We start from the raw sequence: 113196 nt of genomic DNA, 5'->3' as shown, positions 1-113196 counted from the left end.
AGTGCCGCGTCGAGCGCGTCGGCGCCCGCGACATCATGGGCCCGGTAGCGATCGTGCATCCCCGAACGCAGCGCCGGGTCATCGGTCTTGATATCGAAGGCCGCGACATGGGCCGGCCGGTCCTCGCCCCATCCGGCGAGAAAGGCGGAGGCCGCCTCGCCGAAACCGATGAAGGCGAGCCGGGCCGGCCTGTCGTTGATCTCCTGCGGCATGCGTCGTCTCCTCGTCCCTGCCGGCGCCGAAGCTGCCATGAAACCCTGCCTTTGCCCATTGCCAAAACGGCCGGGCATGCCGTGCCGGCGCGACGCCGCGAATGCCGGCCAGGCGGGCAGTTGGCAGTCGACTCCGCGGCCGCTTTCTGCTTCCATCGCGCAGCCAATGGAGGGATATGCAATGGGCATAGAAAGTCTCATCGTCTTCATCATCATCGGCGCGATCGCCGGCTGGCTTGCCGGCATGATCGTCAAGGGCTTCGGCTTCGGCCTGCTCGGAAACATCGTGGTCGGCATCGTCGGCGCGTTCATTGCCGGGTTCCTGTTCCCGGCGATCGGGATTTCGCTCGGCGGCGGCATCCTCGCCGCGATCATCCACGCCACGATCGGCGCGGTGATCCTGCTGTTCATCATCAAGCTGGTGAAATCGAGCTAGCCAAGCCTTCCCGCGCGACAAATTTCGGGGCCAGCCGTCCGCCGGGCGGCTGGCCCTTCTCGATTATCCGCGATCCGGAGCCGTTCGACGGTTCCGTGAAACGACAAACGGCTCTGGCGCTTGGCCGCCGCTGTTGGCACATTGCGCCGACAAGGAGATGCCCGACATGGCCAACAAGAACCCGCCAGCCAGCCGCAAGCCGCAAGCCTGGACCGAAGTAGCGCCGCTGCTCGTCGACGTTGCCACCGGGCGCCGGCAAGCCGACCTGGTGATTCGCAACGGGCGCTGGGTCAATGTGCATTCGGGCGAGGTCATTCCGGCAACGGACCTGGCGATCGCGGCCGGGCGCTTCGCCTATTGCGGGCCGGACGCCAGCCACGCCATCGGCGAGGGCACCAAGGTGGTCGACGCCGCCGGGCGCTATCTGGTGCCCGGACTGTGCGACGCGCACATGCATGTCGAAAGCGGCATGGTGACGGTGACCGAGTTCTGCCGCGCGGTCATTCCGCACGGCACCACCTCGATGTTCATCGACCCGCACGAGATCGCCAACGTGCTCGGCCTCGAAGGCGTCAGGCTGATGCATGACGAGGCCGCCGCGCAGGCCATCAACGTGTTCGTGCAGATGCCGTCCTGCGTGCCTTCCGCGCCGGGGCTGGAAAACGCCGGCGCGGCCCTCGGTCCCGGCGACGTCGCCGAGGCGATGGGCTGGGACAACATCATCGGGCTCGGCGAGGTCATGAATTTTCCGGGCGTCGCCGGCAACGACGCCACCATGACCGGCGAGATCGCGGCGACCGTCGCGGCCGGACGCACGGTCGGCGGCCACTATGCCTCGCGCGATCTCGGCCTCGCCTTCCACGGCTATGTCGCCGGCGGCCCCGAGGACGACCACGAGGGCACCCGCGCCGAGGACGCGATCGCCCGCGTGCGGCAGGGCATGAAGGCGATGCTGCGCCTCGGCTCGGCCTGGTACGACGTCGCCGAGCAGATCAAGGCGGTGACCGAAAAGGGCCTCGACCCGCGCAATTTCATCCTGTGCACCGACGACAGCCATTCCGGCACGCTGGTCAATGACGGCCACATGGACCGCGTCGTGCGCCACGCCATCGCGCAGGGCCTGAAGCCGGTGACCGCGATCCAGATGGCGACCATCAACACCGCCCAGCATTTCCGGCTCGAACGCGAACTGGGCTCGATCGCGCCCGGGCGGCTCGCCGACGTGCTGATCGTTTCCGACCTCGCCACGCTCGCCATCGACGAGGTGTTTGCGCGCGGAGTGCGGCTGGCCCGCAACGGCCGGCTGGAGATCGAGATCGCGCCCTACCCCTATCCGGCCAGCGCCCGCGACACGGTGCGGCTCGGCAAGAAGCTCAAGGCGACCGATTTCGACATCCCCGCCCCAAGCAACAGCGCCGAGGTGCGTGCCCGCGTCATCGGCGTCATCGAAAACCAAGCCCCGACCCGGGCGCTGGAGGCCGAATTGACGGTCAGGAAGGGCATCGTCGAGATGGACCGGCGCAATGACGTCTGCCAGATCGCGCTGGTCGAGCGCCACAAGGGCAGCGGGGCGGTCGTCAACGGCTTCGTCTCGGGTTTCGGCTATACCGAGGACTGCGCCATGGCCTCGACCGTGGCGCATGATTCGCATCACATGATCGTCGTCGGCACCAACAAGAACGACATGGCGCTCGCCGCCAACCGGCTCGGCCAGGTTGGCGGCGGCGTTGTGATGATCTCGAAGGGCAAGGAACTGGCGCTGGTGGAAATGCCGATCGCCGGGCTGATGTCGGACGAACGCGCCGAGATCGTGGCAGCCAAGGCGGACAGGCTTTCGGCCGCGATGCGCGACATGGGCTGCTCGCTCAACAACGCCTATATGCAGCATTCGCTGCTGGCGCTGGTGGTCATCCCCGAGCTCAGGATCTCCGATCTCGGCATCATCGACGTGACGAAGTTCGAGAAGGTGGATCTGTTCGTGTAGGCGGGTGCTCAGCCCGCCGCCAGCGCCGCTCCGACCATGAAGCGGTGGCCGTCAGGGGTCCGCACGCCGAATTCGCGCATGCCCCAGGGCCGGTCGGCCGGCGCAAACAGGATATCTGCGCCGCGCGCCGTGGCCCGCGCGTGACATTCATCGACGTCGGCGACCTCGAGATAGCCGAAATACTGGTGGTCGCCGAGGTCGCGAAGGTGGATGGCGTCGGGGCAGGAGCCGAGCATCAGCGTCACCTTGCCCGAGCGTGAGCCGAGCCTTCATGCCCTCGGTCATCACTCGACCCCGACCGTCGAAAGCACCCCGGCCGGCGTGGTGATGACGATGCTCGCCGCCGAAAGCGCGGTCTGGCCTAGACCCTGGGCGAGGTTCTCGACATGGCCGGCGAAATCGGTGTTGCGGCGCGCAAACGTGTCGCCGGCCTGCAGGCGCTCGCCGAGCAGCTTCACCAGCACCGGATTGTCGGCGAACTTGGTGTGGTTCAGGCGGTCATCGCCGGATTCGACGTCGGTCAGATTGACCACGATGACGCCGTAGCTGGCGATATCGTCGGCATCGGCATATTCGCCCAGCCGCGGCCGGTTGCCGGCGATCCAGCCGGAAAGGTTCAGGGCGCGGTCGTTGCGCGACAGCATGACGAAGAACGGCTTTTCCGGCTTGCCGTAGCGTTTCATCTGGCTCTTGAAGACGTCGACATCGACATCCGGCGAGGCCAGGATGACGTCGCCCAGCCTGCCGCCAATGTCACGGTCGCCGGAAATCGCGAGCTGGCGCAAGGCTTCGAGGGTGGCCCAGTTACCCATGGAATGGGCGATGATGTCGATGCGCGTGGCCCCTGCCCGGCGCACCGCGCGCAGCGTCTGCTCCAGCCCGTCGCGGGCCACGGTGGCTGAGTCGCGGTCGTAGATATAGTCGACCGTGCTGCCGCGGGACGCCCAGGAAAACAGGATCGGCGCGCCGGCATAACCGGCATCGTGGACGATCTGCGTCATGCGGTAGACAGCGTCGTCGAAGCGCGTGTTGTAGCCATGAACGAAAACCAGCGCGCGCCCGCCCCGCGCCGCGATCTCCCGGGACAGCGCATTCTCGAAACCCGCCGCCTCGTCATAGCCGGCGACACTCTCGGCGGTGAAATAGCGCGACGGGTCGCGCTTCCCGGTCTTCGGTCGCTCCAGTCGCCCCGGCTTGTGGACGGCCGGCACCGTGACGTCGGTGACGGCATAGGAAAGCGTCAGCGCCCGCTCGCCATCAAAGACCTCGCGTGCTTCTGACGAGCGCTGCCTGGTGGTTGCGACGAAGATGCGGTGTTCACCGGCAATGTCGGCGCTGGTCGAGGAAACCACCTCGGTGCCGATCAGCATTTGCGCGTTCGGATTGGCGCAGCCGGCTGCGGCAAGCACGAACAGCAGCACGGCCAACCGCAACCGTGCGCAAAACTCCGCGATCGCGTTCAAGTTTTTCCGCCCGCCTCTTTCATGCGCCCGGATAAGCCGAAACGCGTCTCTGCGTCTACCCGCGATGATGGCAACAAAACGACCGGTCCGGGCGCAAATTCTTGCGAACCGACACATTCGGTGAGTATTGACCGTAACGTTGCCCGCCTTGCGCAAAAGTTGCGTCGGTCTCGCCGGCGACGCGGCAGTGGAATTTGGCGGACGGTCGGGTCGCCCGCCAGGGCATCAGTCGGGAATCGAGGGGATCATGCTCAGGCAACTCAGGAACTTGCGCGATCTCGGTCGCATCCGCACGTCGCCCCGATCGTTCCGGCGCAACAAGCCCCAATTCCTTGTCGCGAACCCCGAACTGGAATTCGGTAACCTGCTCGAATTCTTCGCCCTTGGCTTCGGGAACCGGCATGAGGATTTCTACTTCGTCCAGATCGGTGCCTTCGACGGTGTCGACGGCGACCCGCTCAATGAGCTTGTCAGCAGGCACCAATGGGCCGGCGTTCTGGTCGAGCCGCAACGCGCGGCGTTCGAGAAGCTGCAACAGACCTATCACGGCTACGAAAGGCTCAGGCTCTTGAACGTCGCCATTGGTCCGGAGGACGGCGAAACCACCATCTACACGCGGAAGTCAGGTCCGATCTCGACGGCATCGATGCGCCAGGAGTTCCTGATCAAGCCTGGTCGCGGAAGCGGAAGAAGCGAGATTACAGCCGAACGCGTCACCTGCTTGACCCCGCGTACGCTGCTCAGGGAGGCCGGCGCGCCGGACAGGATCGATCTCGTCCAGATCGACGCCGAAGGGTTCGACTTCGAGATCATCAAGGCGTTCGATCTCGACGCGGTGCGCCCGCGAATCATCCGCTACGAGCACATCTTGCTGAGCGAGACCGACAAGAACCGCTGCCTGGCGCACCTCGCCGCGCATGGATACCGTTTCCTGCTGGAGGATTCCGACACCCTGGCGGTCCTAACGGACTAGCCGCAAACGCGTCACGAGAGCGGCGGACCGCTAGCGGCCCCAGAACACCGGCGTGAAGATGACCAGCACGGCGAGGATTTCCAGCCGGCCGAGCATCATGGCAAGCGACAGGATCCATTTCGCGATGTCGGGCAGCGGCGAGAAATTGCCGGCCGGTCCGATGAAGTCGCCAAGGCCGGGGCCGACATTGGTGAGCGCCGTCAGCGCGCCGGTCATGGCGGTGACGAGATCGAGCCCGGTCGCCGCCAGGAGCACCGTGGCGATCGCCCACAGCACGAAGAATGACGAGATGAACAGCACCACGGCGCGCTGCATGTCGTCGTCGACCGGCCGGTCGCCGTAACGCACGGTCTGGACCGAACTCGGATAGACGAAGCGCCTCAGGCCGTTGGCCATCAGTTCGAACAGGATGATGAAGCGGTAGGCCTTCATGCCGCCGCAGGTCGAGCCCGAGCAGCCGCCGAGGAAGGTGGCGACGAAGGCGCAGGCGATCACGAACGGTCCCCAGCTGGTGTAGTCGTGGGTCGAATAGCCGGTCGTGGTGATGATCGACATGAAGTTGAAGGTGGTGTGGGTCAGGGTCTCGAACAGCGGCGCATCGGTGGTGACCCGCACATAGATGGCGGTCGTCACAGCGAACAGCAGCACATAGCCGGAAAACACCCTTATCTGCGGGTCGCGCAAGGCGTCGAGCCGGCCGCGCACCATGAACAGGATCAGGATCGAGAACGGCAGCGCGCCGATGAACATGAAGAGGATCGCGATCCACAGGATGACCGGCTTGTCGACGAAATAGCCGAAGGAGGCGTCGTGGGTGGAAAAGCCGGCGGTGGAGATCGTCGTCAGCGCATGGTTGAGCGCGTCGAAGCCGCTCATGCCGGCGGCCGCATAGGCGATGCCGCACAAGAGCGTCAGTGCCGAATAGATGCTGATCAGGCTGATGGTGAAGGTCGACAGGCGCTCGAACGGCCGGTCCTCGATGTCGGTCGATTCGATCTTGAAATAGGAGATGCCGCCGATATTGAGGAAGGGCAGGATGAACAGGCCGAGCGCGATCACGCCGAGGCCGCCCATCCATTGCAGGATCGAGCGCCACAACAGCAGGCCCGGCGGCAGGCCGTCGAGGCCGGTGAGCACGGTGCTGCCGGTCGTGGTGACGGCCGACACCGACTCGAACACCGCGTCGGCCAGCGACATCTCGAGCGAAGAGGCCAGGAACGGCACCGTGCCGACCAGCGCCGTGGTCGCCCACAAGAGGTTGACCATCAGGAAGCCGAAGCGCGAGGAGACCGGCGGCGGCCGGCCCTGGGTGGCAAGCGCCACCGCCAGCGACAGCCCGCCGGTGAAGAAGGCGGAGAGCGCGAAGACGCGCCAGTCGGCATTGCCCTGGTAGAGGTCCACGAAGGCCGGGATCAGCATCGCCAGCGACAGATAGATGCCGAAGATCGCCGAGATGTGGATGGCGGCGCGGAAGGCGAAGCTCTGCACGAAGAAGCAAACCCCGGTCTGAGCGACGGCGCCTGTTGCCCGGCCGCCGTCCTGGCGCGCCGACAGTGGCGAGACGCGGCCTTTTATGCAATAGGGCCACGACACGCAAGCACAGGGAACCGCGCGCAGAGTGGCGGCACGAGCAGGCAAGGAGAGTTTCGTCGCCGCCGTCGATCGGGCGGCCGTTGCGCTGCGCGAGGTGTTCGAGGCGACGCCGCTGCAGGAGAATGCGCATCTGTCGCGCAAGACCGGCGCGCGCGTCTTCCTGAAGCGCGAGGACCTTTCGCCGGTTCGTTCCTACAAGATCCGCGGCGCCTACAATTTCTTCCGCAAGGCGGCGGCCGGCCATCAGGGCGGCGGTTTCGTCTGCGCCTCGGCCGGCAACCACGCGCAGGGCTTCGCCTGGGTCTGCCGCCAGATGAAGCTGAAGGGCGTCGTCTTCATGCCGGTGACGACGCCGCAGCAGAAAATCGCCAAGACCGCGACCTTCGGCGGCGACTATGTCGACATCCGGCTCACCGGCGACTTCTTCGACGACTGCCTCGCGGCCGCGCTCGCCTTCGCCGAACAGCAGGGCGCGCTGATGGTGCCGCCCTTCGACCATGCCGATATCATCGAGGGCCAGGCGACCGTGGCGGCCGAGATCGCGGCGCAGATGCCCGACGGGACGCGGCCCGACATCATGATCCTGCCGGTCGGCGGCGGCGGGCTCGCGGCCGGCGTCACGCGCTATCTCGGCGCCGCAGGCTGGACGCCGCGCTTCGTCTTTGCCGAGCCTGCCGGCGCGCCGAGCCTGAAGCGCAGCCTTGCCGCCGGGCGGCGTGTGAAACTGCCGGCGGTGGACAATTTCGTCGACGGCGCCGCGGTCGGCGAGATCGGGCGCGAGACCTTTCGCCAGCTGGCGGGCTTCGCCGAAAGCGACGTGCATCTGGTGCCGGAGGACCGGCTCTGCGCGACCATGATCGAGATGCTCAACATCGAGGGCGTGGTGCTGGAGCCGGCGGGCGCGCTCGCCATCGACACGCTGAAGGATTTTTCGCGCAAGGACCTCAAGGGCAAGACGGTGGTGACGATCGTCTCGGGCGGCAATTTCGACTTCGAGCGCCTGCCCGACGTCAAGGAGCGGGCGCTGCGCTTCGAGGGCCTGAAGAAATATTTCGTCTTCCGCTTCCCGCAGCGGCCCGGCGCATTGCGTGACTTCCTCGAACTGCTCGGGCCCGAGGACGACATCGTGCGCTTTGAATATCTGAAGAAGTCGGCACGCAATTTCGGCTCGGTGCTGATCGGCATCGAGACCCGCAACCGGAAAAACTTCGCCGTGCTCGAAAAGCGGTTCGAGGCCGCCGGCTGGTCCTATCAGGACATCACCGACAACGAGGTGCTGGCGGGCTTCATCGTATGAGCGCGACGGTCTGGATCGTGCTGTTCCGCGGCGTCGGCGGCAAGACCCAGTTGCCGGTCAAGCCCTTGCGCGAGAAGCTCGGGGCGGCAGGGTTCGACAACGTCGCCACCTACATCAACAGCGGCAACGCGGTCTTGTCGAGCGACCGGCCGCGCGAGGCAGTCCACGCCAGGATCGCCGAGATATGCTCGCAGGAATTCGGCTTCGAGAAGGACATTCATATCGTAGCACTCGCCGAGTGGGAGCAACTGATCGCAGAGAACCCCTTCCCCGATGCGGTCGAGACGCCGAAATTCCTGCATGCGGCGGTGCTCGCCGACAAGCCGGCGCCCGCAAGGCTCGCAGCCCTTGAAGAGGTCGCGCAGGGCGGCGACCGCATCGCCGTCGTCGGCAAGGTCGCCTACCTCCATACGCCGAATGGCTTCGGCACCTCCAAGCTTGCCGAAAAATTCGACAAGGGCATCGGCGTCGCCACCACCGCCCGCAACTGGAACACGGTGCTGAAGCTTGCCGAACTCGCCCGGGCTGCACGGGGCTGACCGGCCGACGCGAAGCGCCGTACCCCTCGATGCTGCGGCGCAACAAGAAATCATTTGCTTTCCGGCGCGAACTCACCCATATGGCGGGTTGAGGCGCATGGGCCGGTTCACCGGCTCGCCCGCAATGGGCCATCGCTGCGTCCGGTTCCCCTTCCCGAACGGTTCGGTTGGCGGTGAACAATCGCCGCGCCATGAAGCGCGCGGCAACGACAGCGCAGCCGCGCGGGCCTTAAGCCCGCCGCCTCGTCGTCCACGAAACAGTTTGCCCGGCGGGTTGCGCCCCGCTGCGGTTTGTTGCGGCATCTGCCGCCGAAAGAAGACAGATTTTGACCATTGATACATTCGCCACGACCGAGAACGGCTTTGCCCGGCTCGGCCTCTCCGGCGCCCTCCTGAAAGCTGCCGACAAGGCCGGTTTCGCTTCCCCCAAGCCGATCCAGGAACAGGCGATCCCGCCGCTCCTCGCCGGCAGCGACCTGATCGGCATTGCCCAGACGGGCTCCGGCAAGACCGCGGCCTTCGCGCTGCCGGTCCTGGCCCACATCGCCGCGCTCGGCGCGCGGCGCGTGCCGAAGGGCGCGCATGCGCTGGTGCTGGCGCCGACCCGTGAACTCGCGGTGCAGATCGAGGAGGCCTTCCGGCTCTTCTCGCGCGGCGCCCACATCTCCACCGCCCTCGTGCTCGGCGGCGTGTCGCGCAACAGCCAGGTGCGCCGTCTGCGCGACGGCGTCGACGTGCTGGTCGCCACGCCCGGACGGCTGACCGATCTGGTCCGCGCCGGAGACGTACGGCTTTCAGAGACACGCTGGCTGGTGCTCGACGAGGCCGACCGCATGCTCGACATGGGATTCATCAACGATGTCCGCCGCCTGGCGCGGGCAACGCATCCGAAACGTCAGGTGGCGCTGTTTTCCGCCACCATGCCGTCGGAGATCGAGAAGCTGTCGCTGGAACTCCTCAACGAGCCGGTGCGCGTTTCCGTAGCGCGGCAGGGCACGGCGGCGGCGGAAATCCGCCAGAGCCTGATCATGGCGCGCACGCGCCAGAAGCGCGGCGTGCTCGCCGGCCTGCTCGCCGATCCCGACATGGCTTCGGTGATCGTCTTCGCCCGCACCAAGCACGGCGCCGACAAGGTCACCCGCCAGCTCGACCAGGACGGCTTCACCGCCGCCGCGATCCACGGCAACAAGTCGCAGAACGCACGCCAGAAGGCGCTCGCCGGCTTCCGCGACGGCCAGGTGCGCATCCTCGTTGCAACCGACATCGCCGCGCGCGGCATCGACGTTCCCGGCATCTCGCATGTCGTCAATTACGACCTGCCCGACGAGGCCGAGACCTATGTGCACCGCATCGGCCGCACCGGGCGCAACGGCGCCTCGGGCGAGGCGATCACGCTTTGTGCCCCCGACGAAAGCGCCAAGCTGCGCGCGGTCGAACGCCTGCTGCGCGGCCGTATCGAGGTGACCGGCGACCATACCGGCGAGCCCGACCCGGCGCCTGCGCGCACCGAACGGCCGCGGCAACCGGCGGCAAACGACGCCATGCCGCAAAAGCCGAAGGCGAAGAAGCCGCATCGCGGCCGCAACAATGGCGCGCCGGCGCGCCCGGCAGGCGCCAAGGACGCGGCGGCGGAAACGCGCACGGCGCCGCGCCGGCGCCGGCGCCGCAACCAGCGGCCGCGTTTCGCCAAGGCCGCCTGATCCCGACTGGCCCACAACAGCCCGGCCGCGTGACGATTGCGCGGCCGGGCGCCCTCGCCTAGGGGATTTCCTACGGCAGCGGCGAACCAGCGGAGGAAGCGGATGGCCGGCATCGCGACATTCGCCCTCGCCTATGTGCTTTCGCAGTTCTACCGTTCCTTTCTCGCCGTCCTGACGCCGGCGCTGGCCGACGATCTCGGCGCGACCAAAGCCGAGCTTTCGCTTGCTTCGGGGGCCTGGTTCATCGCCTTCGCACTGATGCAGTTCGTGGTCGGTGTCTCCCTCGACCGCTTCGGGCCCCGAAGGACCGCCTCCCTGTTACTCGCCGCCGGCGGTGGCGGCGGAGCGCTGGTCTTCGCGCTCGCGGGCTCGCCATGGGCGATCGTGGTGGCGATGACCCTGATCGGCATCGGCTGTTCGCCCGTGTTGATGGCGCCGCTCTTCATCTTCGCAAAGACCTTCTCGCCGGCGCGCTTCGCCGTGCTGACGTCATGGTTCGTCGGCATCGGCACGCTCGGCAACGTGCTCGGCGCCACGCCGCTCGCCGCCTCGGCCGAAGCTTTCGGCTGGCGCCCCGTCATGGCGGCGCTCGGTCTGGTCACGCTGGGCGTCGCGGCAGCAGTCTACGTCATCGTGCGCGATCCGCCCGGGCATGAAGGCGACGTGACCGCACGCGCCGGCTTTTCGGGCTATCTCGATCTGCTGCGCCTCAAGGTCCTGTGGCCGATCATTCCGCTGACGGCACTCAACTACGCACCGGCGGCCGGCATACGCGGCCTGTGGGCTGGCCCCTACCTCGCCGACGTTCACGCCGCCGATACGCTGGCGATCGGCAACGTCACCCTGCTGATGGCGCTTGCCATGGTCGCCGGCAGCTTCATCTACGGGCCGCTCGATACGCTGTTCAGAACCCGCAAGTGGGTTGCTTTCGGCGGCAACGCGATCTGTGTCGCCGCGGTCGTCTATCTGGCGCTGCGCGCCACGGCGCCAGTACCGGCGGCGACGGCGGCGCTTGTCGTCATCGGCCTTTCGGGCATGAGCTACGGCATGCTGATGGCGCATGCGCGCGCCTTCGTTCCGGCCGACCTCACCGGACGCGGCGTGACGCTGATGAACTTCTTCGCGATCGGCGGCGTCGGGCTGATGCAGTTCGCCACCGGCGGCGTGGTGAGCCTGAGCGCCGATCCGGCCGAGCCTGCCGCAACCTACGTGGCACTGTTCTGGTTCTACGCGATCACGCTTGGCGCGGCACTTGCCATCTATTTGCTGGCGCGCGACTCGCGGCCGGACCGCTGAGCGCGGCAGCGGCGCCGCTTGCCTTTGCCTGGCGATTTTGCATAAAGCTCTGCGGCATCGAGACCTGACCTGGGTGATGCCGCAATGTCGCTTCCCGAAAAAGCTTTCCCCGTCTCCTGGGACCAGTTCCACCGCGACGCGCGTGCGCTCGCCTGGCGCCTGACCGGCAACAATGGCGGCTGGAAGGCGATCGTCTGCATTACGCGCGGCGGGTTGGTGCCGGCGGCGATCATCGCGCGCGAACTCGGCATCCGGGTGATCGAAACCGTCTGCGTGGCGTCCTATCACGAATACACCGAACAGGGTGAGTTGAGGGTGCTCAAGGAGGTGACACCCTCGCTGATGGAGAATGAGGGCGCCGACGTCCTCATCGTCGACGACCTGACCGATACCGGCAAGACGGCGGCGGTGGTGCGCGCGATGATGCCCAGGGCGCATTTCGCCACCGTTTATGCAAAGCCGAAGGGCCGCCCGCTTGTCGACACCTTCGTCACCGAAGTGTCACAGGATACCTGGATCTACTTCCCCTGGGACATGGGCTTCACCTACCAGAAGCCGATCTCGGAAGATCATCTCGGCTGAGGTTTCGCCTGCCATCCGGGCGAAACCTTGAAATTCCGCAGCCGGGATGTATGTGAACCAGCAGTGGCCGCCGCACGGCAGGGCCGCGCACGGCCGATTGTCGGGAGCGCTGTTTCGTTGAAACCGAACGAGTCGGTGTCTCTCTTTGGCCGCCAGTGAGGACGTCTGTTCACGACAGGCGGTGGCAAAAGAGAAAAAGCTCATCGTCCGCTGGCATGATTTTCGCCAACGACTAGACTTGGTGATCGAAGATTGGAGATTCGCAAGAACAAATGCTTCTAAGCCACCGCACATGGCAGCATTCGGTCGACCGCATCCGCCGCCTGCTCGGCGGGTTGCCGCCGCGCGTGCAGGTGGCCGCGCTTCCCTGGCGCCTGAGCGGGAGCAGGCTCGAGGTGATGCTGATCACCAGCCGAGACAGCGGACGCTGGGTGTTGCCGAAGGGCTGGCCGGAGAACGGCGAACTCCTTCATGAATCGGCCGCGCGCGAGGCCACCGAGGAAGCCGGCCTGCATGGTGCGATCGGCGCCGAGGAAATCGGCAGCTATTTCTACGGCAAGGGTCTCAAGACGGGTCTCGAAACCCGTTGCAGGGTGCTGGTTTTTCCGCTCCGGGTCGAGCAGGTCGACGAGACCTGGCCCGAACAGGGCGAACGCACCCGCAAGTGGTTTACTCCCGCCGAAGCCGCGACGAAGGTGCGCGAAAGCGACCTGGCGGAACTGGTCGAACTCTTCGCGCCGCGGGACTGATCGCCCTTAGCCGGCTCTCGATTCGCGTTTTCCACTACAAATCGGGGTGCTGCCCTCATCGGGTGGCGGCGTGAACTTGTGAAGCGCCCGGGCGTTGACTACGCGGGTTGTGGACAGGGGTATCAGGCAGCCGGATGAGCAATACAGGCGAAATCGCCCGCAAGACCACTCTCGACAAGGATCTGGCAAAGCTGTCCCAGATCGAGGAGGCAACGAGCTTCCTCGCGCGAGGGCTGGTCGCACCGGGTCTGGCACTGTTCTTCCTGGCGCTCGTTGCCGTTGCAGTCGCTGTCTTCACCGCCGGCGACCCCGGCGCCATTGCCATCGTGGCGGCTGCGGCGATCGGCGCATACATGGCCCTCAACATCGGCGCCAACGACGTCGCCAACAATGTCGCGCCGGCGGTCGGATCGCGCGCGCTGACCATGGGCGGCGCGCTGATCATGGCCGCGTTCTTCGAGACCGCGGGCGCGCTGATCGCCGGCGGAGACGTCGTCGACACCATCTCCAAGGGCATCATCGACCCAGATTCAGTCGCCGCGCCCGGTGTCTTCGTCAGCGCCATGATGGCCGCGCTGCTGGCATCGGCGGTGTGGGTGAACCTCGCCACGGCCATCGGAGCGCCGGTCTCGACCACCCACTCGGTCGTCGGCGGCGTCATGGGCGCCGGCATCGCTTCGGCCGGGTTCGCCGCGGTCAACTGGCCGGTGATGAGCGGGATCGCGGCCAGTTGGGTCATTTCCCCGTTTCTCGGCGGCATCATCGCGGCGCTGTTTCTGGCCTTCGTGAAATCGCGCATCATCTACCAGGACGACAAGATCGCAGCCGCCCGGCGCTGGGTGCCGCTGCTGATCGGCATCATGGCCGGCGCCTTCGCGGCCTACCTGGCGACGAAGGGGTTGAAGAAGATCGTCCATCTGCCGGGCATGCAGATTGCGGCGATCGGCGTCGGTGCCTTCCTGCTCGCCTGGGGGGTGTCGCATGTGCATGTGGCCCGCCAGTCCGCGAGCATGGAAAACCGCAACCAGTCGCTGCGCAAGCTGTTCGGCCTGCCGCTTGTCATCTCGGCGGCCCTGCTCTCCTTCGCCCACGGCGCCAACGACGTCGCCAATGCGGTCGGCCCTCTGGCCGCGATCGTTCAGACCGCCACCCACGGCGAACTCGCCGCCGTCGTCGCCATTCCCTTCTGGGTGATGCTGATCGGTGCGGTCGGCATCTCGCTCGGCCTGCTGCTGTTCGGCCCCAAGCTGGTGCGCATGGTCGGCGAGCAGATCACCAAGCTCAACCCGATGCGCGCCTTCTGCGTGGCTCTGTCGGCGGCGCTGACGGTGATCGTCGCCTCGTGGTTCGGCCTGCCGGTCAGTTCCACCCACATCGCGGTCGGGGCCGTGTTCGGCGTCGGCTTCTTCCGCGAATGGTACACGGCGAACTCGCCGCGGCGGCGCGCCTATCTGGAGCGCAAGGCCGTGCGGCTGCGCAACGAGCGCAAGCAGTCCAACGGCGAACCGGCCGGCACGACCGCCGACATGGACGACGACGAGGAAGAGGATGCCCTGCCCTCCGCGGCGCGCGAGGAGGCAAGGCGGCGCAAGCTGGTGCGGCGCGCGCATTTTTCGACCATCGTCGCCGCGTGGGTGGTAACGGTGCCGTCCACCGCATTGATCGCCGCGCTCATCTTCCACGCGCTGAACCTGCTTTCCTGATTCTCGCCCATCGCATCGGGCGCCCGGGCGACGCTCTCCGGCATCCACATGCGGGCGGTATGATCCCCGCTATCCACAAATCCGACCCACAACATATTGGGGTCATAAATCTTCCAAGAACGAGCCCTTGACGCGTTCGGTCGAGTCGCTTTTTATGGGTCATGCGCTCGCGTTCAGGGCGTGGCCGGAGAGTTCAGAGCCCGGTCTTTTTCCAGCTTTTCAAGCGTTTCTGCTGCATTCCGCCCGTTCACGAGGGCTGGCGGAGGCATGGGGGATTTTGGGTCGAACGGGACGGAAAAGTGATCATTGTGCGGGTGGTGGAAATCTTCTGTTAACACTATATTTAGTGTTTGCGCCCACACTCGACACTAGATACCGTGATTTTCCCTGACCAAGGGAATCGCGGAACAGCGTAGAGAGAGGAACCCGCGAGGGTGCCTCGGACAGCCGGAAAGGCCCGGTTTCAAGGGCTTGAGGCGGTACCGGAGCGAACTCGCGGCAGGAGAGCCGGGCGCAAGGACGGGCGCGCGGCAATGGCGGACCTGTGCCTTGCCAAATCGGCTCGTGAAGCCTGTGGACAAAGGCGCTATATATAGGGACTAGAGGGACCAAGATGCGCATCGAGCGTCGTTTCACGAAGGAAGGCCAGTCGGCTTACGCGGAGATCGAATTCCGCAAGGCGACAAGCGAGATCAAGAACCCGGACGGCTCGGTCGTCTTCCGGCTTGCCGACATCGACGTGCCGGCGCAGTTCAGCCAGGTCGCCGCCGACATCCTGGCCCAGAAATATTTCCGCAAGGCGGGCGTGCCGGCGCGGCTGAAGAAGGTCGAGGAAAACAGCGTCCCGTCCTTCCTGTGGCGCTCGGTCGCCGACGAGAAGGCGCTGGCCGACCTGCCCGAGGACGAGCGTTACGGCTCCGAGACCAGCGCCGCGCAGGTCTTCACCCGGCTCGCCGGCACCTGGACCTACTGGGGCTGGAAGGGCGGCTATTTCGACACCGAAGACGACGCCCGGGCCTTCATGGACGAGCTCAGCTACATGCTCGCCACCCAGCGCGTCGCGCCCAATTCGCCGCAATGGTTCAACACCGGGCTGCACTGGGCCTACGGCATCGACGGCCCCGGCCAGGGCCACTATTACGTTGATCCCTTCACCGGCAAGCTCGTGAAGTCGAAATCCGCCTACGAGCACCCGCAGCCGCATGCCTGCTTCATCCAGTCGGTCGGCGACGACCTCGTCAACGAGGGCGGCATCATGGACCTGTGGGTGCGCGAGGCGCGCCTGTTCAAATACGGCTCGGGCACCGGCTCCAACTTCTCCCACCTGCGCGGCGAGGGCGAGCGGCTTTCGGGCGGCGGCAAGTCGTCGGGCCTGATGAGCTTCCTCAAGATCGGCGACCGCGCCGCCGGCGCCATCAAGTCGGGCGGCACCACGCGCCGCGCCGCCAAGATGGTGGTGGTCGACGCCGACCATCCCGACATCGAGGCCTATATCGACTGGAAGGTGAAGGAGGAGCAGAAGGTCGCCTCGCTGGTCACCGGCTCCAAGATCGTGCGCAAGCATCTCGACGCCGTGATGCGCGCCTGCGTGGCCTGCGAGGGCGAAGGCGACGACTGCTTCGACCCGGCCAAGAACCCGGCGCTGAAGCGCGAGGTGCGCGCCGCCAAGAAGAACCTGGTGCCGGAGAACTACATCCGCCGCGTCATCCAGTTCGCGCGCCAGGGTTACACGAAGATCGAGTTCTCGACCTACGACACCGACTGGGATTCGGAGGCCTATCTCACCGTCTCGGGCCAGAACTCCAACAATTCGGTCTCGCTCAAGGACGACTTCCTGCGCGCCGTCGAGGCCGATGGCGACTGGCAGCTGATCAACCGCATCGACGGCAAGGTCGCCAGGACCGTCAAGGCGCGCGACCTGTGGGAAAAGATCGGCCACGCCGCCTGGGCTTCGGCCGATCCCGGCCTGCACTTCAACACCACCATGAACGACTGGCACACCTCGCCGGCGGCGGGCCCGATCCGCGCCTCGAACCCGTGCTCGGAGTACATGTTCCTCGACGACACCGCCTGCAACCTCGCCTCGCTCAACCTGCTGCAGTACCGCAACAAGGACGGCTCGATCGACATCGCCGCCTACGAGCATTCGGTCCGCCTGTGGACCATCGTGCTCGAGATCTCGGTGATGATGGCGCAGTTCCCGTCGAAGGAAATCGCGAAGCTCTCCTACGACTACCGCACGCTCGGTCTCGGCTACGCCAATATCGGCGGCTTGCTGATGACCTCCGGCATTCCCTACGATTCGCCCGAGGGCCGCGCCATCTGCGGCGCGCTGACGGCGATCATGACCGGTGTCGCCTACGCCACCTCGGCCGAGATGGCGGGCGAGCTCGGCACCTTCGCCGACTACGAGCGCAACGCCGAAAACATGCTGCGGGTGATGCGCAACCACCGCCGCGCCGCCCATGGCGAAAGCGATGGTTATGAGAAGCTGGCGGTCAACCCGGTGCCGCTCGATGCCGCCGACTGCCCCGATCCGCAGCTGATCGAGCATGCGCGCGCGGCCTGGGACCGGGCGCTGGAGCTCGGCGAGAAGCATGGCTACCGTAACGCCCAGGCCACCGTGATCGCGCCGACCGGCACGATCGGGCTGGTCATGGACTGCGACACCACCGGCATCGAGCCCGACTTCGCGCTGGTGAAGTTCAAGAAGCTCGCCGGCGGCGGCTATTTCAAGATCATCAACCGCGCCGTGCCCGAAGCCCTGCGCACGCTCGGCTATTCGGAAGCCCAGATCGCCGAGATCGAGGCCTATGCCGTCGGCCACGGCAACCTCGACCAGGCCCCGGCCATCAACCCGACCACGCTCAGGGCCAAGGGTTTCGGCGACGAGCAGATCACCGCGATCAACAGCGCGCTGAAATCGGCCTTCGACATCAAGTTCGTCTTCAACAAGTGGACGCTCGGCGAAGCCTTCTGCAAGGAAGGCCTCGGGCTCACGGACGAGCAACTCAACGACCTCTCCTTCGAGATGCTGCCCGCACTCGGCTTTTCCAGGAAGGACATCGAGGCCGCCAACATCCATGTCTGCGGGGCGATGACGCTGGAAGGCGCGCCGCACCTCAAGGAAGAGCACCTGCCCGTCTTCGACTGCGCCAATCCGTGCGGCAAGATCGGCAAGCGCTTCCTGTCGGTGGAAAGCCACATCCGCATGATGGCGGCGGCGCAGCCCTTCATCTCGGGCGCCATCTCCAAGACCATCAACATGCCCAACGAGGCGACCGTCGACGACTGCAAGTCGGCCTACATGCTGTCGTGGAAGCTGGCGCTCAAGGCCAACGCGCTCTACCGCGACGGCTCCAAGCTGTCGCAGCCGCTCAACGCCTCGCTGATCGCCGACGAGGAGGACGAGGACGAGGATGCCGTCGAGGCGCTGGTCGCCCACCCGGCCGCCGCGCGCACCGCCGCCGTCACCGAAAAGATCGTCGAGCGCATCATCGAGAAGGTGGTCCGCGACCGCGAGAAGCTGCCCAACCGCCGCAAGGGCTACACCCAGAAGGCGGTGGTCGGCGGCCACAAGGTCTATCTCAGGACCGGCGAGTTCGACGACGGCCGCATCGGCGAGATCTTCATCGACATGCACAAGGAGGGTGCTGCCTTCCGCGCGATGATGAACAATTTCGCCATCGCGATCTCGCTCGGCCTGCAATATGGCGTGCCGCTGGAGGAATATGTCGAGGCCTTCACCTTCACCAAGTTCGAGCCGGCCGGCATGGTCCAGGGCAACGACGCCATCAAGAACGCCACCTCGATCCTCGACTATGTCTTCCGCGAACTGGCGATCTCCTATCTCGGCCGCCACGACCTCGCCCATGTCGACACCTCCGACTTTTCCAACACCGCGCTCGGCAAGGGCATTTCGGAAGGAAAGTCGCTGCCGGTGTCGAAGGGGCTGACCCGCGGCGCCGCCTTCAAGGTGGTGTCGGGTTCGGGCGGCGGCGAGCCGAAGGGCCAGGCCGGCGCGACCGGCGGCGACCGGCCGGCGCGTTCCGCACCGACCGCGCATGGCGGCGGCAATGTCCGCGCCATCGCGGCCGGCGGCGCCTCGGCGGCGCTGAAGCCGGCGGTCTCCGACCTGCAGGAACAGGCGACCGCCTTCAAGCGCGACTACGAGGAGCGGGCCAAGGAGCTTGCCGAGGACATTGCGTTCGAGGAAAGCGCCAACGAGGCCTCCGACGCCGGCGGGCTCTTCACGGAGGCGGCGCAGAAGGAAGCGGCCGACGCTAAGGCGCTCGCCGCCGAACGGCGCCAGAAATCGCTGATGCAGGGCTATACCGGCAACATGTGCACGGAGTGCCAGAACTACACCATGGTCCGGAACGGCACCTGCGAGAAGTGCGACACCTGCGGGGCGACGTCAGGGTGTTCGTGATCCATCGCAACCGGCAACGGTGACACAGATCGGATCGGCCCGGTCGCGAGACCGGGCCGATCCGATTCTGGAGCCTGGAACTGTCAGGTCGCGCCCTTCCACCCTTCCATAGCAGGCGCCAGCGCGTGCAACGCCAGCGGCTAGCCGCCCCCCAAGCTTCGTCATCCCAGGGCGGAGCAGCCGCGAAGCGGCGTCGCGGAGACCCTGGAATCCATGCCTGAAAAGTGCGGCCGCGTGAGGCGGCTAAGGAAGGGCGGCTACTCACCACCGCCGGCCCCTTCATCAGCGTTCCGGCATGGATCCTCGGGTCAAGCCCGAGGATGACGAAACGGAGAGGGACCGTGCGCCATGCAGAACCGGAGCGCTACCACCCGGTGCCGCGGAAAAGCTCCTCCCAATCGGGATTCCTGCTCTCGATCAGATCAATCTTCTATTGCCGCGGCCAGCGCTTGAGCGGCTTATCGCGCTGGATGGCGTCGCACACCAGGAAGCGGAACAAACAAATTGAATGAACCGAATAATTCTTCGGCAACTCGAGAGTCCGAACATACTCAGTTCGATGCGGTGTGGAGTGAAGGAGAAAGACTGACAAGGAGGAGGAGATGGCAATTCCTCTACCAAGGCGGCAACCGGCCCCCGACGCCCTGCAGTCGGCGATCCTGTTTTCGCTGCGCCTGAACACCAGGGATGGCATCGTTGATGTCGACGCGGCGGCAAGCATGCTGCAGACGGCCTTTGACGTCGAGATCGACGAAGACAAGTGCATCCGGCTCATCACGGAGGCCGCTGCGCTGCTCGGGGTCAAAACACATGCTGATACCGGGACAGGCCGGTTTGCACGGCATGTTTAGGTTTCTCCCCAATCGCCGCGGTCCTCTGGCTCTCTTCGTGCTTCTTGTGGCTGCCGGAACGGTCGTGGTTTCTGTGCTCACCGCAGGATTTGTCTATTGGACGGTCGGTCCGGAGTCTTACACCTGGAAGCATCATCTGCTTATTGCGGCTGCCATTCCGAGCGTTGTGGCGCCTCTTGTCATCTTTCCACTTGTGTCGCTGGCGAGCAGACTCCACGCAACATCCGAACGCCTTCGAGCGTTTGCGTTCACGGACCAGCTGACCGGCCTGCCGAATGTCTATGCCCTGCACGGTCACCTCGAGCGTGAGACGAAGGCGGGCAAGGATTTTGCCCTGCACTATGTCGACATCGACAAGCTCAAGGAGGTCAACAACACCCTCGGTCACGACGCGGGAGACCACTTCATCCAGTCGACCGCGAAACGCTTGGAGGAGATCGCTGGCGAGAGTTGCTACCTGGCCCGCATGGGTGGAGACGAGTTTGCCGTCGTTCAAATGAACGTCAGTTCCGCAGACGAAGCGCAGATTTTCGCACGCCAGCTAGCAAGGGATCTGTCAGGTTCGATAGGTATTCGGGATACCACCGTCACCATTTCGGTTCATATCGGAATCGCGATGTGGCCGAAAAGTGCTGTCACTGCGCGCGAACTGTTGAAGGCTGCACATCTGGCGATGCACCGCGCGTGCGAAGCCGATGTCCAGTCGCAACTCTTTGACGACGACCTGCGCTATCGGGCAGAACACAATCGAAGGCTCGAACAACGCCTTGCGCTTGCAGTTCGCAATCGTGACTTCACCCTGGCGTTCCAGCCTATTTATGACAGTCGTGTTCCGGGTCGAATTGCTTCGGTCGAGGCATTGCTCCGATGGGAGGATGCCGATAGTTCCCCTGTTTCCCCGGGGGAGTTCATACCGATCGCAGAACGCACCGGGCAAATCCTGGAACTGGGAGAATGGGCGTTGCACGAAGCCTGCCGTCAGGCTCGACGATGGCCAAACCAGATATCTCTCGCAGTGAACATCTCCGCGGTCCAGTTCCTGAAGTCCGACATTCCGAAACTGGTTCGAAGTGCGCTGAAGGAAACAGGCCTGCCCGCGGACCGCCTTACGCTGGAAATAACGGAGTCGGTGTTGATTGGCGACGTGTCAGTGATCGGTCCGCAGCTGGACAAACTCCATGCGCTTGGCGTCAAGCTTGCCCTGGACGATTTTGGCTCGGGCTATTGTGGCATCAACTACATCCGGCAGTTCAATGTCGACAAGGTCAAGATCGACAAGACGCTCATCGATGAGGCGTTGAAAGGCCCGCGAGCTTTCAACATTCTGAGTGGAGTCTGCCGGATCGCGCACGATTGTGGCTTGGTCATCGTGGCTGAAGGGCTGGATTCCATCGAAAAGCTCAAGATGGTCAACGATCTCGGAGTAGACGAGGTGCAAGGTTACCTGCTTTCCAGGCCGGTCTCTGCATCAGAGATCACTACGTTGTCGCAGGCCATTCTCCCCCGACTATGGCCCTCTGGCGCTCCGCGCGACGCGATCTCAGACGCACCGTGGTTTTCATTGGCAGCAAGCGGGCGACGTTGATTGTGCACGCCGCCAGCAAGACGAGGCTCGGCCACCCATTCGCCACTATGGCTCCACGACGCTGTCGCGGCCGCCGGGACGAACGACGACGCCGGCACCAGGAGACTTCCGGAACCACCGGCGCGGCAAATGCTTCCGTCGGCTGCGCGTTCGAAGCAACGTGCAACCCTGCCGCTGCGGGACAAGCCGCGGCCGCTCACCAACGCAAGCTCCTGTTTCTCCTCACTATTCGCTGTTCACCAATCCCTTTCCATCCCCGCCCCCGCGGCTTCCGCTACCATCGTCCGTGCAAATGCCGCTTGCGCGGGAAACGGGTGTGCACACCGAGCATCCGGGCGAGCGGTCGGTGCCGGATCGGCGATGCCGCGGTGGCGTCGCTGGGCGATGAGCCCCCAGATCCGGGCCCAAGGGTGAGGTGCGGGGCCGACAGAGTTCCGGTCGCGAGGCCACCGGCTTTGCGAGTGCCGTCTCAAAAGGGCGGCAACGCGCACCTGCACATCCGGGCAAGCACGCCGGACGGGCGGCCGCGAGGTCGCACGTTACACTTAGATGAGCGTCCGGACGGCCGCCCGTCTTCCCACCCCCTGCTGTGCGGGACCGGTGGGCGTTCTTTGACAGAACCCGGCCTTTCGGGCGCGGGAACGATGAAACGCGCACGGTTGACCACCACGCGCCGCCTCTTTGTCCTATTCCCATCCAGGCAACCGCCCGCGTCCAGCCACGCGCCGGACCTCGTCGCGGCTTATGCCGAGATCGGCAAGCAACCGGTCGTCGAGCGACGACAGCCCCGCCACGCTTCGCCGAAACTGCCGGCGGCGGTCGAGCCATGCGCCGGCCGCGCGCCAGAATGAAGCCGCCCGCGCCGCCGGCTGGGGCGCCGTCGGGCGATAAGGAAATGGGCCGGTAAAGTGCAGGGTCATCGTCGGGTCTCCGTTCGCGCCGTTCCTTCCGGCAAGGCTCCGCCACTGGCGCCGACAAATCGTCGGGCGCCTCGGCCGAAAGGAATGACAAGGGTCGATCTCGGGTCGGAGACTACGCGGGGAACGGAATTCGTGTTATCGCTACTTCGTCAAATAATGTGCTTGAGCCGCCAGTGATCCACCCGGACAGCCGCATCCACCCCGACCTGTCGCTCGCCGAGGCCGACGACTACCCGGCGGCGATCCTCGCCTATGCGGGCACAGTGGCGAAGCACACGCATTACGGCAGGCACCGCCACCGCCGGGCGCAGCTTTTCCACATCGTTTCGGGCGCCGTAACGGTGGACACGGATCGCGGCAGCTTCATCGTGCCGCCGGAACGCGCGGTGTGGATTCCATCGGACGTCAGCCACGGGGTGACCTATCTGCAGGACTGCGCGCAGCGCTTCCTGTTTTTCCGGCCGGAGGCGGTCGCGCATCTTCCGCAGGTGCCGGCGGTGATCCGCCTGTCGCCGCTGTTGCGCGAGCTGATCCTCGCCTTCATGGCTCATGCCCGCGACGCGCCCGAAGACGGCCCGGCCGGACGGCTGGCAGCCGTCATCCTCGACCAGCTCGTCACCGAGGAAGTCGCGCCGCTGCATCTGCCGATGCCGCGCGAGGACCGAATTCGCAGTGCGGTCGACGGCCTGGTGGACGAGCCCGGACGGCGCGACGGGCTGGCCGCGGTCGCGGCGCGCGCGGCATTGTCGGCGCGTTCCTTCGAGCGGCACTTCCAGGCCGAGACCGGGATGAGCTTTCGCGCCTGGCGGCGGCAGGCGCGGCTGATGAAGGCCGTCGAACTGCTCTCGCTCGGCATCCCGGTCGGCGAGATCGCCGACCGGCTTGGCTATGAGGGCACAAGCGCCTTCATCGCCGGTTTCCGGCGCGCCTTCGGCGTCACGCCGGGGCGCTATTTCGCCCGCGACGAGTGAGGTACGCGGGTGTCACAGCCGACCCGCCGCGCACCGCGCGCGGCCCGTCTCCGGAACGCCGGCGGCGCGGCAGCGCCCTACTCCGCCGCCACCTTGTCCTGCGTCCTCGTCTCGAAATCGGAGGCGTCGTGGCGCTCGTGCAGCTGGTCGGCCGGATCGCCGGAAACGCGGTTGACCATGCGCCCGCGCTTGACGGCGGGGCGGGCATGGAGCTGGTCGGCCCAGCGGTTGACGTTCTTGTATTCATGCACCGAGAGGAACTCGCCGGCGCTGTAGGCCCAGCCCTTCACGAGGCCGCCATACCACGGCCAGACCGCCATGTCGGCGATCGTGTACTGGTCGCCGGCCAGATATTCGACCTCGCCCAGGCGGCGGTCGAGCACGTCGAGCTGGCGCTTGACCTCCATGGCGAAGCGGTTGATCGGGTATTCCCACTTCTCCGGCGCATAGGCGTAGAAATGGCCGAAGCCGCCGCCGAGATAGGGCGCGGAGCCCATCTGCCAGAACAGCCAGTTCATGGTCTCGGCGCGCGCCGGCTGCTCGCTCGGCAGGAAGACGCCGAACTTTTCGGCGAGATAGAACAGGATCGAGGCCGACTCGAACAGGCGCACCGGTTCGGACCCGCTGCGGTCCATCAGCGCCGGGATCTTGGAGTTCGGGTTGATGTCGACGAAGCCGGAACCGAACTGGTCGCCATCATTGATGCGGATCAGCCAGGCGTCGTATTCGGCGCCCTTGTGGCCGGCTTCCAGAAGCTCCTCCAGCATCACGGTCACCTTCACCCCGTTGGGCGTGGCGAGCGAATAGAGCTGCAGCGGGTGCTTGCCGACCGGCAGTTCCTTGTCATGCGTGGGGCCGGCGATCGGCCGGTTGATCGAGGCGAAGGCGCCGCCGCTTTCCTTGTCCCAGGTCCAGACCTTGGGCGGGGTGTAGGCGGTATCGGACATGCTGAGGCTCCTGACGTTCGAAAAGCGTTGCGCCCGTCAGATAGGTCAGCCATCCGCCGAACGCCAGCGACGGCTTCCGCGGCACACGAGAAGTTGTTCGCCCTTGCCGGCCGCGCGGCGGCGTTGCGCGGTCGGGGGCGGACTTTCCCGGCTGGCGTAGGTTCAGCCCGCCGTGCGCTCGAGCCAGCGCTGCCATTCGCCGGGATCGCCATGAAAGACGTTGAGGTCGATGCGTCCCGACACCCCATGCGAAAGGCCCGAGCCGGAATATTGCCAGAACACCCATTCGCGGCCCGGATAGACCTTCGAGGGATGTTCGGCCACGGCGCGCAGCCAGAACGGGTAGTCCTTGAAGTAGCCCTTCAGATTGCGCTCGTAGAAGTCCGGTGTCGCGTAAATGACCGGGCGCTGGCCATAGTGCTTTTCGAGCCGGTCGAGGAAGACCTGCATCTTCTCGCGCACGAAGGCCGGCGACGGGCGCTTGCGGCATTTAGAATGATGGTTCCATTCGACGTCGAGCACCGGCGGCAACGCACCCCTTTCCTTGGGCACGTTGCGAATGAACCAGTCGGCCTGGGCACTGGCAAAGGAACACCAGTAGAAGAAGTGGTAGGCGCCGCGCTTCAGCCCCGCCTTGGCTGCGGCGTTCCAGTTCTTGCGGAACTTTTCATCGAGGTGATCGGTGCCGTCGGTCGCCTTGATGTAGGCGAAGTTGGCGCCCTGGCTGCGCAGCTTTTCCCAGTCGATATTGCCCTGCCAGCGCGACACGTCGACACCGTGGACGGCATGATGCTGTGGCTTGCGAGGCCCGAAATTGATCGGGTGGGCGTCGCGGAACGCGGCCTTGACCACCTTGTGGCGGCCGGTCGCGCGCATCGGTCGCTCCGGCGTGACAAGGGCGACAGTGGCGGCCGCCTCCGCGGTCACCTGGTCCGGCTCGGCCAGCGCGGCAATGCCGGCACCATCGCCTTCGGCGACCTCGCTGCCATCGCCTTCCGGAATCGGCGCGGCCGGCCGTGCGACCGAACTCGTCGTCTCGGGAGAAATGTCGAGGGCATCGACAGTGGCGCTGGTCGAGCAGCCGGCAAGGCCGAACAGAACCACCAGGAGGGCGGGAGAAAGGGGAGAACGCATGACGACCTGTACGCGGTACCAAACAGTCCGGCGGCAAGACGCGCCGCCGGGTCACCAAAGGCCGATGCTGTCAGGATTCTCCCAATAAAGATTGAATCGAATTTTTACCTTGTTGCGCATCCCGCCGGACCGACAGCGAAATGGGCCCTCGCCTACCGGCGGCGCGACCTAGAGCCCGGCATGGAAAGGCTGGCTGCGCGCCGCGGCGGCAATACCGCGCAAGGGCGGCGCGTGGCGGCGGCTGCGGCGGCGCACCTGATCGGCAAGCCGCAGGATGTCGCCGTCCGAAACGCCGTCGCGCTGCATGAGCTTGCGGATGATCGGCTCGTTCAGAAGCTCTTCAAGGGTTATGTCGCCGTTCAGCATTGCGCCGTCTCCGAATCGTCTGTGCCATGGCCCGGACGTCTAGTCGGGCAACTTGACCGGGCAATGTCGGATTGATGACGAAGGCGTGGCCGCGTCGTCTTGTTGGCCGCAAGCGAAAGCGGCGCGGCGATCGTGTGCCGGCCGGCAGGTCGTCCCGGGAAATCCGTCAGTGCTTGCGGGCCTGGACGAGGTAGGCGTTGATCTCGCTCTCGCCCAGCCACTTGGCCGCCTCCAGCCGATGAAGGCCCTCGACGAGAACGTGGCGTTTGCCGTCGTGGCGGACCTGGATCGGCACCTTCATGCCGTTCTCGAGAATGTCCTCGGCCAGATGGCGGACAGTGTCGGGATGCAGCGTCTTGCGCCGGCCCACAGGCACGTAGATCGTGTCGATGGCGATCTTCTCGATCCTCAGCATGCGCGATCCTCGGCAGCGTTGCGATCGCGATCATGATCGGCCCTCGCGACGAAGTCCAGCCGCCAGCATATCCGGTCGAAGACGATCCCGTGGTTCGCGGATGCGCTCAATGGCCGATCGAGCCGTGCGAGCCGGCGGACCGCCGCCCCGCATCGGCGACGATCCGGTTGGGCTATTGCGCCTTCGTCAGTTGCTCCTCCCAGCTCTCAACCTCGGTCTCGCCATTCAGGAATGGCAGCACCGTTCGGACGAGTTCGGGCGCGAAGAAGATGTCGTAGTGCGTCCGGTTGGGGATGATGGCAAGCCGGTTCTGCGGCAGGTTCTCGCGCATCCAGCCTGCGTCGCGCAACCCGCCGCCAAGCAACTGGTAGAACTCGACGATATGCTCGGGTCGGTACATGTCGCTGTCGCCGAAGACCAGCATGACCGGCATTTCGAGGGCCTTGGCGTCGGCTGCATAGTTGTAGTCGCGGCGCATGAAGGCGCCCATCTGGTCGAGCAGCTTCGGGAAATCCTCGGGATGCGGCGCGACGGCGGCGTAAGACTGGTACATGGGGGTTTCGCGCATCATCGGCGCCATCGCGGCACTGACCTGAACCTGCTGTTCTCGCATCGCCGCATAAAACCCGTCGGAGGCAAAGCCCGCCGAAACCATGGCCAATCGGCGGACCATGTGAGGGTGTTGAACGGCGAGACGGAAACCGACACCGCCTCCAAACGAATAGCCCAGCACGTCGACGCTGTCGTGACCGAGCGCCTTGAGCAGAACGGCCATGTCGTCGCCCTGATCCTCCAGGTTGATGTCGCGATGGCCGAGCGCTGTCCGTCCATGGCCATGCAAATCCACCGCGATGACCTGGCGACCCTCGGCGAGCGCCGGCAGCACCGGTCCGAACATGCCGGTCGAACCGAGACCCCCGTGCAGAAGGAGCAGCGGCTCGCCTTCGCCGTGGATCTCGTAATAATAGTCGAGCCCATTGACGGCGACGTGGCCGCTCCGCGCCGGGCCGGCCTCCTGGGCCTTGGCCGGGCTGGACGCGATGGCCACCGCGAGGCCGGCAGCAAAGATGGTGGATGCGAAAAGGAACTTCAGCATTGTCGTCTCCCTCTGGGTAAGCGAAGGCGACGTTCGCCTTCCTGCCCTCACAACGAAGGAGGCGCACGCCTTTCGACATGCATCGTGAAAAAATGCCGCTAGGTGCCGACGAGTTGGCGCAAAGTCGTGGGTATCAGGCCGGGCAAGTCGTCGGCAGTCAGCCCCGGCCCGAACCGAAGGGAGCAATCGCCATGGATCCATACGGCCGCACAGGCAGCTTCGAAGGACGGCATCCCTTGTGCCAGGAAGCCGGCCACGAGCCCGGCCAGCACGTCACCGGAACCGGCGGTTGCAAGGTAGGGGCTCGCGTGCGCGTTGATCACGGCGCGGTCGTCGGGTGAGGCGACGACCGTGTCCGGACCCTTCAGGATCACCACGGAAGTGCAGCGCGATGCCGCTTCGCGCGCCCGCTCGACCTTGGAGCGCATAGCGCCGGCAAGGTCCGGGAACAGCCGGCCAAATTCGCCTTCATGTGGTGTGAGCACCGCCGGCTGGACCGAACTCGTCCCCTTGGCGAGCAGAGCAAAGAGCGCCTCGGGTTCTTCCTCGAAGGACGTCAACGCGTCGGCATCGAGCACAAGCCCCAGCACTTCCTCGCCTCGCAGGCGGTTGAGAGCGCTCACAAAGTTGCGGCAGTGTTCTCCGACGCCAAAACCCGGCCCGATCACGGCGCCGGCAACCTTGCGCGAGTTAACGAAATCGGCGAGTTCGTCGACTCTGTCGGCGCGGCGCAGCATGATCGCTGTCAGATGCGCGGCATTGACCGACATGGCGCTGCCGGGCGAAACCACGGTGACAGCCCCTGCCCCGGCGCGCGCAGCGGCCATGGCGGCAAGCCGCGCGGCACCGGTGGCCGACGGCCCACCGGAAAACGAAGCGACATGGCCGCGGCTGTATTTGTGACCGTTTTCCGTCGGCCTGGGCAGGTGCATCTGCCAGAGACGCGGATTGTTCTGCCAAAGCTTCGGGCCGATGGTGGTCAACGCCTCGTCCGCAATGCCAATGTCGGCGACCACGGTCTCGCCACACAGCGAACGACCCGGCAAGAGCAGATGACCGGGCTTGCGGCGGAAGAAGGTCACCGTCATGTCGGCGCGTATCGCGATCCCGCCAAGTACCTGTCCGCTGTCCCCGGAGAGCCCTGACGGCAGATCGACGGCAAGCACGGCCGCCCCAGAGGCGTTTGCGCGTTCGACCGCCCGAGCAAAATTGCCCTGCAGCGGGCGCGTCAGGCCTGCGCCGAACATGGCGTCAACGACGAGGTCATCGCCGCCGGCGTAGAAAACCTCAAGCGGGCGCGTCCTGAGTTCCAGCGCGGCAAGCGCCATCGCGGCATCCGTGCCGGGCCGTGGGCTGTCGTCCTGATAGGCCGTGACCGGGCAGCCGGCATCGGCCAGCAGCCGCGCCACGACCAACCCGTCGCCGCCATTGTTGCCGGGGCCGCAAAGGACGTGGAAATGCCTCGACGCCGGGTAACGCGCAAGGATGGCCGCGGCGATGGCCGCTCCGGCGCGGCACATGAGCCCGTACCCGTTGGATGGTCCGCCCGCTATCGCAAGACGGTCCGCCTCGCTCATCTCGGCAGGCGTGAGCAATTCATCCATCACGAGGGTAGCTCCCGGTGGTCTTGCACCGTCATATCGAGTAGCACCATCGACGCCAACCGCCGCGTCTGCCTCAGATTTGAGCCGGTTGCACAAAAAATCATCACAGCCCATGATGCCCGGCGTGACAGGGACCCGCCGGGGTGACGACTGGCGGTCGAAAACCCCCGGATTTCAAAGGCGACACGGAGCAACAGCCTGGAGCAGTTGCGCATGAGAGTGCAGGCAAATCTGGCACGGTTCGTGCTTTTCAGGTCGGCGAAACGGGAACCAAACCCGTTCCAAATGCCAGCGGAGGCCAAAACCTAGATGAAAAAGATCGAGGCGATCATCAAGCCCTTCAAGCTCGATGAAGTGAAGGAGGCCCTTCAGGACGTAGGCCTGCAGGGGATCACCGTCACCGAAGCGAAGGGGTTCGGCCGACAGAAAGGTCACACCGAGCTCTATCGCGGCGCCGAGTACGTGGTCGACTTTCTGCCCAAGGTGAAGGTCGAGATCGTGCTGGCCGACGATTCCGTCGAGGCAGCGATCGAGGCGATCCGCAAGGCGGCCCAGACCGGCCGCATCGGTGACGGGAAGATCTTCGTGTCAAGCGTCGAGGAAGTCGTCCGCATCCGCACCGGTGAAACCGGCGTCGACGCCATCTAGTACACACGACCGCAGGCAACCAATCGTCACACAGGGAAAGAGAATATGACGACAGCGAACGAAATTCTGAAGCAGATCAAGGACAACGACGTCAAATTCGTCGATCTGCGCTTTACCGACCCGAAGGGCAAGATGCAGCATGTGACGATGGACATCGCGGCCGTCGACGAAGACATGTTCGCTGACGGCGTCATGTTCGACGGGTCGTCGATCGCCGGCTGGAAGGCGATCAACGAGTCCGACATGGTCCTGATGCCCGACACAGAGACGGCGCATATGGACCCGTTCTTCGCCCAGTCGACGATGGTGCTGGTCTGCGACATTCTCGACCCGATCTCGGGCGAATCCTATAATCGCGACCCGCGCGGTACCGCCAAGAAGGCCGAAGCCTATGTGCGGTCCGAGGGTATTGGCGACACCGTCTATGTTGGCCCGGAAGCCGAGTTCTTCGTCTTCGACGACGTCAAGTACAAGGCCGATCCGTACAACACCGGCTTCAAGCTCGACTCGACCGAACTGCCGTCGAACGACGACGCCGAGTACGAAACCGGCAATCTCGGCCACCGCCCGCGCGTCAAGGGCGGCTACTTCCCGGTGCCGCCGGTCGATTCGGCCCAGGACATGCGCTCCGAGATGCTGACCGTGATGGCGGAAATGGGCGTCGTGGTCGAAAAGCATCACCACGAGGTGGGCGCGGCCCAGCACGAGCTCGGCATCAAGTTCGACACGCTGACCCGCAATGCCGACAAGCTGCAGATCTACAAGTACGTCATCCACCAGGTGGCAAACGCCTACGGCAAGACGGCGACCTTCATGCCGAAGCCGGTTTATGGCGACAACGGCTCCGGCATGCACGTGCACCAGTCGATCTGGAAGGACGGCAAGCCGACCTTCGCCGGCAACGAGTACGCCGGACTATCGGAGACCTGCCTGTTCTATATTGGCGGAATCATCAAGCACGCCAAGGCGATCAACGCCTTCACCAACCCGTCAACCAACTCCTACAAGAGGCTCGTTCCGGGCTTCGAAGCACCGGTCCTGCTCGCCTACTCGGCACGCAACCGTTCCGCATCCTGCCGCATCCCGTTCGGTTCCTCGCCGAAATCGAAGCGCGTCGAGGTGCGGTTCCCGGACCCGGCAGCCAACCCTTATCTTGGTTTCGCAGCCATGCTGATGGCCGGCCTCGACGGCATCAAGAACAAGATCCACCCGGGCCAGGCCATGGACAAGGATCTCTACGACCTGCCGGCAAAGGAACTGAAGAAGGTACCGACCGTGTGCGGCAATCTGCGCGAGGCGCTGACCAGCCTCGACAAGGACCGCGCCTTCCTCAAGGCCGGCGGTGTTTTCGACGACGACCAGATCGACGCCTATATCGAACTCAAGATGCACGAAGTGCTGCGTTACGAAATGACGCCGCATCCGGTCGAGTTCGACATGTACTACTCGGTCTGAGCGACCCTCACGAGAACGAAGGGCTCCGGATATCCGGAGCCCTTTTTCGTTGCGCCGACATCAGGCCGCCGAGGTGGCCTCGTAGTCGGCCCTCACGGCGGAGGCATCGCAGCGCCGGCGCAGGTCGCGAACAACCTCGATCCACGCAAAGCGGATCGAATTGGTCACGATCTCCGCATCAAGTCGCTTGAGATTGTCGGCAATCGGCGCCCACTCGTAGAGAGCTGCCGGACTTTCGGTGAACGCATCACCGCCCACCGACATATTTTCCCAATGCAGGTCGGCAAGGCGCTTCTCGAACGCGGTTTCCCATTCGCCGATGCTGCCGTCGTCGGGAGCCTGGGCGGCATGCTCGGCCACCCCGTGGCGAAAGCAGGCGCGCGCCATGCGGTTGCGTTCCGCAGCGCCCACCTGCGACCCTGCGGTCACCAGCGCAACGGCGTGCACCGTGAGATCGGACAAAGCGGCGGCGAAGACCTGCATCTTGGCGATGTTGACCGAGGCGACGAAGGCGTCGTCCTCGAACATCGACGGATAGCGAGTTCCCATGCGGGCTTTCAGGTAGCCGTAAAGCTTCTTCTGGGACACGAACGCAGCCCGCGCGCCCACGAAACGACAAAGCTCCTCAAAGGTGTTCACCGGCGATGTTTCGCGTCGGATACTAAGCCGGGAAGCGAATTCGCGCATGAACCCGCAGGCGCGCGCAAGGATGCCGTTCATGCCCGGGCTTCCGTGCAACCGCGGGATAAGACCAATGTCTTAGTTCCCATTGTCTGACAAATCATTGATCGTGAAATTCCATCGATGTGATTCCATAGGTGGAATCCGCGGTTGGTTCTGCCGGCAGCCGATGCTGCTAGCACATTGAAGGGAGGGAGGACATCATGTCCGGTGAACACGCTCAACTGAGCGAGGAAGCCCGGGATCGCTATTGGTCGAAGACCAGAAGCCTCACCATCTTGGTGCTGGCGTTATGGTTCTTCTTCGCATTCGTGATCCCGTGGTTCGTCGGCTCACTCAACAATGCTACTTTCCTCGGGTTCCCGCTAGGCTACTACATGATCGCCCAGGGTTCCCTGATCGCCTTCGTGGTCCTGATATTCTTCCAGAACTGGCGGCAAGACCAGATCGACGAAGAATTCGGCGTCAGCGATGAATAGGGGGCGCTCGAAATGGCACTGATCAAAGGGAATTTCATCGACAATATCGGCCGCGTCTACGGCATCTACACCGGCGGCTTCATCGCCTTCATCATCCTGATGGCGATCCTTGAGCAGATGGGCGTCGGAGCCGACACGATCGGCATCCTGTTCGTCGCCTTCACCATCGCGATCTACGCCCTGATCGGCTGGCTGTCGCGAACCATGGAGGTCGACGCCTATTATGTCGCTGGGCGCCAGGTTCCGGCGGTCTACAACGGCATGGCAACGGCGGCTGACTGGATGTCAGGCGCATCGTTCGTCGCGCTTGCGGGTGGCGTCTATTTCGGCGGCTACGGCTACATGGCCTTCATCATCGGCTGGACCGGCGGCTATGTGCTGGTCAACTCGCTGATGGCGCCGTACCTGCGCAAGTTCGGCTGCTACACAGTGCCGGACTTCATCGGAACGCGCTACGGCGGCAACCTGGCCCGACTTTGCGCGGTGATCGTGCTCGTCGTCGCATCGTTCACCTATGTGACGGCACAGATCAACGCGACCGGGACGATCGCGGCCCGCGCGCTCCATATCCCGTTCGAGGTCGGCGTCTGGTTCGGCCTGCTCGGCATCCTGCTGTGCTCGATGCTGGGCGGCATGCGGGCGGTGACCTGGACACAGGTGGCGCAATACATCGTGCTGATCATCGCCTATCTGGTTCCGGTGATCTGGATGTCGAACACGCAAGGCTTCGGCATCATTCCGCACTTCAGCTATGGCGGGGCAGCCTCGCGCATGGCCGAACTGGAAGCGCTCTACACGCTGAGCCCGCCCGCAGAAGCGGTGCCGGGTCTTTCCGTGCTGACGACCCCGCATACGGGGCCCGTCGGAGATCTCGCCGAGTGGAAATTCGTGACGCTGGCGCTTTGCATGATGGCCGGCACCGCATCGCTGCCGCACATCCTCATGCGCTACTTCACGACCCCGTCGGTGCGCTCTGCGCGCAAGTCGGTGGCCTGGTCGCTGCTCTTCATCTTCCTGCTCTACTTCACGGCGCCGGCCCTTGCCACGCTGACGAAGCTGCAGCTGCTCGATCCGAACCTGCCGACGGCCATCATCGGCAAGTCGATCGAGGAAGTGCAGAACCTGGCGTGGATCCAGAACTGGTCAAGCGTCGGCTTCCTGGCGGTGGTCGACCAGAACGGCGACGGCATCCTGCAATTGAACGAGTTCTTCATGCGGCCCGACATCGTCGTGCTGGCGACTCCGGAAATTGCCGGCCTGCCCTACGTGATCTCCGGCCTCGTCGCGGCTGGCGGTATGGCGGCTGCCATGTCGACCGCCGACGGCCTGTTGCTGGCGATCGCCAACGCGCTCAGCCACGATCTGTACTACAAGATCATCGACCCGAAGGCGGACACAGCCGTGCGGCTCGTCGTGGCCCGCGTGCTCCTGGTCATCATCGGTGCGGCGGCCGCGTTGATCGCGTCCCTGCAGCTTACCGGCATTCTGGGGGCCGTGGCCTGGGCGTTCTGCTTCGCCTGCTCCGGCCTGTTCTTCCCGCTGGTACTCGGAGTGTGGTGGAAACGTGCCAACATGCCCGGCGCTGTCGCCGGCATGATCTTCGGTTTCGTCGCCGGTTCGGCGTATCTCTACTACGTCTACACCGGTGGCACGCCGTGGATGGGCATCGACCACTTGCGCTTCGGCATCGTCGGCATGGCCGTGAGCCTGGTGGCGATGGTTGCCGTCACGCTGATGACGGCCGAGCCGGACGAGGAGACCAAGCGCATGGTCGACGAGACCCGGGTGCCGACCGGCCCGGCAATCCTGGCGGCCAAGCACTAGGCCATTGCAAAACGCTTTCAGGGGCGGGACATTGTCCCGCCCCTGATTTCTGCGCAGCGGACAGCCTTCGACATGGATCACACCTTCGCGGCCTTCCCCATCTGGGTGATCGCCATCGACTATCTGCTCGGGATCGTCATGTGGACGCTGATCGGCCGGGCGGCGATGAACATCTTCCTGCCCGAGGACTCAGACTTCTTCTTCATGAAGTTCTTCGTGCGCGCGACCAACCCGGTGATCCGCGTCTTTCGCCCGGTCACGCCCGGCTTCCTGCTCGATCCGCTGGTGCCGCTTTTCGTGGCGTGGTTCTTCTACATGGCGCGCTTTTACCTGATGCCCTGGCTGCTCGGCTATTCGGTCATGGGTATGCTGTCGTTCCCGCTCGAAAGCGAGATCGCCCAGGCCCTCTACAGGATGTTCGGCGGCGGGTAGCGGACAGGGCGGCGCGTCGTCGGTCAGCGCAATGTCTCGAGCAGCGCAAAGGCGCCCGCCATGTCGGCCTGCCGCGTAGCGCGTCGGCTTGCTGCTTCGGCATCTTCGCCCCACTGGGCAATATTCCAGTCTTCATCGACATGGGCGGCTGACCAAGCCGTATCGAACCCGATCGCCCCATCCTCGCATGCAAGCGCGATCAGGGCCGAGCCCGTCAATGTCGTCATCACATGCAGGCAAGCGAGGCGGAATGGGTCCGGCCGCGCGCGCAGATGGGTTCCCACCGCCGCAATGCTCTCGCGCGGCTGCTCGACATGCATGACGCCTTCGGCGAGGACAAAGCGTGCGCCAAGGCGGACCGTCGCCCAGTCGAGGACCGGGTCCCAGGCGGCCGCCTGCAATTCCACGAGGCGCTCCGGGCTTTCGGCGCGGTAACATACGAGGTCCGATGAGGCGAAACGAAGCAGGTCCTCCAGTACCGCCTGCGGATCCTGCATGACACCGTCTATGACCGTATTGGCAATGCGCAGGACCGGCATCGATGCCGGATCGATCAGTTCGCGCTGGGCAGCAAACTCGTCGGCGACCAGTCGCGCAGCGTCGGCGTTCGGCAAAAGCAGGCGCGAGCGACCCGGCGTGCGCACCGGCTTGCCGTCGAGTCTGATCTCGTACCCTTCGTCGTCCGCAACGTGCGTCGCCTCCTTATAGAAACGCTTCGGCAACGGCTGGCGCATCTGCTTTTGCGCCCGCTTCATCGGATTGATGTCCGAGAGGTTCGAGCCGTCTTCGAGGTCGCTCAGAATTTCGCGCATGATCCTGACCCGCGCCCAGCGCAGGCTCCTGTTCGTGTCGCTGCTCTATCAGGTCGCAGCTTCGCGGTCGACGGGAACGTCACGCGGGGGGTATGCGCCTGGCCGGACGGTTCACGATCACCAGACCAATGGCGATCAGGGCAAGTGCCACGAAAATGCGAAGCGACAGCGGCTCGTCGAGCAGCAGCCCGCCAAGAAGAACGCCGAATGCGGGCGTGAGAAAGGCGAAGCTGGTCAGGCCGGTCGCCGGATACCGGCGCACCAGCCAGAACCAGAGCAGATAGGTAAAGGCGACGACAAAGATGGCCTGGAACAGCAGGGCCGACGTTGCGAGCGCGGTCACTTCGCGAATGGCCGGCCCGGAAACCGCGAGCAGCGGCGCCGTCATCACGGCGGAGACGACCAGCTGATAGAGCAGAACCTTCTCCGCGCCAGCCGTCGCAAGCCGTGACCCCTTGATGACAATGGTCGTGGCCGCCCACAGCGCGCCGGCCACCAGGCACATGATATCGCCGCGGATCGCCGACGGATCGGGCAGGCTGAGATCATCGGAGAAGACGAGCACGACGCCGCAGAACGCAAGCGCCGTACCGCAAACCTTGAGCGCCGACATGCGCTCGCCGAGCATGAAGTGCGCGCCGATCAGTACCCAGAAGGGCATCGTGTTCACCATCAAGGCGCTGCGCGCGACCGTGGTGTAGTCCAGACCCCAGAAAATGAGCACGAACTCGGCGCCGAAAAGAAAACCCGCGGCCAGGCCTGGCCACAAGGTCCCATCACTCCCGAAGAGCCCTATGCCGCGCCAGCGACACCACAGGAATACGCACAGGGCGGCAACGGCGGAACGTGCGATGGTCATGAAGACCGGGCTGAAGCCCGTTCCTGCGATCTTTGCGGCTACGCCGTTCAGGCCCCACGAGAACGTCAGCCCGATCATCAAGAGGGCCGCGAACAGGTCGATCGCGTCGCGGCGATCCATGGTCTGCGAAATCGTCACGCGTGATGAGCTCCAGAAAAGGTCATCGGCACCGTCGCACTAATGCCCCTGCCCTCGCACACGGTACACGACGGCGCCAGATGACAATTCCACGAAGTCGCCGGTCCAGAGTTCGGAATTTGGTTTCATTCGCCGTCCGGCGTGTCGGCATCGAACCCAAGCAGATTGAAGCTCTGCACCATATGCGGCGGGAGCGGCGCGGTGACGTCGATGACGCCGCCGTCCGGATGCGGGATCACGATGCGACGTGCGTGCAGGTGCAGCCGCTTCTGGATACCGCCAGGCAACTCCCAGTTCTGATCGGCCTCGAAATATTTCGGGTCGCCGATGATCGGGCAGCCTATATGCGCCGCATGGACGCGGAGTTGATGCGTGCGCCCGGTGTATGGCTCCATCTCCAGCCACGAAAGCGCGGTGCCGGCCTGTTCGACGAGCCGAAACTGGGAGACAGCATGATCGGCGCCCGCTTCACCGTGGCGGGCAACCCGCACGCGGTCACCGTCGGGCGTTGCCTCCTTGACCAGCCAAGTCGAGATGCGATCCTCGCGCTTTCGTGGCACGCCCTTGACCAGCGCCCAGTAGGTCTTTTTCGCGTCCCGGCCGCGAAACGCCTCGGCAAGTTTCATTGCTGCCAGTCGCGTGCGGGCGATGACCAGGACGCCGGAGGTATCACGGTCGAGGCGATGTACCAGTCGCGGCTTCTCACCTTTCTTGTTTCGCCACGCTTCGAGCATGTTGTCGATGTGGCGCGAAACGCCCGACCCGCCCTGCACCGCCAGACCCGATGGCTTGTTGAGGACATAGACACGCTGGTCTTCATAAAGGAGCATCTGGGCGAGGAGTTCGGCATCGCCCTGACTGCGCATTGTGCGCGGCGTCAGTGGACCACCCCCCTTGCGGTCGACATCCAGCGGAGGCACGCGGATCACCTGCCCTGGCTCGACGCGGGTGTCCGACTTGGCCCGGCCGCCATCGACGCGGATCTGTCCCGAACGCAGGAGCTTCTGCAACTGGCCGAAGCCGAGACCGGGAAAATGCACCTTGAACCAGCGGTCAAGCCGCATGCCGGTTTCCCCGGATTCGACCTCTATCTGCTGGACACCCGCCATGATTTGTCGCTCGATCCTTTCGCGAGTGGCTGGCGCCTTAGCATCACGCGACGGTTCTCGCGAGCCACAATCCGCAAAACAGGGCCGCAATTGACCCGACCACACTGGCCGCTACATAGGCGACCGCGAGCCCGGTCGCGCCGCGCTCCCAAAGCAGCGCCACCTCCAGAGAGAAAGCCGAAAAGGTTGTGAAGCCGCCAAGCAGGCCGGTTGCAACGAAGAGCCTCAGTTCCGGGGGAACGCCCGCGCGTCGCGCCAGAAGTTCGACAAAGACGCCCATGGCGAGTGCGCCGACAACATTGACGGCAAGCGTGCCCCACGGAAACCCGGTTCCGAGCAGGCGCAATGCCGCCACGCCTGTCAGGTGCCGCAGCGACGCGCCGATGGCGCCGCCGAAGGCGACGAAAGCGAGTTCCTTCATGGAGCCACTCCTTCGCCATCCCGCGCGCCTTGTCAAATGGCGACGCGCGCCGGTTCCAGATCGACCCCTGAAGGCGCGTCGACTCCTAGGCCGGCATGGCCTGATTGGCCTTCTCGGGCGTTGCCCCGCATTCATCGACAAAGCTGGCGACGAATGCGGACAGCGCGTTCCAATTGGTGAACTCGTGGTCCTTGGTAACGTCGGTCGATCCGCCCTCGCGGTAGGCAATGTGCTTCATCAAGAGCCGCTTGAGGAAGTCGTACCGCGGATAGCGCAAGGCTCCGGCGGCCTGGTGAACCAGTCGCGGATGCCAACCGGTGCGGTCGAAGAAAGCTTCGGTAAGCTTCCGGATCTCCGCGTGCTCCTCGGGAAACGGCGACGCCGATGCCAGGGAGACCGACACGAACGCCCCCGGCAATTTTGCCAGATCGTCCGCGTGGGTGGAAAGCCAGTGTGCGATCGCACTTGGATACTGGCTCATATGGACAGGCGCGCAGACCATGACGGCGTCGGCGATGTCGAGATCGACGTCACCGAGGTCGCCGGCATCGAAGACGGTCGCCTGATGCCCCAGACTCTGGACCGTGGCCGAGATATTGCGCGCAATCTTGCGCGTATGACCCTCGACGGTTCCGAAGATGACGATCACATGCATGTTCCTGTCCTTTCCTCCTGGAAGGTTGGTCAGCAGACCCGGACCTCACAGGCCGCGAACGAAAATGTCGGATCGGGCTCGGCGCGGCTTGCATCGAACTGGCGACCGTCCACACACTGGACGCGAGCCTCGTAGACGCGCCGGCCACCGAGTTCGTATTCGCGGACCTTGATGAAGTAGCCGACCTCGCACTGCTCGGCGGCGGCGATTTCCTGCGCTACCTGATCCAGCCAGGCGGGATCGGTCGATTGCGCAATGGCCGGCAGGGCCATGGCCAGCAGCGCAAGGTGGCTTGTCGAAAAGGCCTTTCGAAGCATGCTGCACCTTCCCTTGATGAAAAGGCAGCATGCCAGTCGTCGACGCGCCGCGCCTTGATCGGGATCAATAAGCTCTTGAGCGATCCTCACCAGAGAGCGCCGCGAGCTGGCAAGCGATCGGCAGGCCGGGTTCTATGCCGATATTGAGAGCCCTTTCGTTTGCCGTGCTGACGACACCCGAATGCAACGTATCGGCTGCGTCACCTATGCGTGCGCTATCGTGCGAAACCACGCAGGCGGCAATGCCCGCGCGCTCGAGCACCTCCAGCCCGCGGATGCCGGCCCGATCCTTGCCGATGCCGGCATCGTTGAAAACATAAAGCCTTGCTGGAACCCGCACCGCAAAGAATGCCGCGCTTGTGCCGCCATGGGAACCCGATACCACGACGCGACCCGCATCCTCGGCCAAAATCTGCGTAATGGAATCGACGAGCACGACGCCGAGCCCACCAAAATCGACGACTCGTCGCTCCGAGACGCGCTGGCTAACGCCAGTCACGGCTCGCCGCCACGTTCGCGCCTAAGCTTTGCCCAGAACTCGAGCCGCTTGCGGATTTCGCGCTCGAAACCGCGCTCCGGTGGATCGTAGAAAGTGCGTCGTCCCATCTTTTCCGGAAAATAGTCCTGGCCGGAGAAGGCGTCTTCCTGATCGTGATCGTAGAGGTAACCGGCAGCATATTCCTCGGCTTTCATGAGTTTGGTCGGCGCGTTGAGGATGTGCTTCGGCGGCATCAGCGAACCATGTTCCTTCGCCGCTGCGGAAGCGGCCTTGAAGGCCGTATAGAGCGCGTTCGATTTCGGCGCCGTCGCCAGATAGACGCAGGCCTGCGCAAGCGCCAGTTCGCCTTCCGGCGAACCGAGATAGTCGTAGGCGTCCTTGGCGGCGTTGGCGATCAGAAGCGCCTGCGGATCGGCCATGCCGATATCCTCGCTCGCCATGCGCACCATACGACGGCCAAGGTAGAGCGGGTCCTCGCCGGCATCGAACATGCGGGCGAGGTAATAGAGTGCGGCATCGGGGTCGGACCCGCGTACTGACTTGTGCAACGCCGAGATCAGATTGTAATGACCGTCCTGGCTCTTGTCGTAGATCGGCGCACGACGCTGAACGATTTCCTGGAGAGCGCGGCCGTCGAAAACCTCGCCGCTGCCCGCGGCGCGCCAGATCTCTTCGGAAAGCGTCAGGACCGCGCGGCCGTCGCCGTCGGCCATGCGGATCAACACCCCCTTCGCCTCCTCGTCGAGCGGCAGTGGCCGACCCTCAGCTTCCTCCGCGCGCGCAAGCAGCAAGGCCAGCCCGTCAGCATCCAACGAGTGAAAGACCAGAACCCTGGCGCGCGAAAGCAACGCCGCATTCAACTCGAAGGAAGGGTTCTCCGTCGTGGCTCCGACAAGAACGATCGTGCCGTCTTCCATCACGGGGAGGAAACTGTCCTGCTGGGCGCGATTGAAGCGATGGATCTCGTCGACGAAGAGCAGCGTCTGGCGGCCGTTGGCGCGGCGCAGGCGGGCTGCCTCGAACACTTTCTTCAGGTCGGCGACGCCGGAAAAAATCGCCGATATCTGCTCGAAGACAAGATCGGTCTCGCCGGCAAGCAGACGCGCAACGGTGGTTTTGCCGGTGCCGGGCGGTCCCCAGAAGATCATCGAGCCCAGGGACCCGGAGCGGATCAGTCGGGTGAGCGCGCCCGCCTCACCCGTCAGATGCTCCTGGCCGACAACGTCTGCGAGCCGGGCCGGCCGCAGCCGGTCGGCCAGTGGCCGGCCCGGCTCCTGCCTTGGCGGCTGGTCAGCAGCAAAAAGATCGCCCATTCCGCCCTGCTTCAGTAACGCAGCATCTGGCGCAGAAGTTGGCCATTGCGTTCAACAGTGAAACGCCACCAGCGGGTATCCTGCGCGGCAGCCGCCTGCAGGCTGTCCACGCTTTCAATCGGCTCACCGTTCACCTCGCGCACGATGTCACGCGGCCGAAAGCCGAAGCCCGCCGCCGGTGACCCGCGCGGCACATCGACCAGGGCCACGCCCTTGGTGCCCGACGGCAGCCGCAGCCGGCGAACCAGGCGCGGCGACAATTCGGCAACGCGTGCGCCGGAGAACGGGCTGCGTCCGGCGATCTCGACCGGGGCGCCGCCCGAGCCCTCCGGCGCCCGCGCAAGAATCAGCGAAAGCTCGCGCTCCTCTCCCTGGCTCAGTATGCCCAACACCGCCTTGCTGCCCAGCGGCTGGGTGGCCAGGCGGTAGCCAAGCGCGTCGACATGCTCGATCACGGCGCCGTTGAGCGCAAGCACCACGTCGCCGGGCTTCAGGCCCGCATTCGCGGCCGGCCCCTCAGCGTCGACGGCGGTCACCAGCGCGCCGGCAGGCCGCGTCATGCCCAACGCCTCGGCGATCTGCGCCGTCACCGGCTCGAACTCTGCACCGATGAAGGGGCGCTCGAAATGGTCCTCGCCCTGCCTTGCCGCGGCAACCACGGCACGAACCATGTTGGACGGGATCGCAAAACCGATGCCGATCGAACCGCCCGTGCGGCTGTAGATCGCCGTGTTGATGCCGACCACGCGACCCGCCATGTCGATCAGGGCCCCGCCCGAATTGCCGGGATTGATGGCGGCATCGGTCTGGATGAAGAAACCGAAATCGACGATGCCAACATGGTTGCGCGCAAGCGCGGAGACGATGCCGCTGGTGGTGGTTTGCCCCACACCGAACGGGTTGCCGATCGCCAGCACCAGGTCACCGACCTGCAGGGCATCGGAGTCGCCGAGATCGATGGCCGGGAAATCATCGGCACCATCGATCTTCATGACGGCAAGATCGAGGGACTCGTCCTTGAGCAGGATGCGGCTTTCGAACTCGCGCCCGTCGGACATGGCGACGCGAACCTCGTCCGCATTGCGGATCACGTGGTGATTGGTGACCACGATCCCGGAAGGATCGACGATGACACCGGAGCCGAGCGAAGATTGGACGCGCGGCGGCATGCTGCGTCCGAAAAACTGCTCGAAAAACGGGTCGCCGGAAAATGGCGAACGCGCCGACACCATCTGCTTGGCGTAGACATTGACGACGGCGGGCGCGGTCTCGCGCACCAGCGGTGCGAACGACAACTGGATTTCCTCGCGCGCGAAAGGAACGCGGCGCTCCGGCCCGGCATCCACCGACATATCGTCGGCGGGTGCCGCCTTCGCCGGTTTCTCGGCACCCGGCAGCAGTTCGTTGAGCAGCCCGCGCAGACCTCCAGCGCCCTCCTCGGCCAGAAGCGGCCCGGCAGCGAAGATCAGCGCCGCCAGCATCACAAACAGCGGCGCGAACGCCAAGGTTTTGCGCATCACGAATCCTCCTTCGGCTGCACCGCGCAATTGTCACAAGGATTGTGCAAATTGGAAGGCGTTACCGACGTGGCGGCCGTTTGTCGGCGCACGGATGCCGTTGTGATAAAGAAAAGGGCCCTCCAGGGGCCCTTTTTGATGATACTCGAAACCGAGCGGCTTATGCCGCTTCGGTTTCCTCGGCGGGCGCTTCCGCTTCGGTGCGCGCACGGTCGGCGGCACCCTTGGCCTCGACATCGCGGTCAACGAACTCGATTACGGCCATCGGCGCGTTGTCGCCATGCCGGAAGCCCGCTTTCATGATGCGAATGTAGCCGCCGTTACGCTCCGCATAGCGCGGCGCGATCGTGTCGAACAGCCGCTGAACCAGCTTGTCGCTGCCGACCCGCGAGATCGCCTGGCGGCGGGCATGCAGGTCGCCGCGCTTGCCGAGCGTGACCAGCTTCTCCACGATCGGCCGCAGTTCCTTGGCCTTCGGCAGTGTCGTGGTGATCTGCTCATGCTCGATGAGCGAGGCGGCCATGTTGGTGAACAGGGCCTTGCGGTGGCTTGCGGTGCGGTTCAGCCGGCGGCCGGAACGTCCGTGGCGCATGAGCCTTCTCCTTCAAATCCTAACTGACCGGACCTGCCCGGCTGTCAATATTGGTCTTCGTAGCGCTTGGCGAGATCTTCGATGTTTTCCGGCGGCCAGTCCTGCACCTCCATACCGAGGTGAAGGCCCATGGCGGCGAGAACTTCCTTGATCTCGTTGAGCGACTTGCGGCCGAAATTCGGCGTCCTGAGCATCTCTGCTTCCGTCTTCTGGATAAGGTCGCCGATATAGACGATGTTGTCGTTCTTCAGGCAGTTGGCAGAACGGACGGAAAGCTCCAGCTCGTCGACCTTCTTCAGGAGCGCCGGGTTGAACGCAAGCTCGGTCACCTGTTCCTGGGCGACCTCCTTCTGCGGCTCCTCGAAATTGACGAACAGCGCCAACTGGTCCTGCAGGATGCGCGCGGCGAAGGCCACCGCGTCCTCGCCGGCGATCGAGCCATCGGTCTCGACCGTCATCGTCAGCTTGTCGTAGTCGAGAACCTGGCCTTCGCGGGTGTTTTCAACCTTGTAGGAGACCTTCTTGACTGGCGAGTAGAGGCTGTCGACCGGAATCAGGCCGATCGGCGCATCTTCAGCGCGGTTGCGCTCGGCAGGCACGTAGCCCTTGCCGGTGTCGACGGTGAACTCCATGCGGATCTCGGCGCCCTCGTCAAGCGTGCAGATCGCGTGATCTGGGTTCAGGATCTCGATATCCCCGACGGTCTGAATGTCACCGGCCACGACCACACCGGGGCCCTGCTTGCGCACGACCATGCGCTTCGGGCCATCGCTCTCCATGCGGATGGCGATTTCCTTGATGTTGAGGATGATGTCGGTCACGTCCTCGCGCACGCCGGCGATCGAGGAGAATTCGTGCAGCACGCCGTCGATCTGCACCGCAGTCACAGCGGCGCCGCGCAGCGAGGAAAGCAGAACGCGACGCAGCGCATTGCCGAGCGTCAGGCCGAAGCCCCGCTCAAGCGGTTCGGCGACGAGATTGGTGACGGTCTTGCCCTTGGACGAGAACTCGATCTTGTTGGGCTTGATCAGTTCCTGCCAGTTCTTCTGGATCATGTGTTCTTCCTTCCGGTACCCCGCCACCATCCAATCGTGGCGGGCGATCTGGAAACCGCAGAGGAGCGCAGCAATCCGCTCTTACGATGTGTGTCGAAACTCGTCAGACGCGCCGCTTCTTGCGCGGACGGCAGCCATTGTGCGGAATCGGCGTCACGTCGCGGATCGACGAGATCGTGAAGCCGGCCGCCTGCAGCGCGCGCAGGGCCGATTCACGGCCAGAACCCGGGCCGCTCACCTCGACCTCGAGCTGACGCATGCCATGCTCCTGCGCCTTCTTGGCGCAATCCTCGGCGGCGATCTGGGCGGCGAACGGCGTCGACTTGCGCGAGCCTTTGAAGCCCTGAGCGCCTGCCGACGACCAGGCAATCGTGTTGCCCTGCGCGTCGGTGATCGTGATCATGGTGTTGTTGAAGGTCGAGTTGACGTGAGCCACGCCCGACGAGATGTTCTTGCGTTCGCGACGGCGAACACGAGCGGCTTCCTTGGCCATCTTGGTCCTTTCGTTCGATATCGACGCCGCCGTAATGCCAGCGGCTACACCTCACGGCAGTCAGGATTGGGCAGGGGGCAGTCGGATTGCTTCGATTGCCTACTGCCGATTGCCGACTGCCTTACTTCTTCTTGCCGGCGATCGCCTTGGCCGGGCCCTTGCGGGTGCGCGCATTGGTGTGCGTACGCTGGCCACGGACCGGCAGGGAGCGACGATGGCGAAGACCGCGATAGCAGCCAAGATCCATCAGACGCTTGATGTTCATCGAGACTTCGCGGCGAAGATCGCCCTCGACCTGATATTCGCGGTCGATCGTCTCGCGGATATGCATGACTTCCGCGTCGGTCAATTCGTTGACGCGACGGTCGGTCGGAATGTTCGCCTTGGCGACAATGTCGGCGGCAAATTTGGGGCCGATGCCGTGGATGTACTGAAGCGCGACAACGACGCGCTTGTTGGTCGGAATATTAACGCCGGCTATGCGAGCCATCTCTTTCTCCATGTAGGCCGGCAGCGCCGGCGCTTGCGACTGACCCGCGTCCGGTGGAGGCCGGCCCTTGCGGGATGTTCCATCACGTAAAGCAACGGCCGAGCCTTGAAGGCCCAGCCGACCAAACGTCTGATGGGAGACGCGCCGCTATAGTCCAAGGCGCGCCTGCCGTCAACCGGGTCGGTTCAGTTTCCGCGCACGACCTCGGCAAGCAGGGCTTCGATCGCGTCCGTGACCTCATCGATGGAGGCCATGCCGTCGACGCCCTTGAGCATGCCCTTGGCATAATAGTAGCCGATCAGCGGCGCGGTCTTCTTGTAATATTCACGCAGGCGTTCGTCGAACACCTCGGGATTGTCGTCCTTGCGCGCCGGTTGCCCGGCGGCCTGTGCCTCTTCGGCCCGCTTGACAATTCGTCCCACCAGCGCCTTGTCGTCGACCACGAGTTCGATGACCGCGTCAAGCTTCAATCCGCGGTCGGCCAGCATGGCCTCGACTGAGTCGGCCTGCGCGAGCGTTCGCGGATAGCCGTCAAGGACGAAGCCCCCGGCGCAATCATCCTGATCGATGCGCTCGGCGACGATAGCGTTGACAATGGCGTCGGAGACGAGTTCGCCGGCTTCCATCACTGCCTTGGCGCGCAAGCCGACCTCGGTTTCGGCCTTGACCGCGGCCCGCAACATGTCGCCGGTCGACAATTGCGGAATGCCGTGCTTCTCGACCAACCGCTGTGCTTGCGTCCCCTTCCCCGCACCCGGCGGACCGAGCAATATCAGCCTCATCTCCCCCTCTTTCCTCCGCGCAGCTTCGATTTCTTGATCAGCCCCTCATATTGGTGCGCGATCAGGTGCCCCTGGACCTGTGATACCGTGTCGAGCGTCACGCTGACCACGATCAGCAGTGATGTGCCACCGAGGTAGAAAGGCACTCCGGTCGCCGAGATCAGGAACTCCGGCAGCAGGCAGACCAGCACGAGATAGATCGCGCCGACGACGGTGATACGGGTCAGGACATAATCGATGTACTCGGCCGTCCGTTCACCCGGACGATAGCCCGGAATGAAGCCGGAATGCTTCTTCAGTTGATCGGCGGTGTCCTTCGGATTGAACACGATCGCTGTATAGAAGAAGGCGAAGAAGGCGATCATGGCGGCATAAAGCACCATATAGAGCGGCTGCCCGTGCCCCAGCGTGGCGAGGATCGCGCCTGCCCAGCCAGGCAATGTCGAGGTATCCGAGAAACCAGCAAGCGTCGCCGGCAGGAGCAGCAGCGACGATGCGAAGATCGGCGGAATGACCCCGGCGGTGTTGAGCTTCAGTGGCAGGTGCGACGTGTCGCCCTGGAACATGCGGTTGCCGACCTGGCGCTTGGGATATTGGATCAGGAGCCGCCTCTGGGCACGCTCGAAAAACACGATGAGCGCAATCACCGCAATCGCCAGCACGATGATGGCCAGAATGATGCCGGTCGACAGCGCTCCGGTGCGGCCCAGTTCGAGGGTACCGCCCAGGGCGGAGGGAAGCCCTGCGACAATGCCGGAGAAGATGATCAGCGAGATGCCGTTGCCAATGCCGCGAGCGGTGATCTGCTCGCCGAGCCACATCAGGAACATGGTGCCGCCAACCAGGGTGATGACGGCGGAGATGCGGAAGAACCAGCCGGGATCGGTGACGATATCGGTACCACTCTCGAGTCCGACAGAAATACCGTAGGCCTGAACCGTCGCAAGCAGGACGGTACCGTAGCGGGTGTACTGGTTGATGACCTTGCGGCCCTGCTCGCCTTCCTTCTTCAACTGCTCGAGCGTCGGGATCACCGACGTCATCAGCTGCATGATGATGGAAGCGGAGATGTAGGGCATGATGCCGAGGGCGAAGATCGCCATGCGCTCGACGGCGCCGCCGGCAAACATGTTGAACATGCCGAGAACGCCGCCCGACTGCTGCTCGAACGCCTGCGCGAAGGCATCGGGATTGATCCCCGGGATCGGGATATAGGTGCCGAGGCGGTAGACGAGCAATGCGCCAAGGGTAAACCAGATCCGCTTCTTCAGATCCTCGGCCTTGGCGAAGGCAGCGAAGTTCAGATTGGAGGCAAGTTGCTCAGCAGCAGACGCCATGAAAAGTTCTCCGCTTCGTCACGCTTCCTGACCCGTCCGTCGCGGACGACGCGTGCGCCGAAGCCCCGAGATAGGCCCCAGCCGCCCAGGATGCAAGCGGCGGCCAGGGGCCGCCGCTATTGGTCGCACCGGAAACCGGTTACTCGGCGGCAGGCTTTTCCGGCAGCTTCACCGAACCGCCGGCCTTTTCGACCTTCTCGATGGCGGCCTTGGAGGCGCCGGCGATTTCGAAGGTCACCTTGGCCTTGAGTTCGCCATCGGCGAGCAGACGCACGCCATCGCGAACACGGCGGATAACGCCAGCCTCGACGAGCGCCTCGGCCGTCACCGGCTTCTTGGCATCAAGCTTCTTGGCGTCGACCGCCTGCTGGATGCGGGCCAGCGAAACGATGTTGAAGTCCTTCGGGAACGGGACCTTGAAGCCACGCTTGGGCAGACGGCGGTAAAGCGGCATCTGGCCGCCCTCGAACCCGTTGATCGAGACGCCGGAACGGGACTTCTGGCCCTTCACACCGCGCCCACCGGTCTTGCCGAGGCCCGAACCAATGCCGCGCCCGACGCGCTTGCGCGACTGGGTCGCGCCTTCCTTGTCGCGCAGTTCGTTGAGTTTCATGTCGATGCTCCAGCGTCGCTTACGCCTCGTCCACGACGCGGACGAGATGTTGCACTTTCGCGATCATGCCGCGCACGGAGGGCGTGTCCTCCAGCGTGCGGCGGCGATGCAGCTTGTTCAGACCAAGGCCGATCAGCGTCGCACGCTGCTCGGCCGGGCGGCGGATGGGGCTGCCGACCTGCTCGACCGTTACGGTCTTGCCCTTCTTCTTCTCAGCCATTTTCCTGTTCCTCTGTCAGCCGCGCGAGCAGTTATTCTTCGGCGGCGGCAGCGCCGCGACGCGCCTGCAGTGACGAATATTTGATGCCGCGCTGGGCAGCCACATCCTTGGGGTGCATCTGCTGCTTCAATGCGTCGAAGGTGGCGCGCACCATGTTGTAGGGATTGGACGTGCCCATCGACTTGGCCACGACGTCATGGACGCCGAGGGTCTCGAAGACGGCGCGCATAGGGCCACCAGCGATGATGCCGGTACCGGCCTTTGCGGCGCGCAGCAGGACGCGACCGGCGCCATGGCGGCCGGAGACGTCGTGGTGGAGCGTACGGCCCGACCGGAGCGGCACGAAGATCATGTCGCGCTTGGCGCTTTCAGTCGCCTTGCGGATCGCCTCAGGCACCTCGCGCGCCTTGCCGTGACCAAAGCCGACGCGGCCCTTCTGGTCGCCGACTACGACGAGTGCTGCAAAGCCGAAGCGGCGGCCGCCCTTGACGACCTTGGCGACGCGGTTGATGTGAACGAGCTTGTCGACAAATTCGCTGTCGCGCTCTTCGCGATCACGGCCGCGGCCGTCCCTGCGATCCTGTGCCATTATCCTGTTCCTTGTTCTTTTCCGGAAGCACGGCGGTTGATTTTTGCCTGACCCGGCGCCTTGGCCGGGGGGCGGTTTAGAACGACAGACCGCCCTCGCGGGCAGCCTCGGCGAGCGCCTTGACGCGGCCGTGGTAGATATAGGCGCCGCGGTCGAAAACGACCTCCTTGACGCCGGCCTTGACCGCACGCTCGGCAATCAGCTTGCCAACCGCGGCTGCGGCAGCGGCATCCGCACCGGTCTTGAGCGAACCCTTGACGTCCTTCTCAAGCGTCGAAGCGGCGGCGACCGTGTGGCCCTTCTGATCATCGATGATCTGGGCGTAGATGTTCTTCGACGAGCGATGGACCGAGAGGCGCAGGCGATCGCCGGCCACCGCCTTGACCTGGCGGCGGACGCGGGCAGCGCGGCGCTGGGTAGAATCCTTAGAAGCCATGGCCTGCTTTCCTTACTTCTTCTTGCCTTCCTTGCGCACGATGCGCTCGTCGGCATAACGCACGCCCTTGCCCTTGTAGGGCTCGGGGCCGCGATACTCGCGGATTTCCGCTGCGACCTGGCCGACCTTCTGGTTGTCGATACCAGTCACGACGATCTCCGTCGGCTTGGGCACGGTGATCTGGATGCCTTCCGGCGCCTTGTAAACCACCTCGTGGCTGAAGCCGAGAGAGAGCTGCAGATCCTTCCCCTGCAGGGCCGCGCGGTAACCGACGCCGGTAATCTCGAGACGCTTCTCGAAGCCGTCCTTCACCCCCTTGAGGATGTTCTGGATCATCGTGCGCGACATGCCCCATTTGGAGCGTGCGTCTTTCGACTGATCACGCGGATCGACCTTGATCTCGCCGTTGTCGAGCTTGACCAGAACCTCGTCGTTGACGACGAAGCGCAGTTCGCCCTTCGGGCCCTTCGCGATAACGGTCTGGCCATCGACGGACGCGGTCACGCCATCCGGCACCGCCACGGGTCTCTTACCAATACGAGACATGTTCCTGTCCTCGTTCGTTCTGTTTGGGCCCGATCAGAAGATCTGGCAGAGGATCTCTCCGCCGACATTCTGTTCGCGCGCTTCATGGTCCGCCATGACGCCCTTCGGCGTCGACAGGATCGAAATGCCGAGGCCGTTGGAGACCTGCGGAATCGACCTGGCCGAAACATAGACCCGACGACCGGGCTTCGAGACGCGGGCGATCTCGCGGATCACCGAAACGCCATCGAAATATTTCAGCTCGATCTCGATCTCCGACTTGCCATTGTCGAAATCGGTCTGGCTGTAGTCGCGGATATAGCCTTCGGACTTCATGACTTCGAGCACACGCGCGCGCAGCTTGGACGCCGGGGTCGAGACCTTGGTCTTCTTGCGGCCATAGGCGTTGCGGATGCGGGTCAGCATATCGCCGAGAGGATCACTCATGGACATCGCTCGCCCTCCTTACCAGCTCGACTTGACCAGGCCCGGGATCAGACCCAGCGAGCCCAGTTCACGCAGCGCAACGCGCGACATGTTCAGCTTGCGATAGAAGGCGCGCGGACGCCCCGTCACCTCGCAGCGATTACGGATGCGCACCTTGGAAGAGTTGCGCGGCATCGCGGCGAGCTTGAGCTGCGCGCGGAAGCGATCTTCCATCGGCAACTCACGGTTCATCACGAGCGCCTTGAGTTCGGCACGCTTGGCCGCGTGGCGCGCGACGAGCTTGCGGCGGCGCTTGTTCTTTTCGACTGAGCTGGTCTTTGCCATATCAGATTGTTCCTTTTTCGCTGCCGTTACTGCCGGAACGGGAAGTTGAAGGCCTTGAGCAATGCCCGGGCCTCGTCGTCCGTCGTGGCGGTCGTACAAACGATGATGTCCATTCCCCAGATCTGGTCGACCTTGTCGTAGTTGATCTCGGGGAACACGATGTGCTCCTTGATGCCCATGGCGAAGTTGCCGCGGCCGTCGAAGCTCTTCGGGTTAAGGCCGCGGAAGTCACGCACGCGCGGCAGCGCGATCGTCACAAGGCGATCGACGAAGTCGTACATACGGTCCTTGCGCAAAGTCACCTTGGCGCCGATAGGCATGCCCTCGCGCACCTTGAAACCGGCGATGGAGGTGCGTGCCCGCGTGACGACGGCCTTCTGGCCGGCAATCAGCGACAGTTCTTCCGCAGCCACGGTCGGCTTCTTGGAGTCCGCGGTCGCGGCCCCGACACCCATATTGATGACGACCTTTTCGAGACGCGGAACCTGCATCTCGTTGTCGTATGAGAACTGGTCGCGCAGCGCCTTGCGAATGGTCTCGTTGTAGAGCTTCTTCAGGCGCGGTTCGTAAGTCTCAGACATCGATCTCAACTCCCGAGCGCTTGGCGACGCGAACCTTCTTGCCGTCCTTGATCTCGAAGCCGACGCGGGTCGGCTTGCCGTCCTTGGGGTCGGCGAGCGCAAGGTTGGACATGTGGATCGGCGCATCGATGGAGATGATGCCGCCTTCCTGGTTCTGCGTCTGCCGCTGATGGCGGCGCACAACGTTGATGCCGCGGACGACGGCCTTGTCGTCCTTCGGCATGACTTTTAAAACCTCGCCGGTGCGGCCCTTGTCCTTGCCGGCGAGCACGACGACCTTGTCGCCTTTACGGATCTTCTGCATCAATCCGGCTCCTTACAGCACTTCCGGCGCCAGCGAGATGATCTTCATGTGGGCCTTCGCGCGCAATTCGCGCGGGACAGGGCCGAAGATACGCGTGCCGACCGGCTCTTTCTTGTTGTCCACCAGAACGGCGGCATTCTTGTCGAAACGAATGACGCTGCCGTCCGGACGGCGGATGTCCTTGGCCGTGCGGACCACGACCGCCTTCATCACGTCGCCCTTCTTCACGCGGCCGCGCGGAATGGCTTCCTTGACCGAGACGACGATCACGTCGCCCACGGAAGCGTATTTCCGCTTCGAACCGCCCAGCACCTTGATGCACATGACACGACGGGCGCCGGAATTGTCAGCGACGTCGAGGTTTGTTTGCATCTGAATCATGACTGGCCGCCTTCTTCTTGTTCATGGGAAGGGCTGCCCTTCCCGGCTTTCCGAAACTTTTCGCTACTCGGCCTGCGCTTCGGTCACCACGACCCAGCGCTTGTCCTTGGAGATCGGCCGCGACTCCTGGATGAGCACGGTGTCGCCCACCTTGTGGCTGTTGGCCTCGTCATGCGCCTTGTAGTTTTTCGACATGCGCACGGTCTTCTTCATCACCGGGTGGGTAAAGCGGCGCTCGACCTTGACGACGACCGTCTTGTCGTTCTTGTCGCTGACGACCGTGCCCTGCAGGATGCGCTTTGGCATATTCTTCTTCCTACGCGTTCTTGTCCGCCGATTTCTCGGCGACGATGGTCTTGATGCGCGCGATGTCCCGACGGACCTGCTTGACGCGCGAGGTCTTCTCGAGCTGACCGGTCGCCTTCTGAAAGCGCAGGTTGAACTGCTCCTTCTTCAGGCCGGCGAGCTCGTCATTGAGCTGATCCAGGGTCTTGGCCCTGACGTCAGAGGCTTTCATCGTTGCGCCCTTCCTATTCGCTCACGCGCTGGATAAAGCGCGTCTTGACCGGCAGCTTGGCAGCGCCCAGGCGCAATGCCTCGCGCGCGATCGTTTCGGAAACGCCGTCCAGTTCGAACATGATCCGACCCGGCTTGACGCGGCAGACCCAATAGTCGACCGAGCCCTTGCCCTTACCCATGCGGACTTCGGTCGGCTTGGAGGTGACAGGCACGTCCGGGAAGATGCGGATCCAGACGCGGCCCTGGCGCTTCATCTCGCGGGTGATGGCCCGGCGAGCAGCCTCGATCTGACGCGCGGTGACACGCTCCGGCTCCAGCGCCTTCAGCCCGAACGAGCCGAAGTCGAGCTTGGTGCCGCCCTTGGCGGCGCCGTGAATACGGCCCTTGAACTGCTTGCGGAACTTCGTGCGCTTCGGCTGCAGCATCGTTTTCTACTCCAAATTCCGTTTCCTGCGCGAGGAACGATCAGGCGTTCTCGCGACGACGGCCACCGCCGCCCTGATGCTCGCTCTCGATCGCACGGCGTTCCGACGCCATCGGATCGTGTTCGAGGATCTCGCCCTTGAAGACCCAGACCTTCACGCCGCAGGCGCCGTAGGCGGTCTGCGCCTCGGCAGTGCCATAATCGACGTCGGCGCGCAGCGTGTGCAGCGGCACGCGGCCCTCGCGGTACCATTCCATGCGCGCGATCTCCGCGCCGCCAAGCCGGCCCGAGCAGTTGATGCGAATGCCTTCGGCACCAAGGCGCATCGCCGACTGGACGGCGCGCTTCATGGCACGGCGGAACGCAACGCGGCGCTCCAGCTGCTGGGCGATCGACTGCGCGATCAGCGTGGCGTCGACCTCGGGCTTGCGCACCTCGACGATATTCAGATGCGTCTCCGACTGGGTCATCTCGGTCAGTTTGCGGCGCAGCTTCTCGATGTCGGCGCCCTTCTTGCCGATGATCAGACCCGGACGCGCTGCGTGGATCGTCACCCGGCACTTCTTGTGCGGGCGCTCGATCACGACCTTGGAGATCGCGGCCTGCTTCAGCTCCGACATCAGGTAATCGCGGATCTTGAGGTCTTCGTGCAGCAGCTTGCCGTACTCGCCGGTGTTGGCATACCAGCGCGAATCCCAGGTCCGGTTGATGCCGAGGCGAAGCCCGATCGGATTGACTTTCTGGCCCATCAGGCGGCCTCCACTTTCTCTTCAACTTCGCGAACGACGATGGTCAGGTTCGCGAACGGCTTCTCGATGCGGCTGGCGCGTCCGCGGCCACGTGCATGGAAGCGCTTCATGACGATCGACTTGCCGACAAAAGCCTCGGCGACAACCAGCGAATCGACGTCGAGATCGTGATTGTTCTCGGCATTGGCGATCGCCGATTCCAGGGTCTTCCTGACCGTTCCGGCGATGCGCTTGCGCGAGAACTCGAGGTCGGCGAGCGCGCTCGCCACCTTCTTGCCGCGGATCATGGCGGCAACCAGGTTCAGCTTCTGCGGGCTGACGCGGATCGTGCGCAGGACGGCGCGCGCCTCGTTGTCAGCAAGCCGGCGCGGAGCTTTGGCCTTGCCCATGACTTACTTCCTCTTCGCCTTCTTGTCCGCGCCGTGGCCGTAATAGGTCCGGGTCGGAGCGAATTCACCGAATTTGTGCCCGACCATGTCTTCCGACACGGAGACGGGAATATGCTTCTGGCCGTTGTAGACGCCAAAGGTCAGGCCGACGAACTGGGGTAGGATCGTGGAACGGCGGCTCCAGATCTTGATCACTTCGTTGCGGCCGCTCTCGCGCACCTTGTCGGCCTTCTTCAGCATGTAGCCGTCGATGAAGGGGCCTTTCCAGACTGAGCGGGTCACTTCGCCTTACCTCTTCTTATGACTTGCGCGCATGACGCGAGCGCATGATGAACTTGTCGGTCGCCTTGTTGGAGCGCGTACGCTTGCCCTTCGTGGGCTTGCCCCACGGCGAAACCGGATGACGACCGCCGGAAGTGCGGCCTTCACCACCGCCGTGCGGATGGTCGACCGGGTTCATGGCGACGCCGCGGTTGTGCGGACGCTTGCCGCGCCAGCGGGTGCGGCCCGCCTTGCCATCGTTGATGTTGGCATGGTCCGGATTGGAAACCGCGCCGACAGTGGCGAGGCACGACCCATGCACGAGGCGCTGTTCGCCGGAGCTCATACGCAGGATTGCCATACCCTGGTCGCGAGCGACAAGCTGCACATAGGCGCCCGCCGAACGCGCGACCTGTCCGCCCTTGCCGGGCTTCAGCTCGACATTGTGGACGATCGTGCCGACCGGCATCGCCGAAAGCGGCATGGTATTGCCGGGCTTGACGTCGGCCGAGGCGCTGGAGACGACCTTGTCGCCCACCGCAAGACGCTGCGGCGCCAGGATGTAGGACAGTTCGCCGTCATCATAGCGGATGAGCGCGATGAAGGCGGAGCGGTTCGGGTCGTACTCGATACGCTCAACCGTTGCCGCGACGTCGAACTTGCGGCGCTTGAAATCGATGACGCGATAGGTCCGCTTGTGACCCCCGCCGATGAAGCGCGCGGTCACGCGGCCGGCATTGTTGCGGCCGCCCGACTTGGTGAGACCTTCGGTCAGGCCCTTGACCGGCTTGCCCTTGTAGAGGCCGGAGCGGTCAACGATGACCAGCTGACGCTGGCTCGGCGTGACCGGATTGTACTTCTTGAGTGCCATGATCCTACCTCAAGCCTCTCAGAGACCCGTCGCGATATCGATCGCGTGGCCTTCGGCCAGCGTCACAACGGCTTTCTTGATATCGCTCTGCTGGCCGATGGTGCCGCGGAAACGCTTCACCTTGCCCTTGCGAACGAGCGTGTTCACGGACGTCACCTTGACGCCGAAAAGCGCCTCGACGGCCGCCTTGATCTCAGGCTTCGACGCCTTGCGAGCGACGTTGAAGACAACCTGGTTGACCTCGGACGCCATGGTCGACTTCTCGGTGATCACCGGGCTGACGATCACGTCATAGTGGCGGAGATCGGTCATTTAAAACGCTCCTCGAGAGCCTCGACGGCCGCCTTGGAAAGGACAAGCGTGCCGCGGCGCAGAATGTCGTAGACGTTGATGCCCTGGACCGGCAGCACGTCGATATTGGGGATGTTCGAGGCCGCCCGCTTGAAGTTCTGGTCAAGCTCGGCGCCACCGATCATCAGGGCGTTGTCCAGCCCGAGCTTGGCGAACGTCGCGATGAGCGCCTTGGTCTTGGCATCCTTCACCGACAGTTCGTCGACGACGATCAGCGTGGAGGCCTTCGCCTTCGCCGACAGGGCATGCTTCAGACCGAGCGCGCGCACCTTCTTGGGCAAATCGTGCTCGTGGCTGCGCACCACCGGACCGTGGGCACGGCCACCGCCGCGGAACTGCGGAACGCGGGCCGACGAATGCCGGGCGCGACCCGTACCCTTCTGGCGGTACATCTTGGCACCGGTGCGCGAAATCTCCGCGCGCCCCTTGGTCTTGTGCGTGCCCTGCTGCTTCTTGGCGAGTTGCCAGCGCACGACGCGCTGAAGCAGGTCTTCGCGCGGGTCGAGGCCGAAGATCTCGTCCGAGAGCGTCGCCTTGCCTGCGTCCTTGCCGGCGAGCGTTGTGATCTTGATGTCCATCACTCGGCCCCTTCCTGAGCGGCAGCTTCATTGGCGACCGCCGCGGCGGCGGCGCGGATCGCAGCCGGCTTCGGCGCGTTGTCGGGCAGCGCGGCCTTGACCGCGTCGCGAACCAGGATCCAGGCGCCCTTGGAGCCCGGAACGGCGCCGCGGATCAGGATCAGGCCACGATCGACGTCGGTGGAGACCACCTCAACATTCTGCGTGGTCACGCGCGTCTGGCCCATGTGGCCAGCCATCTTCTTGCCCTTGAACACCTTGCCGGGGTCCTGGCGCTGACCGGTCGAACCGTGCGAACGGTGCGATACCGAGTTACCGTGGGTCGCCCGGCCGCCACCGAAATTGTGGCGCTTCATGACACCCTGGAAACCCTTGCCGATCGAGGTGCCTGTGACGTCGACCTTCTGACCGGCAACGAAGTGGTCGGCCGTGATCTCGGCGCCAATATCGAGCAGGTTGTCCGGGGAGACACGGAACTCGGCCAGCTTCGACTTCGGCTCGACCGACGCGGCAGCAAAATGCCCGCGCAGCGCCTTGGTCGTGTTCTTCACGCGGGCAAGCCCGACTCCAAGCTGGACGGCCGTGTAGCCGTTCTTCTCCTGGGTGCGCTGCGCCACAACCTGACAGTTCTCCATCCGCAGAACGGTCACGGGCACATGTTCGCCCGCATCGTTGTAGATGCGCGTCATCCCCACCTTCTGTGCGATAACACCTGAACGCATCGGTTCAACTTCCTTCTCAAGAGTTCCCGGGCCGAGCCTCAAGCCCTGCCGCGCCTCTTCCCAAAGCCCCTTAGAGCTTGATCTCAACGTCGACGCCGGCGGCCAGGTCGAGCTTCATAAGCGCGTCCACGGTCTGCGGCGTCGGGTCCACGATATCGAGCAGGCGCTTGTGCGTGCGCATCTCGAACTGCTCGCGGCTCTTCTTGTCGATGTGCGGCGAGCGGTTCACCGTGAACTTCTCGATCCGCGTCGGCAGCGGAACCGGTCCGCGAACGCTGGCGCCGGTGCGCTTGGCGGTCGACACGATCTCGCGCGTCGAGGCGTCGAGCACACGGTGGTCGAACGCTTTGAGGCGGATTCGGATATTTTGTCCGTTCATGCGTCTTGTCCTTGTTTGACCCGGGCGCGGCGGGATTGCCGCACCCGCGCCAGACCGGTTTTTCCTATTCCGTGATGGATGCGACGATGCCGGCGCCGACGGTGCGGCCGCCTTCGCGGATGGCGAAGCGCAGCTTCTCCTCCATGGCGATCGGCACGATCAGTTCAACGTCAACCGTCACATTGTCGCCCGGCATCACCATCTCCGTGCCTTCCGGAAGCGTGACGACACCCGTCACGTCCGTCGTGCGGAAATAGAACTGCGGGCGGTAGTTGGTGAAGAACGGCGTGTGGCGGCCGCCCTCCTCCTTGGTCAGGATATAGGCCTCGGCCTTGAACTTGGTGTGCGGCGTCACCGAACCCGGCTTGCACAGAACCTGGCCGCGCTCCACGCCCTCGCGGTCGATGCCGCGCAGAAGCGCGCCGATGTTGTCGCCCGCCTGGCCCTGGTCCAGAAGCTTGCGGAACATCTCGACGCCCGTCACCGTCGTCTTCGAAGTCGGGCGGATGCCGACGATCTCGACCTCCTCGCCGACCTTCACGATGCCGCGCTCGACGCGGCCCGTCACAACCGTGCCGCGGCCCGAGATCGAGAACACGTCCTCGATCGGCATCAGGAACGGCTGGTCGACCGGACGCTCAGGCGTCGGGATATAGGCGTCGACTTCCTTCATCAGCTCGCGGATCGCGTCCTCGCCGATCTCCTTGTTGGAGTCCTCGAGCGCCGCCAGCGCAGAGCCCTTCACGATCGGAATGTCGTCGCCCGGGAACTCGTAGCTCGACAGGAGCTCGCGAACCTCGAGCTCGACAAGCTCCAGAAGCTCGGCATCGTCGACCTGGTCGACCTTGTTCAGGAACACGACGATCGCCGGAACGCCGACCTGGCGGGCAAGCAGGATGTGCTCGCGCGTCTGCGGCATCGGGCCGTCCGCCGCCGAAACAACCAGGATCGCGCCGTCCATCTGCGCGGCACCCGTGATCATGTTCTTCACGTAGTCGGCGTGGCCCGGGCAGTCGACATGCGCGTAGTGGCGCGCATCCGTCTCGTACTCGACATGCGCCGTCGAGATCGTGATGCCCCGCGCCTTCTCCTCAGGCGCTGCGTCAATCATGTCATACGCCTTGAACTCGCCAAAATACTTCGTGATCGCCGCCGTCAACGACGTCTTGCCATGGTCAACGTGACCAATCGTGCCAATGTTCACATGAGGCTTATTACGCTCGAATTTACCTTTTGCCATGTGAGGTCTCCATTTCCTGCTGCCCGCTGGCGGGCGAAGTTGACGTTGGCGTCAATCCGGCGGGATTACGCGTATTTCTTCTGGATTTCCTGCGCGACCGCAGTCGGCACAGGCTCGTAATGATCGAACTGCATCGTGTACTGGGCGCGGCCCTGGGACATCGAACGCAGCGTGTCGACGTACTTGAACATGTTGGCCAGCGGCACCATCGAATTGACGACAACGGCGTTGCCGCGCATCTCCTGGTTCTGGATCTGGCCGCGGCGGCCGTTCAGGTCGCCGATCACCGAGCCGACATAGTCCTCAGGTGTCACCACCTCGACCTTCATGATCGGCTCGAGCAGCTGGGCACCCGCCTTCTGCGCACCCTCACGGAAAGCAGCGCGCGAAGCGATCTCGAAGGCCAGGACCGACGAGTCGACGTCGTGGTAGGCGCCGTCGATCAGCGTTGCCTTGACGCCCAGCATCGGGAAGCCGGCCACCGGACCGGAGGACATGACGCTCTCGATGCCCTTCTGGACGCCGGGAATGTATTCCTTCGGCACCGAGCCGCCGATGATCTTGGATTCGAAGACGAAGTCCTCGCTCTCCGGATTGGGCTCGAACACGATCTTGACGCGCGCGAACTGACCCGAACCGCCAGTCTGCTTCTTGTGCGTGTAGTCGATCTCGGCCTGCCGGGTGATGGTCTCGCGATACGCGACCTGCGGTGCGCCGACATTGGCCTCGACCTTGAACTCGCGCTTCAAGCGATCGACGATGATGTCGAGGTGAAGTTCGCCCATGCCCGAGATGATGGTCTGACCGCTTTCCTCGTCCGTCTTGACGCGGAAGGAGGGGTCCTCGGCGGCGAGACGGTTGAGGGCCATGCCCATCTTTTCCTGGTCGCCCTTGGTCTTGGGCTCGATCGCGATCTGGATGACCGGATCCGGGAATTCCATGCGCTCCAGGATGACCGGCTTCAGCGGGTCGCACAGCGTATCGCCCGTCGTGGTTTCCTTGAGACCGGCAAGCGCGACGATGTCGCCGGCATAGGCCTCTTCGATGTCCTCACGCGAGTTGGAGTGCATCTGCAGCATGCGGCCGATACGCTCGCGCTTCGCCTTCACGGTGTTCTCGAGCGAGACGCCCTTCTTCAGAACGCCGGAGTAGATGCGGCAGAAGGTGAGCGAACCGACAAACGGGTCGTTCATGATCTTGAAGGCCAGCATCGACACCGGCTCTTCGTCGGACGACTTGCGGCTGATCTCGCTTTCGGTCTTCGGATCGATGCCCTTGATGGCCGGCACTTCAACCGGCGAGGGAAGAAAGTCGACGACGGCGTCAAGCAGCGGCTGCACGCCCTTGTTCTTGAAGGCCGAGCCGCAGAACATCGGGAAGAACTTGACCTCGACGGTGCCCTTGCGGATCAGCTTGCGCAGCTCGTCGTTGGAAGGAAGATTGCCCTCAAGGTAGGCCTCAAGCGCGGCCTCGTCCATCTCGACAGCGGTCTCGATCAGCTTTTCGCGATACTCTTCGGCCTGCGCCTGGAGATCGGCCGGGATGTCGAGAACATCCCACTCGGCACCAAGGTTTTCGGACTTCCACACCAGTGCCTTCATCTCGACGAGGTCGATGACACCGGCGAAGTCGCTCTCGGCGCCGATCGGCAGCTGCATGACGACCGGCGTCGCGCCAAGGCGCGACTTGACCATCTCGACCGACCGGAAGAAGTCGGCGCCGATCTTGTCCATCTTGTTGCAGAAGATCATGCGCGGGACGCGATACTTGTCGGCCTGACGCCACACGGTCTCGGTCTGCGGCTCGACACCGGCATTGGCATCGAGCAGCGCTATGGCGCCGTCGAGCACGCGCAGCGAACGCTCGACCTCGATCGTGAAGTCGACGTGGCCAGGGGTGTCGATGATGTTGAAGCGGCGCTTCTTGCCGTCACGGCCTTCCCAGAAGGTCGTGGTCGCGGCCGACGTGATGGTGATGCCGCGTTCCTGCTCCTGCTCCATCCAGTCCATGGTCGCGGCGCCGTCGTGGACTTCGCCGATCTTGTGCGACTTGCCGGTATAGAACAGGACGCGCTCGGTCGTCGTGGTCTTTCCGGCGTCGATATGCGCCATGATGCCGAAATTGCGGTAGTCTTCGATCTTGTAGTCGCGGGCCATCTCTCGTGCCTTTCGCTCGTCCTGTCGCGCTGCCGATTACCAGCGGTAATGGGCAAAGGCGCGGTTGGCCTCAGCCATGCGGTGCGTGTCTTCGCGCTTCTTGACTGCCGTGCCGCGGTTGTTGGCGGCATCCATGAGTTCGCCCGATAGGCGATCGATCATGGTGGTCTCGTTGCGGCCGCGCGCGGCGGTGATCAGCCAGCGGATAGCGAGCGCCTGACGCCGTTCGGGACGGACGTCGACCGGGACCTGATAGGTCGCGCCACCGACGCGCCGCGAGCGAACCTCGACATGCGGAGCAACGTTGTCGAGCGCCTGATGGAACACCCCGACCGGCTCCTGCTTGGTCTTGTCCTCAATCTGGTCGAGGGCACCATAGACAATCGACTCGGCGACCGACTTCTTGCCGTGCAGCATGACGGCGTTCATGAACTTGGTCACAACCAGATCCCCAAACTTGGGATCCGGGTTGATTTCGCGCTTTTCTGCTCTGTGACGACGGGACATCTGCTCTCAGCCTCTCAGGTCACTTCGGACGCTTGGCGCCGTATTTCGAACGACGCTGCTTGCGATTCTTCACGCCCTGCGTGTCGAGCACGCCACGGATGATGTGGTAGCGCACGCCCGGAAGGTCCTTCACACGACCACCGCGGATCATGACCACGGAGTGCTCCTGGAGGTTGTGCCCCTCACCCGGGATGTAACCGATCACCTCGAAACCATTGACGAGGCGGATCTTCGCAACCTTGCGCAGCGCCGAGTTCGGCTTCTTGGGCGTCGTTGTGTAGACGCGCGTGCAAACACCCCGCTTCTGCGGGTTCTGCTGCATGGCCGGAACCTTGTTGCGCTTCACCGGCGCGGTGCGCGGCTTGCGGATCAGCTGGTTAACGGTAGGCATAAACCTTCCTCTTCTTCAATTCCGTCTCAAGGCCACGTGAGGGCCGCTCGCAGCGCCTTTTCCATACGCAAATTCGGGCCACACGCCGCTCCTTGCGGCTTGCCCGAACAAAAAAGCAGAGGAAGCGGAACCGCTTCATGCACGCCGGAATGTCGTCGCTCGTAGAACGAACCCTGTTTGAGACGAACTTCAGGACGCGTCGTCCCGAAAAGCCAAGTCTCACATCGGCTCAGACGCGGCGGCTAATACGCCCGTGCGCCCCACCCGTCAACCCCGTCGCCGCAAAAATCCTGCGCTTCTGCGGGTTTGGCCACCGTCACGTAATTTTCTTTCGCTGGAAGCGCGCTGACGGCAGATATGGTTCGCTAGGGCCTGTCATGCAAGGTTGTGGCGTGCAAGACATGACGCCCGTGCGGCTGCGTCGCCGCCAGAATCGCCAAGAGGCGCGAAAGGGAACGCCATGCAGGACAACGACAACCGCCCCGTCACCATCATCACCGGCAGGGTTTGGGAACGCAAGGGCGGCGATTCCCTGGGAGTACACGTGATGTTGGTGGCTCCGGATGACGATACCGCCGTTCGTTCCGCGCTCGAAGCGCTGGCTCGTGAAGGCTATGTCGAGGCCGAACTCGACAAGATCGGCGACATGGACGGCGTGCCCGACGACGAACCGCACCTTTCGGCATATGAGGGCGCGGTCTCGGGCGAAATCTCGATCGTTACCTTTGAGGAACCGTTCTAGCGCGCCAGCGGCTTTGCTAAAAACCCCGGGTGACCTTCAGAAAGCCGAAGTGACGATTGATGGTGTCGCTGGTCCCATGCAAATCCGTATCGTTCGGCGTCTCGCGCATATCGATACCGGTCACGTCGGGCAGGACCGAGAACTCGTAGCCACCGGACACGGTCCAGCCCTTGCCGACATCGATTGCCGCCTCGGCCTTCAGCGCGCCGCCTACCGTGAATCCGGAGTTGTCGTAATGAAGCTTTTCGCGGACGCGGTTGCCGCCGCCAATACCCGTAACCTGGCGGAAATTCGCCTCGCCCCAATGGTATGCCCAGTTGATCTTGCCGCCGATGGTAAGACGCAGACAGTCGGTCGGATAGAACACGAAATCGAGGCCGGTGGTTACACCTGCGTAGTAATCTTCAGCCGTCACCTTGTAGCGTTGATAGAACCCCGAGAAGTCAACGCCGTTGAACGTCAGCTTTGACTTGCCCCTCGATTCGAAATCGAAGCCCTCGGCGAACACCCCGCCGCGCACGACGACATAGGGAGCCCTCACCTCGTCGTCGCCGAGCAAGAAGCTCTTGCCGTAGCCCAGTTCGCCGATGCCCCAGCGATTCTCCAAATGCCCCTGGCCATAAAGCCCAAAGCCGGGCGCGGTTGCGATAACGCCGTTGCCGTACATCGGATGGTTGCGCCCGAAATTGAATCCAACCGCCGTGACGTCGTTCTGGCCGACCTCGGCGGTACCTGAAGCACTTTCGTTCCCGCCACTGTAGTCGAAGCTTCCATAGATGAAGCCGTAGTACTCACCCAGAGGCGAATCCTTCTTGCCGAGACCGTACTCGAACTCCGCTCCACCGCCGATCCTCTCGATCCGGCTCGGCATCGCGAAAAGGTAGGTCTCGCGGATATTCGCGCCGACCTGGGTGCGCTGGACGCCAAGCCCCAGTTCGGAGGGGTTATCGACGAACTCAGCCCGGATTCGGCCGCCAATCCTTAGACAGGTCTCCGTCCCGGGAATGTAGTAGAAACCGGTGCCGAAAGCGTCGCAGACCCGCACATAGTCGACTGCCTCCTCGTCACTCCAGGCCGCAACCGGCAACGCGGCAAGAAACAACGCGGTTGCCGACACCCGCGAGACGGTCTTTGACATGCTCCCCTCCGCACAACAGCCTTACGAAGAGTGGATCACAATCCGTTTGCTATGCAAGCAACTTATGCGCTTATTCCGCTTGATCCAAAGCAAGTCTGTGGACAGGCGGCCCTCGCCGGCCGTCGGGCACCGTGAGGGCCGGCCATCGAGGCCTATCGGAGCCCGATATGGTCCAAAAAAAGAGCCGCCCGGCGGGGCAATACCCGGGCGGCCCAATCGCGGCTGGGAGGTCTATGACCCGATCGACTGCCGCAGCGTCAGCTAAGCCGACCGCCGGACCCACGTATGTGAGATATTTCACGATGCGAGTCGTCGGCTGATTGCCCAAAAAGAGAGGGCCGCCGGATCACTCCGGCGGCCCCTCAAAAAACACCCGGTCTGAAGCGGCTACTGCGCCGCGTCCGACGACATGTCCGCCAGCATCGGATCGGCCATCTCCGCGCCCGACGCCTTGCGACGCTCATCGAGAATGAGTTCGTCGCGCTGAACGGCGATGCGGCGGATCTGGCTCATCACGCCACCCGTGCCCGCCGGAATCAGACGGCCGACGATGACGTTCTCCTTGAGGCCCTGCAGCGTGTCGGTCTTGCCGGCCACCGCCGCCTCGGTCAGCACCCGTGTCGTCTCCTGGAAGGAGGCGGCCGAGATGAAGGACGGGGTCTGCAGCGACGCCTTGGTGATGCCAAGCAGCACCGGCTGGCCTTGAGCCGGCTTCTTGCCGTCTTCGACCAGGCGTTCGTTGATCTCGTCGAATTCGATCGAATCGACGTGATCGCCGGGGATGTAGACCGAATCACCCTGCTCGGTGATCTCGATCTTCTGCAGCATCTGGCGAACGATCACCTCGATATGCTTGTCGTTGATCAAGACGCCCTGCAGCCGGTAGACTTCCTGGATCTCATTGACCAGGTACGAAGCCAGTGCCTCGACGCCCTTGATCGCAAGGATGTCGTGCGGGGCCGGATTGCCGTCAAGGATGTAGTCACCTTTCTCGATGGTATCGCCGTCCTGGAGATGGAAAGGCTTGCCCTTCGGGATCAGATACTCGACCGGTTCGGCGCCCTCCTCATGCGGCTCGATCACGATGCGGCGCTTGTTCTTGTAGTCGCGACCAAAGCGGATCGTGCCGTCGATCTCGGCGATGATGGCGTGGTCCTTGGGGCGCCGCGCCTCGAACAGTTCGGCCACCCGCGGCAGACCGCCGGTGATGTCCTTGGTCTTGGCGCTTTCCATCGGAATGCGGGCCAGAACGTCACCCGGCTTGACCTTCGCGCCCGGCTCGACCGAGAGCACCGTCTCGACCGAAAGCAGGAGGCGCGCGTCGCCACCCTTCGACAGTTTGCCGATCTTCCCCTTGGCATCGACGATGGTGATCGCCGGCTTCAGGTCGGAGCCGCGCGGCGTCGAACGCCAGTCGATAACCTCGCGCTTGGTGATGCCGGTCGATTCGTCGGTGGTTTCCTGCACCGACATGCCGTCGACGAGATCCTCGAACGCCACGGTACCCTCGATCTCGGTGAGGATCGGGCGGGTGTAGGGATCCCACTCGGCGATGCGCTGACCGCGCTTGACCTTGTCGCCATCGTCGACAAACAGGCGCGAGCCGTAGGTGACGCGGTGAACCGCGCGCTCCTTGCCGCCCTCGTCGAGGATGATGACCGCCATGTTGCGGCCCATGACAACCAGATGGCCGTCGGAGTTGCGCACGACATTGCGGTTGCGGACCTGGACGGTGCCCTCATAGGACGCCTCCAGGAACGACTGGTCGACCACCTGCGCGGTGCCGCCCATGTGGAACGTCCGCATGGTGAGCTGTGTGCCCGGTTCGCCGATCGACTGCGCCGCGATGACGCCCACGGCCTCACCGATGTTGACGGGTGTCCCGCGTGCCAGATCGCGACCGTAGCAGACCGCGCAGACGCCCACCTTCACATCGCATGTGAGCGCGGAACGGATACGCACGGCCTGGATGCCGGCCTTCTCGATTGCATCAACGTCGCGCTCCTCGATGAGGCGGCCAGCCTCCACGATCATCTCACCGGTGACCGGGTGCACGATATCGTCGAGCGCGGTGCGCCCGAGCACACGCTGGCCGAGCGAGGCCACGACCTGTCCGGCATCGACGATCGGCTGCATGGTCAGGCCCTTGTCGGTGCCGCAGTCGGTGGCGTTCACGATGCAATCCTGCGCCACGTCGACGAGGCGCCGGGTCAGATAGCCGGAGTTGGCCGTCTTGAGCGCCGTGTCAGCCAGCCCCTTGCGGGCGCCGTGCGTGGAGTTGAAATACTCCAGAACGGTCAGGCCTTCCTTGAAGTTGGAGATGATCGGCGTTTCGATGATCTCGCCCGACGGCTTGGCCATCAGGCCACGCATGCCAGCCAGCTGGCGCATCTGGGTCGGCGAGCCGCGGGCACCGGAATGCGACATCATGTAGATCGAGTTCATCGGCTTCTGGCGGCCGCTGTCCTCGAACTCGATGGCCTTGATGCGGCCCATCATCTCGTCGGCGACCTTCTCGGAGCACTTGGCCCAGGCGTCGACGACCTTGTTGTACTTCTCACCCTGGGTGATCAGGCCGTCATTGTACTGCTGCTCGTACTCCTTCGCGAGCGCCTCGGTCTCACCGACGAACTTCGCCTTGGTGTCGGGGATCAGCATGTCATCCTTGCCGAATGAGATGCCGGCGCGGCAGGCATGGCCGAAGCCGAGCGCCATGATGCGGTCGCAGAAGATGACTGTCTCCTTCTGTCCGCAATGGCGGTAAACGGTATCGATCATGCGGGAAATGTTCTTCTTGGTCATCTCCTGATTGCAGATCTCGTAGGGCACATTCGCGTTCTTCGGCAACAGTTCGCCAATGATCATGCGCCCCGGCGTGGTGTCGTAGATCCCCGAGGTCGGGTTGCCGTCGGCATCGACCGACTTGAAGCGCCCCTTGATCTTGGTGTGCAGCGTTACCGCCTTGGTCTCAAGCGCGTGGTGCAATTCGCCCATATCGGCGAACACCATGCCCTCGCCCGGCTCATTCTGATTGACGATCGACAGGTAGTAGAGGCCCAGCACCATGTCCTGCGATGGCACGATGATCGGCGCACCGTTCGCCGGGTGCAGGATGTTGTTGGTCGACATCATCAGAACGCGCGCTTCCAGCTGGGCTTCCAGCGAGAGCGGCACGTGGACAGCCATCTGGTCGCCGTCGAAGTCGGCATTGAAGGCGGTGCAAACCAGCGGATGGAGCTGGATCGCCTTGCCCTCGATCAGTACCGGCTCGAAGGCCTGGATGCCAAGGCGGTGCAGCGTCGGCGCGCGGTTCAACAGCACCGGATGCTCGCGGATGACCTCGTCGAGGATGTCCCAGACTTCCGGCTTTTCCTTCTCGACCAGCTTCTTCGACTGCTTGACGGTCGAGGAGAAGCCCTTGGCGTCGAGGCGCGCGTAGATGAACGGCTTGAACAGCTCAAGCGCCATCTTCTTCGGAAGGCCGCACTGATGCAGCTTGAGTTCCGGACCGGTGACGATCACCGAACGACCCGAATAGTCGACGCGCTTGCCGAGCAGGTTCTGACGGAAGCGGCCCTGCTTGCCCTTCAGCATATCCGACAGCGACTTCAGCGGACGCTTGTTGGCGCCGGTGATGACGCGGCCGCGGCGGCCATTGTCGAACAGTGCGTCGACGGCCTCCTGCAGCATGCGCTTTTCGTTGCGGATGATGATGCCCGGCGCACGCAGCTCAATCAGCCGTTTCAGACGGTTGTTGCGGTTGATGACACGACGGTAAAGGTCGTTCAGATCCGACGTGGCGAACCGGCCGCCGTCGAGCGGCACCAGCGGACGCAGGTCCGGCGGGATCACCGGGATGATCTTCATGATCATCCACTCGGGACGATTGCCCGACTCGATGAAGTTCTCGACCACCTTGAGGCGCTTCAGCAGCTTCTTCTGCTTGAGTTCCGACGTCGTCGTCGACAGTTCCTCACGCAGATCGACCGCAACCTTTTCAAGGTCGAGCGAAGCCAGCAGTTCGTGGATCGCCTCGGCGCCGATCATGGCGGTGAAGGCATCCTCGCCATACTCGTCGACCGCGACCATATAGTCTTCCTCCGAAAGAAGCTGATGCTCCTTTAGGGCGGTCAGGCCGGGTTCGGTGACGATGTAATTCTCGAAATAGAGGACGCGCTCGATATCCTTCAGCGTCATGTCGAGCAGCGTCCCGATGCGGCTCGGAAGCGACTTCAGGAACCAGATATGGGCAACGGGAGCGGCGAGCTCGATATGGCCCATGCGCTCGCGGCGCACGCGCGACAAGGTAACCTCGACGCCGCACTTTTCGCAGATGATGCCCTTGTACTTCATCCGCTTGTATTTGCCGCACAGGCACTCATAGTCCTTGATCGGACCGAAGATGCGCGCGCAGAACAGGCCGTCACGCTCGGGCTTGAACGTGCGGTAGTTGATCGTTTCCGGCTTCTTGATCTCGCCGAAGGACCAGGACAGGATCTTATCCGGGCTGGCGAGCGATATCCGGATGGAATCGAACGTCTGCGCCGGGGCCTGCGGGTTGAAGAGATTCATCACCTCTTGCTTCATGCCGTTCTCCTGTACGAGACCGCAAAGGGCCTCTCATCGTCATTTCCTGCGGCCGTCCCGGCTTCCCGCCTGCGGCCTCGCCATGCATTCCCGCTATCCGCCACGGGACGGAACGGGAGGCGCGCCGCAGCCGATCGGCGGCGCGCTCGTGACTATTCCGCCGCGTCCGGCAGTTGAGCCGGCTCGTCCTCGTGGCGGGTATTCTCCAGCTCAACGTTAAGGCCGAGCGAACGCATTTCCTTGACCAGCACGTTGAAGCTCTCGGGGATGCCGGCTTCGAAAGTGTCGTCGCCGCGCACGATCGCCTCGTACACCTTGGTGCGGCCGGCAACGTCGTCCGACTTCACCGTCAGCATCTCCTGCAGCGTGTAGGCGGCGCCATAGGCCTCCAGCGCCCAGACTTCCATTTCGCCGAAACGCTGGCCACCGAACTGCGCCTTGCCGCCCAGTGGCTGCTGGGTGACGAGCGAGTACGGGCCGATCGAGCGGGCATGGATCTTGTCGTCGACCAGGTGGTGGAGCTTCAGCATGTAGATGTAGCCGACCGTCACCTTGCGGTCGAACGGCTCGCCGGTGCGCCCGTCGAACAGTGTCGACTGCCCACTGGTGTGCAGACCCGCATTCTCCAACATCTCGTTGATGTTGGCTTCGTGAGCACCGTCGAAGACCGGGGTGGCGATCGACACGCCGCGCGTCAACTGGTCGGCAAGCCGCAGCACGCTGTCGTCGTCGTAACGGCGCACCGGTTCGTTGCGGTCGTTGTCCGGGAAGATCGTCTCCAACTGCCCACGCAGGGGCTTAATGTCGCCGCCTTCCCTGTAGGCCTCGATCAGCTCACCGATCTTGCGCCCCATACCGGCACAGGCCCAGCCCAGATGCGTCTCCAGGATCTGGCCGACATTCATGCGGCTTGGCACGCCAAGCGGGTTGAGCACGATGTCGACATGAGTGCCGTCGTCAAGGAAGGGCATGTCCTCGATCGGAACGATCTTGGACACGACACCCTTGTTGCCGTGACGGCCGGCCATCTTGTCGCCCGGCTGGATCTTGCGCTTCACGGCGACAAAGACCTTGACCATCTTCATGACGCCGGGGGGCATCTCGTCGCCGCGCTGGACCTTTTCGACCTTGTCCATGAAACGCTGCTCGAGCGCCTTCTTGGAATCGTCGTACTGGCCGCGAAGCGCTTCGAGTTCACCCTGCAGCTTTTCATTATCCACGGCGAACTGCCACCACTGCGAGCGGGGATACTCGTCGAGCACCTCCTTGGTCAGCTTGGAGCCCTTCTTGTAGCCTTTCGGGCCAGCGATCGGCTCCTTGCCGACCAGCATGTCGGCTAGACGCGAATAGGTGTTGCGGTCGAGGATCGCCTGCTCGTCGTCGCGGTCCTTGGCCAGACGCTCGATCTCCTCGCGCTCGATCTGCATCGCGCGCTCGTCCTTCTCGACGCCATGGCGGTTGAAGACGCGCACCTCGACGACGGTGCCGAACGTGCCGGGCGGCATGCGCATGGAAGTGTCCCGCACGTCGGACGCCTTCTCGCCAAAAATGGCACGCAGGAGCTTTTCCTCCGGCGTCATCGGGCTTTCGCCCTTCGGCGTGATCTTGCCGACCAGGATGTCGCCCGGCTGCACCTCGGCGCCGATATAGACGATGCCGGCCTCGTCGAGGTTCTTCAGCGCCTCTTCCGACACATTCGGAATGTCACGCGTGATCTCTTCCGGTCCGAGCTTGGTGTCGCGGGCCATGACCTCAAACTCCTCGATGTGGATCGAGGTGAAGACGTCATCGCGCACGATGCGTTCGGAAAGCAGGATGGAGTCCTCGTAGTTGTAGCCGTTCCAGGGCATGAAGGCGACCAGCACGTTGCGGCCGAGCGCCAGATCACCCAGATCGGTCGACGGACCGTCGGCGATAATGTCGCCCTTCTCGATACGGTCGCCCACCTTCACCAGCGGCCGCTGGTTGATGCAGGTGTTCTGGTTGGAACGCTGGAACTTCTGCAGCCGGTAGATGTCGACGCCCGATGCACCGGCCTCGACGTCCTCGGTGGCGCGGATAACGATGCGGGTCGCGTCGACCTGGTCGACCACGCCGGTGCGGCGAGCAGCGATGGCGGCACCTGAATCGCGCGCCACGACCGGCTCCATGCCGGTGCCGACGAACGGCGCTTCGGCACGCACCAGCGGCACGGCCTGGCGCTGCATGTTGGAGCCCATCAGCGCCCTGTTGGCGTCGTCGTTTTCCAGGAACGGGATCAGGGCTGCCGCCACCGAAACCATCTGCTTGGGCGAGACGTCCATCAGGTCGACGTTTTCGCGCGGGGTCATCATCACCTCGCCTGCATGGCGGCAGATAACGAATTCCTCGACGAAGGCGCCCTTCTTGTCGAGCTCGGCGTTGGCCTGCGCGACGTAGTGTTTCGCCTCTTCCATGGCCGACAGGTAAACGACCTCACTGGAGACCTTGCCGTCGACGATCTTCCGGTACGGGCTCTCGATAAAGCCGTATTTGTTGACGCGCGCGAAGGTGGCGAGCGAGTTGATCAGGCCGATATTCGGGCCTTCCGGCGTCTCGATCGGGCAGATGCGGCCATAGTGGGTGACGTGCACGTCACGCACCTCGAAACCGGCGCGCTCACGCGTCAGACCGCCCGGGCCAAGCGCCGACAGGCGCCGCTTGTGGGTGATCTCCGAGAGCGGATTGGTCTGGTCCATGAACTGCGAAAGCTGCGAGGAACCGAAGAACTCACGCACGGCAGCAGCAGCCGGCTTGGCGTTGATCAGGTCCTGCGGCATCACCGTGTCGATCTCGATCGACGACATGCGTTCCTTGATCGCGCGCTCCATCCGGAGCAGGCCGACACGGTACTGATTTTCCATCAGTTCACCGACCGAGCGCACGCGGCGATTGCCGAGATTGTCGATGTCGTCGATTTCGCCCTTGCCGTCGCGAAGGTCGACTAGGGTCCGCACGACGGCGATGATGTCCTCCTTGCGAAGAACACGCATCGTGTCGTCGGTCTCAAGCTCAAGACGCATGTTCATCTTGACGCGGCCGACGGCCGAGAGGTCGTAGCGCTCGGCGTCGAAGAACAGCGAGTTGAACATCGCCTCGGCGGTCTCGAGCGTGGGCGGCTCTCCCGGGCGCATGACCCGGTAGATGTCGAACAGCGCGTCCTGGCGGCCCTCGTTCTTGTCGACCGCGAGCGTATTGCGGATATAGGCGCCGATATTGACGTGATCGACGTCGAGAATGCTCACTTCCTGCAGGCCGGCATCCTCGAGCACCTTGAGCGTTTTCTCGTCGAGTTCGTCGCCGGCCTCGAGATAGATCTCGCCGGTCTCGAAGTTGACCACGTCCTCGGCGAGGTAGCTGCCATAGATGTCATCCTCGGTGGCGCGGATGGCCTTGAGGCCCTTCTCCGACAGCTGCTTGGCCTGACGCGCAGTGATCTTCTTGCCGGCCTCGACGACGACCTCGCCGGAATCGGCATCGACCAGATCGGTAACGGTCTTGCGGCCGCGGAAACGATCGGCCGAATAGGGAATCCGCCAGCCCTCCTTGCCGCGCTCGATGGTCAGCGTATTGAAGAACGTCGACAGGATCTCCTCGCCGTCCATGCCGAGGGCCATCAAGAGCGACGTCACCGGAATCTTGCGGCGGCGGTCGATGCGCGCATGCACGATGTCCTTGGAATCGAACTCGATATCGAGCCAGGAACCGCGGTAGGGGATGACCCGCGCGGCGAACAGCAGCTTGCCCGACGAATGCGACTTGCCCTTGTCGTGGTCGAAGAACACGCCCGGCGAGCGGTGCATCTGGGAGACGATGACGCGCTCGGTGCCGTTGACGATGAAGGTGCCGTTGGACGTCATCAGCGGCATGTCGCCCATGTAGACGTCCTGCTCCTTGATGTCCTTGATCGACTTGGCTCCGGTGTCTTCGTCGATGTCGAACACGATCAGGCGCAGCGTCACTTTCAGCGGCGCGGCATAGGTGAGATCGCGCTGACGGCATTCCTCGACGTCGAATTTGGGTGCCTCGAACTCGTACTTGACGAATTCGAGCATGGCCGCGCCGGAGAAGTCCGTGATCGGGAAGACAGACTTGAATACAGCCTGCAATCCTTCGTCCGGGCGGCCGCCCTCGGGCTCCTCGACCATCAGGAACTGGTCGTAAGAAGCCTTCTGGACTTCGATGAGATTCGGCATTTCCGCGACCTCGGGGATTTTCCCGAAGAACTTGCGGATGCGCCTGCGGCCATTGAAGGTGTGGGTCTGGGCCATCGTCGCTCCTTGCTGCCTTCCTGGCTTCCTGCCGGGACCGCGCGGCTGACCTGCGCGGCGGTCCAATCAAAAACGGGACAAAACCCGTTTCCTGACGGCCGCTTCCGGCCCACAGGAAAAGGGTTTGCACTCAGCCCCGATGCGGGACCGGCGGACGGGATCGACCCCGCCCGCCGAACACGCGTACTTACTTCAGCTCGACCTTGGCGCCAGCGCCTTCGAGCTGTGCCTTGATCTTGTCGGCCTCGTCCTTGGCCACGCCTTCCTTGACGGGCTTGGGAGCGCTCTCGACCAGGTCCTTGGCCTCCTTGAGGCCGAGACCGGTGATGGCGCGCACTTCCTTGATCACGTTGATCTTCTGTGCGCCCGCCTCGGCGAGAACGACGTCAAACTCGGTCTTTTCCTCAGCCGGAGCGTCGGCAGCAGCACCACCGCCAGCGGCGGCAACAGCCACCGGAGCAGCGGCGGAAACGCCCCACTTCTCCTCGAGCATCTTGGAAAGCTCGGCCGCCTCGAGGACGGTCAGGCTCGACAGGTCATCAACGATCTTTGCGAGATCAGCCATTTCTTCAGTTCCTTACAAGGTTCGAACAATGTTTGGTGACAGCGAGGAACGGCCTCATGCCGCCTCGTCCTTGCGGGCGTAAGCGCCAACGACACGCGCAACCTGCGCGGCCGGTGCACTGACCACCTGTGCGATCCGGGTAGCCGGGGTGGAAATCATCCCCACCAGCTTGGCGCGAAGTTCGTCGAGCGACGGCAACGTCGCAAGTGCCTTCACACCATCGGCGTCGAGGTTGGTCGATCCCATTGCACCGCCGAGAATGATGAGTCTCTCATTCCCCTTGGCGAAATCGGAGGCGACCTTCGGCGCCACAACCGGATCATCCGAGAAAGCGATCAGGGTCTGTCCGACGAACAGATCCGTCATTCCCTCGGAAGGCGTGCCCTTAAGGGCGATCTTGGCGAGACGGTTCTTCGCGACTTTGACGGTGCCGCCGGCGTCACGCATCTTCGTGCGAAGATCGTTCATCTGTGCGACGGTGATACCGGCATAGTGCGCCACGACAACCGAGCCGGTGTTCGCGAAAACACCGTTCAGTTCCGTGACCAGTTCGCGTTTTTCCGCTCTGTCCACTGCCTATCTCCAGTTGACAGCCACCCTATCGAGCAGCTGCCGGTTGCCTTTTGCCGGTCGGGCCATCCATTGGGATCACCCGAACGACGTCGAGGATCCTGCCCCCTTTCGCCACACCGGCCATGCCGGCTCGCGGACAAAAGGCAAACACGGTTCGAACCTTTCCTTCGGGACTCTCGCCCCTCGGTCCGGTCGACCCCGTCTCATGCAGGCCCGTGCGGATTAAGGAGAAACCGCCTGCAATCTCGGACAGGATTTCCGGAAACCTTCGGCTTCCGTATTCCGGGCCCGTGGGTCCGGAATTTCGTTCAAGGAAGCGGTATTGCCACCACTTCCTCAATCAGGACGTCAGGCCTGCGCGAGCGAGGCGACGTCGATCTTAAGACCCGGGCCCATCGTCGAGGAGATCGCGACCTTCTTGACGTAGTTGCCCTTGGCGCCGGACGGCTTGGCCTTGATCACTGCGTCCGCAAAAGCGCGAACGTTCTCGATGATCTTGTCGGCCTCGAACGAGGCCTTGCCGACACCGGCGTGGACGATCCCCGCCTTCTCGACCCGGAACTCGACGGCACCACCCTTGGAGGCCTTGACCGCCGCGGTGATATCCATCGTCACGGTGCCGACCTTCGGGTTCGGCATCATGCCGCGCGGCCCCAGCACCTTGCCGAGCCGGCCGACCAGCGGCATCATGTCGGGCGTTGCAATGCAGCGGTCAAAATTGATCTCGCCCTTCTGCACGGTCTCCACCAGATCTTCGGCTCCGACGATGTCGGCGCCGGCGGCGGTTGCTTCTTCCGCCTTGGGACCGCGAGCGAACACGGCAACGCGAACATCGCGGCCGGTGCCGTTCGGCAGGTTCACCACGCCACGGACCATCTGGTCGGCGTGACGCGGATCGACACCGAGGTTCATCGCGACCTCGATGGTCTCGTCGAACTTGGCGGTGGCCCGTTCCTTGAGCAGTTTCACGGCTTCGGTGATCTCGTAGGCCTTATCGCGATCGAGGCCGTCGCGAACCGCCTGCTGGCGCTTGGCAATCTTGCTGGTCATCGTTATCACCCCACCACTTCGAGACCCATCGAGCGCGCGGAGCCCTCGACCATGCGCATCGCTGCCTCGACGTCGTTGGCGTTGAGGTCCTTCATCTTGGCTTCGGCAATCTCGCGCACCTTGTCGCGTGACACCTGACCAGCCGTCTGCTTGCCCGGCTCCTTGGAGCCCGACTTCAGCTTCGCGGCCTTCTTCAGGAAGAAGCTCACCGGCGGCGTCTTCATAGCGAAGGTGAACGACTTGTCCTGGTAGTAGGTGATCAGCACCGGAATGGGCGACCCCTTCTCCATCTCCTGGGTCTGCGCGTTGAACGCCTTGCAGAACTCCATGATGTTGATGCCGCGCTGACCAAGCGCCGGGCCGATCGGGGGCGAAGGTGTCGCCGATCCCGCCGGAACCTGAAGCTTGAGCTGGCCTGCAATCTTCTTAGCCATTTCTCATCTGCCTTGTTTCACGTGCCGGCCGAGCCGGCGGCTGCAGTCTGGTGGTACGGATCGAACGGCCGGCCAAGCCGCCTTTCCTCCCACCGATTCCGGCCGGATCTTCCGGCCGCGTTCGATCAGGCTTTCTCCACCTGACCGAATTCCAGATCGACCGGCACCGCGCGGCCGAAGATCGAGACCTCGACCTTGAGCCGCGAGCGCTCCTCGTCGACTTCCTGGACGTGCCCGTTGAAGGAGGCGAACGGACCGTCCGAAACCCGCACCTGCTCGCCGATCTCGAAGGTGATCGACGGCTTCGGCCGCTCCACGCCCTCCTGCACCTGGGTGAGGATACGCTCGGCCTCGGCGTCGGTGATCGGCACCGGTTTGGAATCGCCGAGGAAACCGGTCACCTTGGGGGTATTCTTGATCAGCGAAAACACCGCGTCGGTGAGGTTGGCGCGCACCAGCACATAGCCCGGGAAGAACTTGCGCTCGGCGTCGACCTTGCGGCCACGACGAACCTCGACGACCTTTTCGGTCGGCACGACCACCTGCTCGATATGGGAGCCAAGGCCCTTCTGCTTGGCCTTGTTCTCGATGTCCTCGGCGACCTTCTTCTCGAAGTTCGAATAAGCGTGGACGATGTACCACCGCGCGGTCATGTCAGGCGCTCTCCCGTAAAAGCCGGTTATCGTCCGATGCCAAGGACCAGTTCCACGCCAAGCGCGAGAACCTGATCGGCGGCAAAAAAGAAAAGAGCCGCGATACACGCGAAGATCAGCACCATGATGGTGGAAATCATCGTCTCGCGCCGCGAAGGCCACGTGACCTTGGACGTTTCCTGCCGCACCTGCTGCAGGAAAACGAAAGGATTAGAAGTTTTTGACGCCATCTGCCGCTCTGTTTCAAGGAAGCCCGTTGGCCGGACTTTCCGGATACTCCCTAAAGGGAGAAGTAAGTACGCGCGGGCGACAGCGCCAACCGCCGAATCGGCGCTACTGCCCATGCAATAAAGGCGCGCAAAGCCATTTCCGGCTCCGCACACCATGAGTCTGAATGGCCGTACATAGACCCGATCGGCAGGTCATGCAAGGGGCATTTCAGCGTGGTGTCGTTGCCGACGGAACCATCCATTCGTCCCGCAGAGCAGCCGATATCGAACTTTTGCTTCGCACCCGGCGAAACTGGCAGGGGCAGAGGGGCTCGAACCCCCGACCTGCGGTTTTGGAGACCGCCGCTCTACCAACTGAGCTATACCCCTAGCGCGTCACGCGCGGCAGCGCTTCCTAAGGTCTTCCTTCGCGTCTGTAAAGAGCGCGATGCCCGGCAGAACGAAAAAGGGCGACCCGAATGGCCGCCCCGTTTCGCCGTTCTCGTCGGCGGTCGACGAAGGCGTTATTCCGTGATGGATGCGACGATGCCGGCGCCGACGGTGCGGCCGCCTTCGCGGATGGCGAAGCGCAGCTTCTCCTCCATGGCGATCGGCACGATCAGTTCAACGTCAACCGTCACATTGTCGCCCGGCATCACCATCTCCGTGCCTTCCGGAAGCGTGACGACACCCGTCACGTCCGTCGTGCGGAAATAGAACTGCGGGCGGTAGTTGGTGAAGAACGGCGTGTGGCGGCCGCCCTCCTCCTTGGTCAGGATATAGGCCTCGGCCTTGAACTTGGTGTGCGGCGTCACCGAACCCGGCTTGCACAGAACCTGGCCGCGCTCCACGCCCTCGCGGTCGATGCCGCGCAGAAGCGCGCCGATGTTGTCGCCCGCCTGGCCCTGGTCCAGAAGCTTGCGGAACATCTCGACGCCCGTCACCGTCGTCTTCGAAGTCGGGCGGATGCCGACGATCTCGACCTCCTCGCCGACCTTCACGATGCCGCGCTCGACGCGGCCCGTCACAACCGTGCCGCGGCCCGAGATCGAGAACACGTCCTCGATCGGCATCAGGAACGGCTGGTCGACCGGACGCTCAGGCGTCGGGATATAGGCGTCGACTTCCTTCATCAGCTCGCGGATCGCGTCCTCGCCGATCTCCTTGTTGGAGTCCTCGAGCGCCGCCAGCGCAGAGCCCTTCACGATCGGAATGTCGTCGCCCGGGAACTCGTAGCTCGACAGGAGCTCGCGAACCTCGAGCTCGACAAGCTCCAGAAGCTCGGCATCGTCGACCTGGTCGACCTTGTTCAGGAACACGACGATCGCCGGAACGCCGACCTGGCGGGCAAGCAGGATGTGCTCGCGCGTCTGCGGCATCGGGCCGTCCGCCGCCGAAACAACCAGGATCGCGCCGTCCATCTGCGCGGCACCCGTGATCATGTTCTTCACGTAGTCGGCGTGGCCCGGGCAGTCGACATGCGCGTAGTGGCGCGCATCCGTCTCGTACTCGACATGCGCCGTCGAGATCGTGATGCCCCGCGCCTTCTCCTCAGGCGCCGCGTCAATCATGTCATACGCCTTGAACTCGCCAAAATACTTCGTGATCGCCGCCGTCAACGACGTCTTGCCATGGTCAACGTGACCAATCGTGCCAATGTTCACATGAGGCTTATTACGCTCGAATTTACCTTTTGCCATCGTCTCTTTCCCTGGCGATCAGAACTGGAATGCGGTTCGGATTGGGGGCGATTAGCGACAAAGACCGCAAAAGACAAGGGAGAATCGGGGGCGGATGCCACGCGCGCCAACAGCCGGATCAGTTGTTTTCCGGGGCAGTCTCGGCCTCGAAGGCAAGCCATGCCACCTTCCAGCAGAGCCACAGTGTGGGAATGCCGACGAGGACTGCGAGCACCATCACGAGCAGTCGCGGCAGATGGAGAAGCGAAGCGACGGAATAGATCGTGACCACTTCGATCGCCGCCAACTGGCCGCAAATCAGGACCGTCACCGAAAAGAAGCCGAGCAGGGAAGCGAACGTAATGACGCGAGCGGGGACGACGTCCGACGCCACGCGAACCTTGCGTATGGGAAACATGGAAGGGACTCCGGACACCCACATGGCGTGGGCAGCAGCTTGATAGCGGCGCGCGAATTGCGGCATTTCAAGGGCGGAGGAGCGGTACGCGCGCCGTCTTAGCTGTCACGCTTGTCCATCAACACTTTGACAGATCAGCGGACCGCTGGTTCGGACTCTGGAGCGGGTAGCGGGAATCGAACCCGCATATTCAGCTTGGAAGGCTGCTGCTCTACCATTGAGCTATACCCGCGGTCCTTCGGCTTCCGGCGTGCAGTGGTGGAGGGGGCTGGATTCGAACCAGCGTAGGCTTAGCCAACGGATTTACAGTCCGTCTCCTTTAACCACTCGGACACCCCTCCGAAACTGCGCCGGAGCCTCGTGACGCGGATTGCCCGCGCCTCCCGGGACAACGGCTTGCCGGCCCGGAATTCCGCGAAGCGCCTTATGGCGGCATGGTCCAATCGTGTCAACCGAAAGATCGCCGCCTTAGCACGGTCCAGCGAGCCGTATGCAGCGGCGCTGATCGGCGATATAGAGGCGCCATGAACGACGGCAAAAAACCCGGCTCAGCCAAAGACAGCCACTACGCGCGGCTTCGGCGCGCGCATCGCGACCGCAAGGGAGCGCCAAGCCCGAACAGGACCGGGACGCGCCCCCGCGAGCAAGCTGTCGCTCCGGCGGATGGCCTGGTACATCTTTACGGCCTGCACACGGTCAGTGCGGCGATCGCCAACCCTCAACGCAAGATCATACGTCTGCTCGTCACCCGCAATGCGCTGGCGCGGCTCGACGCCGGAGAGCCGGATGCCCTGCCCTTCCCGGTCGAGATCACGGACCCGCGTACGATCGACCGTATCGTCGGCAGCGAAGCCGTCCACCAGGGTGTCCTCGCCGAGGCTGAACCGCTGACGCCCAAGCCGCTCTCCGCGCTTGGCGAAACCGACCTTGTCGTGGTGCTTGACCAGGTCACCGACCCGCATAATGTCGGTGCCATCCTGCGCACGGCGGTAGCGCTTGGTGCCGGCGCCCTGATCACGACCGCCCGTCACAGCCCGTCCGAGACGGGCGTCCTCGCCAAATCCGCGTCTGGGGCGCTGGAACATATCGATCTGATCATGGTGCGGAACCTGGCCGCGGGGATCGAGGAGTTGCATGCGTCCGGCTTCACAACGCTCGGCCTCGACTCGGAAGGCACCGAAGAACTCGAAGCCGCTCTTGCCGGCGAACGCATCGCGCTGGTTCTCGGCGCGGAGGGCAAGGGTCTGCGCCACAAGACGAGGGAGACCATCCATCGACTGGCGAGGCTTACCGTGCCGGGGCCAATCCATTCGCTCAACGTCTCGAATGCGGCCGCGATCGCGCTTTATGCTGCGCGTGGACATCTCGGGCGCCTTCGGTAACGCGACTGTCATCTGCGCGCCGCAATTGCGAACCGATTGCATGTCATCACATCGGCCTCGATCAGGAGGTTCCGATGACCGCCTTCATTGCGAGGATGAAGTCACGTTCGATGGCAACGCGCTGGACGCCATGGGGCGCCTATCCGCTCGATAGCGGACGCATCGATGACGGTTCGACCGCAACGCTGCGCGGCCGGCGCGCGTGGCCTCAAAGGCTGGCCAAGCGCGAGGGTCCGCGGCCCATGCTGACCAGGTCTTCGGAAAAGGAGTAGGCCGCGCGCTGTACGCGCCGCCACGGCTGGCTATGGCAGCGTGTAAGCGGTTTTGACGGTGGTGTAGAACTCGGCGGCGTAGCGCCCCTGCTCGCGCGGGCCGTAGCTGGAGCCTTTGCGGCCTCCGAAAGGGACATGATAGTCGACGCCGGCCGTCGGCAAGTTGACCATCACCATGCCGGCCTCGGCGTTGCGCCGGAAATGCGAAGCGTATTTGAGGCTCGTCGTGCAGATGCCGGAGGACAGGCCGAAGGGCGTGTCGTTGGCGGCAGCAAGCGCCTCTTCGTAGTCCTTGACCCGCTGGACGCTGGCGACCGGACCGAAAATCTCCTCGCGATTGATGCGCATCTCGGGCGTGGTATCGGTGAAGAGCGCCGGCTGCAGGTAGAAGCCCGGGTTTTCCCGGTTCAGCCGCTCGCCGCCGAAGGCAAGCGTCGCCCCTTCCTCTCGTCCAATGTCGATATAGGAAATGTCCTGATCGAGCTGGCCCTGGTCGACCACCGGCCCGATATGGGTGCCGGCCTTCAAGGCGTCGTCGACGACGAGGCCCTTCAGCTTTTCGGTGACAGCCGCGACAAAGCGGTCGTGGATGCCGTCCGTCACAACGAGGCGCGAGGAAGCGGTGCAGCGCTGGCCGGTGGAGAAGAAGGCGCCGTTGACGGCACAGTCGACCGCAATACCAAGGTCGGCATCGTCGAGCACAACCAGCGGGTTCTTGCCGCCCATCTCGAGCTGGAATTTCTTCATCTGTCCGACGCAGGCGGCCGCGACCTTCTTGCCGGTCGCGACCGAGCCGGTGAAGGTGACGGCGTCGACGCGCGGATCGTTCAGGATGGCGTCGCCGACAACCGCGCCGCGGCCCATGACAAGGTTGAAAGCGCCCTCCGGCACGCCGGCGCGCACGATGATGTCGGCAAGCGCCCAGGCCGAACCCGGCACGAGTTCGGCTGGCTTGAAGACCACGGTGTTGCCGTAGGCGAGCGCCGGCGCGATCTTCCAGGCCGGTATCGCGACCGGAAAATTCCACGGCGTGATGATACCCACCACACCGACCGGCTCGCGCGTCAGTTCGACATCGATGCCCGGCCGCGTCGAGGCCAGCTTCTCGCCCGAAAGCCGCAGCACCTCGCCGGCGAAGAAGTCGAATATCTGCGCGGCGCGCATCACCTCGCCAACGCCTTCGCCAAGCGTCTTGCCCTCCTCGCGCGAAAGCAGCCGGCCGAGTTCGTCCTTGCGCGCAAGGATCTCGCTCGACACCTTCTGGAGGATATCGTGGCGCTGCTGGATGCCCGAGCGCGACCAGGCGGGAAAGGCGGCGCGGGCCGCGGCGATCGCCTCAAGCGCCTGCTCGCGGTCGGCGCGCGCATATTCGCCGATCACATCGCCGGTGTTCGACGGGTTGACGTTGTCCTGCGCCTCGGCGCCTTCCGCCCAGCGTCCGGCGATGAAGTTGTGATGAATGGTCATTGTTCGGCGGCGTTCCCGTTTCAGATCAGCCCGGCCCCTGCCAGATCGCGCATCAGGTGACTGGCGCTATAGCGCCACGCAGGGCAACCCGTCGAGAGGGAACCGCCGGCAGTTGGGCGTGGTGGAGCCGACCTGGCATGTCTCGGTTCCGTGGTCGAACTCATATGGGGTCGCCCCGGTTCCACAACCGAAAAGGCCAGGTGGTCGACCATCCTTGCGGGAAATGGTGCCCCCGGACGGGATCGAACCGCCGACCTTCGGTTTACAAAACCGCTGCTCTACCAGCTGAGCTACAAGGGCACGACCGTCCGTTAGCACATTGTGCATGCCAGTAAAGGTATTTCGGACTGCCCGGCGCCGCGCGGCGGCGGGCTTTCCGAGCCCGCGCCCGCGTGCTAACCGCGTGGCACGGTCCGGTCGCAATGTGGAGGGGAGTTCATGAGCGACAATGCGCCCAGTCTTGCCTTCATCTCGGCCGACACGCCGGACGCCGCCGAGGCGGCGACCCGCCTTGCGTCGCTCTATGGCCAGGAGCGGATAGAGGACGCCGACGTGATCGTGGCGCTCGGCGGCGACGGCTTCATGCTGCAGACCCTGCACAGCATGATGAATTCCGGACGGCGCATCTACGGCATGAACCGCGGCACGATTGGTTTCCTGATGAACGAATACCAGGAAACCGCCCTGCGCGAGCGTATCGCCGACGCAGTGGCGGAGACGATCCGGCCGCTGCGCATGCAAACGCGTGACCTCGAAGGCAAGGAAGGAGAAGCGCTGGCCATCAACGAGGTGTCGTTACTGCGCCAGTCCTATCAGGCAGCGAAAATACGCATCACCATCGACGACAATGTGCGGCTCGACGAACTGATCTGCGACGGGGTCATGGTGGCGACGCCCGCCGGTTCGACGGCCTACAACCTCTCGGCCCAGGGCCCGATCCTGCCGCTGGAGGCGCCGCTCCTGGCGCTGACGCCGGTGAGCGCGTTCCGACCGCGACGCTGGCGCGGCGCGCTGATCCCTAACCGCTCGACCGTCCGTTTCGACATCCTCGAACCGGAGAAGCGTCCGGTCAACGCCGTCGCCGACCATACCGAGGTCAAGTCCGTGGTATCCGTCACGGTACGCGAAGCCCGTGACACGACCGCAACGATCCTGTTCGACGCCAGCCACAGCTGGGACGAACGCATCCTGTCCGAGCAGTTCCGCTACTGACGCTGCGCCCTGCGGGTCTTGAAACCTGGCGCCGGCGCCCCAAATTAACGCTTCGACGCGTGATATGGCCGCGAAGTGGCCGCGGCGGTTGACTTTCCCAGCGCTGCAACGTAACGCCAGCCATTGAATACGAGCGAGTTCGCTCGTCCCAGCCGCGCGCAGCGTCGCCCGGCCACACAAGCCGAAGACAATCGACACCGTGTCATCGAACGACCAGAACGCCGAACCGGCGACCAGTTTCGCAGACCTTGGACTGTCCCCCAAGGTCCTTTCCGCCGTCACCGACGCCGGCTACACAACACCGACGCCGATCCAGGCCGGCGCCATTCCGCACGCGCTGGCCGGCAAGGACGTCCTTGGCATCGCGCAGACCGGGACCGGCAAGACCGCCGCCTTCGTGCTGCCGATGATCACACGCCTTGAGAAGGGCCGCGCCCGTGCGCGCATGCCACGCACGCTGATCCTCGAGCCGACGCGCGAGCTTGCAGCGCAGGTGGAAGAGAACTTCATCAAATACGGCAAGAACCACCGGCTGAACATCGCACTTCTGATCGGCGGCGTATCCTTCGACGAGCAGGAGAAGAAGCTCGAGCGTGGCGCCGACGTGCTGATCGCCACGCCGGGCCGGCTGCTCGACCATTTCGAGCGCGGCAAGCTGCTTCTGACCGGCGTCGACATCCTCGTCATCGACGAGGCCGATCGAATGCTCGACATGGGTTTCATTCCGGACATCGAGCGCATCTGCAAGCTGATCCCGTTCACGCGTCAGACGCTGTTCTTCTCAGCCACGATGCCACCTGAGATCACCAAGCTGACCGAACAGTTCCTGCAGGCGCCCGTGCGCATCGAGGTGGCTCGCGCCGCGACGACCGCTTCGACGGTCGCGCAAAAACTGGTGAAGTCTGGCGGCAAGGCCTGGGACAAGCGCGAGACGCTTCGCAAGCTGATCCGCGAACAGGAAGACGAACTCACCAACGCCATCATCTTCTGCAACCGAAAGGTCGACGTGTCGGAGCTCTTCCGCTCACTCACGCGGCATGAATTCGACGCAGGCGCGCTGCATGGTGACATGGATCAGCGTGCGCGCATGGCAATGCTGGCCAATTTCCGTGACGGCAAGCTCAAGCTGCTGGTCGCTTCCGACGTGGCGGCGCGCGGCCTCGACATTCCGGCCGTCAGCCATGTCTTCAACTTCGATGTGCCGATCCATGCCGAAGATTATGTGCACCGGATCGGCCGCACCGGTCGTGCTGGCCGCACCGGCAAGGCCTTCACCATCGTCACCCGCGCCGACAGGAAATATGTCGACGCGATCGAGAAACTGATCGACAAGTCGATCGAATGGCATGATGGCGACCTCGCCACGCTTGGCGAGGAAAGCGAGGAGGAAACCCCTCGCCGTGGCCGCGGCGCGCGCGGCGCCAAGGCCGAAAAGGGTCGCGGCAGATCGCGCCGGGAAGCCCCGGTCGAGAAGGCCGAAGAAACAGTGCCGACCGAAAAGCCCGCGGAAGCAAAAAGCGGCCGCAAGAGGGCAATCAAGGCCGACAATGCCAACCGCCGCGGCAAGGAAAAGCCCGGCAAGGGCAGCCGCAAGGACGAACTTGGCGATGCCCCCATCGGCTTCGGCGAAGACATGCCCGACTTCATGAAGGTCGTGGTCAAGGTCTGACGGCCGACTACGGCTGGTGCATCAGGCCGGCCCGGCTCTCGATCTGCGAAAGTTCGATTCCCAGCAGATGCGCGATGTCGTGCAGGCCTCGCAACGCCAGCGGTCGGCAGCCGCGTTCATCTGCCGGCCCGCAGCCCGGCTTGATAGGCAAGCCTCGCCCATCCCGCCATTTCGTCGGGATCGTCGAGAGCATCATCCGGCGCGGTCCAGTAGGGCATGGCGACCAGGCTTCCATTGCGCCTGTGTGCATATGTCCAGCGCCTCGCTCCGGCCGCCTCGTACGCGCCCGCAACTTCCGCGTCGCCCTTGAGCATCAGTTCTCCGCGCAGCAGCACCGCGACGATGACGCCGTTGTGGTAAACGCCCTTGCCGCCGAACATGCGGCGGATCGATACCGGGCCAAGCCCGGAAAACAACTCCTGGATGCGCTCGTCGTCCATGGGTCGATCATGACGCGCAAGGCCCGTCTTGTCAGCCGGGAAAGAATGCAGTGAGGGACAGTCCCCGTCAGGCCCCTGCCCGCGCTTCCGCCAGCGCCTTCAGATCGGCAGGCTTCAACTCGACCGATTCGCCGCAGCCACAGGCCGACGACTGGTTCGGGTTGGTGAAGGTGAAGCCGGAGCGAAGCTTGGTTACTTCATAGCCCATTTCGGTGCCGAGCAGGAAAAGGCTGGCCTCCGGCGCGACGTAGACATGCGCGCCCTCTTGCTCGACATGGTCATCCTTCGGATCCGGTTCGGTCACCAAATCGACGGTGTATTCCATCCCTGCGCAGCCGCCCTTCTTGATGCCGACACGAATGCCGTTCGCGCCCTCGCGCGCGGCCACGATATCGCGGACGCGGCGGGCCGCCTCATCCGTTATCGATATGACCTGAAATCTGCCCATACCCTTCTCCATTGCACGCCGGTTAAAGGCCGGCGGAATGACGATCATGCGCTAAAGATGGTGAAGATTCGGCTTGCGCGCAACCCGTCGTTCAATACCAGCCGACAGCGACCTGCGCTTCCTCAGACATGCGGTCCGGCGTCCAGGGCGGGTCGAAAACCATCGCGACGTCGACCCCGGAAACGCCCTCGACGGCGCCGACGGCGTTCTCCACCCAGCCCGGCATCTCGCCGGCTACCGGGCAACCTGGAGCCGTCAGCGTCATGTCGATCTTGACGGACCGGTCATCCTCGATATCGATCTTGTAGATCAGGCCAAGTTCGTAGATATCGGCCGGAATTTCCGGATCGTAGACAGTCTTGAGCGCACCGACGATGTCGTCGGTCAGCCGCGCCAGTTCCTCCTGCGGAATCGCCGCGGTGGGCGCGGGGGCCGCTTCCGTGTTCGTCGTCTCGGTCTCTTGCGTCATCTCGTTCATCCGAAGAACGTCCGTGCCTTTTCGAGCGCCTCGGCCAGCGCGTCGACCTCTGCCTTGGTATTATACATACCGAAAGATGCCCGGCATGTGGAGGTTACGCCGAAGCGCTTCAAGAGCGGTTGAGCGCAATGGGTGCCGGCGCGCACCGCCACTCCGGACCGGTCGATGACCATCGAGACGTCGTGAGCGTGGATGCCTTCAAGCTCGAAGGAGATAATCGACCCCTTGTCGGGTGCGTTGCCGAAAATGCGCAGAGAATTGATCCCGCGCAGCCGTTCGTTGGCGTAATCGCGCAGTTCGCCTTCGTAGGCGGCGATCTTGTCGCGCCCGATCCCGTCAACATAGTCGAGCGCCGCACCAAGCCCGATCGCCTGCACGATGGGCGGCGTGCCGGCCTCGAAGCGGTGCGGCGGATGATTGTAGGTGACGCCCTCGATGGAAACATCCTCGATCATCTCGCCGCCGCCCTGGAAAGGCCGCGTCTCTTCCAGGGCGTCCATGCGCCCGTAAAGAACGCCGATCCCGGACGGTCCGTAGAGCTTGTGGCCCGTGAAGACATAGAAGTCGCAGCCAAGTTCCCGGACATCGACGGGCAGGTGGACGGCGGCCTGACTGCCGTCGACCAGCACCTTGATGCCGCGTTCATGCGCGATGCGGCAAATCTCCCGGATCGGCGAGATCGTGCCGAGTACGTTGGACATGTGGGTGATGGCCACCAGCTTGGTGCGCTCGGTCAGGCACTTCTCGAACTCATCGAGATGCAGCACGCCCTCGTCATCGACCGGAATCCAGACGAGCCTGGCGCCCTGGCGCTCGCGGATGAAATGCCACGGCACGATGTTGGAGTGGTGCTCCATGACGGAGAGTACAATCTCGTCGCCCTCGCCGATGTGCGGCATGCCCCAGCCATAGGCGATGGTATTGATCGCCTCGGTGGCGTTCTTGGTGAAAACGATCTCGTCGACGCTGGCGGCATTGATGAACCGCCTGACCGTCTCCCGTGACTTCTCGTAGGCGTCGGTGGCTGCGTTGGAGAGAAAGTGCAGGCCGCGGTGCACGTTGGCGTATTCATTGCCATAGGCCTGTGCGACGGCATTGAGGACGGCCCGCGGCTTCTGGGCCGAGGCGCCGTTGTCGAGATAAACAAGCGGCTTGCCATAGACTTCACGCGCCAGGATGGGGAAGTCGCGGCGGATCGCCTCGACGTCGTAGGACGCGGTTTCGACTTTCTGGTCCACCTTGCTGCCTTTCATCCCGGGAACTGACGCTCCCTCACCTGCCGCGCCGTAGCACGGCCGGCAAACTCATCCGTGCGTGTCGAACCAGGCGTTGAGCCTGGCTTCCAGTGCCTCCACGATCGCCTCATCGTCGAGTTCCTCGATCACCTCGGCCACGAACGCCCTGACCAGCAGCCCGCGCGCGGTCTTTTCATCGATACCGCGTGCCATGAGGTAAAAGAGGTGCCCGTGATCGATCTCCGTCACCGTAGCGCCGTGGCCGCAAGCAACGTCATCGGCGAAAATCTCCAACTCCGGCTTGGCAGAGAACTCGCCCTCATCGGTCAGGAGCAGCGTGTTGCAGGCCATTTTCGCATCGGTCTTCTGCGCCTCGCGCGCGACGCGGATCTGGCCCTGGAAGACGCCCTTTGCCTTGCCCGTCACAACGTTGCGGATCACCTCGGTCGAAACGGTGCCGGGCGCGGTGTGGTCGAGCACCATGGTAACGTCCGTATGGGCATCGCCCGACAGCAGGTTCACCCCGCGCAACTGGAAGTCTGCCCCTTCCCCGGCCACCACAACACGCACCTCCTGGCGCACCAGCCTGCCACCCGCGTTCATCACGAACAGCGTCAGCCTGGCATTCCGGCCGAGCTCGATGTTGGTCTGGCCAAAATGCGCGACATCTTCGGCCTGGTCCTGGAGGATAATCCAGGTGAGGTCGGCCTCATCCTCGACCGTGATATGGCTCACCGCCGAAACCAGCGCCTGGCCATCGCCGACCTGGCGTTCGACGATCGTAGCGCGTGCCCCCTTACCGGCGCGCGCGGTGAAGCGCACATGAGCCTGGCCGCCGGCATGGACATTCTGGAATTCGATCGGCTTGTCTGGCCTCGCGTCGGGCTCGATGTCGAGCGCGTATCCGTCGGCGACGAAGGCGGTGTTGAGCGCGCCGATCGTGTCGTAACGATCCGTGCAGCCGAGCAGTGGCGCCAGGCTGCCGTCGGTCAGCCGGCCGGACAGGCGCGAAACCTTGACGCCGTCGACCGTGGGTGACGGCGACGCCACGCCGCCAAGCACGGGCAGCACGACCGAACCCTCGAGCAGCGGCAGGCGCTCTTCGGCCTGCTTCGTCGCATCGTAGGCGGGCACCGCGCCGAGCAGTCGCCGGAGATCGGTGTAATGCCACGCTTCGATCCGGCGGGTCGGCAGGCCGGCCTTCAGCGTTTCCACCGCCTCGTCACGCTTGACGATGACGGCGGGGTCGCCGGGCAGATCCGAGAAGCGCTGACTATAGCTATCGATCAGCGCCTGTTCGGCCGCAGTCAGTTGCGGGGATGCATGAACGTTCATCGCTGTCACCTAGGCGGCCTCGCCGACCAGGCCGGCGTAACCGCTCTTTTCAAGTTCGAGCGCCAGTGACTTGTCGCCCGACTTCACGACACGGCCGCGGGACAGGACGTGCACTGTGTCAGGAACGATATGGTCAAGCAGGCGCTGGTAGTGGGTGATGACGACCATGGCCCGATCGGGCGAGCGCAGCGCGTTGACGCCGTCGGCAACGATCTTCAAAGCGTCGATGTCGAGGCCGGAATCGGTCTCGTCGAGCACGCACAGCCTGGGCTCCAGAAGCATCATCTGCAAGATCTCGGCGCGCTTCTTCTCGCCGCCGGAAAAGCCGACATTGAGCGGCCGCTTCAGCATCGCCATGTCCATGTCGAGCTTGCCAGCGGCGTCCTTCACCTTCTTGAGCAGATCAGGAATCTTGAGTTCGGCCTCGCCGCGGGCGCGGCGCTGCGCGTTGATCGCCACCTTGAGGAACTCCATCGTCGCCACGCCCGGTATCTCCATCGGGTACTGGAAGGCGAGGAAGACACCGCTGGCGGCACGCTCGGCCGGGTCCATCTCAAGGATCGACTCTCCGTTGTAGCGGATATCGCCCTCGGTCACCTCGTAGTCCTCGCGACCCGCGAGGATGTAGGACAGCGTCGATTTGCCCGAACCGTTGGGGCCCATGATCGCGGCGACCTCGCCCGCGGCGACCTTCAGGTCGAGCCCGCGGATGATCTCGGTACCGGTCTCGGCGACGCGGGCGTGAAGGTTCTTGATCTCAAGCATTTTTCTCGTTCCGAAATATGTGTTCGTGCATCGCGCTGAGCGGTGAATGGCGCGCCGCCGTCAGCCGACGCTTCCTTCCAGCGAGATGCCGATCAGCTTCTGCGCCTCGACGGCAAACTCCATCGGCAGTTCCTGGATGACCTCCTTGACGAAGCCGTTGACGATCAGTGCGATTGCCTCCTCCTCCGGGATGCCGCGCTGCATGACGTAGAACAGCTGATCCTCGGAAATCTTCGAGGTGGTGGCCTCGTGCTCCAGCTTGGCGGTGGCGTTCTTGGCCTCGATATAGGGCACAGTGTGGGCGCCGCAGCGATCGCCGATCAGAAGCGAATCGCAATTGGTGAAGTTGCGCGCGTTCACCGCCTTGCGATGCACCGAGACCTGACCGCGATACGTGTTGTTGGAATTGCCGGCCGAGATGCCCTTGGAGATGATGCGCGAGACCGTGTTCTTGCCCAGATGCAGCATCTTGGTGCCGGAATCGATCTGCTGGTGGCCGTTGGAGACCGCGATCGAGTAGAACTCGCCCTGCGAGTTGTCGCCGCGCAGGATGCAGGACGGGTATTTCCACGTGATCGCCGAACCAGTCTCGACCTGGGTCCAGGAAATCTTGGAGTTCCTGCCGCGACAGTCACCACGCTTGGTGACGAAGTTGTAGATGCCGCCCTTGCCGTCCTTGTCGCCCGGATACCAGTTCTGCACGGTCGAATATTTGATCTCGGCGTCGTCGAGCGCGATCAGTTCGACCACGGCGGCGTGCAACTGGTTCTCGTCGCGCTGCGGCGCGGTGCAGCCCTCGAGATAGGAGACGTAGGCGCCCTCCTCGGCAATGATGAGCGTGCGTTCGAACTGGCCGGTGTTCTTCTCGTTGATGCGGAAATAGGTCGACAACTCCATCGGGCACCGGACGCCCTTGGGCACGTAGACGAACGAGCCGTCGGTGAAGACCGCGGTGTTGAGCGTGGCGAAATAGTTGTCGCTCGTCGGCACCACTGAACCGAGGTATTTCTTCACCAGGTCCGGATACTCCCGGATCGCCTCCGAGATCGAGCAGAAGATGACGCCGGCGGCGGCCAGTTCCTTCTTGAAGGTGGTGACCACCGAAACGGAGTCGAACACTGCGTCGACGGCGACCTGGCGCGCGCCATTGCCGTTGCCATTCACGGCATCGAGCTCGGACGGTTCACCCTGCTTGCGTACGCCGGCCAGTATCTCCTGCTCCTTCAGCGGGATGCCGAGCTTTTCGTAGGTTCGCAGCAGTTCCGGGTCGACCTCGTCGAGCGACTTCGGGCCGGCCTGGCTCTTCGGCGCCGCGTAGTAATGAATGTCCTGGAAATCGATCTCGGGGTAGGAAACACGCGCCCATTTCGGCTCGACCATGGTCTGCCAGCGCCGGAAGGCCTCCAGCCGCCATTCGAGCATCCATTCCGGCTCGTCCTTCTTGGCCGAGATCAACCGGATGATGTCTTCGTTCAGTCCCTTGGGGGCCTTGTCGGTCTCGATGAGCGTCTCGAAACCATATTTGTACTGGTCCACGTCGATCTTGCGGACCTGCTCGATCGTTTCCTGCACAGCAGGCATCAGCGTTCTCCATCCTCGCCGGGTTCAAGGCCCGGCAGTCTTCAAACTATGGCACCGCTCGCGGCGTATGCCTCATGTAGTGCGCCGCGACCGGAAATTCATCCGGTTTGCGGACCGATCCGGGTCCGCTCGGCATTTTTCCTGACTTATCCGGAAGAGTTTTCCGGATATCAGGCAGCGCGGTGCTCTTGGCCTGCACCGCGCGCGACGAATTTGCCGAGCGCTGCACTGAACCGGTCGATGTCGGACCGCGTGGTGGCAACCCCGATCGAAACCCTGAGCGCGGTGGCCTCGCTGCCGTGGCCCATGGCCGCAAGCACATGACTGGGGCCAACCCTGCCCGACGAGCAGGCCGACCCCGCCGAGAGCGCAACGCCCGCCAGGTCGAACGCAATCTGCGCCGTCTCGGCCTTGACGCCAGGAAGCGAAAAGAAGCTGGTGTTGGCAAGGCGTAGCGCGCCATCTCCGTAAAAGACGGCTCCGGGCGCGGCCTCTCGTACCGAACGCTCGATCTCGTCACGCAGTACCTCAATGGCCTGAATGTGCCCCAACGCGGCGAGCGCCTCGCGTGCCGCGGCACCAAAGCCGGCGATCGCAGGCACATTCTCGGTGCCGGCCCGATGGCCCTTCTCCTGGCCGCCGCCGCGTACCAGCGGCGCGGGCATCAAGAGCTCCGATGCGCCGACGATTGCGCCGGCTCCCTTCGGTCCGCCGATCTTGTGCGACGAGAGAATCAGGAAATCGGCAGAAATCGCTGAAATATCGAGCGGAACGCGCCCCGCAGCCTGAACCGCGTCGACGACAAAAAGCGCGCCAGCGGCCTTGGCGATGCGGCCAATCTCGGCGACCGGCTGTATGACGCCGGTCTCGTTGTTGGCCATATGTATCGCAAGCAGCGCCGTTCCGTTCCCGGCCTCGCCGGAAAGCGCACGTTCGAGCGCCGCAAGATCCAGCAAGCCGTCGCCGTCGACCGGAAGCACCTCGACATCTTCGGAGGCGAAACGGCCACCCGCGAGCAGGCAAGGATGGTCCGACGCCGCAACCAGCAGCCGCGCGATGCGCAGTGGCGCGCGACCCATGCGCCATTCCGGCGTCAGCAGCGTAGTGGCCGCCTCCGTGGCACCCGACGTGAAAACGACGTGGGCGGCGTCCGCGCCGACAAGAGCGGCAGCCGCAGCGCGAGCATCATCAATCAGGTGACGGGCCGCACGGCCTTCCATGTGCACCGACGAGGCGTTCGCACCGGCGTCCAGTGCGGCGAGCATCGCCTCGCGCGCCGCTCCCAAGAGCGGCGCGGTGGCATTGTAGTCGAGATAGGCGCGTTCGCTGCCCATGCCGTGCCGCCAGACCTGCCTTCCGATTTCCGCCCGCTCCTGCGCAATTTCCTTGAAATCACGTCGCGAGCCGTCCTATTTACCCGCTTTGCCAACCCGGCAGCGACCTGCCGAGTTTGGAACGGTTCTAAACTAGCTTCTATGGAGGCGTCGGCCCCGCGTCAAGGCCGGACCCACGCTAAGGGGTGTACTGCAGCGCCCCCGAAGACGGCAAGTGGAGTATTCATGCCCGAAGTCATTTTCGCCGGACCGGACGGACGTCTGGAAGGTCGCTATCAGCCGTCAAAGGAAAAGAACGCGCCTATCGCGCTTGTGCTTCATCCCCACCCGCAGTTCGGCGGAACGATGAACAACAAGATCGTCTACGACCTGTTCTACATGTTCCAGAAGCGCGGCTTCACGACGCTGCGTTTCAACTTTCGCGGTATCGGGCGCAGCCAAGGTCAGTTCGACCATGGCACGGGAGAACTTTCGGACGCGGCCGCAGCGCTCGACTGGGTTCAGTCGCTGCATCCGGATTCCAAAAACTGCTGGATTGCCGGCTATTCCTTCGGTGCCTGGATCGGCATGCAGTTGCTCATGCGCCGCCCGGAGATCGAAGGCTTTATCTCGATCGCACCGCAGCCAAACATCTATGACTTCTCCTTTCTGGCCCCCTGCCCGTCCTCAGGTCTCATCATCCATGGCGATTCCGACAAGGTCGCACCGCCAAAGGACGTGCAAACGCTGGTCGACAAGCTGCATACGCAGAAGGGCATCACCATCACCCAAAAGACGCTCGAAGGCGCAAATCACTTCTTCACCAACCATGCCGACGAATTGATAGCCGACTGCTCCGACTATCTGGATCGACGTCTCAACGGTGAGTTGGCCGAGGCGCGCCCGAAACGCTTGAGGTGAAGCCAGGCGGAAATAATCAGGCCGGACGCGCGACGAACTGGCGTACGCGGAGCCGGTAGCTACCAGCCTGCCGCAACGGCCAAAAAAGGCGAAACGTCGGTTTGCTGACGGGGAACCCGGACGCTCCGGTGGTGAACATAAAGCCCATACGGGACATCAGCACGGCGCCAAGAATGGCAAAGCCGATCCCAAATCCGTAGCCGGCGATAACATCTGCCGGGTAGTGCGCTGACACGAAGATGCGTGTCGAGGCGACCCAGGCACCGAATATCAAGATGGGCCAGCGGAACCGCGGAAAAAGCAGCATCAGCAGCGCGGCTGCGCCGCCTAGCACGGTGGCGTGGCCGGACGGAAAACCGCGAAAGAGAGAATCGAGCGTGAACGGCTCGAAATGGTAGGTACCGAGCTCATCGAACAAGGTGGGCCGCGCCCGGCCGATCATCAGTTTCAGGAGGTTGGCTGCCAGCCCCGACAGGGCGGTGCACCAAAGCACGAAGAAGGCAAGGCTCGTCCACGAATAGAAGGCCATGAGCCAACGCCTCGACAGCGACCGCCAATCTGTCAGATTGGCGACGATCAGAAACGCCAGTGCCGGGACGATGTACCACGTCCCCTTGCCCGCATCGGTGAAGGTAATCGCCCGCAACGCGAGCCAGATCGGCCAGTTGTGGACGAAATCGCCAACCAGCGGGTCGAGCAGTACGAGCCCTGCGACCACACACGCGAGATAGACGGCGAGCCAACCTTTCCAGGAAAACGACACGGGGCGCGGTCGAGGCTTCACAATGCGTGCCCGGATCGTGCGCCACGTCTCCACGGCGTTGCGGTAGGGTCTCACAGACCGCAAACGCCACTCATGCGCCACCTGCGCCGGATCGCGGACAGTCATTGGCCGTACAAGTCCCCGAACCCCTATTCTCCAACCGTCAATAGCGCCATCTGATGACAGAAATCACAACGGCAAATGGCGGATGGGCGAAAGTTTTATGCCAACCGAGTTTCCTACTACATCAACGAAGCGTCTTGTAAAGCCGCAGTGAAAGGCGGTTCCCGTTCGAATAGTTGATGCCCACGATCGGCTCGGTGGCCTCCGTCGAGATGCCAAAAGACGCCATGAACGCCGAAAATTCGCCCGCAGCGTCCTCCGGCACGAGTACGATGGCGCAGGCCGGATCCGCCGCGAGATGCGCGGCCGCCCCGTTGACGTCGGTCAGCTTCGTTTTTGTACCCATCATGAAGACCAAGCTCGGCTCGTGGAACCTTACCGCTGCCAGAACCGAGTCCTCGCAGGGCCTGGCTGCCACAAACGCCTCCTCGATTCGCGGCGACAGCCACATGGTGGTCATCGAGGGAAGCACGAAGGAGAATATCAGAGCGAATGACAGCCATGCCACCGCACAAGCGGCAGCCATCCGCCGCAGCGACAGCACAAGTTTGGTCGGGAACGCCAGTCCTCCGGCCAGGAGCGCGCAAAGCGCCGCTGCGATGCCGACCACCGAGACGTTTCCCACAAAACTGGCAGGCAGCACGATCGCGGCCGTGGCGATGCCGACGGTGACCACTATCTGCCCGAATGCGGCCAGCCGCCAGAGCCAGACCTGCCACAGCCTGAGCGGCGTTGCCGCTTCGCCATCAGGACGCGTCATCGCCCAGCCGAGCAGCAGGAAAAGGGCCGGGTAGGCGGGGATCATATAGTTGGGCAGCTTGGTCGGTATCAACTCGAAGAAGAGCCAGAACGTCACATACCAGCAAAGCAGGAACAACAGCCGCGTATCGGCTCTGGCCAAGTTCCAGGCCCGCAGGCCAGCACCCAGGACCAGAAGGCCAAAGGGCCACAGATAGAGGCTGTACGTCGCCACGTAGAAGCCGGGCGGCAGGCCATGCGATTCCTGGCCGCCGACGACCTTTCCGAACAGATCCTTGCCGAGCGATTCTTGCCAGAAAGCCGCGCCACTCTTCCAGGTAATGAGGGCAAGCCATGGGAGCACGATGAGCGCCGCGAGTGCGAGGCCGCGCAGCGGTCGCAGATGTCTGAGCCAGCGCCAGTCGCGCTTGAAGGCGAACAGGGCAAGGACCGTAAGCGCGCTGGCAAGCGGCGTGATGGGGCCCTTGATCAGGATGCCGCATCCTTGCGCAATCCAGAAAATCCACGGCAGATAGCCAACCGGCCTGCCCCGCTCAACGGCAAGATGGATTCTCGCCAGCGCCCCTTGGGCGACGACTGTGAAGGCCAGCAACACGGCATCGGTCTTGGCAATGCGGCCTTCAAAGGCGATGGCGAAAGTCGCCGCGAGCCCGAGGCCCGCGATGAAACCGGCACGGGCGCCGAAAAGGCCTGCACCGGCCCAGCACGTCGCCAATACGGCGGAGGCGATAGCCAGGACGGAGACGAGCCTGTAGACCCAGATCGGCGCCTCTGCGCCATAGCCGCTCAGTTGGATCGCGGCGGCATGCAGCCAGTAGACCCCGACCGGCTTCTTGTAGCGCTTCTCTTCCTGGAAACTGATGTCGACATAGTCGCCGGACTCGACCATCTGCTTCGATGCCTGCACGAAGCGGGCCTCGTCCCTGTCGACAGCCGGAAAGCGCGAGATGCCAGGTGCAACCGCAAGCAGGCAAAGCAGGAACAGGATCACATAGCGCATCAATCGATCCGGTGTCGCGAACGCGATTCGACGGGTTGGCCGTTGCCGTTGATCACGCTTCCAGGCGTTCCTTGCCGATCAGCCACAGATTGCGGATGTAGATGAACAGCCCGAGCCCCTGCCCGGCAATGAACACCGGATCCTGACGGTGGATGGCATAGATGAAAAGAAGGCTGCCGCCGCCGAGAGAGAAGAACCAGAACGCAACCGGCACAACACTGCGTTTCGCCCTTTCGGAAGCGATCCATTGGACGACGAAACGCATGGTGAAGAAGCCCTGCGCACAGAAGCCGAGCAGCACCCAGGCGTCGAACTGTTCAATGAATACGGCGTGTAGCCAGTTTGTCAGATCGTGCATGTCGTCACCGGTAGCGGATTTCCTCGACTTTCGGCATCCGGCGCCTGCGGCGGCGAAGCCAGCGTACGCCGGCAAGGTCAACCGCCCCCTGCAACCCGCGATCCAGAATGCCGTAATTGGAGCGCCCATGCCGGCGCGGTCGGTCGACCACGTCGCGATGCAGGATCTTGAACCCTTCCTGGATCACCAGCGCGGGGATAAAGCGATGCGTTCCGTCAAAGAAGGGCAGCCTGCGCAGGATGTCCGTGTGAACCGCCTTCAGTCCGCAACCCGTGTCGCGTGTGTCATCGCCAAGCAGGGCGCGGCGCAAACCGTTCGCAAAACGTGAAGCCATGCGCTTTGCAAGGCCGTCGCGGCGTCCCACCCGCTGCCCTTGCACCATGCCATACTCAGGCCCGGCCTGACGCAGCGCGTCGATCAGTTCGGGCAGGTAGCGCGGATCGTTCTGCCCGTCGCCATCAAGCGTGGCAACCATTGCGCCGCGCGCGGCCCAGGCCCCCGAGCGCAACGCCAAGCTCTGGCCGGCCGTGCGCTCATGCCGCAGATGACGGATCGGATAACCACGTCGAGCGGCCTCCTCGGCAAGCACTTCAGCCGTTGCATCGCTCGAAGCGTCATCGACAACGATCACCTCGAAGCTGCGCCCGGTCATGGCAGCGCCGATCTCCTCGAACAGCAGCGGAATATTTTGCGCCTCGTTCCGGCACGGGATCACGATGGATATCATGAAATGTGTCTTGTCGTTGCCAGGCATGTCGGCGCATTCGTGACGCCGCGAGAAAGCGGCAACGGTCTACCGGTCTCGAATAAACCACACCGACCAGTTGTGAAAGCGCCGTCGGTGCGGCTTCAGACAAAGTCATGCGGCAACGCCGAAGAGGATTGGCCGCGCGGCGGCGAAACTATGACCCCTCCCGTGACGGGCCTGTGACAGCCGGTGGTGGTCGGGAACGTGACCGGCAGACCGGCCAGCGATCTGACCGCGAGGTAGGCCCATGCTTCGGCTTCCATGGCGTCGCCATCGAGCCCCACATCTTCCGCCAGCGCGACCGCACTCCCCATCGCGTCCGCACCACGTCGCAGATCGGCAACGATATGAGGATTCTTGCGGCCGCCACCGCAGATAATCCAGCATTTTGGCAGTTCGGGCATCTGTTCGGCCGCCTTGAGGATCGCCTCCGCTGAGACATTGGCGAGGGTACGCGCTCCATCCGCAAGTTCGAGGCCTTCGGCAGGCTCGAGCGTAAAGTCGCCGCGATCCAGCGATTTGGGGCCTTTCCTGGCGAAGAACGGGTTTTCCAGGTAGCGCGCCACGACGGACGCTACCACCCCTCCCTCCGACGCGATCATGCCGTCGGCGTCGAACGGAATCCCGCCCTGCCCTGCAACCCATTGGTCGATAAGGGCATTGCCGGGACCGCTGTCAAAGGCGACCGGGTCGCCTCGGGCAGGAACCCAGGTGATGTTCGAGATGCCGCCGACGTTGACGAAGCAGATCGGGAACTGGCTGGCACCGGCATCCACCAGGGCGTGCGCGAGGGCTGTGTGATAGGCCGGCACAAGGGGTGCGCCCTGGCCACCGTGGCGCATGTCGTTGGCTCTGAGGTCGAAGACAACGGCAAGACCGGTCTCCCGCGCAAGAAGGGGCCCGTCGCCAAGTTGCACGGTGAGCGACTTTTTCGGTCGATGCAGCACGGTCTGGCCGTGGAAGCCGACCAGTTCGACGCGACCCGCCCAGCGGGGATGTTCGGCGCGGAACCTTGCCACCGCGTCCGCATGGCGTAGCGTGATCTCGCGCTCCAAATCGCCGAGGTCGCCGGGGCGCTGCTCGCGATGCTCGATTCCTTTTGCGGTGTCGAGTGCGGATTCGATTCGGCGCCTGAAAGCCGCCTCGTAAGGAACGAAGAACGCCGGGCCGCGACGGACGACCATATCGCCGTCGGTATCGAGCAAGGCGAGATCGATGCCATCCATCGACGTTCCGCTCATCAGCCCGATGGCGCATTTGACGCTCATGTCTCTCGGTCCAGCTTGTGATTCCCGGCAGGCGGATGCTAAAGGCCCGCGATCACAATTGCCACGTCGCCCGTTGGTGCCGCCGGTATTCCAGGAACCAGAAGAATGTCCGCCTTCAAGTCCGATTTCCTGCGCGTCCTGTCCGAGCGCGGTTTCATCCAACAGATTTCCGATGAATCTGGCCTTGATGAGCTGTTCATAACGGAAACCGTGACCGCCTATATCGGCTTTGACGCGACGGCAAAAAGCCTGCATGCCGGGTCGCTGATCCAGATCATGATGCTTCACTGGATGCAGCAGACCGGCCACCGGCCGATAGCTTTGATGGGCGGCGGCACTTCGATGATCGGCGACCCGTCCTTCAAGGACGAGGCGCGCAAGTTGCTGACCCCGGAGGGCATCGAGGAAAACCTCGCCGGCATACGCCGCAATTTCGAACCCTACCTTTCCTTCGGCGAGGGGCCGAAGGATGCGCTGATGGTCAACAATGCCGACTGGCTGATGGGCATCAACTATGTCGAGTTCCTGCGCGACGTCGGCCGGCATTTTTCGGTCAACCGGATGCTGTCCTTCGATTCCGTGAAGCTGAGGCTCGATCGCGAGCAGTCGCTCTCCTTCCTCGAATTCAACTACATGATCCTGCAGGCTTACGACTTCGTGGAGCTCAACCGGCGCTATGGCTGCCGCATGCAGATGGGCGGCTCCGACCAGTGGGGCAACATTGTCAACGGCATCGACCTAGGCCACCGGATGGGAGCGCCGCAACTTTACGCGCTGACCTCGCCGCTGCTGACCACGTCGTCCGGCGCCAAAATGGGTAAAACCGCGGCCGGTGCTGTCTGGCTCGACGCGGACATGATGAGCCCGTGGGATTTCTGGCAATACTGGCGCAACACCGAGGACGCCGATGTCGGCCGCTTTCTGAGGCTTTACACGGTCCTGCCATTGGACGAGATCAGCCGCCTCGCGGCACTGGGTGGCGCGGAGATCAACGATGCCAAGAAGGTGCTCGCCACCGAAGTGACGGCGATGCTGCACGGGCGAGCGGCCGCCGAGGAAGCCGAAGAGACTGCTCGCAAGACCTTTGAAGAAGGGGCGCTGTCCGAAAATCTACCGACGATCGAGGTCGCCGGCTCGGAGCTGGGCGACGGTATCGGCCTGCTCGCGCTGATGGCGCGGGCCGGGCTTGCAGGTTCGAACAGCGAAGCCCGACGCCATGTCAAGGGTGGCGCGGTCAGGATCAACGATACGGTCGTGAGCGACGAGCGCCGGATCGTCGGGGAATCAGACCTAGCCGGCGGCGTGGTCAAGCTTTCGCTCGGCAGGAAAAAGCACGTGCTGGTGCGGCCTGCCTGAACGCAGGCACGGCTGGAACGATTGCCGCGCCTCATGCCGGCCTAGCGGAATTCGAAGATCGAGCGGAAGATGCCGGGCGCGATCACCGAGATCGGATTCACCTGAAGCTGTGGCTCGCTGGCGTCACCGGAAAGCCGGAAGGTGATGCCGATCAGCCCGCGGTCACGCCCATTGCCGAGAATCTGGCCAACAAGCGGTATCTCGCCGAAAATACGATTGAGCCCATAGGCCGGCATGAAGGTGCCAGTCATGGCGATGTTGCCCTTCTTGTCGTAGAGCGTGCCGCGGAACGTGGCCCCGATAACCGGGCCGCGCAGGATGCCGCGATCGACAGAAAGGTAGCCGTCGCCCTTTTCCACCGTCGCATAACCTCGCTGGAACTGGGCTTTCGACGCGTCAATGTCGGCGCGAACCGCCTCGTTCAAGCTGCGGCCATCGCCGTTCGGTGGCGCGGTGGCGACGATCGAACGCAGCTTCGGCTCGTCGACGATCCAGAAGTCGCGGGCATCGATCTGACCGCGCAACGGACCATTGCCGCTGCCTGCGAGCGTCAGGTCGATAGTGCCACCTTGCATATATTCATAGATATCAAGGAAACGCAGGATTGAGCCGGCGTCCGACGACCGCATGCCGACGGTCCGGGAACCGCCCTCGCCGCCCTTGGTTATGGTGACCTTGCGGCCACCCGAGGTGGTCGCATCGAGAGTCATGGTGCCGACATCGGTGCCGGTGCTGGCAAAGTCGAGATCGACGCCGGTCAGCGTCTCGCCGCCAAAACCGCCCAGTCGCGCCACGTTGGCGCTTACCGATACCGGAATCGCTTCGACCGTCTTTTCGGCCTGCTCCGTGTTGGACAGGTACAGTTTGACGATCGATCGCGCATCGAGGCTCGCACCCTCGACGGTGATGTCGAAACGGCCTTTCCGTTGGCGGACAACCACTGAAATATCGTCGCCGCGGTTGAGCGCGACTCTTGGGAAGCGAGCGTCGGTGAGTGTTCCGCCGGCAAGTGTCACGTCACCCTCGATCGCGAAACTCTTGCCCTCGAGCCTGAAATCCGCAAGGCGGGTCATCTCGCCGTCCTGCACCAACCGGAAACGCGCGGTAGCCGGAATGCCGGGCCCCTTGTTCCAACCGACCCAAGGGAAAGTGAGCCTGGCGTCCGTCAAATCGGCCACCATGCGCTGGGCGCCTTCCTCGGTTCCAGTTGCCGCGAGTTTGACCTCTCCGGAAAGCATGTCGTTAAGCGCCGGGGCGATCTTCTGGCGCGCAGCGTCGTCCAGCAACAGCGTCACGTCCCGCGCGCGTCCGAGGGCACCAGAAGCCAATGGCTCGGTCATCTCTATGGTGGCCGGGATACCGTTGAGCCTCGCTGTAGCACTAATTTCAGCCTTGTCCGGATCGACCACGATCGTGCCTTCGGCCTCGCTGACCTCCTGGCCATCCAGCGGCCTGGCGAGGGCGAGCCCCGTGTAGGCAAGCGAGACCTTCCAGTCGAGGTCGTCGACCGGGATGTCGTCCTGGAGCGGAATGTCCGCAGAAACGTGACCACTGACCTCGCCGGTGAAATCGGTCGGCACGAAACGCAGGTGCCGCATCGCGTCGATCGGCTTGTAGGACGCCAACTCGACAATCGCCGGTGCGTCGCCGGCGACATCGATCTCCATGGCACCGATGAGCGGACCGTTGCCGGAATTGTCGATATGCAAAGTGCCGTTGCTGGCTGCGACCGCGCGGCCGGTCGGCATATAGACAGTGCCGGCGGCCAGGGTGACGTCAACGTCGTTGCCGCGGAAAGCCACCGCTCCAAAAGCGTCACGGACGGGAGGCAATTCACCGGTAATGTCGAACCGCGTGTCCTCGACCTCGAAGCGACCATGCACCTCCTCCGCCGAGAGCGGCACGCCGTTGCCGAGGCGGCCTGGTGGGACCCTGAAGCGGACCCGGCTGTTCATCAGCGTGCCGCCGAACATATTGCCCAGCACCCACGAACGCGCCCCGGGGGCGACAATCGTCGGCCATATCTGCTTGGCGTGCGCGACCGGCATTGACGGGATGTCAACGGCCAGCGCGATAGAGGGCGCACCTTCGTCGGGGAAGCCAATCGACCCACGCCCGATCACCTCTCCTCGACTTGTGCGTATGCCGATCTCGGAAAACGCCAGCAGTCGCGCATCGGGAACAAAACGCCCGGCCAGCCTGGCGAGTACCGAAACGCTCGGCTCTTCTACATCCGACACTGCCAGCCGCGAGCCGTCGCTGTTGAATTCGTACCGGTAGGCCGGGACACCAGAGCCCATTCCCTTGGGGGCTGGCCCGACCGCACCGTGGAAGGCAAACCGCGAGCGGCCAGAGCTAAACGAAATCTTCTCGAACTCGACCTTGCCGCTGCCGCCTACGAGCGATGCCCGGACGGTCGCCGGCCCGTCGACAAGCGCGACGCCGGCTGCGGACAAAGTCAGCGCGCTGCTGTTGAGTAACAGGCTGATCCGGTCGGGCGAGCCAACCGATGCCCGCTGCCCCTCAACAACCATCGTCCCGTTCCCGCCGACGGCGAACACGTCCGATGCAGTGTCTGTGTTCAGGGCGCCGAAGTCGAAGTCCGTTTCGAACCGAAAGGACAAGCCGGGTCTGGGTCCGAGGCTCCTGCTTGCCTGACCGGTCACCGACAGTTTGTTCGAGAGAAGCGCCAGATCCGCGCGCATGGAGACCTGATCGTGCGCTGCGCCGCGGATCTCGGCTTCCTCGATCCGCAACGGCATCTGGCCGCTTCCCTCGCCGCCAAGTTCGAAGACGACGTCGGACAGAATGATCGATTGAGTCGAACGCGCCTCGTAGGCGCTCAACGCTGCGTCGACAGCATCAAAGGCGGCGGAGACAACCCGGTCCGGATCGATCATGCCGTCGGCGTTCCTGAGAATGGCCATTGGGTCCCGGTCGCCCTGTCCCGGCAGAAGATCGGGGGCGATCCGGGCGTCCGCGATCTCGAGGCTCTTGATCGCAATACGACCGGACAAGAGGGCAGTGATTTCGACCCCAAATCGCAGAACGCCGACGCGGGCAACCTCGGCCCCACTCGCCTCGGCCACCAGTCTCGCATCGGGAATCTCGAGTGAAACCAGTCCCACGCCCCCGAGCGAAAACCGCGCCCTGCCCGACTGCACAGCTACCGGAGACCCGACCGCTGCGCTGATAGCCGAACTCGCTTCGACGCGCAGCCGATCCGTGCCGAAACCCAGATAACCGGCCAGGTTGAGCGCGCCTACCAGGACCGCGACCAGCCCCGCCATCGCGACAACGCCAACAACCACCCATTTCGGGAACAGGCGGCGCCTGGGCCGATCACCGCCCGCCGGCCCGGACGCAGAGGGCAACGTGTCCAAGGAGCGGATCTCGCCGCGCCGAAACGGAACCCATTCGTGGTGTTCGACGTCCTTGTTCAACTGGTCGTGCGCCCGCGTGCTGGAGCCATGGACGAATCCATCGTTTGCATTATATGGCCTTCGGCAACCCGGTCACTGCAAGAAGAGGATGACTCATGTCCCTACCCGATATTGGCGAGATGGCGCCCGACTTCGAACTGCCGCGCGATGGCGGCGGCATGCTCAAGCTATCGGACCTGCGCGGCGGCCCGGTCGTGCTCTTCTTCTATCCAAAGGACGATACGAGCGGTTGCACGACGGAAGCCAAGGATTTTTCCGCTTTGCTACCGGAATTCAGCAAGGCCGGCGCTGCCATCGTCGGAATGTCGCCGGATAGCGCAAAAAGTCATGACAAATTCAAGGCAAAGCACGAGTTGGCCGTCACCCTCGTTGCCGATGAGGAGAAGTCGGTGCTCGAAGCGTACGGCGTCTGGACCGAAAAGAGCATGTACGGGCGCAAGTTCATGGGCGTCGAACGCACCACCCTGCTGATCGACCGCGAGGGCCGCATCGCGAGAGTCTGGCGCAAGGTCAAGGTCGCCAATCACGCGGCGCAGGTGCTTGACGCGGTCAAGGCCCTTTGATCACTCCGCGTGCCAGCAACGAAGGTGAATACGACCACCGCCCCGCCAGCCTGCGCGGCGGCTGCGTGGATGCGAGTTCAACTTCTGATCTGGACGCCAAGGTGGCCATCGTCCGGGCGGTCTACAAGCGCTGGTCGACTCGCTCGATTTCGCTGATGACCCCGGCGGACGCCTCGCCTCCGGATCGACCGGGTCGCCCCGAAAAGCCCGAACTGGTCGATCCACGCAAAGTCGCCAAGCGATCGTTGCACACCGAGCGAGGGCGGATCGCCTTGATTCATGCGCTTGCCCACATCGAGCTCAACGCCATCGACCTGGCGCTCGACATCGTGGCACGCTTTGCAAGCGAGCGTCCGCCGGCCACTTTCTTCGACGGCTGGATGCAGGTGGCGTTCGAGGAGGCCAAACACTTCTCGCTGCTGCGCGATCGACTTCGACAACTCGGCGCCGACTATGGCGATCTTCCAGCGCATGGCGGGCTCTGGGAAGCTGCCCACCAAACCCGCAACGATCTTCACGCGCGACTGGCGGTGGTACCGCTAATCCTAGAGGCGCGCGGCCTCGACGTCACTCCGTCGCTCATTGAGAAGATGCTGGAGACCGGCGACAGCGACACGGCCGCTATCCTCGACGTCATCTACAATGACGAAAAGAAGCACGTGGCCATCGGCGCCAAATGGTTCCGCTTCTACTGCGCGCGTGCGCGGATTGATCCGGCGGCGCGTTTCCGCGAACTGGTCAGGAGCAACTTCCGCGGTGAGTTGAAACCGCCTTTCAATGATCGCGCGCGAGCCGAGGCCGGGCTCACTCCCCTCTTTTACCGTTCCCTGCCGGCAGCCTCGCGATAGCACCTAAGCGCCGCCGGAAAAGCTTTGTTAACCCTAATAATGTGTACTCGCCGGCAGAGTTGAAGCCAAAGCGGACACGTATCAGTGACAGAGCCCCGTTCGTCCCCCGTCTTCGGCAAGCGTACCGAGCCGCACACGGTGATCATCGCCCACGGCGACGAGATCCGGCATTTCACGATCAGGCCCTGGGTCGCCGCCCTTGCCGGATCGGTAGTGGCGGCCTTTGCCATCGGATACCTGCTGGCAACGTCCTATCTTGTGCTGCGCGACGATCTGATAGGCGCAACCGTGGCTCGGCAAGCGCGTTTGCAGCAGGCTTACGAGGACCGCATTTCGGCGCTGCGCGCGCAGGTTGACCGCATCACAAGCCGCCAGTTGCTCGATCAGCAACTGATGGAAAGCAAGGTGGCCGAGTTGCTCGGACGCCAAGCCGAACTGGCCGAACGCGACGGCAGGCTGCGTCCCCTGCTGGAGCGCGCCTCCGGTCTTCCGGAGACGGCCCCACGGCCGGAGGAGCGGCCTGATCTTCGCGCCGAGATTCCAGCGCTGAACAGTTTTGCCGCCGACGGGACTGGACATGCGGCCGTCGCAGCCCTGTCGCGCTTCGCCGCATCGGATGGCAAACGAGCTCGCGACTTCGGCGCCTTCCGGGCCACCGGTTCCGCAGCCGACCAGGCGGACCGGTTGTTTGTGCAGATCAACAAGTCTCTGAGGCTGATCGAAAACCGACAGATATCGCAACTTCGCAGTCTGACGGAAAACGCCTACCAGACCGCCGATTCGATCGCAGAGGTGATCAAGTCGGCTGGTTTGACCATCGACGCGGACTACGGCACCAAGGATATCGGCGGACCTTTGGTGACCGCTGAGGACCCCCGGGCCTTCGAAACGGAAGTGCTGGAACTCGACGAAGCGCTCACCGCCCTGGACGCCGTCAAGGCCGCGGCCAATCGCCTCCCGGTCGCCAACCCGGTTCCTGGCCGACCGGTTTCGAGCGGTTTCGGCATGCGACGCGATCCGCTGCTCGGTCGTCCTGCCCACCACAGCGGCATGGATTTCCGGGCTCGCTCGGGTTCGCCGGTCCGTTCCGCCGGCGCCGGCGTCGTGATCAAGGCGGGCTGGAACGGCGGTTATGGCCGCATGGTCGAAATCGACCACGGTAAGGGCTTGACGACCCGCTATGCCCATTTGAGTCGGATCAGCGTCAGCGAGGGCCAGCACATCGCAAGCGGCACCGTGATCGGCAAGGTTGGCAGTTCCGGCCGCTCGACCGGCCCGCATCTGCACTACGAGGTGCGTCGCAACGGCAGCGCTATCAATCCGGTCCGCCTGCTCAAGGCCGGCAAGAAGCTCCTGCGCTTCCTATAGCCGCGCGCCGCCGCGAAGTAACGGCCAGCTACTCGATGTCGGGGACTTCGGCCGCCTCGCCGCCATGCACACGTTGCGACAGTGAGGCCTTCATGAAACCGTCGAGATCGCCAGACAGCACGTCTTGCGGACTGGTGTTCTCGACACCGGTACGCAGGTCCTTCACCAACTGGTAGGGCTGCAACACGTAGGAGCGTATCTGGTGGCCCCAGCCGATGTCGGTCTTGGAGGCTTCGGTCGCACTGGCCGCCTCCTCGCGCTTCTTCAACTCTTCCTCGTACAGACGGGCGCGCAGCATGTCCCAAGCCTTGGCCCGGTTCTTGTGCTGGGAGCGTTCCGCCTGGCACTGCACGACAATGCCTGACGGTATATGGGTGATGCGCACGGCCGAGTCCGTCGTGTTGATGTGCTGACCGCCGGCTCCCGAAGCGCGGTAGGTGTCGATACGAACGTCGGACTCGGCGACCTCGATCTCAATCGAATCGTCGATCACCGGGTAGACCCATACGCTGGCAAAGGAGGTGTGGCGGCGCGCATTGCTGTCGTAGGGCGATATCCGCACCAGCCGATGGACCCCGGACTCCGTCTTGAGCCAGCCATAGGCGTTGTGGCCCTTGACCAAGATCGTCGCCGACTTGATCCCGGCCTCCTCGCCGTCGTGGACCTCGAGCACCTCGACCTTGAAGCGCCGGCGCTCGGCCCAGCGGGTGTACATGCGCAGGAGCATCTCGGCCCAGTCTTGGCTTTCGGTACCGCCGGCACCGGCATGTACCTCGACATAGGCATCGTTGGCGTCCGCCTCGCCCGACAGAAGCGTATCGATCTGGCGGTCCGCCAGTTCGGATTTCAGCGCGCGGATCGATGCCTCGGCCTCGGCCACGACGTCATTATCGCCTTCCTCCTCGCCAAGTTCTATCAACGCGATGCCGTCATCGAGGTTCGCGTTCATGCGATTTATGGCAGTGATGGAATCTTCCAGCGTCTGACGCTCGCGCATCAGTTCCTGGGCTTGCTGGGGATCATTCCACAGGTCGCCGTCTTCCGCGCGCGCGTTGAGATAGTCCAGACGCTTCAGAGCCTGATCCCAGTCAAAGATGCCTCCTCAGCAGGCTTATGGCCTGCTTGATCTCGTCGACAAGTGACTGGGTTTCAGCACGCATGGCAGTTCACCTGCTCTTCGGGTTGAAGCTCGGATTCGCGGCGGACCATATTGAGCTGCCCCGAGCCTGTAAAGGCCGTGGCGGCACGCTCGCAAGCGACAGATCAGGTCAGTAGAGGCCGCCGCCGCCGGAGGAGATGGCGCGGCTTGCCGAGGGCGAAATGGCGGCGGCTTCCGGCACGCCGAAATCGCCGCCGATGATCGAATAGGTGTCGGCGGGGCCGGTGCCGGGCTTGAACGCCTCCATGATCACGCCGCCACCGCCTTCGGCCGCACGCATACCGGTCTTGCGGTTGATGGCGATTACCTTCATGCCCTCCGGTGTCTGGAAATCGACCGGGCGCATGTCCTTGAGGGCTGCGGCCATGAATTCCTTGAAGATCGGCGCGGCAAGCCCGCCGCCCGTCGATCCCTTGCCCATCGGCTTCGGCTGGTCATATCCCATGAAGACGCCAACAACGATGTCGGGCGTGAAACCGACAAACCAGGCGTCCTTTTCGTCATTGGTCGTCCCGGTCTTGCCGGCGATCGGACGGCCGAGTTCCGAAAGGGTGACCGCGGTGCCCCGCTGGACCACACCCTGCATCATCGAGGTGATCTGGTAAGCGGTCATCGGATCGAGAACCTGCTCGGAATCGTCGACAAGTTCCGGCTCCGCCTGGCCACGCCACTCGTCGGCATTACAGCCCTCGCAGCGGCGGTCGTCATGCTTGTACACGGTCTCGCCGTAGCGGTCCTGGATACGGTCAATCAGCGTCGGCTGGATCTGGCGGCCGCCATTGGCGAAGACCGAGTAAGCCGACACCATGCGCATGACCGTCGTTTCGCCCGAGCCGAGCGACATGGCGATGTGTGGCGCCATCTTGTCGTAGACGCCGAACCGCTCGGCATACTCGGCGACCAGTGGCATCCCCATGTCGTTGGCGAGACGGACGGTCATCAGGTTTCGCGAACGCTCGATGCCGGCGCGCAACGTGGAAGGCCCTGCGGACTTGCCGCCGTAGTTCTTCGGGGACCAGACCTCGTTGCCGATCGTTATAGTAATCGGTGCATCGAGAACGACCGACGCCGGCGTGTAGCCATTGTCGAGTGCGGCCGCGTAGACGAACGGCTTGAACGAAGAACCGGGCTGCCGGTAGGCCTGTGTCGCGCGGTTGAATTCGGATTCCGAGAAGGAAAACCCGCCGGCCATCGCCAGCACGCGGCCGGTATGCGGGTCCATGGCGACCAGAGCTCCACCGATTTCCGGTACCTGGCGCAGGGTCCAGCCGCCACTGTCCTCTTCCGTCGCTTCGACCTTCTCGACAAAGACCACGTCGCCGGGCGAGACGACATCGGCTGGCGTGTCCGCCTTCAGCCGCTTGCCGTCGACGACGTGACGCATGGCCCATTTCATATTGTCGAGCGGTACAGTGACACGTTCGCGATCCGGTCCCACGTCACCGGACACTTCGCGCGCCGGCTTCAGTCCGACCTCCAGCCCGTTCTCGCTGGCCGACAGCACCACCGCGACTTTCCATTCCGGCACATCGTTGAGGCTTTCGACCTCGGCCAGCGGAATTCCCCAATCGCCGGAAGCGTCGATCCTGGTCACCGGGCCACGGTATCCGCGCAGGGTGTCGTAGCGTATCAGCCCGTGCTGCAGCGCCTTGCGCGCCAGAACCTGAAGCTTCGGGTCAAGGGTCGTGCGCACCGACAGGCCACCCTCGTAAAGGGCATTCTGGCCGTAGCGGTCGATAATCTCGCGCCGCACCTCCTCGGTGAAATACTCGCCTGCGAAAAGGTAAGTGCCGCCGCGCCGCGGGGTGACGTTGAGGCCGGAGGCCTTGGCCTTTTCCCCTTCCGATTGCGAGACGTAGCCGTTCTCGATCATCTGGTCGATGACCCAATTGCGACGCTCGATCGCACGCTCCGTGTGCTTGAAAGGATGGTAGTTTGACGGGCCTTTCGGCAGGGCGGCCAGATAGGCGGCGTCGGCGACGGTCAATTCGTTGACCGACTTGTCGAAATAGGTCAGCGCAGCACCGGCGACGCCGTATGCGCCAAGGCCGAAGAAAATCTCGTTGAGGTAGAGTTCGAAGATGCGATCCTTGGAGTAGGCCTGCTCGATGCGGAAAGCCAGGATCATCTCGCGGATCTTGCGGTCATAGGTCTGGCGTGAGGACAAAAGGAAGTTCTTGGCGACCTGCTGCGTGATCGTTGACGCGCCCACCGGCCGGCGACCGCTGCCCATGTTCTGGAGGTTGGTGATGATCGCACGGGTCAGGCCGACAACGTCGATCCCGGGATGGGTGTAGAAGTTCTTGTCCTCGGCCGACAGAAACGCCGCCTTGACCCGATCCGGCACCGCCTGAATCGGCAGGTACAGCCGGCGTTCGCGCGCGAATTCTCCCATAAGCGAGCCATCCGCCGCGTGGACGCGGGTCGTTACCGGCGGCTCATATTTCGCCAGCACTTCGTAGTCGGGCAGATCCTTGGTCAGATCGCTGATATAGACGGCAATGCCCGCCGCCACGAGAAGGGCGAGCATGATGCCGACGCCGAAGAAATACCCGATAAGACGTATCATCCCTGCTCCAGTCCGCAGATGTCCCCTGTCAGGACCGCCAAATCACCCCCGCCAAGCGCGAATTGTCGAGGTGAGATAACCTCTTTTGCCCCTCGCTTGTGGGCAAAATGCGGCGAAAATCGTCCGCATGCCCGGACCCCCATCATCCGCGCAGCTTGCCGGTCGCGGCTGCAAACCCGCCGACCGCCTCGACAATGCTGGTCACCGCTTTCTTGCGCCAATCTCCGTCGAGCATCAGGGCTTCATCCTCGGGATTGGACAAATAGCCGAGTTCAACGAGCACCGAAGGCACATCCGGCGCCCGGAGTACGCGGAATCCGGCAGAACGGTGAGGATTCTTGATCAATTCGATGGTCTCGGAAAACTCCGACACGAGCGAACGCGCAAAGCTCACCGAAAACCCGTGGGTCTCGCGCCGCACGAGGTCGGCGAGGATCCCGGCCACCTCGCGATTCTCCTCGGCAACTTCGACGCCGGCGAGCGAATCCGACTCGTTCTCGCGCTCGGCGGCCGCGCGAGCAACCTCATCGGAAGCCTTCTCGGAGATCGTGTAGACAGTTGCACCGCGGATCGATCGGTAGCGGATCGTGTCGGCATGGACCGAGATGAACAGATCTGCTTCATGCTGCCTGGCGATTCTGACCCGTTCGTCGAGACGCAGGAAGACGTCCTCGTCGCGGGTCATGATCACTTCGTAGCCGCCCTTAGCCTCCAGCGCCTTGCGCAATTCGCGGGCAAAAGACAGCGTCAGCTCTTTCTCGACCGTTCCGTTGGCGCCCTCGGCGCCGCCATCGATGCCGCCGTGGCCAGGATCGATGACCACTGTGAAGGGTCCACCCTCCTCCACTCGCTGCGTCGCGGCGAGCCTGTCACGTTTATCCCCGGCAATGGTCGTCGAGCCGGTGATCTGGGCCTGGTCGGCGAGCGCTTCTTCGAACTGGCGTTCCGACCCGGAGACAAGGTCGAGCACCATGCGATAACCCGGCGATGTCTCATTCTCCAGCAGAGCGAGCTTTTCCACAACGAACGGGCCATCGCTCGCCAAGATGACCCGGGAATGCCCCTCTCCCAACTTGCCGTAGCGAACTTTCGTGATCAGGCCACGCGGATCCAGCGCATCCGAATCAAAACCGAAGACGGTATCGGGAAGGTCGAGCACGAGGCGATGCGGCCCCCTCAGCAGGAACCATTTCAGCGGCGGCTCGCGGTCGAACTCGATTACCACGCGCATGCGATTGGCGTCGCCGGCCATTCGATAGGAGTGGGCGCGAAGGGCCGCTTCCTCGCCTTCGGGCGCCGCCAACACGGGATCGCTGACACCGATCAGCATCAGAAACGGCAAGACCACCAGGAAACAAGCCGCAAGCCTCTGAAACAACTGCGTTAATTGGCCTTTTCGTCGGCAATGCGCGTTTTTCTGCATCCAGTTCGGCTGCCTGCGATGTGTCGTCGGGAATCAAGAAGTTAACGGATCGTATAATGCGATGGTTAACCGAGCCTTGCGGCGCATGCAGTCTACCGGGCACCGTTTTGCCGGCATCGGAATCGGGGTTGCCATCGACGCAGTCAAATCATAAAAGCGTCGCAGGGTCACTTCAATGCCCGAAACGCGTCCTGCCGCACCTTCGACAGAGGTGAAGCGACGTAGCGCGACGGCCAGAGATTCGGCGCGCCGGTGGCCCGACAGAATTTCGTCAAGGCATCCCTGACAACGGAACGCCTTTGCGTAAGAAAACGGCCGGTCCTCAAAGCTCCGCGCCGGCTCTTCATGAGCAAAAAGCTGGTCCGGCGATGCCGGGCTTCGTCTGTAACGGTTCCAAAGGCTTTGTAATGGCCATCTGCGCCCCGAGGTCAAATGCCGGATTGTCCCGCGCCGTTGCGGCTGCGGGCCGGCACTCGCCGACGCGGACGCCCCGGCCTGCGGACAAATGTTCCGGCACTGCGTTCCCGACAAAACCCGTGCGGCCTGCTTTGCAGCGACCGCCGGCGGGCTGCGCTGCCGGGGAGAACTTCCATAATGCCCAACAAGATGCTTATCGACACCTCCCACCCGGAGGAAACGCGCGTCGTCGTGGTGCGCGGCAACAGGATTGAAGAATTCGATTTCGAGTCCCAGGACAAGAAACAACTCAAAGGAAACATCTACCTTGCCCGTGTGACCCGCGTCGAACCGTCGCTGCAGGCGGCGTTCGTCGAATATGGCGGCAACCGGCACGGTTTCCTGGCCTTCAGCGAAATCCACCCCGACTATTACCAAATCCCGGTCGCCGATCGGCAGGCGTTGCTTCAGGCCGAGGCCGAAGCCGCCGATGAGGATGAAGACGACGACGGCGAGGAACGCAGCGAGCGGGGGCGCGGCAAGCGCCGCCGTCGCGGGCGCAGCCGGGGCAGCAAGCCCGGCGACCGTGAAGCCCGCTCGGAAACGTCGGCCTCTGAAGCCGCGGCCGAGGAAAGCGACGAGGAATCGGAAGACAACGCGCCAGACGAAGTGAGCGCGGTCGATCAAGTCGAGGCTGACGGCGACGCCAATGAAGACAAGGGCCCGGCGATGCCGGCCCGCACCGACGCCGATGTCGTTTCGGAGGAGCTTGCCGACACCGTGCCTGCAGCGGAAGAGTCCCTCTCCGAGGCCGGCAAGGAGGCGGACGACATCAAGCCGCGTGGACGTGACCGTGGCAGCCGCGGTCGTCAGGGCAGCGACGACGAAGGTGCCGAAAACGGCGACGACGCCGATGGCGAAGTCGAATCGGTCGGCGCGGAAGATGCGCTGGAGGAACTGCCGAGCCGGCGCCGCGTGGTGCGCAAGCAGTACAAGATACAGGAAGTCATCAAGCGGCGTCAGATCCTGCTGGTGCAGGTGGTCAAGGAGGAGCGTGGCAACAAGGGCGCCGCGCTGACGACCTATCTGTCGCTGGCCGGACGCTATTCGGTCCTGATGCCCAACACCGCGCGTGGTGGCGGCATCTCGCGCAAGATCACCAGCGCACAAGATCGCAAGCGGCTCAAGGACGTGGTCAAGCATCTCGACGTGCCGCAAGGCATGGGCGTGATCTTGCGAACGGCAGGCGCCAACCGGACCAAGGCCGAGATCAAGCGCGACTACGAATATCTGATGAGGCTTTGGGAGAACGTCCGAACCCTGACGCTCGAATCGACGGCGCCGACGCTAGTCTATGAAGAAGGCAGCCTGATCAAACGCTCGGTACGCGATCTCTACAACAAGGAAATCGACGAGATCCTCGTTTCCGGCGACGACGGCTATCGTGAAGCCAAGGACTTCATGCGCATGCTGATGCCCAGCCATGCGAAGGCCGTCCAGCCTTACCGTGACGTGGTGCCGATCTTCGTGCGCCACGGCGTCGAGGCGCAACTCGACAAGATGCTGCAACCGCAGGTGACGCTGAAGTCCGGCGGGTACATCATCATCAACCAGACCGAGGCGCTGGTTTCCATCGACGTCAATTCGGGCCGCTCGACCAAGGAGCACTCGATCGAGGACACTGCGCTCCAGACCAATCTGGAGGCCGCCGAGGAAATCGCGCGGCAGCTGCGGCTGCGCGATCTGGCGGGCCTAATCGTCATCGACTTCATCGACATGGAGGAGAAGCGCAACAATCGCGCCGTCGAGAAGCGTCTCAAGGATCACCTCAAGCACGACCGGGCCCGCATCCAGGTTGGACGCATTTCGCATTTCGGCCTTCTGGAGATGTCACGCCAGCGCATCCGCGCAAGTGTGCTGGAATCGACCATGAAGCCCTGCCCGCACTGCGGCGGTACCGGCCATGTGCGCTCCGATTCCTCCGTCGCACTGCATGTCGTTCGCGCCATCGAGGAGTTTCTGCTCAAGGATGCGCGGCATCACATCACCGTGCGCACCCCGGTGGCGACGGCGCTCTACGTGCTCAATCACAAGCGCGCCAACCTTGCCGACCTCGAGGAGCGGTTCGGGCTTACGATCGCGATCGAAGCCGATGAAAACATTGGCATACAGCATTACCTGATCTCGAAGGGCGCTCCAGTGGAGCGCCCGGTCGACATACAGGCCCTTTCGCCGATCGGTGTGTCGGCGGAGATTGAAGAGAGCGAAGAACTCGCCGATCAAGCCAGTGCGGAGACCGAAGACGGTGACGAGCAGGACGATGGTCGCTCCCGCAAGAAGCGCCGCCGGCGCAGAAGGCGTGGCGGGCGCGACCGCGACGCCGAAGGCGAGGCGATCCCGGAGGACCGGGAGGCGGACGCCGCTGAAGAAGACGACGCAGAAGCGGAAAGTCGTTCCGACAGTGACGATGACGGCCAGGACCGCAAGAAGCGCCGGCGCGGCAAGCGCGGCGGACGCAGAAGCCGGCGTGACCGCGACGGCGAAGCCGCAGCGGTGGATTCATCGGACCACGAAGCGGTGATCTCGGCGGAGCCGACCGACAACGCCGAGACCGCCGACGAAACGCAGTTGGATGTCGTCACTGAAGTCGCTGAAGCGGCCGGCCCGGATGAGCCTGTCGAGGCCGCAGACGTTGCGCCGAAGGCCGAAAAGCCCAAACCCGCGAAAAGCCGTTCGCGGCGCAAGAAGCCGGCCGAGGCAAAGGCGGAAGCAGTTGTGGAAGCCGACCAGGCGGTCGAAGCTACCGCTCAAGACGAACCGGTGGTGACCGACGCGCCTGCCGAGACCGAAGCGGCGGTCACTGCCGAGCCGGTCGTGACGTCGACGGTCGCGAGTGAGGAGCCGACGCCGACCGAGGAAAAACCGCGCAAATCCGGCTGGTGGCAGCGCAAGGGCTTTTTCTGAGCCCACTCCGACTGGCGATTTGAAAGGAAGGCCGGGGTTCGCCCTGGCCTTCTTCGATTCGCCAGTTCCCCTTGATAGGCAGTTCCGGCAAAGATCATTTTGCCAGCCAGGTCTCCAGCCGATCCATGGCTTCAATCATATCTGCTGGGTCGCCGGCGTAGGAAAAGCGCATCGTGCGGTGACCGTTGACCGGGTCGAAATCGTGGCCCGGAGTGGCGGCGACGTGCGCCTCCCGGATCATGCGGCGTGCGAACGCCATGCTGTCATTGGAGAAGCGCGAGACGTCACAATAAGCGTAGAAGGCTCCGTCCATTGGCGCTGCGATCTCCAAGCCCAATCTCGGCAACTGCTTGAGCAACATTTCGCGGCTCATCGCATATTTCCGCTTCACCGCATCGAGTTCGACGCCAGCCCCGAATGCATGTACCGCGGCACGTTGCGACAGTTCTGGCGCTGAAATGTAGAGGCTTTGCTGAATACGTTCGATCGGCCGCAACAGGGCGTCCGGAACGACCATCCA

Annotated in this window: 112 protein-coding genes and 4 tRNA genes (2 of these 116 cut by a window edge); 30 read left to right on the top strand and 86 right to left on the bottom strand. The window is 63.7% G+C overall.

Annotated elements, in window-relative coordinates; all coding sequences use genetic code 11:
- Positions 1-212: the beginning of a DUF1932 domain-containing protein gene (locus tag FQ775_RS04950; RefSeq protein WP_146298322.1), read on the bottom strand. The gene continues 697 nt to the left of window position 1, outside the view; the window shows 212 of its 909 coding nt (coding positions 1-212); it begins with the start codon at positions 210-212; its stop codon lies off the left edge, out of view.
- 181 nt (positions 213-393) lie between these two features.
- On the opposite strand from FQ775_RS04950, the gene FQ775_RS04945 reads away from it, so the two are divergent.
- Both FQ775_RS04945 and ade read left to right on the top strand, forming a co-directional pair.
- Entirely contained in the window at positions 394-648 is a 255-nt protein-coding gene (locus FQ775_RS04945; RefSeq protein WP_146298321.1) for a GlsB/YeaQ/YmgE family stress response membrane protein, read from the top strand.
- 166 nt (positions 649-814) lie between these two features.
- Complete coding sequence (gene ade, locus FQ775_RS04940; RefSeq protein ID WP_146298320.1) at positions 815-2632, top strand: adenine deaminase; 1818 nt, start codon at positions 815-817, stop codon at positions 2630-2632.
- Positions 2633-2640: 8 nt separating this feature from the next.
- Here the strand turns inward: ade and FQ775_RS04935 are convergent, their stop codons facing one another.
- Positions 2641-2877: a VOC family protein gene (locus FQ775_RS04935; protein WP_349291499.1), complete on the bottom strand. Its 237-nt coding sequence runs from the start codon at positions 2875-2877 to the stop codon at positions 2641-2643.
- Positions 2878-2916: 39 nt separating this feature from the next.
- Positions 2917-4002 carry an alpha/beta hydrolase gene (locus tag FQ775_RS04930; protein WP_146301828.1) on the bottom strand — a complete coding sequence of 362 codons (1086 nt, stop codon included), beginning with the start codon at positions 4000-4002 and terminating at the stop codon, positions 2917-2919.
- Positions 4003-4342: 340 nt separating this feature from the next.
- Here FQ775_RS04930 and FQ775_RS04925 point away from each other — a divergent pair, with 340 nt between their 5' ends.
- A complete protein-coding gene (locus tag FQ775_RS04925) occupies positions 4343-5068 on the top strand; it encodes an FkbM family methyltransferase (RefSeq protein ID WP_146298318.1) in 726 nt (241 codons plus the stop codon).
- A gap of 30 nt (positions 5069-5098) precedes the next feature.
- Here FQ775_RS04925 and FQ775_RS04920 read toward each other — a convergent pair whose 3' ends face one another.
- Positions 5099-6556: a TrkH family potassium uptake protein gene (locus tag FQ775_RS04920; protein WP_146298317.1), complete on the bottom strand. Its 1458-nt coding sequence runs from the start codon at positions 6554-6556 to the stop codon at positions 5099-5101.
- A 130-nt stretch (positions 6557-6686) separates the two neighbouring features.
- Here FQ775_RS04920 and ilvA point away from each other — a divergent pair, with 130 nt between their 5' ends.
- From ilvA to FQ775_RS04865, 10 genes are all read left to right on the top strand, one after another.
- Complete coding sequence (gene ilvA, locus FQ775_RS04915; RefSeq protein ID WP_146298316.1) at positions 6687-7958, top strand: threonine ammonia-lyase IlvA; 1272 nt, start codon at positions 6687-6689, stop codon at positions 7956-7958.
- Entirely contained in the window at positions 7955-8497 is a 543-nt protein-coding gene (locus FQ775_RS04910; RefSeq protein ID WP_146298315.1) for a DUF1697 domain-containing protein, read from the top strand. Before ilvA ends, FQ775_RS04910 begins: the two co-directional genes overlap by 4 nt.
- 326 nt (positions 8498-8823) lie before the next feature.
- Complete coding sequence (locus FQ775_RS04905; protein WP_146298314.1) at positions 8824-10197, top strand: DEAD/DEAH box helicase; 1374 nt, start codon at positions 8824-8826, stop codon at positions 10195-10197.
- A gap of 102 nt (positions 10198-10299) precedes the next feature.
- The gene (locus FQ775_RS04900) at positions 10300-11493 is read left to right on the top strand and encodes an MFS transporter (protein WP_146298313.1); all 1194 of its coding nucleotides are present in this window, start codon (positions 10300-10302) and stop codon (positions 11491-11493) included.
- Positions 11494-11577: 84 nt separating this feature from the next.
- On the top strand, positions 11578-12075 hold the full coding sequence (gpt, locus tag FQ775_RS04895) for a xanthine phosphoribosyltransferase (protein ID WP_146298312.1): 498 nt from the start codon (positions 11578-11580) through the stop codon (positions 12073-12075).
- Positions 12076-12347: 272 nt separating this feature from the next.
- Positions 12348-12824 carry an NUDIX hydrolase gene (locus FQ775_RS04890; RefSeq protein ID WP_146298311.1) on the top strand — a complete coding sequence of 159 codons (477 nt, stop codon included), beginning with the start codon at positions 12348-12350 and terminating at the stop codon, positions 12822-12824.
- 134 nt (positions 12825-12958) lie between these two features.
- Entirely contained in the window at positions 12959-14527 is a 1569-nt protein-coding gene (locus FQ775_RS04885; RefSeq protein ID WP_146298310.1) for an inorganic phosphate transporter, read from the top strand.
- Positions 14528-15140: 613 nt separating this feature from the next.
- On the top strand, positions 15141-18959 hold the full coding sequence (locus tag FQ775_RS04880; RefSeq protein ID WP_146298309.1) for a vitamin B12-dependent ribonucleotide reductase: 3819 nt from the start codon (positions 15141-15143) through the stop codon (positions 18957-18959).
- Positions 18960-19561: 602 nt separating this feature from the next.
- Positions 19562-19810 (top strand): hypothetical protein, encoded by a 249-nt coding sequence (locus FQ775_RS04870; RefSeq protein WP_167812761.1) that lies wholly within the window; start codon positions 19562-19564, stop codon positions 19808-19810.
- Positions 19770-21395 (top strand): putative bifunctional diguanylate cyclase/phosphodiesterase, encoded by a 1626-nt coding sequence (locus FQ775_RS04865; protein ID WP_167812760.1) that lies wholly within the window; start codon positions 19770-19772, stop codon positions 21393-21395. Before FQ775_RS04870 ends, FQ775_RS04865 begins: the two co-directional genes overlap by 41 nt.
- A gap of 686 nt (positions 21396-22081) precedes the next feature.
- Here FQ775_RS04865 and FQ775_RS04860 read toward each other — a convergent pair.
- The gene (locus tag FQ775_RS04860) at positions 22082-22315 is read right to left on the bottom strand and encodes a DUF1127 domain-containing protein (protein WP_146298307.1); all 234 of its coding nucleotides are present in this window, start codon (positions 22313-22315) and stop codon (positions 22082-22084) included.
- A 173-nt stretch (positions 22316-22488) separates the two neighbouring features.
- Here FQ775_RS04860 and FQ775_RS04855 point away from each other — a divergent pair, with 173 nt between their 5' ends.
- Entirely contained in the window at positions 22489-23286 is a 798-nt protein-coding gene (locus FQ775_RS04855) for an AraC family transcriptional regulator (RefSeq protein ID WP_146298306.1), read from the top strand.
- Between the two features lie 77 nt (positions 23287-23363).
- On the opposite strand, the gene yghU is transcribed toward FQ775_RS04855, so the two are convergent.
- The 6 genes from yghU to FQ775_RS04825 form a co-directional block, all read right to left on the bottom strand.
- Positions 23364-24233 carry a glutathione-dependent disulfide-bond oxidoreductase gene (gene yghU, locus FQ775_RS04850; protein WP_146298305.1) on the bottom strand — a complete coding sequence of 290 codons (870 nt, stop codon included), beginning with the start codon at positions 24231-24233 and terminating at the stop codon, positions 23364-23366.
- A gap of 162 nt (positions 24234-24395) precedes the next feature.
- The gene (locus FQ775_RS04845; protein ID WP_146298304.1) at positions 24396-25367 is read right to left on the bottom strand and encodes a glycoside hydrolase family 25 protein; all 972 of its coding nucleotides are present in this window, start codon (positions 25365-25367) and stop codon (positions 24396-24398) included.
- A 168-nt stretch (positions 25368-25535) separates the two neighbouring features.
- Positions 25536-25733, bottom strand: a complete 198-nt coding sequence (locus FQ775_RS04840; RefSeq protein ID WP_146298303.1) for a hypothetical protein — start codon at positions 25731-25733, stop codon at positions 25536-25538.
- Between the two features lie 166 nt (positions 25734-25899).
- Positions 25900-26148, bottom strand: coding sequence for a ParB N-terminal domain-containing protein (locus FQ775_RS04835; RefSeq protein WP_146298302.1), 249 nt, complete (start codon positions 26146-26148; stop codon positions 25900-25902).
- A gap of 172 nt (positions 26149-26320) precedes the next feature.
- Positions 26321-27244, bottom strand: coding sequence for an alpha/beta fold hydrolase (locus FQ775_RS04830; RefSeq protein ID WP_146298301.1), 924 nt, complete (start codon positions 27242-27244; stop codon positions 26321-26323).
- Between the two features lie 98 nt (positions 27245-27342).
- On the bottom strand, positions 27343-28848 hold the full coding sequence (locus FQ775_RS04825; protein ID WP_349291498.1) for an NAD(P)H-hydrate dehydratase: 1506 nt from the start codon (positions 28846-28848) through the stop codon (positions 27343-27345).
- Between the two features lie 309 nt (positions 28849-29157).
- Between FQ775_RS04825 and FQ775_RS04820 the strand changes: the two genes are divergently transcribed.
- On the top strand, positions 29158-29496 hold the full coding sequence (locus FQ775_RS04820; RefSeq protein WP_146298299.1) for a P-II family nitrogen regulator: 339 nt from the start codon (positions 29158-29160) through the stop codon (positions 29494-29496).
- Between the two features lie 45 nt (positions 29497-29541).
- On the top strand, positions 29542-30951 hold the full coding sequence (glnA, locus tag FQ775_RS04815; RefSeq protein ID WP_146298298.1) for a type I glutamate--ammonia ligase: 1410 nt from the start codon (positions 29542-29544) through the stop codon (positions 30949-30951).
- A 60-nt stretch (positions 30952-31011) separates the two neighbouring features.
- Here glnA and FQ775_RS04810 read toward each other — a convergent pair whose 3' ends face one another.
- Positions 31012-31539, bottom strand: coding sequence for a hypothetical protein (locus tag FQ775_RS04810; RefSeq protein ID WP_246730266.1), 528 nt, complete (start codon positions 31537-31539; stop codon positions 31012-31014).
- Positions 31540-31835: 296 nt separating this feature from the next.
- Here FQ775_RS04810 and FQ775_RS04805 point away from each other — a divergent pair, with 296 nt between their 5' ends.
- The 3 genes from FQ775_RS04805 to FQ775_RS04795 all read left to right on the top strand — a co-directional run bounded on the left by FQ775_RS04805 (position 31836) and on the right by FQ775_RS04795 (position 34367).
- Entirely contained in the window at positions 31836-32111 is a 276-nt protein-coding gene (locus tag FQ775_RS04805; protein ID WP_146298296.1) for a DUF4212 domain-containing protein, read from the top strand.
- Positions 32112-32123: 12 nt separating this feature from the next.
- A complete protein-coding gene (locus tag FQ775_RS04800; RefSeq protein WP_146298295.1) occupies positions 32124-33935 on the top strand; it encodes a sodium:solute symporter family protein in 1812 nt (603 codons plus the stop codon).
- Between the two features lie 72 nt (positions 33936-34007).
- On the top strand, positions 34008-34367 hold the full coding sequence (locus FQ775_RS04795; RefSeq protein WP_146298294.1) for a YggT family protein: 360 nt from the start codon (positions 34008-34010) through the stop codon (positions 34365-34367).
- A 23-nt stretch (positions 34368-34390) separates the two neighbouring features.
- Here FQ775_RS04795 and FQ775_RS04790 read toward each other — a convergent pair whose 3' ends face one another.
- The 40 genes from FQ775_RS04790 to rpsL all read right to left on the bottom strand — a co-directional run bounded on the left by FQ775_RS04790 (position 34391) and on the right by rpsL (position 60713).
- The gene (locus FQ775_RS04790; RefSeq protein WP_146298293.1) at positions 34391-35179 is read right to left on the bottom strand and encodes an ATP12 family chaperone protein; all 789 of its coding nucleotides are present in this window, start codon (positions 35177-35179) and stop codon (positions 34391-34393) included.
- A gap of 79 nt (positions 35180-35258) precedes the next feature.
- The gene (locus FQ775_RS04785) at positions 35259-36158 is read right to left on the bottom strand and encodes a DMT family transporter (protein WP_146301827.1); all 900 of its coding nucleotides are present in this window, start codon (positions 36156-36158) and stop codon (positions 35259-35261) included.
- Between the two features lie 143 nt (positions 36159-36301).
- Positions 36302-37285, bottom strand: a complete 984-nt coding sequence (locus FQ775_RS04780) for an RluA family pseudouridine synthase (protein ID WP_146298292.1) — start codon at positions 37283-37285, stop codon at positions 36302-36304.
- A gap of 43 nt (positions 37286-37328) precedes the next feature.
- Positions 37329-37706, bottom strand: coding sequence for a fluoride efflux transporter CrcB (gene crcB, locus FQ775_RS04775; RefSeq protein WP_146298291.1), 378 nt, complete (start codon positions 37704-37706; stop codon positions 37329-37331).
- 85 nt (positions 37707-37791) lie between these two features.
- Positions 37792-38361, bottom strand: coding sequence for a flavodoxin domain-containing protein (locus tag FQ775_RS04770; RefSeq protein WP_146298290.1), 570 nt, complete (start codon positions 38359-38361; stop codon positions 37792-37794).
- 29 nt (positions 38362-38390) lie between these two features.
- The gene (locus tag FQ775_RS04765; protein ID WP_146298289.1) at positions 38391-38678 is read right to left on the bottom strand and encodes a hypothetical protein; all 288 of its coding nucleotides are present in this window, start codon (positions 38676-38678) and stop codon (positions 38391-38393) included.
- A gap of 64 nt (positions 38679-38742) precedes the next feature.
- On the bottom strand, positions 38743-39114 hold the full coding sequence (locus FQ775_RS04760; RefSeq protein ID WP_206064829.1) for a hypothetical protein: 372 nt from the start codon (positions 39112-39114) through the stop codon (positions 38743-38745).
- 59 nt (positions 39115-39173) lie between these two features.
- Positions 39174-40490, bottom strand: a complete 1317-nt coding sequence (locus tag FQ775_RS04755) for a replication-associated recombination protein A (RefSeq protein ID WP_146298287.1) — start codon at positions 40488-40490, stop codon at positions 39174-39176.
- Positions 40491-40501: 11 nt separating this feature from the next.
- Entirely contained in the window at positions 40502-42007 is a 1506-nt protein-coding gene (locus tag FQ775_RS04750; protein WP_146298286.1) for a DegQ family serine endoprotease, read from the bottom strand.
- A 160-nt stretch (positions 42008-42167) separates the two neighbouring features.
- Positions 42168-42599 carry a 50S ribosomal protein L17 gene (rplQ, locus tag FQ775_RS04745; protein ID WP_146298285.1) on the bottom strand — a complete coding sequence of 144 codons (432 nt, stop codon included), beginning with the start codon at positions 42597-42599 and terminating at the stop codon, positions 42168-42170.
- A 44-nt stretch (positions 42600-42643) separates the two neighbouring features.
- Positions 42644-43654, bottom strand: a complete 1011-nt coding sequence (locus FQ775_RS04740; RefSeq protein ID WP_146298284.1) for a DNA-directed RNA polymerase subunit alpha — start codon at positions 43652-43654, stop codon at positions 42644-42646.
- Between the two features lie 103 nt (positions 43655-43757).
- Positions 43758-44147: a 30S ribosomal protein S11 gene (rpsK, locus tag FQ775_RS04735; RefSeq protein ID WP_146298283.1), complete on the bottom strand. Its 390-nt coding sequence runs from the start codon at positions 44145-44147 to the stop codon at positions 43758-43760.
- A gap of 121 nt (positions 44148-44268) precedes the next feature.
- On the bottom strand, positions 44269-44637 hold the full coding sequence (rpsM, locus tag FQ775_RS04730; RefSeq protein ID WP_146298282.1) for a 30S ribosomal protein S13: 369 nt from the start codon (positions 44635-44637) through the stop codon (positions 44269-44271).
- A gap of 185 nt (positions 44638-44822) precedes the next feature.
- Positions 44823-45419, bottom strand: coding sequence for an adenylate kinase (locus FQ775_RS04725; protein WP_146298281.1), 597 nt, complete (start codon positions 45417-45419; stop codon positions 44823-44825).
- Positions 45416-46756, bottom strand: a complete 1341-nt coding sequence (gene secY, locus FQ775_RS04720; protein WP_146298280.1) for a preprotein translocase subunit SecY — start codon at positions 46754-46756, stop codon at positions 45416-45418. The genes FQ775_RS04725 and secY overlap by 4 nt, the downstream gene beginning before the upstream one ends.
- 139 nt (positions 46757-46895) lie before the next feature.
- Positions 46896-47369, bottom strand: a complete 474-nt coding sequence (gene rplO / locus FQ775_RS04715) for a 50S ribosomal protein L15 (RefSeq protein ID WP_146298279.1) — start codon at positions 47367-47369, stop codon at positions 46896-46898.
- Between the two features lie 19 nt (positions 47370-47388).
- Entirely contained in the window at positions 47389-47589 is a 201-nt protein-coding gene (gene rpmD, locus FQ775_RS04710) for a 50S ribosomal protein L30 (protein ID WP_146298278.1), read from the bottom strand.
- 31 nt (positions 47590-47620) lie between these two features.
- Positions 47621-48178 carry a 30S ribosomal protein S5 gene (gene rpsE, locus FQ775_RS04705; protein ID WP_146298277.1) on the bottom strand — a complete coding sequence of 186 codons (558 nt, stop codon included), beginning with the start codon at positions 48176-48178 and terminating at the stop codon, positions 47621-47623.
- 76 nt (positions 48179-48254) lie between these two features.
- On the bottom strand, positions 48255-48614 hold the full coding sequence (gene rplR / locus FQ775_RS04700; protein WP_146298276.1) for a 50S ribosomal protein L18: 360 nt from the start codon (positions 48612-48614) through the stop codon (positions 48255-48257).
- Positions 48615-48626: 12 nt separating this feature from the next.
- Positions 48627-49160 carry a 50S ribosomal protein L6 gene (rplF, locus tag FQ775_RS04695; protein ID WP_146298275.1) on the bottom strand — a complete coding sequence of 178 codons (534 nt, stop codon included), beginning with the start codon at positions 49158-49160 and terminating at the stop codon, positions 48627-48629.
- 33 nt (positions 49161-49193) lie between these two features.
- Positions 49194-49592: a 30S ribosomal protein S8 gene (gene rpsH / locus FQ775_RS04690; protein ID WP_146298274.1), complete on the bottom strand. Its 399-nt coding sequence runs from the start codon at positions 49590-49592 to the stop codon at positions 49194-49196.
- Between the two features lie 12 nt (positions 49593-49604).
- A complete protein-coding gene (gene rpsN, locus FQ775_RS04685) occupies positions 49605-49910 on the bottom strand; it encodes a 30S ribosomal protein S14 (protein ID WP_146298273.1) in 306 nt (101 codons plus the stop codon).
- 26 nt (positions 49911-49936) lie between these two features.
- The gene (rplE, locus tag FQ775_RS04680) at positions 49937-50491 is read right to left on the bottom strand and encodes a 50S ribosomal protein L5 (RefSeq protein ID WP_146298272.1); all 555 of its coding nucleotides are present in this window, start codon (positions 50489-50491) and stop codon (positions 49937-49939) included.
- Positions 50484-50795, bottom strand: a complete 312-nt coding sequence (gene rplX, locus FQ775_RS04675) for a 50S ribosomal protein L24 (protein ID WP_146298271.1) — start codon at positions 50793-50795, stop codon at positions 50484-50486. The genes rplE and rplX overlap by 8 nt, the downstream gene beginning before the upstream one ends.
- Positions 50796-50807: 12 nt before the next feature.
- Positions 50808-51176 (bottom strand): 50S ribosomal protein L14, encoded by a 369-nt coding sequence (gene rplN / locus FQ775_RS04670; RefSeq protein ID WP_146298270.1) that lies wholly within the window; start codon positions 51174-51176, stop codon positions 50808-50810.
- Positions 51177-51239: 63 nt separating this feature from the next.
- Positions 51240-51482: a 30S ribosomal protein S17 gene (gene rpsQ, locus FQ775_RS04665; protein ID WP_146298269.1), complete on the bottom strand. Its 243-nt coding sequence runs from the start codon at positions 51480-51482 to the stop codon at positions 51240-51242.
- Between the two features lie 10 nt (positions 51483-51492).
- On the bottom strand, positions 51493-51693 hold the full coding sequence (rpmC, locus tag FQ775_RS04660; protein ID WP_146298268.1) for a 50S ribosomal protein L29: 201 nt from the start codon (positions 51691-51693) through the stop codon (positions 51493-51495).
- A gap of 13 nt (positions 51694-51706) precedes the next feature.
- Entirely contained in the window at positions 51707-52120 is a 414-nt protein-coding gene (gene rplP, locus FQ775_RS04655) for a 50S ribosomal protein L16 (protein ID WP_146298267.1), read from the bottom strand.
- A gap of 40 nt (positions 52121-52160) precedes the next feature.
- The gene (rpsC, locus tag FQ775_RS04650) at positions 52161-52868 is read right to left on the bottom strand and encodes a 30S ribosomal protein S3 (RefSeq protein WP_146298266.1); all 708 of its coding nucleotides are present in this window, start codon (positions 52866-52868) and stop codon (positions 52161-52163) included.
- Entirely contained in the window at positions 52868-53257 is a 390-nt protein-coding gene (gene rplV, locus FQ775_RS04645; protein WP_146298265.1) for a 50S ribosomal protein L22, read from the bottom strand. Before rplV ends, rpsC begins: the two co-directional genes overlap by 1 nt.
- Before the next feature lie 3 nt (positions 53258-53260).
- Positions 53261-53539 carry a 30S ribosomal protein S19 gene (rpsS, locus tag FQ775_RS04640; protein WP_146298264.1) on the bottom strand — a complete coding sequence of 93 codons (279 nt, stop codon included), beginning with the start codon at positions 53537-53539 and terminating at the stop codon, positions 53261-53263.
- Between the two features lie 16 nt (positions 53540-53555).
- Positions 53556-54389 carry a 50S ribosomal protein L2 gene (rplB, locus tag FQ775_RS04635; RefSeq protein WP_146298263.1) on the bottom strand — a complete coding sequence of 278 codons (834 nt, stop codon included), beginning with the start codon at positions 54387-54389 and terminating at the stop codon, positions 53556-53558.
- Positions 54390-54407: 18 nt separating this feature from the next.
- Positions 54408-54701: a 50S ribosomal protein L23 gene (locus FQ775_RS04630; protein ID WP_146298262.1), complete on the bottom strand. Its 294-nt coding sequence runs from the start codon at positions 54699-54701 to the stop codon at positions 54408-54410.
- On the bottom strand, positions 54698-55318 hold the full coding sequence (gene rplD, locus FQ775_RS04625; RefSeq protein ID WP_146298261.1) for a 50S ribosomal protein L4: 621 nt from the start codon (positions 55316-55318) through the stop codon (positions 54698-54700). The genes FQ775_RS04630 and rplD overlap by 4 nt, the downstream gene beginning before the upstream one ends.
- Positions 55318-56040 (bottom strand): 50S ribosomal protein L3, encoded by a 723-nt coding sequence (rplC, locus tag FQ775_RS04620; RefSeq protein ID WP_146298260.1) that lies wholly within the window; start codon positions 56038-56040, stop codon positions 55318-55320. The genes rplD and rplC overlap by 1 nt, the downstream gene beginning before the upstream one ends.
- A 70-nt stretch (positions 56041-56110) precedes the next feature.
- On the bottom strand, positions 56111-56419 hold the full coding sequence (gene rpsJ, locus FQ775_RS04615) for a 30S ribosomal protein S10 (RefSeq protein WP_072606015.1): 309 nt from the start codon (positions 56417-56419) through the stop codon (positions 56111-56113).
- Between the two features lie 64 nt (positions 56420-56483).
- The gene (gene tuf / locus FQ775_RS04610) at positions 56484-57659 is read right to left on the bottom strand and encodes an elongation factor Tu (protein WP_146298239.1); all 1176 of its coding nucleotides are present in this window, start codon (positions 57657-57659) and stop codon (positions 56484-56486) included.
- A 65-nt stretch (positions 57660-57724) separates the two neighbouring features.
- Complete coding sequence (gene fusA, locus FQ775_RS04605) at positions 57725-59815, bottom strand: elongation factor G (protein WP_146300993.1); 2091 nt, start codon at positions 59813-59815, stop codon at positions 57725-57727.
- Between the two features lie 36 nt (positions 59816-59851).
- The gene (gene rpsG / locus FQ775_RS04600; RefSeq protein ID WP_146300992.1) at positions 59852-60322 is read right to left on the bottom strand and encodes a 30S ribosomal protein S7; all 471 of its coding nucleotides are present in this window, start codon (positions 60320-60322) and stop codon (positions 59852-59854) included.
- A 19-nt stretch (positions 60323-60341) separates the two neighbouring features.
- Entirely contained in the window at positions 60342-60713 is a 372-nt protein-coding gene (gene rpsL / locus FQ775_RS04595; protein WP_146300991.1) for a 30S ribosomal protein S12, read from the bottom strand.
- Positions 60714-61173: 460 nt separating this feature from the next.
- On the opposite strand from rpsL, the gene FQ775_RS04590 reads away from it, so the two are divergent.
- On the top strand, positions 61174-61455 hold the full coding sequence (locus FQ775_RS04590) for a transcriptional regulator (RefSeq protein WP_146300990.1): 282 nt from the start codon (positions 61174-61176) through the stop codon (positions 61453-61455).
- 16 nt (positions 61456-61471) lie between these two features.
- On the opposite strand, the gene FQ775_RS23760 is transcribed toward FQ775_RS04590, so the two are convergent.
- From FQ775_RS23760 to FQ775_RS04520, 14 genes are all read right to left on the bottom strand, one after another.
- Positions 61472-62593 (bottom strand): porin, encoded by a 1122-nt coding sequence (locus tag FQ775_RS23760; RefSeq protein ID WP_206064828.1) that lies wholly within the window; start codon positions 62591-62593, stop codon positions 61472-61474.
- A 387-nt stretch (positions 62594-62980) separates the two neighbouring features.
- Positions 62981-67180: a DNA-directed RNA polymerase subunit beta' gene (rpoC, locus tag FQ775_RS04580; RefSeq protein WP_146300989.1), complete on the bottom strand. Its 4200-nt coding sequence runs from the start codon at positions 67178-67180 to the stop codon at positions 62981-62983.
- Positions 67181-67332: 152 nt separating this feature from the next.
- On the bottom strand, positions 67333-71469 hold the full coding sequence (gene rpoB / locus FQ775_RS04575; protein WP_146300988.1) for a DNA-directed RNA polymerase subunit beta: 4137 nt from the start codon (positions 71467-71469) through the stop codon (positions 67333-67335).
- Between the two features lie 187 nt (positions 71470-71656).
- Positions 71657-72034 carry a 50S ribosomal protein L7/L12 gene (gene rplL, locus FQ775_RS04570; protein ID WP_146300987.1) on the bottom strand — a complete coding sequence of 126 codons (378 nt, stop codon included), beginning with the start codon at positions 72032-72034 and terminating at the stop codon, positions 71657-71659.
- 54 nt (positions 72035-72088) lie between these two features.
- A complete protein-coding gene (rplJ, locus tag FQ775_RS04565) occupies positions 72089-72607 on the bottom strand; it encodes a 50S ribosomal protein L10 (protein ID WP_146300986.1) in 519 nt (172 codons plus the stop codon).
- A gap of 348 nt (positions 72608-72955) precedes the next feature.
- Complete coding sequence (gene rplA, locus FQ775_RS04560; protein WP_146300985.1) at positions 72956-73657, bottom strand: 50S ribosomal protein L1; 702 nt, start codon at positions 73655-73657, stop codon at positions 72956-72958.
- 5 nt (positions 73658-73662) lie between these two features.
- The gene (gene rplK / locus FQ775_RS04555; protein WP_146300984.1) at positions 73663-74091 is read right to left on the bottom strand and encodes a 50S ribosomal protein L11; all 429 of its coding nucleotides are present in this window, start codon (positions 74089-74091) and stop codon (positions 73663-73665) included.
- A 125-nt stretch (positions 74092-74216) separates the two neighbouring features.
- A complete protein-coding gene (nusG, locus tag FQ775_RS04550) occupies positions 74217-74744 on the bottom strand; it encodes a transcription termination/antitermination protein NusG (RefSeq protein WP_146300983.1) in 528 nt (175 codons plus the stop codon).
- Between the two features lie 26 nt (positions 74745-74770).
- Positions 74771-74974, bottom strand: coding sequence for a preprotein translocase subunit SecE (gene secE, locus FQ775_RS04545; RefSeq protein ID WP_146302057.1), 204 nt, complete (start codon positions 74972-74974; stop codon positions 74771-74773).
- A 293-nt stretch (positions 74975-75267) separates the two neighbouring features.
- A tRNA-Trp gene (locus FQ775_RS04540) sits at positions 75268-75343 on the bottom strand.
- A gap of 134 nt (positions 75344-75477) precedes the next feature.
- Positions 75478-76653, bottom strand: coding sequence for an elongation factor Tu (tuf, locus tag FQ775_RS04535; protein ID WP_146298239.1), 1176 nt, complete (start codon positions 76651-76653; stop codon positions 75478-75480).
- Positions 76654-76771: 118 nt separating this feature from the next.
- Positions 76772-77050, bottom strand: coding sequence for a hypothetical protein (locus FQ775_RS04530; RefSeq protein WP_146298238.1), 279 nt, complete (start codon positions 77048-77050; stop codon positions 76772-76774).
- 158 nt (positions 77051-77208) lie between these two features.
- A tRNA-Gly gene (locus FQ775_RS04525) sits at positions 77209-77282 on the bottom strand.
- Between the two features lie 24 nt (positions 77283-77306).
- Positions 77307-77391: transfer RNA gene (locus FQ775_RS04520), tRNA-Tyr, on the bottom strand.
- Positions 77392-77574: 183 nt separating this feature from the next.
- Between FQ775_RS04520 and FQ775_RS04515 the strand changes: the two genes are divergently transcribed.
- Complete coding sequence (locus tag FQ775_RS04515) at positions 77575-78432, top strand: TrmH family RNA methyltransferase (RefSeq protein ID WP_146298237.1); 858 nt, start codon at positions 77575-77577, stop codon at positions 78430-78432.
- Positions 78433-78506: 74 nt separating this feature from the next.
- A complete protein-coding gene (locus FQ775_RS04510) occupies positions 78507-78704 on the top strand; it encodes a hypothetical protein (RefSeq protein ID WP_146298236.1) in 198 nt (65 codons plus the stop codon).
- 30 nt (positions 78705-78734) lie between these two features.
- Here the strand turns inward: FQ775_RS04510 and FQ775_RS04505 are convergent, their stop codons facing one another.
- Together FQ775_RS04505 and FQ775_RS04500 are read right to left on the bottom strand one after the other, a co-directional pair.
- On the bottom strand, positions 78735-80171 hold the full coding sequence (locus FQ775_RS04505; RefSeq protein ID WP_146298235.1) for an aldehyde dehydrogenase family protein: 1437 nt from the start codon (positions 80169-80171) through the stop codon (positions 78735-78737).
- 224 nt (positions 80172-80395) lie between these two features.
- A tRNA-Thr gene (locus FQ775_RS04500) sits at positions 80396-80471 on the bottom strand.
- 138 nt (positions 80472-80609) lie between these two features.
- Here FQ775_RS04500 and FQ775_RS04495 point away from each other — a divergent pair.
- Together FQ775_RS04495 and FQ775_RS04490 are read left to right on the top strand one after the other, a co-directional pair.
- Entirely contained in the window at positions 80610-81383 is a 774-nt protein-coding gene (locus FQ775_RS04495; protein WP_146299443.1) for an NAD kinase, read from the top strand.
- 199 nt (positions 81384-81582) lie between these two features.
- Positions 81583-83052, top strand: a complete 1470-nt coding sequence (locus tag FQ775_RS04490) for a DEAD/DEAH box helicase (protein WP_146299444.1) — start codon at positions 81583-81585, stop codon at positions 83050-83052.
- Between the two features lie 116 nt (positions 83053-83168).
- Here FQ775_RS04490 and FQ775_RS04485 read toward each other — a convergent pair whose 3' ends face one another.
- The 8 genes from FQ775_RS04485 to FQ775_RS04450 all read right to left on the bottom strand — a co-directional run bounded on the left by FQ775_RS04485 (position 83169) and on the right by FQ775_RS04450 (position 90668).
- A complete protein-coding gene (locus tag FQ775_RS04485; RefSeq protein ID WP_146299445.1) occupies positions 83169-83492 on the bottom strand; it encodes a TfoX/Sxy family protein in 324 nt (107 codons plus the stop codon).
- A gap of 67 nt (positions 83493-83559) precedes the next feature.
- On the bottom strand, positions 83560-83940 hold the full coding sequence (gene sufA, locus FQ775_RS04480) for a Fe-S cluster assembly scaffold SufA (protein ID WP_146301916.1): 381 nt from the start codon (positions 83938-83940) through the stop codon (positions 83560-83562).
- Positions 83941-84031: 91 nt separating this feature from the next.
- Complete coding sequence (locus tag FQ775_RS04475) at positions 84032-84409, bottom strand: SUF system Fe-S cluster assembly protein (RefSeq protein ID WP_146299446.1); 378 nt, start codon at positions 84407-84409, stop codon at positions 84032-84034.
- A gap of 5 nt (positions 84410-84414) precedes the next feature.
- Positions 84415-85671: a cysteine desulfurase gene (locus FQ775_RS04470; protein WP_432420046.1), complete on the bottom strand. Its 1257-nt coding sequence runs from the start codon at positions 85669-85671 to the stop codon at positions 84415-84417.
- A 51-nt stretch (positions 85672-85722) separates the two neighbouring features.
- Positions 85723-86988, bottom strand: a complete 1266-nt coding sequence (sufD, locus tag FQ775_RS04465) for a Fe-S cluster assembly protein SufD (RefSeq protein WP_146299447.1) — start codon at positions 86986-86988, stop codon at positions 85723-85725.
- Positions 86989-86997: 9 nt separating this feature from the next.
- Positions 86998-87753, bottom strand: coding sequence for a Fe-S cluster assembly ATPase SufC (gene sufC / locus FQ775_RS04460; protein ID WP_146299448.1), 756 nt, complete (start codon positions 87751-87753; stop codon positions 86998-87000).
- Between the two features lie 60 nt (positions 87754-87813).
- Positions 87814-89334: a Fe-S cluster assembly protein SufB gene (sufB, locus tag FQ775_RS04455; protein ID WP_146299449.1), complete on the bottom strand. Its 1521-nt coding sequence runs from the start codon at positions 89332-89334 to the stop codon at positions 87814-87816.
- Between the two features lie 170 nt (positions 89335-89504).
- Entirely contained in the window at positions 89505-90668 is a 1164-nt protein-coding gene (locus tag FQ775_RS04450; RefSeq protein ID WP_146299450.1) for a cysteine desulfurase family protein, read from the bottom strand.
- A 225-nt stretch (positions 90669-90893) separates the two neighbouring features.
- On the opposite strand from FQ775_RS04450, the gene FQ775_RS04445 reads away from it, so the two are divergent.
- Entirely contained in the window at positions 90894-91568 is a 675-nt protein-coding gene (locus FQ775_RS04445; protein ID WP_146301918.1) for an alpha/beta hydrolase, read from the top strand.
- A gap of 16 nt (positions 91569-91584) precedes the next feature.
- On the opposite strand, the gene FQ775_RS04440 is transcribed toward FQ775_RS04445, so the two are convergent.
- From FQ775_RS04440 to FQ775_RS04420, 5 genes are all read right to left on the bottom strand, one after another.
- The gene (locus FQ775_RS04440; protein ID WP_146299451.1) at positions 91585-92457 is read right to left on the bottom strand and encodes a phosphatase PAP2 family protein; all 873 of its coding nucleotides are present in this window, start codon (positions 92455-92457) and stop codon (positions 91585-91587) included.
- Between the two features lie 121 nt (positions 92458-92578).
- On the bottom strand, positions 92579-94213 hold the full coding sequence (locus FQ775_RS04435) for an ArnT family glycosyltransferase (RefSeq protein WP_146299452.1): 1635 nt from the start codon (positions 94211-94213) through the stop codon (positions 92579-92581).
- Between the two features lie 52 nt (positions 94214-94265).
- Positions 94266-94571 carry a lipid-A-disaccharide synthase N-terminal domain-containing protein gene (locus FQ775_RS04430; protein ID WP_146299453.1) on the bottom strand — a complete coding sequence of 102 codons (306 nt, stop codon included), beginning with the start codon at positions 94569-94571 and terminating at the stop codon, positions 94266-94268.
- 4 nt (positions 94572-94575) lie between these two features.
- A complete protein-coding gene (locus tag FQ775_RS04425) occupies positions 94576-95325 on the bottom strand; it encodes a glycosyltransferase family 2 protein (RefSeq protein ID WP_246730265.1) in 750 nt (249 codons plus the stop codon).
- Between the two features lie 95 nt (positions 95326-95420).
- Complete coding sequence (locus FQ775_RS04420; protein ID WP_146299454.1) at positions 95421-96587, bottom strand: anhydro-N-acetylmuramic acid kinase; 1167 nt, start codon at positions 96585-96587, stop codon at positions 95421-95423.
- 105 nt (positions 96588-96692) lie between these two features.
- On the opposite strand from FQ775_RS04420, the gene tyrS reads away from it, so the two are divergent.
- On the top strand, positions 96693-97943 hold the full coding sequence (gene tyrS / locus FQ775_RS04415; RefSeq protein ID WP_146299455.1) for a tyrosine--tRNA ligase: 1251 nt from the start codon (positions 96693-96695) through the stop codon (positions 97941-97943).
- A 41-nt stretch (positions 97944-97984) separates the two neighbouring features.
- Here the strand turns inward: tyrS and FQ775_RS04410 are convergent, their stop codons facing one another.
- A complete protein-coding gene (locus tag FQ775_RS04410; RefSeq protein ID WP_146299456.1) occupies positions 97985-101233 on the bottom strand; it encodes a DUF3971 domain-containing protein in 3249 nt (1082 codons plus the stop codon).
- Between the two features lie 248 nt (positions 101234-101481).
- Here FQ775_RS04410 and FQ775_RS04405 point away from each other — a divergent pair, with 248 nt between their 5' ends.
- The 3 genes from FQ775_RS04405 (at position 101482) to FQ775_RS04395 (ending at position 104165) form a co-directional block, all read left to right on the top strand.
- On the top strand, positions 101482-101949 hold the full coding sequence (locus tag FQ775_RS04405) for a peroxiredoxin (protein WP_146299457.1): 468 nt from the start codon (positions 101482-101484) through the stop codon (positions 101947-101949).
- On the top strand, positions 101949-102797 hold the full coding sequence (locus FQ775_RS04400; protein WP_146301920.1) for a ferritin-like domain-containing protein: 849 nt from the start codon (positions 101949-101951) through the stop codon (positions 102795-102797). Before FQ775_RS04405 ends, FQ775_RS04400 begins: the two co-directional genes overlap by 1 nt.
- An 84-nt stretch (positions 102798-102881) precedes the next feature.
- Entirely contained in the window at positions 102882-104165 is a 1284-nt protein-coding gene (locus FQ775_RS04395) for a M23 family metallopeptidase (RefSeq protein WP_146299458.1), read from the top strand.
- A 28-nt stretch (positions 104166-104193) separates the two neighbouring features.
- On the opposite strand, the gene prfB is transcribed toward FQ775_RS04395, so the two are convergent.
- From prfB to FQ775_RS04380, 3 genes are all read right to left on the bottom strand, one after another.
- A protein-coding gene (prfB, locus tag FQ775_RS04390; protein ID WP_432420045.1) for a peptide chain release factor 2 occupies positions 104194-105325 on the bottom strand; the annotation gives its coding sequence in 2 pieces (ribosomal slippage) (positions 104194-105258 and positions 105260-105325; 1131 coding nt in all).
- A 108-nt stretch (positions 105326-105433) separates the two neighbouring features.
- On the bottom strand, positions 105434-107893 hold the full coding sequence (locus tag FQ775_RS04385) for a penicillin-binding protein 1A (protein WP_146299460.1): 2460 nt from the start codon (positions 107891-107893) through the stop codon (positions 105434-105436).
- A 142-nt stretch (positions 107894-108035) separates the two neighbouring features.
- Positions 108036-109316 carry an N-acetylmuramoyl-L-alanine amidase gene (locus FQ775_RS04380; protein WP_432420044.1) on the bottom strand — a complete coding sequence of 427 codons (1281 nt, stop codon included), beginning with the start codon at positions 109314-109316 and terminating at the stop codon, positions 108036-108038.
- Positions 109317-109910: 594 nt separating this feature from the next.
- On the opposite strand from FQ775_RS04380, the gene FQ775_RS04375 reads away from it, so the two are divergent.
- Entirely contained in the window at positions 109911-112676 is a 2766-nt protein-coding gene (locus FQ775_RS04375) for an Rne/Rng family ribonuclease (protein WP_146299461.1), read from the top strand.
- 94 nt (positions 112677-112770) lie between these two features.
- Here FQ775_RS04375 and FQ775_RS04370 read toward each other — a convergent pair whose 3' ends face one another.
- On the bottom strand, positions 112771-113196 hold the 3' end of the coding sequence (locus tag FQ775_RS04370) for a pyridoxal phosphate-dependent aminotransferase (RefSeq protein ID WP_146299462.1). It continues 726 nt past the right edge of the window; only the last 426 of its 1152 coding nucleotides appear in the window; its start codon lies off the right edge, out of view; the stop codon is at positions 112771-112773.

The sequence above is a fragment of the Nitratireductor mangrovi genome, assembly GCF_007922615.2.
GTDB lineage: Bacteria > Pseudomonadota > Alphaproteobacteria > Rhizobiales > Rhizobiaceae > Mangrovimarina > Mangrovimarina mangrovi.
Note: the sequence above shows the minus strand (reverse complement) of the source record. Positions and strands in the feature narration are given on the sequence as shown.

Coding starts and splice junctions, on each gene's coding strand:
- sufB (WP_146299449.1), bottom strand. CDS start 89,334: ATGCCTGCTGTGCAGGAAACGATCGAGCAGGTCCGCAAGATCGACGTG.
- crcB (WP_146298291.1), bottom strand. CDS start 37,706: ATGAAGGAACTCGCTTTCGTCGCCTTCGGCGGCGCCATCGGCGCGTCG.
- FQ775_RS04825 (WP_349291498.1), bottom strand. CDS start 28,848: ATGGATGAATTGCTCACGCCTGCCGAGATGAGCGAGGCGGACCGTCTT.
- rpsC (WP_146298266.1), bottom strand. CDS start 52,868: ATGGGCCAGAAAGTCAATCCGATCGGGCTTCGCCTCGGCATCAACCGG.
- rplQ (WP_146298285.1), bottom strand. CDS start 42,599: ATGCGCCACGGACGTTCCGGCCGCCGGCTGAACCGCACCGCAAGCCAC.
- FQ775_RS04750 (WP_146298286.1), bottom strand. CDS start 42,007: ATGCGCAAAACCTTGGCGTTCGCGCCGCTGTTTGTGATGCTGGCGGCG.
- FQ775_RS04845 (WP_146298304.1), bottom strand. CDS start 25,367: ATGCGTTCTCCCCTTTCTCCCGCCCTCCTGGTGGTTCTGTTCGGCCTT.
- rpsH (WP_146298274.1), bottom strand. CDS start 49,592: ATGTCCATGAGTGATCCTCTCGGCGATATGCTGACCCGCATCCGCAAC.
- rplK (WP_146300984.1), bottom strand. CDS start 74,091: ATGGCTAAGAAGATTGCAGGCCAGCTCAAGCTTCAGGTTCCGGCGGGA.
- FQ775_RS04780 (WP_146298292.1), bottom strand. CDS start 37,285: ATGGCGGGTGTCCAGCAGATAGAGGTCGAATCCGGGGAAACCGGCATG.
- FQ775_RS04410 (WP_146299456.1), bottom strand. CDS start 101,233: ATGGCGGGGCTGGTCGCGGTCCTGGTAGGCGCGCTCAACCTGGCCGGT.
- FQ775_RS04470 (WP_432420046.1), bottom strand. CDS start 85,671: ATGAAAGGCAGCAAGGTGGACCAGAAAGTCGAAACCGCGTCCTACGAC.
- FQ775_RS04425 (WP_246730265.1), bottom strand. CDS start 95,325: ATGCCTGGCAACGACAAGACACATTTCATGATATCCATCGTGATCCCG.
- FQ775_RS04445 (WP_146301918.1), top strand. CDS start 90,894: ATGCCCGAAGTCATTTTCGCCGGACCGGACGGACGTCTGGAAGGTCGC.
- FQ775_RS04725 (WP_146298281.1), bottom strand. CDS start 45,419: ATGAGGCTGATATTGCTCGGTCCGCCGGGTGCGGGGAAGGGGACGCAA.
- FQ775_RS04860 (WP_146298307.1), bottom strand. CDS start 22,315: ATGACCCTGCACTTTACCGGCCCATTTCCTTATCGCCCGACGGCGCCC.
- rplE (WP_146298272.1), bottom strand. CDS start 50,491: ATGTCTGAGACTTACGAACCGCGCCTGAAGAAGCTCTACAACGAGACC.
- sufA (WP_146301916.1), bottom strand. CDS start 83,940: ATGGGCAGATTTCAGGTCATATCGATAACGGATGAGGCGGCCCGCCGC.
- gpt (WP_146298312.1), top strand. CDS start 11,578: ATGTCGCTTCCCGAAAAAGCTTTCCCCGTCTCCTGGGACCAGTTCCAC.
- FQ775_RS04765 (WP_146298289.1), bottom strand. CDS start 38,678: ATGCTTCGAAAGGCCTTTTCGACAAGCCACCTTGCGCTGCTGGCCATG.
- fusA (WP_146300993.1), bottom strand. CDS start 59,815: ATGGCCCGCGACTACAAGATCGAAGACTACCGCAATTTCGGCATCATG.
- FQ775_RS04385 (WP_146299460.1), bottom strand. CDS start 107,893: ATGATACGTCTTATCGGGTATTTCTTCGGCGTCGGCATCATGCTCGCC.
- rplB (WP_146298263.1), bottom strand. CDS start 54,389: ATGGCACTCAAGAAGTACAATCCGGTCACGCCGAGCCAGCGTCAGCTG.
- rplN (WP_146298270.1), bottom strand. CDS start 51,176: ATGATTCAGATGCAAACAAACCTCGACGTCGCTGACAATTCCGGCGCC.
- FQ775_RS04405 (WP_146299457.1), top strand. CDS start 101,482: ATGTCCCTACCCGATATTGGCGAGATGGCGCCCGACTTCGAACTGCCG.
- rplP (WP_146298267.1), bottom strand. CDS start 52,120: ATGCTGCAGCCGAAGCGCACGAAGTTCCGCAAGCAGTTCAAGGGCCGT.
- rpoB (WP_146300988.1), bottom strand. CDS start 71,469: ATGGCCCAGACCCACACCTTCAATGGCCGCAGGCGCATCCGCAAGTTC.
- rplD (WP_146298261.1), bottom strand. CDS start 55,318: ATGGACATCAAGATCACAACGCTCGCCGGCAAGGACGCAGGCAAGGCG.
- rpmD (WP_146298278.1), bottom strand. CDS start 47,589: ATGGCTGAGAAGAAGAAGGGCAAGACCGTAACGGTCGAGCAGGTCGGC.
- rplC (WP_146298260.1), bottom strand. CDS start 56,040: ATGCGTTCAGGTGTTATCGCACAGAAGGTGGGGATGACGCGCATCTAC.
- FQ775_RS04495 (WP_146299443.1), top strand. CDS start 80,610: ATGAGCGACAATGCGCCCAGTCTTGCCTTCATCTCGGCCGACACGCCG.
- FQ775_RS04900 (WP_146298313.1), top strand. CDS start 10,300: ATGGCCGGCATCGCGACATTCGCCCTCGCCTATGTGCTTTCGCAGTTC.
- FQ775_RS04830 (WP_146298301.1), bottom strand. CDS start 27,244: ATGCTGAAGTTCCTTTTCGCATCCACCATCTTTGCTGCCGGCCTCGCG.
- FQ775_RS04910 (WP_146298315.1), top strand. CDS start 7,955: ATGAGCGCGACGGTCTGGATCGTGCTGTTCCGCGGCGTCGGCGGCAAG.
- tuf (WP_146298239.1), bottom strand. CDS start 57,659: ATGGCAAAAGGTAAATTCGAGCGTAATAAGCCTCATGTGAACATTGGC.
- FQ775_RS04880 (WP_146298309.1), top strand. CDS start 15,141: ATGCGCATCGAGCGTCGTTTCACGAAGGAAGGCCAGTCGGCTTACGCG.
- FQ775_RS04835 (WP_146298302.1), bottom strand. CDS start 26,148: ATGCTGAGGATCGAGAAGATCGCCATCGACACGATCTACGTGCCTGTG.
- FQ775_RS04930 (WP_146301828.1), bottom strand. CDS start 4,002: ATGCTGATCGGCACCGAGGTGGTTTCCTCGACCAGCGCCGACATTGCC.
- FQ775_RS04870 (WP_167812761.1), top strand. CDS start 19,562: ATGGCAATTCCTCTACCAAGGCGGCAACCGGCCCCCGACGCCCTGCAG.
- FQ775_RS04820 (WP_146298299.1), top strand. CDS start 29,158: ATGAAAAAGATCGAGGCGATCATCAAGCCCTTCAAGCTCGATGAAGTG.
- FQ775_RS04785 (WP_146301827.1), bottom strand. CDS start 36,158: ATGGATCGCCGCGACGCGATCGACCTGTTCGCGGCCCTCTTGATGATC.
- tyrS (WP_146299455.1), top strand. CDS start 96,693: ATGTCCGCCTTCAAGTCCGATTTCCTGCGCGTCCTGTCCGAGCGCGGT.
- sufC (WP_146299448.1), bottom strand. CDS start 87,753: ATGCTTGAGATCAAGAACCTTCACGCCCGCGTCGCCGAGACCGGTACC.
- rpsM (WP_146298282.1), bottom strand. CDS start 44,637: ATGGCTCGCATAGCCGGCGTTAATATTCCGACCAACAAGCGCGTCGTT.
- rpsK (WP_146298283.1), bottom strand. CDS start 44,147: ATGGCCAAGGAAGCCGCTCGTGTTCGCCGTCGCGAACGCAAGAACATC.
- FQ775_RS04945 (WP_146298321.1), top strand. CDS start 394: ATGGGCATAGAAAGTCTCATCGTCTTCATCATCATCGGCGCGATCGCC.
- FQ775_RS04485 (WP_146299445.1), bottom strand. CDS start 83,492: ATGGACGACGAGCGCATCCAGGAGTTGTTTTCCGGGCTTGGCCCGGTA.
- FQ775_RS04505 (WP_146298235.1), bottom strand. CDS start 80,171: ATGACCATTCATCACAACTTCATCGCCGGACGCTGGGCGGAAGGCGCC.
- secY (WP_146298280.1), bottom strand. CDS start 46,756: ATGGCGTCTGCTGCTGAGCAACTTGCCTCCAATCTGAACTTCGCTGCC.
- FQ775_RS04450 (WP_146299450.1), bottom strand. CDS start 90,668: ATGGGCAGCGAACGCGCCTATCTCGACTACAATGCCACCGCGCCGCTC.
- rplX (WP_146298271.1), bottom strand. CDS start 50,795: ATGCAGAAGATCCGTAAAGGCGACAAGGTCGTCGTGCTCGCCGGCAAG.
- FQ775_RS04755 (WP_146298287.1), bottom strand. CDS start 40,490: ATGGGCGATCTTTTTGCTGCTGACCAGCCGCCAAGGCAGGAGCCGGGC.
- ade (WP_146298320.1), top strand. CDS start 815: ATGGCCAACAAGAACCCGCCAGCCAGCCGCAAGCCGCAAGCCTGGACC.
- rpsE (WP_146298277.1), bottom strand. CDS start 48,178: ATGGCACAGGATCGCAGGGACGGCCGCGGCCGTGATCGCGAAGAGCGC.
- rplV (WP_146298265.1), bottom strand. CDS start 53,257: ATGGGCAAGGCCAAAGCTCCGCGCCGGCTTGCTGACAACGAGGCGCGC.
- rplA (WP_146300985.1), bottom strand. CDS start 73,657: ATGACCAGCAAGATTGCCAAGCGCCAGCAGGCGGTTCGCGACGGCCTC.
- secE (WP_146302057.1), bottom strand. CDS start 74,974: ATGGCGTCAAAAACTTCTAATCCTTTCGTTTTCCTGCAGCAGGTGCGG.
- FQ775_RS04530 (WP_146298238.1), bottom strand. CDS start 77,050: ATGTTTCCCATACGCAAGGTTCGCGTGGCGTCGGACGTCGTCCCCGCT.
- FQ775_RS04420 (WP_146299454.1), bottom strand. CDS start 96,587: ATGAGCGTCAAATGCGCCATCGGGCTGATGAGCGGAACGTCGATGGAT.
- rplL (WP_146300987.1), bottom strand. CDS start 72,034: ATGGCTGATCTCGCAAAGATCGTTGATGACCTGTCGAGCCTGACCGTC.
- rpsG (WP_146300992.1), bottom strand. CDS start 60,322: ATGTCCCGTCGTCACAGAGCAGAAAAGCGCGAAATCAACCCGGATCCC.
- rplR (WP_146298276.1), bottom strand. CDS start 48,614: ATGGCTTCTAAGGATTCTACCCAGCGCCGCGCTGCCCGCGTCCGCCGC.
- tuf (WP_146298239.1), bottom strand. CDS start 76,653: ATGGCAAAAGGTAAATTCGAGCGTAATAAGCCTCATGTGAACATTGGC.
- FQ775_RS04885 (WP_146298310.1), top strand. CDS start 12,959: ATGAGCAATACAGGCGAAATCGCCCGCAAGACCACTCTCGACAAGGAT.
- FQ775_RS04800 (WP_146298295.1), top strand. CDS start 32,124: ATGGCACTGATCAAAGGGAATTTCATCGACAATATCGGCCGCGTCTAC.
- rpsQ (WP_146298269.1), bottom strand. CDS start 51,482: ATGCCAAAGCGCATCCTGCAGGGCACGGTCGTCAGCGACAAGAACGAC.
- FQ775_RS04440 (WP_146299451.1), bottom strand. CDS start 92,457: ATGACTGTCCGCGATCCGGCGCAGGTGGCGCATGAGTGGCGTTTGCGG.
- FQ775_RS04380 (WP_432420044.1), bottom strand. CDS start 109,316: ATGCAGAAAAACGCGCATTGCCGACGAAAAGGCCAATTAACGCAGTTG.
- FQ775_RS04590 (WP_146300990.1), top strand. CDS start 61,174: ATGCAGGACAACGACAACCGCCCCGTCACCATCATCACCGGCAGGGTT.
- nusG (WP_146300983.1), bottom strand. CDS start 74,744: ATGACCGCGCGGTGGTACATCGTCCACGCTTATTCGAACTTCGAGAAG.
- FQ775_RS04865 (WP_167812760.1), top strand. CDS start 19,770: ATGCTGATACCGGGACAGGCCGGTTTGCACGGCATGTTTAGGTTTCTC.
- FQ775_RS04515 (WP_146298237.1), top strand. CDS start 77,575: ATGAACGACGGCAAAAAACCCGGCTCAGCCAAAGACAGCCACTACGCG.
- FQ775_RS04840 (WP_146298303.1), bottom strand. CDS start 25,733: ATGCTGAACGGCGACATAACCCTTGAAGAGCTTCTGAACGAGCCGATC.
- FQ775_RS04740 (WP_146298284.1), bottom strand. CDS start 43,654: ATGATCCAGAAGAACTGGCAGGAACTGATCAAGCCCAACAAGATCGAG.
- rplO (WP_146298279.1), bottom strand. CDS start 47,369: ATGAAACTCAACGAACTGCGCGACAAGGAAGGCGCGACCCAGTCGCGC.
- yghU (WP_146298305.1), bottom strand. CDS start 24,233: ATGTCCGATACCGCCTACACCCCGCCCAAGGTCTGGACCTGGGACAAG.
- FQ775_RS04795 (WP_146298294.1), top strand. CDS start 34,008: ATGGATCACACCTTCGCGGCCTTCCCCATCTGGGTGATCGCCATCGAC.
- FQ775_RS04475 (WP_146299446.1), bottom strand. CDS start 84,409: ATGACGCAAGAGACCGAGACGACGAACACGGAAGCGGCCCCCGCGCCC.
- FQ775_RS04510 (WP_146298236.1), top strand. CDS start 78,507: ATGACCGCCTTCATTGCGAGGATGAAGTCACGTTCGATGGCAACGCGC.
- FQ775_RS04790 (WP_146298293.1), bottom strand. CDS start 35,179: ATGCGCGAAATTCTGAGCGACCTCGAAGACGGCTCGAACCTCTCGGAC.
- rpmC (WP_146298268.1), bottom strand. CDS start 51,693: ATGAAAGCCTCTGACGTCAGGGCCAAGACCCTGGATCAGCTCAATGAC.
- FQ775_RS04770 (WP_146298290.1), bottom strand. CDS start 38,361: ATGCATGTGATCGTCATCTTCGGAACCGTCGAGGGTCATACGCGCAAG.
- glnA (WP_146298298.1), top strand. CDS start 29,542: ATGACGACAGCGAACGAAATTCTGAAGCAGATCAAGGACAACGACGTC.
- rpsJ (WP_072606015.1), bottom strand. CDS start 56,419: ATGAACGGACAAAATATCCGAATCCGCCTCAAAGCGTTCGACCACCGT.
- FQ775_RS04435 (WP_146299452.1), bottom strand. CDS start 94,213: ATGCGCTATGTGATCCTGTTCCTGCTTTGCCTGCTTGCGGTTGCACCT.
- FQ775_RS04925 (WP_146298318.1), top strand. CDS start 4,343: ATGCTCAGGCAACTCAGGAACTTGCGCGATCTCGGTCGCATCCGCACG.
- rpsL (WP_146300991.1), bottom strand. CDS start 60,713: ATGCCTACCGTTAACCAGCTGATCCGCAAGCCGCGCACCGCGCCGGTG.
- FQ775_RS04805 (WP_146298296.1), top strand. CDS start 31,836: ATGTCCGGTGAACACGCTCAACTGAGCGAGGAAGCCCGGGATCGCTAT.
- FQ775_RS04430 (WP_146299453.1), bottom strand. CDS start 94,571: ATGCACGATCTGACAAACTGGCTACACGCCGTATTCATTGAACAGTTC.
- rpoC (WP_146300989.1), bottom strand. CDS start 67,180: ATGAAGCAAGAGGTGATGAATCTCTTCAACCCGCAGGCCCCGGCGCAG.
- FQ775_RS04375 (WP_146299461.1), top strand. CDS start 109,911: ATGCCCAACAAGATGCTTATCGACACCTCCCACCCGGAGGAAACGCGC.
- sufD (WP_146299447.1), bottom strand. CDS start 86,988: ATGAACGTTCATGCATCCCCGCAACTGACTGCGGCCGAACAGGCGCTG.
- FQ775_RS04890 (WP_146298311.1), top strand. CDS start 12,348: ATGCTTCTAAGCCACCGCACATGGCAGCATTCGGTCGACCGCATCCGC.
- rpsN (WP_146298273.1), bottom strand. CDS start 49,910: ATGGCAAAGACCAGCTCAGTCGAAAAGAACAAGCGCCGCCGCAAGCTC.
- FQ775_RS23760 (WP_206064828.1), bottom strand. CDS start 62,593: ATGTCAAAGACCGTCTCGCGGGTGTCGGCAACCGCGTTGTTTCTTGCC.
- FQ775_RS04630 (WP_146298262.1), bottom strand. CDS start 54,701: ATGACCGATCTCCGCCACTATGACGTGATCGTCAGCCCGGTGATCACC.
- rplF (WP_146298275.1), bottom strand. CDS start 49,160: ATGTCTCGTATTGGTAAGAGACCCGTGGCGGTGCCGGATGGCGTGACC.